Genomic DNA, 115,343 nt, shown 5'->3' on the forward strand with positions numbered 1-115,343 from the left:
GCGGGCCCGCGTGAAAGGCGTGGCCCGCGGCCCTGCCATTTGCGCGAAGGACATGATGGCGTGATCGTACTCGGCTCTGGACAGGGCCAGCACCGCTTGCCGCCATGACTGGTCGCCGGCCGGATCGTTTTCGCCAGCGCGGCGGTACAGCTGATCGGCCAGCGCCTGATCGCCGCGATAGAACGCGATATCGCCGCGCATCGCCATCACTTCGCCGCGGTCGGACCGCGATGGCGGCACCGCCTGACCCATGAACACCGCCAGTTGCCGCTCTGCTAGCGCAAGGTCGTGCGCCTTCATGGCGGAGGACGCGCGGCGCAGGCTGGGCCCCGATCCCCTGGGGGCCAGCGCCTGTGCATCGGCCAGTATCTGTTGCGCGCGTGCAAGGTCGGCATAATCGGCGGCCAGATCGAACCGCGCCAGCAAGCCGGCTGCCAGCGTCTCGGCCCACAGCCATTCTCCCTGCCCCCTGGACACGCGCTCTTCCCCCAGCGCGATGCGTCTTTCGGCATCCTTGATCATGGCCGAATAGTCCGCCGGTCCCAGCATGGGTCCTGACAGAACCGAAGGGCGGATATCGACGTTCGTCGGCGCGATTTCCCGAAACTCGGCGGTGGTGCCTTCCAGCATCACGGCTGCTCCGACGACCGCGACCGGGGCAAGAAGCAGGACGGCCGCGTGCGGGAACGCCGCGAACCGCCTGCCCCTTGCCCCCGATGCCGTCATGGCCGATGCCTGCTGATGGGTCGCAGTCAATGCATCGCCTCCGGCACCAACTCTCCGATCAGCTTGCGGACATCGCGCATGGCGTCAGACCAAGGTCGGTCAGATCGTCGGCCAGCGCGTTGGTAAGCCCGGTCAGCTGCTCGGTGAGTTCGGGAACGAATTGCCCGGCGAAATCGTCGGCGGGATTGGCATCGTTATAGGCGGTCTTCATGTCCGAACCGATCAGAGCGGTGGCGACGGCCGGCATGCCCATGCGGTCGACGCGGACATAATCGCCCGGCGCGTCGGTTCGGAAGTCAAAGCCGCTTCCTCCCGATGCCAGCGGCGGATTGCCTTGCGGCGCGGCCAGATAGGGGAACGCGGGATTATACTGGACGTCATTGCCCGGCGGATTGACCGGAACCTGCGCCAGCGTGGTCGGGCTGTGCGTCCCAAGGTCGAGGAAGATTACCGCCAGCGTGACATCGATGACCTGGTCGGGCAGCCGCCGACCGTTGGGAAAGCCCGAAGGCGCGGACAGGTCGAGCGTCAGCGTGTCCGGCACGATCAGATCGGCCACCGCCACGCCTGGCGCGACTTCCTGCGTCAAGCAGGCGGTCACGTCATAGGTCGTGGTGGGTGTCGGCGTCGGCGCCGGGCCGGGTGTGGGCGCAGGGGACGGAGCAAGGATCGGATCGTCGCCTTTGCGGTCATTGTCGCTGCATCCCGCCAGCGCCATTGCAATCGCGACAGGGGCAGCCATGGTCAGCCGGGCCATCTGGCGGGCGTTCCGGCGATGGACCGGGCGGGTAAGGGTGGTGTTCATCACAGCTGTCCTCCGAAGCGTGCGGTGGTGGCCCAGACATCGATCGGGTTCGCGCCATTGGCGATGCGATCTCGGGGGATTTCGATGACCACCGCGGTCAGGTTCTGACCGGCGAAGAAATCACGCGTGCTGTCGAACATCAAAGTCCCGGTCGCCGCCGTGTCCTTGAAGCCCTGCAAGTCGAAGAAGAACGGATCGTCGAACAGCCCCGCCTCGACGCGGACGCCGTCCTGCGACAGCACCTGTTCGACCGGTCCGCTGAGCGGGCCGGTGACGCCGGGAAGGTTTTCAACCTGCACGCCATATGTTCCGTCCGCATTGCCGGGCGCGAAACGGATGCGCAGCGGGATTTCCGCCTCGGTCCGCCCGCCCGCGTTCGATATGTTGATGGTGTACAGCACGTCGCGGTCGTAGGTCGCCGGCTCGCTGGTGGCCTGCGGCCCCGCGAAGGTCAGCGCCAGGACGACCGAGGTGTCGGTATGAAACGCATAGAGATCCGCGATGTCGGCGGCGCGGTCGGGCGTCGAATCCACGTTGGGATCGGTTCGAGCGGGCGGGTCGAGGTGGTCGGCCGCCATGCCGCCCAACCCGGGTAATACCAGCGCCGCGCCGCCGGCCATCGCCAACCCCGCGCCTGCTATCGTCAGTTTCTTCCAGTTCTGCACCGCATTGCTCCCTCTGGTCGCGTCCGCGATGCATCATGGGCTCTCCGGATGGGTGCCCTTGGACGTATCGCAGGGGAAGCTACGAGGGGACGAAGCGACTGGATGCAGAAACCCGAAAAATATTCTGCATCGGCGGAATTGCGTTTTTCTGGAATGGCTTGGTAACCTGCCCGTACCTGCCCGTACCTGCCCGTACCTGCCCGTACCTGCCCGTACCTGCCCGTACCTGCTCGACCAATGTCCTGGCTCAGGCTCGGCGAGGCTGTAGCCTATCGCAGCACTACCAAGCGCGGCCCAACGCTTTCTCATTCGGTGACCTACGTTCCCGACGGCGCTGACAATTGCTTTGGCCGCCGCGCCTGCCGCATGAACTTCGAGAAAATGCGACATTTGTAGACATTGGTTTTCAGACGCCTGGACAGGATCAGGACCGCGGTACCGAATACCACCGCTGGAGGCCGCACGCCGGTCGATGGACGAGGTGTCGGGCGCGCTGGTCGCCATCGTGCTGGTGCTGTGCGCGGTGTTCATCCCGACATTGTTCATCGACGGCATCTCGGGCCAGTTCTACAAGCAGTTCGCCGTCACCATCGCAACCGCGACCGTCATTTCGCTGATCGTGTCGCTCACCCTCTCACCCGCGCTGGCGGCGATCCTGCTGCGCGAAAAGCAGCGCGTGGCGGATGACGCCCCGCGCTGGCGGCGCGTGCTGCAGGGTGCTGGCGACCGGTTCAACCATGGGTTCGAGCGTATGAGCCAGTCCTATGCAAGGCTGACACTGAGGCTGGTGAAGCGCCCGGCACGGATGATGGCGGGCTATGCCGCGCTGATCGTCGCGACCAGCGGCCTGTTCTGGGCCACGCCCGCGGGCTTCATCCCGCAGCAGGACCAGGGCTATTTCCTGGCCGCGATCTTCCTGCCGCCGGGCTCGTCCCTGTCGCGCACCGACGAAGTGACGCGCGAGGTGGCCGAGAAGATCCTGCCCGGCAAGGGAATCCGCGGCGCGGTGATGTTCGCGGGCTTCAACGGCCCTTCGCGCACCGCCTCGCCCGATTCCGGCGCGATCTATTTCCCGTTCGAAAGCTTCGAAAAACGCGCCGAGCTTGGCGTGACCGAGGAAAGCATCATGGCCAGCGCGCAGGAAGCGCTGGCAGGCTATGACAAGGCCAGCATCATCCTGGTCCCTCCGCCGACGATCAACGGCATCGTCCCGCCCGGCGGCTATCGCATGATCGTCGAGGACCGGTCAGGCCAAGGCTATGCCGAGCTTGAGAAGGCGACTCAGGCCTTGTTGGCACAGGCCCATACGCAGCCCGAACTTCAGCAGGTCTATACCTTGTTCAACCGGGGCTCGCCGCGCGTCCATGCCGATATCGACCGGCGCAAAGCCGACATGCTGGGCGTGCCGCCGCAGAACGTGTTCTCGACCTTGCAGACCTATCTGGGTTCGACGTTCATAAACGATTTCAACCTTTTGGGGCGGACATATCGCGTAACGGCTCAAGCGGATTCCGAATTCCGCGGCTCGCCCGCCGATATCGCGAATTTGCAGACGCGCTCGTCCAACGGCGCGATGGTGCCGATCGGGTCGGTCGCCACTTTCGAGGACAGGACCGGCCCCTACCGCGTGGTGCGCTACAATCTGCAGCGCGCGATCGAGGTGGATGGCAGCGTCGCGCCGGGATACTCCACCGGACAGGCGCTCGCCACGATGGAGAAACTGGCTGCCGATACGCTGCCGGCGGGCTATGGCGCCGAATGGACCGGCATCGCCTATCAGCAGTCGATCGCGGGCAATACCGCGGGCGTGGTGTTCGGCATGGCGGTGCTGTTCGTGTTCCTCGTGCTGGCGGCCCAATATGAAAGCCTGACCCTGCCGCTGGCGATCATCCTGATCGTACCGATGTGCCTGTTCGCGGCCATGCTGGGCGTCAACCTGCGGGGGATGGACAATAACATCCTGACCCAGATCGGGCTTGTCGTGCTGATCGCGCTGGCGGCCAAGAACGCGATCCTGGTGGTCGAATTCGCAAAGCAGGCAGAAGACGAGCAAGGCCTTTCGCCGGTAGAGGCCGCAGTCCAGGCCGCGCGCACCCGCCTGCGTCCGATCCTGATGACATTGTTCGCCTTCATCCTGGGCGCGGTTCCGCTGGTCATCGCCAGCGGTGCCGGGTCGGAACTGCGGCAGGCTTTGGGTACGGCGGTTTTCTTCGGCATGGCGGGCGTCACCGTCTTCGGCCTGCTGTTCACCCCCACCTTCTATGTCGTGTGCCGCAATCTGGCAGAGGCGCTGCGGCGCGGGCGGCCGCCCCGCCAGGCGAAGCCGCGCGGTCACGATCCGCTGGCCATCCCGGCGGAGTGAAAGGATTTTTCATGTTCCAGTTCAGAAAAACCATCGCCGCGTTGATGGCGGCAAGCGCCCTTGCGGCGTGCACCGTCGGCCCCGAACATGTCGAACCCGCGATCCCGCCCGCCGCCGCCGCGCCGTTCATCGGGGTGCAGTCGGCGTCAGTAACCGCCGATGCGCCCGCCGACGACTGGTGGAAGCTCTACGACGATCCGGTGCTGGACGCATTGGTCGCCGATGCTCTGGCCGCCAATACCGATGTCCGCGTCGCGCTGGCCCGGATCGAGCGGGCGCGTGCCGGGCTACGCGGATCGCGGGGGGCCGCGCTGCCGCGGACGGCGGTTTCGGCATCGGGAACCTATGGCCGCGTTTCGGAAAGCGAAACGCTGCCTGGCATCGACCGCGAGGGGCGCCGCCTCGCGGGCGAATTCGCCGCCGCCTACGAGCTTGACCTGTTCGGCCGCGTCGCCCGCGGGATCGAGGCTTCGCGCGCCGATCTGGACGCCGCGCGGCAGGATGCCGACGCAGTGCGGGTCATCGTCGCCGCCGACACGGTGCAGGCCTATGTCGATGCCGCCGCCACAGCGCAGCAGATCGCCGTGGGGCAGGCCATGGTGGAACTGCTGGCGAAATCGGAACGCATCACCGATGCGCGCTTCCGGCGCGGGCTCAACCAGAAGCTCGACGTGCTGCGCCTGACGCAATTGAGGGAAGCGCAGGCCGCCGCCATTCCTCCCCTGCAGGCACGCCGCGATGCCGCGCTGTTCAGGCTGGCGGCGCTGACCGGCCGCACGCCGCAGGATCTGCCGGCGGCTGCGCTGGACCGGCGCACCACGCCCGACATTGCGGCGGCGATCCCGGTGGGCGACGGGCAGACCCTGTTGGCCCGGCGCCCCGACGTGAAGGCGGCAGAGCGCCGGCTCGCCGCCGATACCGCGCGCATCGGCATGGCAACGGCCGACCTCTATCCGCGCATCACGCTTGGCGCGTCGGTATCGACCACCGCGCTGGGCAATACGCCGGTCCTGGGATCGGGACCGCTTGGCTGGCTGCTCGGCCCGCTGATCCAGTGGGCGTTTCCGAACCAGGAAGCCGTGCGCGCCCGCATCGGCGCGGCGCGGGCGGATGCGGCGGCCGATCTCGCCCGGTTCGACGGCACCGTCCTGCAAGCGCTGCAGGAGACCGAGACCGCGCTCTCCGCCTATCGCAACGCCCTTGCGGCCGAGGACCGGCTTGCCGCCTCGCGCGATGCGGCGGACCGGGCGGCAAAGGTCAGCCTGGCCCGCCAGTCGCGCGGCCAGATCGATGCTCTGGACGCCCTGGATGCGCAGCGGACGCTGGCCCTGACCGAAGCCGATTACGCCGCTGCGCGCCGCAACGTCGCGCTGGCACAGGTCGATTTGTTCCGGGCGCTGGGCGGCAACTGGACCGAAGAGGAACCGGCGGGGCGCGCCATGCAATAGCCGTCGCCCCGCGCAATCTTCGGTCCGCGCCCGCGTCAGCCCTTTGCCCTGGCGATATAGGCCTCCACCTGCCGCTCCAGCGCGTCGAGCGGCAGTGCCCCCTGCCCCAGCACCGCCTCGTGGAAGGCGCGGATGTCGAAGTCCTGCCCCAGCTCGCGCTCGGCGCGGGCGCGCAGTTCGGCGATCTTGAGCTGGCCGATCATGTAGCTGGTCGCCTGGCCGGGATTGTTGATGTAGCGGTCGACTTCCTTGCGGATGTCACGTTCGGAATTGGGCGAATTGGCGCGGAAATAGTCGATGGCCCGTTCGCGCGACCAGCGCTTGGAATGGATCCCGGTGTCGAGCACGAGGCGAATGGCGCGCCACATCTGCAGCGACAGCATGCCGAAGCGCTGCTCGGGCGTGGTATAGACGCCCATCTCGTCGGCCAGCCGTTCGGAATATAGCCCCCAGCCCTCGATATAGGCGCCATAGCCGCCAAAGCGCCGGAACTTGGGCAGGCCTTCCAGTTCCTGCGCGCGGGCGATCTGGAAATGATGGCCGGGCGCGCCTTCGTGTGCCGCGATCGCGTCGGTCTGCACGCGATTGACCTGCGTCATGTCGGCAAGGTTCACATAGAAGATGCCGGGGCGCGATCCGTCCGGCGCGGGCCGGTTGTAGAAAGCGACCGAAGCGGTATCCTCGCGGAACGGCTCGACCGCCCGCACTTCCAGTGCGGCCTTGGGCAGGCGCTCGAAATATTGTGGGGCTTTTGCCATCACGTTCGCGATCAGCGTGCGCGCTTCCTCAAGGTATTGCTCGCGCCCCTCGGCCGTGTTCGGGTACTTGTAGGCAGGATCGCTGCGCAGCGCCGCGAAGAACTCCTCAAGCGTGCCGGTAAATCCGATCTCCCGCTTCACTTCCTCCATCTCCGCCCGGATCGCGGCGACCTGCTCAAGGCCGATCGCATGGATCTGGTCGGCGGTAAGGTCCGTGGTGGTCGAGATTGCAAGGCGGTTGGCGTAATAGGCATCGCCGTCGGGCAGGCTCCACGCCCCGTCGTTGCCCTTGGCCTGCGGCTCGATGGCTGCGATGCCCGCGATCAGCGTTTCGACGCCGCTGCGGAACGGCCCCACCAGCGCCGCGCGCCCCTCTGCCAGCAGCCGTGCCTTTTTCGCGTCGGCGATGGAAAGCGCGTTCACCTTCTCCTGGAAATCGGCCCACAGCGGATTGGCCTCGCCCGCACCGAACGGCGCGCCTTGAAGGATGCTGCGCGCGTCGGCCATCGCTGGTTCGAACACCATTTTCGGCGGGACGATGCCCATGGCGGCCTGCTGCCGCATGACGGCCACCGTCTCGTCCATCACGCGCTCGCTGTCGCGCAGGCGCGCGATATAGGCCTCGGCGTCGGCGACGCTTTCGACCTTGTGCTGGTTGATCAGGAAAACCGGGATGTCGCCCGCCGGCGTCCCGTTGGTCGACACCGGGAAGCCATAGGCGCGGAACCGCGCGCTCTCGCGCTCGCGCTCCACCTCCCGTTCGAACAATTCATAGCTGAGCCGCACCGAAGGCCCCAGCGCCGCGGGATCGAACCGGGCGCGCATCTCGGCCAGTTGCTGCTCCGCCAGCGCGAGCGAGCGGGCATCGGCCTCAAGCGTATAATCGTCGAGCTTGTCGTATTCCTGCCGCGAGCCGAGGCTGGTCAGCGATTCCGGGCTGAGCGCCACCTGCGCATCGAACGCCGCGTCGAGAAAGGCGAGCAGCCGCGCATCCTCCTGCGAGGCTGGTTGCCCGGCAGCGGGCGGTTGCCCGGCAGTGGGTGCCGGGGCCGGGGGAGCGGCGGGGACGGTCGCGGTCTGTGCGGCGCAGCCAGCAAGAAGCAGGGCAGGAAGCAGACGATACATGCCGGGAGATCCTTTCAAGTGTTACGATACAGCCTTAGGTTCTCCGACGCATTTTGGAAGCCCTTCAGTCGTTTGGCTGTGCAATCCATCCGCATTGCCCCGCAACGACAATGCGATAAGCCATTAGCTGATCGATACACCGGAACCTTCATCGCGCGCTCAGGTTGGATCTGAACCGGAAACCATTATTGCTTTGAGAATGCCTGATGGCGAGCGAGACGCTGACCAACGAATTGCATCGCCAACCGATCGGCTTTGCCGCAGTGCCGGGCCGCGCTTTGCGGATCGCGGTGATCGGGCATATCCGTTTCGCCGTCACCGAACCGTTCCCCGGCGGGATGGAGGCGCATTGCGCGTCGCTGTGCCGCGGATTGGCGCTGGCGGGGCACGATGCTGACCTGTATGCGGCAGGCGGAAGCCACGGCGTGGACAATGATCGGGCCATCTGCGAGCGGCCCTATGAAGATGTGCTGCCATGGGCCGAATGGCGCGGGACGGTGCAGCTGGAGGATTACCAGCGCTCTGCTTTCGAGCGGGCCTGGCAAGCGGTCCTGCAAGGCGGATACGATGTCGTTCACAACAACACCCTGTTTCCCGACCTGATCGATTGGGCCGCGCGCGACGGCGTGCCGATGCTGACCTCGCAGCACGTCCCTCCCTTCGGCAAGATGCGCGAGGCGGTGCTGCGCGCGGCGGGCGATCCGCTGCGGCCGGTCACGGTGACATCGGCCAGCCAGTTGCCGCTGTGGTCCGAACGGCCCGCCAACATGCATGTGGTGCATAACGGCATCGATACGGAATTATGGCGGCCTGCGACCGACCGGCCCGCAGCAGACCGGCCCGCAACAGACGGACAGGCGCAGGGCCCTTATTTCTGGTCGGGCCGCATCACGCCCAACAAGGGGACCGCCATGGCATTGCAGGCCGCGCATCGCGCCGGCGTGGCCATGGATCTTGCCGGCACGATCGAGGACGAGAGCTATTACGCCCGTGAGGTCGAACCTCTGCTCGACGCCCGCCGCCGCTATGTCGGGCATCTGTCGGGCGAGCGGCTGCGGCGGCAGACGGCCCATGCCCGGGCGCTGGTCGTGACGCCGGCATGGGACGAACCCTTCGGCCTTGTCGCGGCAGAGGCTTTGTCCTGTGACGTGCCGGTCATCGCGTTCGACCGCGGCGCGCTGCGCGAAGTGGTGGGACCGTGCGGCGTCATCGTCGCGGCGGGCGACGTGGACGGGCTGGCCGCGGCCCTACGTGCGCCTCCGTCCTTGGCCACGGGCATGGCGCGGGCGCGGGCGGAACGGAAATTCTCGCTCGCCGCCATGATCGGGGGATATGAAACGCTCTATCGCTCGGCGATGGCGGCGGCGCGGGGGATGAAGGCGGTCGCATGAAGGGTCACCGCTATGTCTTCGTCGCCGGGTTGCACCGGTCGGGCACCAGCCTTGTCGCGCGCCTGCTGGGCGAGCATCCGGACATTGCCGCGATCACGGACGCCCCCGTGCCCGAGAACGAAGGCTGCTATCTTCAGGGCGCCATTCCCCATACCGCCCGGCACGGCGTGCCCGGCCATTTCGCCACCGACCCGGACCAGCATCTGGTGGAGGGATGCGCATTGGACCGGCTGGAGACGCGGGTTCGGATGGAAGCGGACTGGTCGCGCTGGTTCGACTCGGCCCGGCCCTGGCGGGTCGAGAAATCGCCGGTGAACCTGACCCGTACCCGCCTATTGCAATCGCTGTTCCCGATGTCGCAATTCATCATCGTCACCCGCCACCCGGCCTTTACCGCCGAAGCGATGCGCAAATGGGTCGATGTCGAGGCCATCGGGTTCAGGGGCTATTGGCAAGGCGCCCACGATCTGGTCCTGGCCGATCTGGAATATCTGCATTGCGCGATGATCGTGCGCTATGAAGATCTGGTCGAACGGCCCCAGACGATGCGCCGCGCGATGTTCGCCTTCCTCGACCTGCCGGTTTGCGAGAGTGCACGGCAGATCGCCAACGGCAATCGCCGCTATCTCGATTCCGCGCAGCGCAGCAGCGCCGCCTATTCGCGGCTCGGCTATGCGCCGGGTGCCTCGTGCGGGCCTCTGCTGCCGCGGGTGCGCCATCCGCTGCGCGCGATCGTCGAACGGGTGGAGGAGGTTCTTGCCAATACCGATTACGCGGAAGGCTGGCGCATGAGCGACTGAAGTTCGGCCCGCGCGCGCTGGCCCCGCAAGGACCCGTCCGGCATGCGCAAGTCTACACCGCCGCGGTGTCCGCCAGGTCGGTTCTTGTCCCCACTTCGGCCTCCGCCTCCAACTGCTGCAGGACCGCGGCGCTGCTGGCATAGGGCTGGTGCTGCTGCTGACGTGTCAGCGCAAGATCGGCCTCTTGCGTAGGGCGGATGCGCTGCCAGCCCGAGGGGCCCGGTTCCGCCAGTCCCATCAGGCGAAACGCCCGCAGCCAGTGCTGCATCGTCGGCTCGCCCCATTTGCTGCGGAAATATTCGGCGTTGCGGATCACGCTGTCGAGGTGGTGGACCGGCGGCATGTGATGCGGGTGATATTGGTGATAGGCCCTGGCGCCGCGCAGCCAGAACAGGGGCACGCCCTGTTCGGCGCAGGTTCGGCCGAAATCGGTGTCTTCCCCGCCATAGCCGCGATAACCCTCGTCGAAGCCGCCGACCGCGCGAAACAAAGCCGCGCTCATCGCGAAATTGAGCGACCAGAAACAGCGATAGTCGCGGCAGGGCGCGATTGGTCCCACCGGCGGACCGGGCCGTTCCGAATGGCGCACCGCCAGCCGGTCGAGCACCGCGAAATCCAGCGTTTCCAGCGGCGCGCCCGAAGGCAGATAGCCGACTTCCCCCATCAGCAAGGCGTCGCTGTCCTGCAAGGCAGCGGCATAATCGCCCACCAGCTCCGGATGCGGAATGCAATCGACGTCGAGGAAGACCAGCCATTCGCCCGCCGCTTCGGCCGCCGCGCGGTTGCGGGCCGCCGACAGGGACAGCCCCCCATCTTGCAGCATGATCTGGCGCACCGGAAATGCAGTTTCGGGCAGGTCGTAGGGCTGGTCCTGCAACACCGCGACGACCAGCTCGCCGGGCGGCATGCGGCTTTCGTTCAGCCCCCTGACCAGATTGCGCAAATGCCCCTCGCGCCCATGGGCGAGCGTGCAGACGGAAATCATGCGGCAAAATCCTTGTCGGTTGCTTCGATGGGCGCCGCGCCTTCCCATAATTCGCGGGCGAGTGCGTCGATCCGGCGTGCGGCGAGCGGTGCGGCATCGCCGCCCACCAGCGTGCGCCCCTTGCCCGGATCGGCCTGCCGTGCCCGGTCCCACAGACGCGCCCAGCCCGCCGCATCGGAAGGCCAGGTCGGCTGCGAAGCGCACAGGCCCGCGGCGGCCAGCGCCTCGGCCTTGCGTTCCTGTTCGGCGAAATAACGCCATTCAGGAATGGCGATCCACGGCTTGCCGGTCTGCATCACCTGGTGGACGGTGGTGTTGCCGCAGCTCGACACGATGCGGTCGGCGGCGGCGATATGATCCTGCGGATTATCGACCCAACCGCGCAGTTCCAGATTGCCGGGCGGCGTTTCGTGCCATTCGCTGAAGGTGCCGCCGATCACGATCCAGTGCGTATCGGGCTCCGCCCGAGCGCCCAGCGTCAGCGGAGCGGTCGGCGTGCCCTGCCCTCCCCCGCCAGCGATCACCACCACCAGTTCGCGCCCTTCGGGAGCGCGGATCCGGCTGCGCGCGTCGGGATCGGGGTTTAGCAGGTCGATGCCGAGGCCGGGCGCATGGATCGTCTTCGCCCTCAGCGCTTCGGGCCTGCCGGGCTGTTCCAGCATTGGGTGATAGGGCGCCAGCAAGGCCGCCGCCCCGTCATAGCTGGCGCGGTGGGCCGGGTCGTCGCGGTCGCCGTGCTGCAGCACAGCGATATGCGGCACCGATGCGATGCGGCACAGCTGGCCGATTTCCGCCGAGACGTCGGTGATGAAAAGCGCTGGCCGCGCCCTTGCGAACCAGCCCGTCAGCGTCGCCACCGCGTCCGAGATCGCATGCCATCCCAGCGGCGCGCAATGCAGCGTGTCGGGCGTCGGCATGGCGGCAAGGCGCGGTGCCTCACGCTCCTGCGTTTCGAACAGCGAGGGGATCGTCACCACATCGATGCCGGATTGCAATTCGGGGAAAATATCGGCGCGCGCGTAGAATAAGGTGACCGGGCGATATTGCACCAGCGCGTTGGCCAGCGCCGCGCATCGCTCGGCATGGCCGCGCCCCTGGTGGTGCACGAAAATGCCGACGGGGCGGCTGTCATGCTGCGACATCGGCGGCCTCCCTGGGGCGGGAACGTCTCTCGTGCCATAGCAGCCCTTCCAGCACCCCTGCCGCGTGCGAGCGGCGAGAGGTGTAGACATGGGTGAGCCCGGCCACGCCGCGCAGTTCCTCATGATGGTTCGCGACAAGCACCGCGCGTTCCGATCCCGCCAGCATATCGACATCGTTGCCGCTGTCGCCCGCCGCCACGATGCTGCCCTGCGGCAGGCCAAGCGCGGCGGCGACATGCGCCAGCGCGGCATGCTTGCCGGCCCGCGCGGGCAATATGTCGAGCAGCCGGTCATGGCTGAGGATGGCCTTCGCCTCGATCCCCAGCGCGTCAAGCCGTGACCGGACCTTGGCAAGCACCCCGGGATCGTCGGCGAAGAAGCTGCATTTGAAGCGCCGCTGTTCGATCGCGGCTTGCGGGACCAGGCCGGGAATGTCCGCCAGCGCAGCCAGCACGGCCTGCGCGTTCCAGCCATCGTCCAGCGCGGCGGCATAGTCGCGGTCGAGCACGAAGCCGCGTTTCGTGCGCCAGTAAATCTCGGACCCGACCGAGGCGATCAGCACGCGCGGCACCGGCATGTCCCATTCGCGCAGCAAGCGGCGCGCTTCCACGAAGGAGCGCCCGGTCGCGACCCCGAAGCCGACTTGCGCCCGCTTGCGCGACAGGAAGGCCGACAGCCTGCGCGCGCCGGTGCGGCACCCGGTCAGCGTATTGTCGATGTCGCTGATCAGCATGCGCGCTGGCCGAGGCATGCGCTCGCTCGCCGCGCCCGCCGCGATGTCCTGCGCGATCGACAGGAAGCCATTGGCATAGTCGGTCCAGTTCATGCCGCCGATATTGGTCAACGCATTGCTGGAACAGCGCTGCCACAGCACCTCGTCGTCCAGCATGCGCAGCATCGCCTGCTGCATGTCGGCAGGGTCGAGCGGGTTCACCAGCAGCCCATGCTCAAGCTCGGCGACGATGTCGCTGGGGCCGCCGTTGCAGGTGGCGACGACCGGCAGGCCGTGCGACGCCGCCTCTATCAGCGTCAGCCCATAGGGTTCGATCAGCGCCGGGTTGAAGAACATGCCCCTGCTGCGCCGCGCCAGCGCGTACATCGCGGCGACATGGCGGTTGTCGTGCCGCGAGGGCCAGGCCGCCACGCCGTGCAGATCGTGCCGGTCGATCGCGTCGACCAGGTCGAGCAGCACGTCGCGCTGCTCCTCCTCGCCCTGTTTCATCCCTGTGCGCAGGCCGGGAAGGATCACCAGATTGGCGCGCGAAGACAATTCGGGACTGGACCCGAACGCCTCGACCAGGCGGACGAGGTTCTTCTTCCGGACCGGCCTTGCGATGGCCAGGATCATCGGGCGTCCGGGATCGCGCAGAAACGGTTCGATCAGCTTTTCGGCGCGCTGCAAATCGCCGGCAGGCACATTGCCGGCCTCGACACCCGGGCGCAGGCGGTGGATCCGGTCGAAGCGGGCGGAGGGATAGGCAGGCAGCTGCCGCTCGCACTCATCTCGCGAGGATGCGATGATGGCGTCCGCCGCCGCGATGGCGCGGTCCTCCTCCCGCAGCCTGGCGGCCAGCGCGGGGCTGCTTTCCATCATCTGCGCCTTGTCGTGCGCCAGCGAATGGGCAGTATAGATGAACGGGATGCCCAGCTCGTCCCGCACCTGCCGCGCAACATCGGCGGCATCGGCGAAATGGGCGTGGATGATGTCGGGCAGCCGGTCCGCACCGCGCAGATGTTCGATCAATGCGCGGGTGAAGGCGGCACGGTCGCGCGCCAGCCTTTCCTTGGCCAGATAGCGCCGGTCGCCGCTGTCGATGCGGATGATGTCGCTCTTGGCCGAAAGCGTCTCGCGAGGCTGTGCGTGGATGCGGCCCAGCGCAGGATCGTCGAACAGGCGGGTCGCGATATCGGCACGCTCAACCCGCGGATCGCGCGCCAGCGCCGCCATCGCGCCCAGTATATAGGCAATATGTCCGCCCGTATCCTCGGTCAGGCCATAACGAACCGGCGGAGCACGCAGGCATCCACCAAGGGCAATCGCAAGAATCTGCATAAGTCGGGCACTCTTAAGGTTAACCCGAGTTTAATGTTTGCAGAGGGCGGCAGGTTCCGGGATTTATGTTATTCGTCCGGAATCGATGATCCTGCCATTGGATTTACTGGATAAATCACCGCGCATTGCCCGAAAGGCCACGAAGCTTCCCCGGCTTCTTACCCCCACATGGCGTACACGCCGCTAGGCGTCCCGCCGGCGCAAGCCGACTGCCCCGCTGCACCACAGGGCTGCCCAGATCAGGACCGGTTGCAGCAGCATGCGGGGGCCATGATACGCCCATCCCAATCCGCGGTCGGGCTGCGCCATATCCATCAGCATGTGCTGGATATTGGCTGGCCAGACGCACAGCGCATAGGCGGCCAGCCCCCACCCCGCCGCTTGTCGCAGCCGCGCCGACCATGGCTGCGTCAACCCCGCCGCGCCTGCCAGTTCGGCAAGGCCGGTCAGCGCGATCATCAGCGGTGCATGGGGCACCCAGCCGGGCGTGATGCCAAGGAATGGCGCGGGCATGGCAAGGTGAAGCACACCCGCCGCCGCATAGAGCATGGCCAGAAGCCATCTGACGACACGCCGGGGCGTCCCGGAATCGGACCCCGGCACGGCGATCGGGAAATGGCGATTTACCGGCATGGAATCCCTTTTCCCGTGGCAATCCGGCCTTGTCGGACTGTCGCCGCCAGACTGGCAGGACCGCCGGTAGGGATCCACCTGCCGTTCCGATGCGTCAAGGGGCAGCGCGGCATGACCGGCACTTACTTGGCGACACCTGCCGAACCATACCAATTATCGGAAAAGCGCCGGTTCGGCGCGCACCGATCGCCGGGGGAACTAGCCGCTGATCAGCGCCGAAACCGACCCGATCCCGTCGAAGCGCGCCTCGACCGACTGGCGCAGCTTCACGTCATGCACGCCGGTGATCGCGCCCGACGATACCCACCCGGGCGCCTGCGCCATCAAGCCGCGTTCGGACAGATTGCCAAGCAGGAAGCGCACAGCTCCGAACGGACCGTCCAGCATCGTGGCGGTGCTTGCCTTGCCGGCGGTCTCGCCATCGATGATCGTCTCGACCGCTATGTCGTTGATCGCGTCCCATCTGTCGCGCGGAACCGGGGCGCCCAACACCAGGCCGGCATTATTGCCGTGATCGGTCACGGTGACGCAAGGCCCGTCCTCGTTGATGCCGGGATAGGGCGAGGATGCGATCTCGATCGCGATACGCACTTCCTCGACCCAGTCATAGGTCTCGGCGTCGGTCGTCGGCACGGCGGCCCCTTCGGGCACGCGGATCCGGATCGCGAACTCGGCCTCGGCCGCGGCGAAGCCATCGGCAAAGACCGGCATGGCGAGCGGGCTGCCCACCTGCTCGAAGATGGTGTCGGCGAAGATCGGGCCGATCAGGCGGTTGGCGCCCAGCGCCTCGTCGCGCGGCGGCGGGATCTTGCCCACCTTCCATCCGCCCACCGCGCGGTCCCACAGGCGCAGCGCGATATCCTGCACCTCATAGGCTTCGGCAAGCGTCCGGGGCCTTTCGCCCGGATAGTCCGGCAAGGCGCTGCCTTCGCTGCGCGCGGTCACGAATGCTTGCGCGATGCGCTGTGCGGCCTGGCTGTCCATGGTCCCCTCGTCAATGTCGTTTTACAATTAGGAAACCGGTGTCATAGTGGACCGTACCGGGAAAGCAAGTGCTTCCGGGACTGGACGGGCCGGTACGGGGCCGCTGGGGAGAGTGATGCGCCAAAGCTTACCGACCCGGCGACTTCGCGCTATGGCCGGCAGGATGACGGGGTTAGCGGAGAATGGGATGGGCACTGAGAAACGCGGCGAACGGCAGCCGACGATCAACGATGTCGCACGCGTCGCGGGGGTTTCCAAGAAGACGGTCAGCCGGGTCATCAATCGCTCGCCCCTGCTGAAGGACGATACGCGCTCGAAGGTCGAACAGGTCATCGCCGATCTGGGCTATGTGCCCAATCCGCAGGCGCGCGCGCTGGCGCTGCGCCGCAATTTCCTGCTGGGCCTGCTGCACGACAATCCCAATGCGCAGACGGTGCTGAACTTCCAGGAAGGCGTGCTCGACGCGATCCGCGACACCAATTTCGCGCTGGTCGTCCGGCCGGTGAACCGCCATTCGCCGGACATGCTCGACGACATCCGCGACTTCCTGGAAAAGCAGCGGCTCTACGGCGTGTTCATCCTGCCCCCGATTTCCGAGAACGAGGAGCTGGCCGCGCTGTGCCGCGAGCTGGACTGCGCCTATGTCCGCATGGGGTCGACCCAGCTCGACAGCCCGCAATATCTGGTCGAATCGAACGACCGCGAAATCGTGGCGAGCGCGATCGACCATCTTGTCGAGATGGGCCACCGCCGCATCGGCCTGATCGAGGGACCAGAGGGCTTCCGCTCCGCCTATGAGCGGCGCGAGGGGTTCCTCGACGGCATTCGCAGGCACGGCCTGGAATACCGGGCGCAGTGGCATGCGCCGGGGCAATATACGTTCGATTCCGGCATCGACGCCGCCGACCGCATTCTTGGCGAAGCCGACCGGCCGACCGCGATCTTCGTCTCGAACGACGAGATGGCCGCGGCGGCGATGCACGTCGCGCGCGGCAAGGGGCTGCTGGTGCCCGAGGACCTGTCCATCATCGGCTTCGACGACAGTCCCATCGCCTCGCACATATGGCCGCCGCTGACCACGGTGCGCTGGCCGATCCGCGAGATGGCAAGCGTCGCCGCGCACAAGCTGATCGATTCGGTCGATGCCGACAAGCTGCCGTCGCGCCTGCCCTCCACACTGATCCGCCGTTCCTCGGTCGCCCCGCCGCGAATGAAATGATCGTCGCAGGACGGTTGATATACCCCCCTCTTATCGTCTATCGAGGTTTTTGACACCGGTTACCTAATCCCTCGGCACTCATGCTGCGGAGCCGGTCCTGATTATTATTATTGGCTCGGGCACAGGACAATCCACTCGGGCATAGCCAGTGAGCGAGGATGTTATGAAAATTGCACTGATCACCGAAAACAGCCAGGCCGCGAAGAACTGCATCATCGAGGAAGCGCTGACGTCCACGGTCGAGCCGATGGGCCACGAGGTCGTGAACTATGGCATGTACACGCCCGAGGACAAGGCGCACCTGACCTATCCGATGGTCGGCCTGCTGACCGGCATCCTGCTCAATTCCAAGGCGGTCGATTTCGTCGTCACCGGCTGCGGCACGGGTTCGGGATCGATGCTGGCGGCCAATGCGATGCCGGGCGTGTTCTGCGGCCTGGTCATCGATCCCACCGACGCGTTCCTGTTCGCGCAGATCAACGACGGCAACGCGGTCGCCATGCCCTATGCCAAGGGGTTCGGCTGGGCGGCCGAACTCAACCTGCAGGATTGCTATCGCAAGCTGTTCGAAGGTGAGAGCGGCGTCGGCTATCCCAAGGAACGCGCCGCCGTCATGGCCGAGAATCGCGGCGTCCTTGCCGATCTCAAGGCCGCTAGCTGCAAGGACATGCTGACGGTGCTGAAGAGCGTGGACCAGGACCTGCTCAAGACCGCCATTTCGGGCGATCGTTTCGAGGAGCATTTCTATCCCGCCTCGAAGGACGAGCAGATCAGCGCCTATTTGAAGAGCCTGTAAGGGCCGACACCCCAACTGACTGAATTGCCGCCCTGCCCCGGCAGGCGCCGACCGGGCGAAGCATCGCCCGGCGGCGAGGGAACCGAGAGGACGACCCGATGAAAAGCCCCTTCGACCTTACCGGCCGCGTCGCGGTCGTCACTGGCGCCAACACCGGCATCGGCCAGGGCATCGCCGTCGCGCTGGCAGAGGCCGGCGCGGACATCGCTGCCGTGGGCCGCAGCGAAGCGAGCGAAACCGCCGAGAAGGTCCGCGCGCTGGGCCGCAAGTGCGAACTGGTCTCCGCCGATCTCTCATCGATCGCGCCGGTCAGGGACGTGGTGGACAGCGTGGTCTCCTCGCTCGGCTCGCTCGACATCCTGGTGAACAATGCCGGCATCATCCGGCGCGAGGATGCGCTGGACTTCTCGGAAGAGGACTGGGACGCGGTGATGGGCACCAATCTCAAGACCCTGTTCTTCCTGTGCCAGGCCGCGGCGCGCCACATGACCGGCTGGTCCAGCCAGTCGGGCAAGCGCGGCAAGATCATCAATATCGCATCCATGCTGACCTTTCAGGGCGGCATCCGCGTGCCAAGCTATACCGCCAGCAAGTCGGGCGTGGGCGGGCTGACCAAGCTGATGGCCAATGAATGGGCGGCCAGGGGCATCAACGTGAACGCCATCGCGCCGGGCTATATCGCCACCAACAACACCGCGGCGCTGCAGGCGGACGAGACGCGCAACCGCCAGATCATGGAACGCATCCCCGAAGGCCGCTGGGGCGATCCCAGCGACATCGGCGGCGCTGCGGTCTTCCTCGCCAGTAGCGCGGCCGATTACGTGCAGGGCCATATCCTCGCCGTCGATGGCGGCTGGCTTGCCCGCTGAGGACGCCCCGGTGAGCGAAAGCCGCACCGGCCCCGCCCCGGACCCCGTCGTCTGTTTCGGGGAGATGCTGCTGCGATTGAGCCCGCAGGGGCAGGTCCCGCTGGCACAGGCAGGCAGCGTCGCCATCGACGTCGGCGGGGCGGAGGCGAATGTCGCCGCCGCGCTCGCAAGTCTAGGCACGCCGACGCGCATGGTGTCGGTCGTTCCCGACAATCCGCTTGGCCGCAAGGCGATCGCCGCGATGGGCGCGGCGGGCAGCGACACGCGCTTCATCGTGAAAAGGCCGGGACGCATCGGGCTCTATTTCTTCGAGCCGCCCGCCGGTCCCATCGCGGGCCGCGTCACCTATGACCGCGACGGCAGCAGTTTCGCGCTCGCCGACCCCGCTGCCCTGCCCTTTGCCGAGGCGCTGGAAGGGGCCAGCCTGCTGCACATGTCGGGCATCACCCCCGCGCTCGGCCCCGACGGCGTGGCGCTGGCTCGCGCCGCCGTCGCGGCGGCCAAGGCGGCGGACGTGCCGATCTGCTTCGACGGCAATTACCGCGCAAACCTGTGGGACGCATGGGATAGCGACCCGCATGCGATCCTGACCGAGCTGATGTCCGAGGCCACGCTGATGATCGGCAACCGCCGCGACATCTCGCTGCTTTTGGGCAAGACATTCTCGGGCGACGGCCCCGACCGCCGCCGCGAGGCGAGCGAAGCCGCGTTCGAAGCCTTCCCCAGGCTGCAACTAATCGCCAGCACCGCGCGCCATGTCGAGACCGCGGGTACGCACCGCATCGCGGCGCGCATCGACCTGCGCGAAAGCCACTGGCAGACCGACGAGGTGCGGATCGAGAATATCGTCGACCGCATCGGCACCGGCGACGCCTATGCCGCGGGCATGATCCGCAGCTGGCTGGCCGGCGGTTCGGCGCAGGACATGGCCAAATCGGGCCTTGCGCTCGCAGCGCTGAAACACGGCGTTCCGGGCGACATGGTGCTGATGACGGCAGACGACCTAGAGAATTTCGATCCGGCGGGCGGCGATGTCCGGCGTTGAACCGGCAACCCGCCGCACCGTCCTCAAGGGCGGACTGATCGGCTCGGGCCTGCTGGCGACACCCGCCTTCGGCCAGTCCCCCACACCGCGCGTCGGCGGCTATGAAGGCATTCGGCAAGCGGGCGTCCATGCCTTCCTCGGCATACGCTATGCCACGGCGGAGCGCTTCGCCCGCCCCGTTCGCCTGCCCTTCGCCAGCGATCCCACGCCCGCCAGGGAATTCGGCCCGATCTGCCCCCAACGCGGCAATCTGGACGAGCCGGCGAGCGAGGACTGCCTGTTCCTCAACGTCTGGACACCCGACCTCAACCCCGCCGCGAACAAGCCCGTCATGGTCTATTTCCACGGCGGCGCGTACAACGGCGGCACGGTCACCGATCCGGTCACCCACGGCCAGCATCTGGCAGGCCAAGGCGACGTCGTCGTGGTCTCGGTCAACCAGCGCCTCAACGTGTTCGGCTATCCGTGGCTCGCGCCCTTCGATGGGCGCTACGCCGACAGCGGCAATCTGGGCCAGCTCGACCTGATCGCAGCGCTCGAATGGGTGCGCGACCATGCCGCGAAATTCGGCGGCGATCCGTCGCGCGTGATGGTGTTCGGCCAATCGGGCGGCGGCGCCAAGATCGCCACGCTGATGGCCATGCCCGCCGCGAAGGGCCTGTTCCACTCCGCCGCGACCATGAGCGGGCAGCAGGTCACCGCCAGCGGTCCGACCAACGCCTTGAAACGCATCACGGCATTCTTCGAACAGGTCGGCGTGCCCGTCGGCAATGTTGACGGATTGAAGGCGCTGTCGACCGAGCAGATGGTCGCTGGCCTCGACGCCGCCGATCCGGTGCTGGGCGGCAGCCTCTATTTCGGACCCGTGCTCGACATGGTGAACCTGCCGCGCCATCCGTTCTGGCCCGACGCTGCGCCGCAGTCGCTCAACATCCCGATGATCCTGGGCAACACGACCGACGAGACTCGCGCCTTCATCAATCCCGAAGGTCCGCTCCTGCAGGGCATCGACTGGTCCAATATCGCCGAACGCATCCGGCCCAACATCAAGATCGACCTGCGCCCCGACTACGTGGTGCAGCAATATCGCGAACATTTCCCCGACTGGTCGCCCGAGCGGGTGTTCTATGCCGCCACGACCGACGGACGCAGCTGGCCCGGCCAGTGGATCGAGGCGGACGAGCGGGCAAAGGCGGGTGCGGAGCAGACCTGGGTCTACCAGCTCGACCGCGAATCCCCGATCGACCCAAAGCGCGGCGCGGCGCATACCGACGACCTGCCCTATGTCTTCGGTACGCTGGACGCACCGGGCAGCTATTCCGGCACTGGCAGCCGCGCGCGCCAGATCAGCGCCGCGATGATGAAGGCCTTCACCGGCCTTGCCCACACTGGCACGCCGGGCCTGACCGACTGGGCGCCCTATACGCTGCCAGATCGCGCCACCTTGATGGTGGCCGAAGACCGCATCGCCATGGAGAACGACCCGCGCGGCTGGCAGCGCGAGATGTGGTCGACCGCACCCTATATCCAGCCGGGGATCTGAAGATGAACCTCGCTTTGGCCGCGGCCGCCGCACTGGCGCTGCCCGCTACAGCCCTCGCCCAGCAGGGACCATCGCGGGCCGAAATGGCGACCGAGGCCAGCATCGCGGAAGGCATGAACAAGGTCATCCTCGTCGGCGATTCCACCACGGCGGTCGGGAGCGGCTGGGGACCGATGTTCTGTGCGAACCATACCACGCAAGCCGCCGCCTGCCTCAATCTTGCCCGCGGCGGGCGAAGCAGCGGCTCCTATCGCGCCGAGGGGCTTTGGGACATCGCGCTGGGCGAGATGAGGGTGGACGGATATGGCACGATATTCGTGCTGATCGGCTTCGGGCACAATGACCAACCGGGCAAGCCGGGCCGCTCGACCGATCTGGAAACCGAATTTCCCGCGAACATGCGCCGTTATGTCCAGGAAGCAAGAGCCGCCGGCGCGGTGCCGATCCTGTTCACCCCCCCGACCCGCCGCCTGTTCAAGGATGGTAAGGTGGAGCGCGATCTGGACCCTTGGGCCGATGCGATCCGCAAGATCGCGGCAGAAACCGGCACGCCGCTGGTGGACCTGAACGCGCGCAGCACCCAGATCGTGCAAGCCATGGGCCCATCGGTCCAGAACCTGACCGCCGAGATACCGCCGCCAGCCGAAGTGGCTGCCGCCGCCGCGATCGATGGCGTGACGCTGCCCTCTGCAACCGGAAGGGCAAAGCCGGCGCCGGTCCCCGACGACCTTCGCGTCGCGAAAATGAACTGGGTCTACGACTACACCCATCTAGGCGAGTTCGGCGGCAGGCTGTTCGCCGCCGTGATGGCCGACGAACTGGCAAGCGAAGTGCCGGAGATCCGCGAATTGCTGCGCCTCTGACAAGGCGCAGCGTCTCAACCTATTTCGCCGCCACCGGATAGGCGATGATGATCGACAGCGGCGCGTCGCCGGTCTGGCGCATCCCCACCACCGCGCCTTCGTACAGATAGGCCGCCATGCCGGGCTTCAGCGCTGCCTCCACCCCGTCGGAAATCACCACGCCTTCGCCCGCGGTGACGTAATAGACCTCGTCATGGCTGATCGGGTGCTCTCCGATGGCCGCCCCGACATCCAGGACGCGGCGGCGGAATTCCATCGTGCGCGGCTGCGGCGCGGCGTCGCTGATGCGGTACGCGGTCGACATGCCGATCGCGCCATGGGGCGGCGGCTCGCGCACCATCACGTCGCTTTCGCTGACGACGACCATCGGCGGCGCGCCGTGAACAGGCACCGGCTGCCGTGCAGAAACACAGGCCGAGCACGCCAGCGCCGCAACTGCGAGGGCTGGCCGCGCGGCGATCACCGGGCCTGCTCGCGCATGGCGCGGTCGCGCGCGCTCAGGAATTCCCGCACCTTTGCGGTCTGACCGGGATAGAGCCCCGATTTCGGCGTCATCGTCGCAAGGTCCCATCGCGCCGGATCGAACGGCGCACGCGTTTCCGGGAAAACGGGATAGCCGCCCACTTCCTCCTGCGAATCGATGACTTCGCCGCGCCCCTCGGCAATGTAGAACAGCACGCGGATCTCCTCCTCCGTGCGGTCCCACGGGCGCGCGCCGGCCTGGCGCAGCAGCGTCGTCTCGACGTCCCCGGCAGGCATCACGTCGTACCCGTCAAGGCTGTGCAGCGGCGCGTCCGCCTCGATCAGCTCGGCCTCGGTCTGGCCATAGGTGCCGAACATCGGAAGCGGTTCGCCGTGGCGATCGACCGCGATATTGTCGGCCCCGTAATATTTAAGGTCGCCCACCCCGCCCAGCATCAGGAACGGCAGGTCCTCCGACGTCGAATTGCCGCCGCGCATGACGTTGCCGACAGCGGTAATCTCGCCCGCGACATGCGGCTGGCCCATCCATTCGAGGTCCATCAGATTGTAATGCACCGCGCGCAGGCCGGGGTCATAGATGAAGTTGTTGACCATCAACACCTGTGCCCCGCCCTTCACCAGCGGCGAGCGTTCGACATGATGCGCCCAGATGTTGCGGTCGAACACGATATTGGTCGCATTGTCGTGGATCAGCGACCCCTTGGAATGCTCGCCCTTGGGATGGCTTGAATCGGCCAGCCCCTCGGCCGCGAAGTTCAGGCGGAAAGTGATGTCGTGGCTGGTGCCCTCGCGCCATTCCTCGACCGTGTCGCCGGTAAAGCGCGGCCCGCTGGCGGACATGTTTTCGTCCACCGCCCACATGAGGGTGTTGTTCTCGACCACCACGTTATGCGCGGCGACGGTCGAGAACGCATCGGCTTCCCATCCGCTGCGTTTGGCCTGTCCGGCGTCGCCCAGCATCACGCGCAGATGGCTGATCTTCACGTCATGGGTCTTCACGTCGATCCCGCCGCGCAGGATGGTGATGCCCGGCGAAGGCGCGGTCTGCCCGGCTATGGTGACGAAGGGCTCCTCGATCACGATGCCCGATCGTTCAAGGTCGATCGCGCCGCCCACTTCGAACACGATGATGCGCGGCCCCTTCATCGCCAGCGCGGCGGCCAGGCTGCCCGGCCCGTCCTTCGCCAGCGTGGTCACCTTCACGATTTTTCCGCCCTTGCCGCCCTCTGTCGGGTCGCCGGGCTGTGCCATCGAAGGCACACTGGTACCGGCAAGGATCAGGACCGCAGCCGCCAAGCTGCTGAAATGTGCAGATTTCATCATCAATCATTCTCCCAGTTGGTTGTTTCTTGACAGACCCGAACGGCAGGGGCAATACATAATGACACCGGTTACCAAAAACCGGACGGGAGATTCGGATTGCCAGGGCCTTTTCTTCGGCCTTCGTTAGGTAACCGGTGTCATCCCGCACGGTGCATGATGGGGAGGATACCATGAGGAACAACCGCAAGTTTCTGAATTTCAAGAATTCGCTGCTGATCGGCAGCGCGTTGATGATGCCGCAGATGGCCCATGCGCAGGAGGCGGGCACCATGGACGCGCAAGAGGCTGCCGAAGACGCGGCCGCAGCCGTCGAGGAAGTGACCTCGCCCGGCGACAATGCGATCGTCGTCACCGGCTTCCGCGCGTCGCTGAACGCGGCCATTTCCGCCAAGCGCGAGTCGGTCGGCCAGGTCGACGTGATCGTCGCCGAGGACATCGCCAAGTTCCCCGACACGAACCTTGCCGAATCGCTGCAGCGCATCCCCGGCGTCGCGATCGAGCGTGACGCCGGCGAAGGCCGCTCCATCACCGTCCTAGGTCGACGTGATCGTCGCCGAGGACATCGCCAAGTTCCCCGACACGAACCTTGCCGAATCGCTGCAGCGCATCCCCGGCGTCGCGATCGAGCGTGACGCCGGCGAAGGCCGCTCCATCACCGTCCGCGGCCTTGGCGCGCAGTTCACCCGCGTGCGCGTCAACGGCATGGAGACCATCGCCACCTCCACCGACGGCGCGTCGTCGAACCGCGACCGTGCGTTCGACTTCAACGTGTTCGCATCCGAACTGTTCAACTCGATCGTCGTCCACAAGACCGCCTCGGCCTCGCTCGACGAAGGTTCGCTGGGCGCGGTGATCGACCTGTCGACGGGCAGCCCGCTGTCCTATGGCGCCGGCACCAAGCTCGTCGGCTCGGTGCAGGGCCGCTACAACGGTCTCAACGACGACCTTGCCCCCCGGCTTGCAGGCCTTGGCGCATGGGTGAACGATGACGAGACGCTCGGCGTCTCGGCCTCGGTCGCATGGTCGGAATACACCACGCCGGAACTGGGCAACAACTCGGTGCGCTGGACCGACGGAAGCATCGCGCAGGAACCCGACGGCAGCTATCGCTTCACCAATGTCTTCCGGTCGGTGAACGGGGTGGAATGCCGCGCGAACCCCACCGATCCGGGCTGCAACGAAGTGGCCAACGCCTTCCACCCGCGCATTCCGCGCTATGGCCTTGTCGACCACGACCGTGAACGCCTGGGCGCCACCGCTGCGCTGCAGTTCCAGCCGACCGAGCGGACGAATATCGAGATCGACGGTCTCTATTCCAACTTCAAGGAAGACCGCGACGAGTACTGGGGCGAGGTCCTGATCCGTTCGAACGAGGCGAATATCGACCTCACGAACTATGCCATCGATGGCGACAACAATGTCGTCAGTGGTGATCTTAACAACGCGTGGATCCGCAACGAGCGGTATCACCGCGAAAGCGAAACCGAGTTCTACCAGATCTCGGGCAAGCTGGAGCAATATGTCACCGATACACTGATGGCGCGCCTGTCGGGCGGCTATTCGAAGTCCGACGCGACGATCCCGGTCGAAACGACGATCATCTTCGACGACCGCGACGGCGTCTATTCCTATGACTACACCGACATGAAGACTCCGCTGCTGGTCTTCGCCACCGACGTCACCAACCCGGCCAACTTCCAGCTGGCCGAGTTCCGCGATCGTCCCAGCCAGGTCAACAACGAGTTCAAGACCGTCGCTCTCGACCTGGAATTCGAACCCACCGAAGGCCTGTCGTTCAAGACCGGCCCGTTCTGGCGCGAGTTCGACTTCTTCACCACCGGCGCGCGCCGCGACAGCCAGTACTGCTCGGCCTTCAGCTGCGCCGACGGTGCCTATGGCGCACCCGTCACCGGCGACCTTGCCGAACTGTTCGAGCTGGGCGATGCAGGCCAGCCGGCGGGCAACACCAACAGCTGGGTGGTGCCCAACCTCGACGCGGCCACCGATTTCCTCGATCTGTACAACCGCCCAGCGGTCACCCAGCAGGGCGACGAGCGCGGCGTGACCGAGGAAGTGTGGGGCGGCTATTTCGAGACCGGCTTCGAACTGGATCCGGGCGTCCGCATGACCGGCAATTTCGGCATGCGCTTCGCCCACACCAACCAGACGTCCAGCGGTTTCAACAGCGGCCAGTTCGTGACCGTCAAGCGCAGCTATGACGACCTGCTGCCCGCCATCAACCTGAACGTCTTCCCGGCGGATAATTTCATCATCCGCGGTGCCGTCGCCAAGGTTCTGACCCGTCCCAGCCTCGGTTCGCTGACGCCGGGCGGTTCGGTCGACCAGTTCAATTTCGGCATCTCGTCGGGCAATCCGTTCATCGACCCGTACCGGGCCTGGAACTACGACGTCGCGTTCGAATACTATTTCGCTCCGGGCGCGATCGCGTCGGTGGCGCTGTTCCGCAAGGATGTCGAAAGCTTCCCGATCAGCGACGTCCAGACCATCACCTATGCGCAGAGCGGCCTGCCGCTCTCGCTGCTGACGGACGGAACGCCTGCCTATGACGCAGTCGTCAACGGCACCGATCCCAATCGCGAATTCGTCGCCCGCACGACGGTCAACGGCGAAGGCGCGACGATCCAGGGTATCGAGGTCGGCTTCAACCTGCCCTTCTCGGCGTTTGCGGACGGCTTTGTCAGCGATTTCGGCGTGCTGGGCAACGTGACCTATGTCGACAGTTCGCAGGACGTGACCACCGACGACGGCGACATCCGGACGGTTACTTTCCCGGGCGTGTCGGAATATTCGGCCAACGGCACGGTCTATTATGACGACGGCACCTTCTCGGTCCGCGTGTCGGGCGCCTATCGCGACGGCTATCACACCGGGGCTAGCGGCAATGGCAATTTCCTCGAAGGGTTCAATTCCACCTTCAACCTCGACGCCGCGGTGCGCTACCAGCTCACCGACAATATCGAACTGATGCTCGACGGCACGAACCTGACCGACAACTATCGCTATCGCTGGGCCGACATCGACACCAAGCGGAACTACGAGAACAACCATTTCGGCCGCATCATCATGTTCGGTGCCCGGTTCGAATTGTGATCTCGGGAAGGGGCAGGGTTTCGGCATCATGAAGTCTGACAGAAGATCGGTTCTTGCGGGGACCCTCGCCCTTTCCACCATCCTGACCACTCGCGGTGAGGCGCAAACTGCACCGCCGAGCGCGGGAGGCCCAAGCTCTCCGGGTCTCCCGCAACCCCACGAAACGATAGACCTGTGGCCGCGCGAGCTGTGGCCAAGGGGCGCGCCCGGTGCACCCGGCTCCCTCCCCGACGAGGTGACCACGGAACGCTCCGCCGATCCGCTTGTCACCGACCGCGCCGTCCTTGGCATTTCCGTGCCCCGGCTTGCCGTATTCCGCCCCGACCATCCGAACGGGGCGGCGCTCCTCCTGACTCCCGGCGGCGGCTATCGCCATGTCGTCGTGGACAAGGAAGGGTACGAATTCGCGCGTTGGGCCACGGCGCGCGGATTCACCTGTTTCGTCCTGTTCTACCGCCTGCCCCATGACGGCTGGGCGAACCGGGCCGACGTGCCGCTGCAGGATGCGCAGCGCGCGATGCGCGTCATCCGCAGCCGCTACCGCGACTTCGGCATCGAGCCCGAACGGGTCGGCGCGATGGGCTTTTCCGCCGGCGGTCACCTGTGCGCCGATCTCGCCGCGCGCTTTGCCGCGCGCACCTACGAACCGGCGGATGAGGCCGATGCGCTGTCGGCAAAGCCCTTTTGCGCGGCGCCGATCTATCCGGTCGTCTCGATGGACCCGCAATTCGCCCATGCAGGCTCGCGCGACCTGCTGCTGGGCGCCAACCCGTCAAAGGCGCTGGAAGCCGCGCATTCGCCCGATCGCAACGTGCCCGCCGACGCGCCGCCGCACTGGATCCTCCATGCCGAGAATGACGACGTGGTGCCGGTCGAGAACGCGCTGCTGCTGCGCGCCGCTTTGAAGGCCCGGGGCATTCCGGTCGAGACGCTTCTGTTCCAGAACGGGGGCCATGGCTTCGGCCTGCGCAAGGCGATCGGCAAGCCGGTGGGCCACTGGCCCCAGCTTTGGCGCGACTGGGCACGAACGACGGGACTTGGATGATGAAATCGGATCGCAGGGACATTGTCCGCGGCGCAGCCCTGCTCTCGCTGACAGGGCTGATGGGCGGCGCGGGCGCGGGCGCGGCGCTGGCGCAATCGGCGGTTGCCCCTGCCCCGCGCGCGACCGGCTGGCGGCGCGACGGCGAGGGCAAGCGCATCGCCGATCTGGGCAATGGCCGGTTCCTCAATCCGCTGATCTCGGGCGACCGGCCCGACCCCGCCGTGCTGAAGGATGGCGAGGACTATTACGTCACCTTCTCGACCTTCGATGCCTATCCGGGCCTGCTCATCTGGCATTCGCGCGACCTGGTGAACTGGCAGCCGCTGAAACCCGCGCTGCACAGGAACATCGGTTCGGTCTGGGCCCCCAGCCTGCACAAGGACAAGGGGCGCTACCTGCTCTACATTCCGGTCAAGGCACAGCCGCAGAACGACATCTTCGTCGCCTGGGCAGACGATATAGAGGGTCCGTGGAGCGATCCGATCCCGCTCGGCCTGCACGACCATATCGATCCCTGCCACGCCGTGGCCGAGGATGGCTCGCGCTGGCTGTTCCTGTCGGGCGGGGACCGCGTGCGCCTGTCGGACGACAATCTCTCCCTCGCCGGAGAAGTCGAGCATGTCTACGATCCCTGGCGCTACCCCTCCGACTGGATCGTCGAGGGTTTTTCCCCCGAAGGGCCCAAGATCCACCAAATTGGCGACTGGTATTACATGATCACCGCCGTAGGAGGCACGGCGGGCCCGCCGACCGGTCACATGGTGATCGCTGCGCGATCGAAATCGCTGCACGGCCCGTGGGAGGACCATCCCGGCAACCCGATCGTGCGCACCACCGACAATCGCGAGGCATGGTGGTCGCGCGGCCACGCCTCGCTGGTGCAGGCACCCGACGGCGGCTGGTGGTCGCTCTACCACGGTTACGAGAACGATTTCTGGACGCTGGGCCGCCAGTGCCTGATGGACCCGGTCCGCTTTACAGGCGACGGCTGGTTCGAAATGACGGGCGGCGACCTGTCGCAGCCGATCGAGGCGCCCGGGGGCGGCGCGAAGGTGCCGCACGGCATGGCGCTGTCGGACGACTTTTCGCGGCCCCTGGCGCTCGGCACCAAATGGTCGTTCTTCAAACCCGCCGATGACGAGGCGGACAGGATCAGCGTTGCGAACGACACGCTGCACCTGAAAGGCAAGGGCGATGCGCCCTCCTCCGGCTCGCCGCTGCTGATCACCGCGGGCGATCGCAGCTATGCGTTCGAATGCGATATCGAGATCGAGCCGGGCGGCCGCGCGGGGCTGATCCTGTTCTACGACGACAAGCTCTACGCCGGTCTCGGCTTCGACGAGGATCGCTTCGTCACCCATCAATACGGGATAGAACGCGCCCGCCCCTTGAACCCCCACGGCCGAAGCATGAGGATGCGGGTCACCAACGACCGGAACATCGTGGTGTTCGACACCAGCGGCGACGGCGGCCGGACATGGCGGCGTTTCGACAGGGGAATGGAAGTGTCGGGCTATCACCACAATGTGCGCGGGGATTTCCTGATGCTTCGCCCCGGCCTGTATGCGGCGCGGCAGGGCACCGCGAAATTCCGCGATTTCACCTTTCGCGCCTTCGATCCGGACATCGCATGATCCACCGCCTTGCCATTTCCCGCCGCGGCCTGATCGCGGGCGGCACCGCTGCCGCCGGACTGGCGCTGACGGGATGCCAGCCGCGCCTGTCGGGCCTGTTCACCGGGGCCGACACGCATCCCGGCGATTATCCCACCGTCAAGGCGGTGGAATACATGGGCCAGCTTCTGTCCGAACGCACCGGCGGACGGCTGGGCATCAAGGTCTTCCCCGGCGCGCAGCTGGGTAACGAGCGCGACACGCTGGAAATCACCAGTTTCGGCGGTATCGATTTCAACCGCGTCAATCTCGCGCCGCTCAATTCGGTGGAGCCGCTGACCATCCCGCCCTCGCTGCCCTTCATCTTCCGTTCGGTCCCGCACATGCGCCGCACGCTGGACGGCGACATCGGGGACGAGATTCTCGCCAGCTTTCGCAGGCAGGGCATGATCGGCCTGTGCTTCTACGATTCCGGCGCGCGCAGCTTCTACAACACCCGCCGCCCGGTCTATACGCCCGAGGATATGCACGGGCTGAAGCTGCGCGTCCCCTCCTCCGACCTCTATCTTGCCATGGTCAACGCGCTGGGAGCCAACGCCGTCCCGATGCCCTTCGACGAGGTGTATTCCGCCCTGGCGCAGGGCGTCATCGACGGGGCGGAGAACAACTGGCCAAGCTTCGAAAGCGCGCGCCACTATGAAGTCGCCCGCTTCATGAGCCTGACCCAGCACCTCTTCACCCCCGAAGTGCTGCTGATGTCCAAGGTCAGCTGGGACAAGCTCTCGCAATCCGACCAGCAGCTGATCCGTCAGGCCGCGCGCCAGTCGGTCGACTATATGCGCAGGTTGTGGGACGCCCGGGTGAAAAGCGCCAAGGCCAATATCATCGCCGCCGGGGTCGAGGTGAACGAGGTCGACAACGCCGCCTTCGCCGCGCTGATGGAGCCGGTGTGGGACGATTTCCTCGTCACCCCGCAGCAGCGCGACATCGCCCGGCGGATCGTCGCGCTGGGCGAACAGATGGCCAGTGATGCCACCGCCCCTTCCGCGCCGCAGGAGACCGCATCGTGAAACTCGTCTCCGACTGGCTGGTCCGCCTCGGTTCGCTCGGCCTTGTCGTCATGACCGCCGTCGTGGGCTGGCAGGTGTTCGGCCGCTTCATCCTCGACAACAGCCCTTCGTGGACCGAACAGACGGCGCTGCTGCTGATGATCTGGTACGTCCTGTTCGCCGCCGCCGCCGGCGTGCGAGAAGGATTTCATATCCGCATCGCGCTGCTCGACGACCTGTTGGGAGCCAGGGGGGCGGCAGTCCTGCACCGGGTCATCAACCTGCTGGTGGCGCTCATGGGCCTCGCCATCGCGGTCTATGGCGCGCAATTGCTGTGGGCGGTGCGCGATCACGTGATCCCCTCGCTGGGGCTCAGCCGCTGGGTCGCCTATGCGCCTCTGCCGATTTCCGGCCTGCTGATGGCGGTGTTCGCGGTCGAGAACATGTTCCGCCCCGCCAGCGATGACGGGCTGGAACCCGACCCGCTCGGTTCAGGCGACATGGCGGGGAGCGCCGACTGATGGAACTGCTTGTCCTCTTCGGCGTGCTCTTCGTCTTGCTCGTCATTGGCGTGCCGGTTGGCTTCGCGCTGTTCGGCGCGGCGCTTGCCTGCTTCGCCGTGATCGACATACCGCTGGTGGTCGCGGTGCAGCGCGTGGCATCCGGCATCAGCGTGTTCACGCTGATGGCGATCCCCTTCTTCATCTTTGCCGGAGACCTGATGTACCGCGCCGGCATCGCCGACCGGCTGGTCAAGGTCGCCGATGCGGCGCTGGGCCGCGTGCGCGGCGGTCTGGGGCTGGTCGACGTGGGCGCATCGATGATGTTCGGCGCGGTGTCGGGCAGTGCCATCGCCAGCGCGTCGGCCATCGGATCCAGCCTGGTGCCGCTGATGCGCGACAAGGGCTATCCCGGCGATTACGCGGTCAACGTGACCGTGACGGCGGCCATCGTCGGCCTGCTGATCCCGCCTTCGCACAACATGATCATCTATTCCGCCGCATCGGGCATCGGCGTGTCGATCGGCGACCTGTTCGTGGCGGGCATCGTGCCCGGACTGCTGACCGGCTTCATGCTGATGCTGGTGGCATGGCTGGTCGCCCGCAGCCGCAACCTGCCGAAGGGCAGCTTCCCCGGCTGGCGGAACTTCGCGGTCGCGGCGATCTACGCCATTCCCGGACTGATGACCGCGGTCATCATCATGGGCGGCATCCTGTCGGGCTATTTCACCGCCACCGAAAGCTCGGCCGTCGCGGTGATCTATACCATCGCGATCGGCGTCTTCGTCTATCGCAGCCTGGGCTGGACCGCGTTCTGGGAAGCCGCCGGCAAGTCGGTCCGCACCGCCGCCATGGTCCTGTTCATCATCGCGGCGGCAACCGCCTTCGGCTTCGCGCTTGCCCTGCTGGAAGTGCCCGCCGCGCTGGCCGGGCTGATCGCGGTGATTACCGACGATCCGATCATGACGCTGCTGATCATCAATATCATGCTGCTGCTGCTGGGCACCTTCATGGACATGGCACCTTTGATCGTGATCACCACGCCGATCTTCCTGCCCGTCGCAATGGGCATGGGCGTCGACCCGGTGCATTTCGGCATCATCATGATGCTGAACCTGGGCATCGGGCTGGTGACCCCCCCGGTGGGGTCGGTGCTGTTCGTCGGCTCTGCCGTGGGCAAGATCCCGGTGACGACGCTGGTGCGCACGATCTGGCCGTTCTACGGCACGCTGATCCTGGCGCTGGCGCTGATCACCTATATCCCCTGGCTGTCGCTTGGGCTGCTGGAGATGTGGAACTGACACTCCGCTCCGCCTAGGCGATCGGCTGTCATTCAGGAACTTGCCCGTTCCCCCGCAGGGGCTCATCTGTATGATCGAACAATGTCGGTGCGGCAATCCCGCACCCACCCCGCGTCCTGCCGAACTCCGATGGGGCGCGTGGGCGCCCTCGACCCCTGCCCGGGAGCCGCAGCGATGACGTCACGACTGTCCCCCATGTTTCGCATGCCGATCTGTTTCGGACCCGCTCCCGGCCCGCGTAACCTTCCTCATGACCGTGAGGACCAGCGCTATCTCAAGGATACGACCACCCTCTCGCTCAGCGCCCGCAGCGATCCCTCGCTGTTGGCCGCCATGTTGCCGGCGAGCTTCACGCTGAGCGGCGAACCGCGCATCGGCGTGACCTTCATGATGTTCCGGAACATAGGCTGGCTGGCGGGACGGGGCTATAACATCGTCGTGATCGGCATCCCCGCGCGCTGGGATGGAAAGGAAACCAGGGAAGGCCATTTCGTGCCAGTCGTCTGGGAAAGCATGGCCGACCCCATAATCACCGGGCGAGAGGAACTGGGCTGGAGCAAGATCTATGCCGACGTCGCCGACCTGGAACCGGACGGCGGCGGCTGGCGCACCCACGCGGAATGGGAAGGTTTCCGCTTTCTCGAAGCAGAGGCCACAGACTTCTCGCCGGGCGAACCCGACCCGCCCAAGCCGATGATGTTCTCGAAATATATGCCCCGCACGGGAGAATGGGGAACAGCCGACGTCAGCTATACAACGATCACCGCACCGGACGGTCCGCCGCCGCGGCCGGTTTCGAGCGAGATCGGCACCGGACGGTTCGCTTTCCATCCCGCCCGGTGGGAGGACATGCCCACCCAATATCCCATCGTGAACACGCTGGCGGCGCTGCCGCTCGACGATTTCGGTCCCGCTCGGCTTGTCCGCACCAGCGGCGGCGGCGACGGCAGCGGGCAGAGGATCCTGCGATAGACGGCATCGCCCGAAGGATCATGGCCTGAAAGCGCGGAATGCTTCCTCGCCCGGCCGCAATACGGGTACGAGAACCTGCGCCCCATGTGCCTCAAACCGGTTACCGCCCTTCGGACCCTCCACCACCATCGGCGCCGCCGTGCCGGTGATGCGCAGGCCAGCGACCCGCGTGGCGGTCCCTTCGGCGACCATGCGGGACGCCCCTCGCAGGCGCTGCCCTCTGGCGCAGCGTCATGAATGCGGGTCATGCCCCGCGCAACGGCGCGTGACATCGGTGAAGGGATCCTCTAGCGCGTGGCGACGCCCCGGCGGTAAAGGGTCCGGATTGGATTTATGTGGCGGTTCGCAAGGCGGATCGCCGATTGCGGTCATCACCCGGATCCTGCCGATGCGGTCGCCGCTGGCCGGCTTTCTCCCTCTCTCTCACAGGCAAGCACTTCATGGCAGGTTACAAGGAACCCGATCTCAACGAGCGCCGCAACGCGGCCGCGGCAGCGCGGGAGAAAGCTTTGGCAAAGCTCAGGGCGAAACCCCCGGTCGATCCTGCGGTCCAGGCCGAACGGCTGGCCGCCGCCGAAGCGCGCGCGCAGGTCCAGGCGGAAAAGCGCGCGGCCCTGAAGGAGAAAAAGGCGCGGGAGCAGGCTGAAAAGGCGGCCCGGATCGAGGCGAACAAAGCGCCGGCCGGCCCCACCGAGGCCGAGCGCAAGGCGGCGCGCGACGCGAAATACGCTGCGCGAAAAGCCCGCAAGTAGCACGGGCGTTGACGATACTGGCGTCGAACAAGGCCGACTTGCCGTCGGCCATGCCGGACTGGTCGGCGCTCGATGAAGGCGAACATCTTGTCGACGTCGCGTTCGTGCCCGACGGCGGCCGCCTGCGCCTGACCCGCAGCGGCGAGGATTTCTCGATCCTGCTCGACCACCACGAACTGATGAGCACCGACCTGTCATCGTCCGAACGGGCACTTGCCGGACATGCCTGCGCGCGGCTGGCCGGGCGTGCGGGCGTACAGATGCTGATCGGCGGATACGGCATGGGCTTTACGCTCAGGGCCGCCCTTGCCGCGCTGGCAGCCGACGCGGAAGTAACCGTGGCAGAGATCGTGCCCAAGATTATCGAGTGGGCGCGGGGGCCGATGCGCGCCGTCACGGCAGGATGCCTTGACGATCCCCGCGTGCTTCTGATCGAGGACGATGTTGGGATGCTGATCGAGGCTGCGAGCGGAGGATACGACTGTATCCTGCTCGACGTCGACAACGGTCCCGAAGGGCTGACCAGGCGCTGTAACGATTGGCTTTATTCCGCCGCCGGCCTTGCCGCGGCGCGAAACGCCCTGCGGCCCGAAGGCCTCCTCGCGATCTGGTCGGCCACGCATGACGACCGCTTTGCCGGCCGTCTCGCGCGAAGCGGCTTTGCCGTCAGCGTGATCGAGGCCGACCTGGACACCCACTGGCTGCCCGAAGACGACGTACCGGCGCATGTCATCATGCTGGCTCACAAGCTCCGGTAAGCCGGGGCGGATAGCGCCGACAAGGCTGCCATTCGGCTTGCGACGACTTTGCCGGCATCTGGTGATTACGGACAGTTCGAGGCGCCGGGACCCTCCTGTCCGCACGATCCGCTCAAGAGCCTTCAGGCAGGATCGTCACCACGACGCGCCGATAACGTGTAAGGGCGGGAGTGCCCTTGTCGGTCACCTTCAGGATGAAGTGAGCCTCCGACGGTCGGTCAACGGGGGGAGCGGTAAAGCCACGCGCATAGAGGTTCTCTGCGCCCCACATTTCGATGGTCCCCGGGTAGGTTCCGGCTTCCGGATATTGGAACCAGCGATAGCTGAGGCTGTCCCCGTCCGGATCGGTCGTGCCAAGCGCGCTGAGCGGAACCGTGTCGCCGGAACGAACGGTTACGCTGTCAGGGTGGGCAAGTCGGACGATGGGTGGATGATTGGCATCGGCCGGGGCTTTGATCGTCCAGTCCATCCGGGCGGCAAAGTCGTTCTGGAATTCGTCGCGCCAACGCCAGAGTGTCTCCCTGAACCCCGTATAGGTGCGGTCCATCGCCTCTATCGCGGGGCCATGCGACCTGGCGACATAAGGGGTGACGCTGTCCACCGCATTGGTCCAGATGGGCCGTGTTTCGGCGGGGACGGGAATGCCGCCGTTGAACCCGTCCGGGTCCGTGCTGGAACGTTCGGGTATCCTTGGTTCATAGCGTCCGCCCCAGCCACCCCAGTCCGGACGTTCGGGTACGTTAAGGCCATTTGGAATGAGGCCAAGGAAGGATGGTGTATCGCCTTCGGTGCCGTAAGCGGTGTCGGGGTAGGCAGCGCCAAGCGGGCCGTGCCCCTGCTGGATGTTTTCGGCGATCCAACCGTTCGAGATTGCCGTATTGTCGATGCCTTCCACTGCAGAACTGATCGCCAGCCACGTCGCCGCACCGTAACCGCCCGGACTGACGACATAGAAAAGGTCCGGAAACGCCTTGCGCATCCATGGGCCGCTGTCGTCCTGATCCGAGATGGTATGGACCCGGAGCTTCGAGATCAGCCGCTTTGCTTCTTCGGGGTTCCGCGTTGCACGAATGTCGTGGAGTGCCTGCGCAAGCGTATTGGGGCCGCCCCAGCCCGCTACCCACAGGGGTCGGGGATCGGGTCGCTCAAGCGCTGCGATGAGCTGCCTCGAACCCTCCGTGGACTTGCCCGAGCCGACGCCCGCCATGCCATAGACAGGCTGTCCCGATCCAACGAGCCGATAGAGAGTGGCAGCCCGGGGAAAGGCGGGATCGTGAAGTGCAAGATTGGCGCGGACCTTCCCATACTCGCCGATCACCCGCTCGATGGACTCCGGGGCCACCCTGTTCTTCTGGTGAACCGACGTAGTAGCGACAAGACCCTCGAGGTCGATTTCGTTTGAATACAGCAAAAGGCGGATCAACGACTGCGTGTCATCCGGATCGGCCTCGATGTCCGACAAAACGAAGAGTCTCGGCTTCGCAACCGGTTGGACAGCGGAGGGCGCCTTGACCTGACATGCTGCTGTTACAGGAGCGCCCACCAAAAGCGCGGCCATCAAGGCTCGTCCAGGCCTGGAACCCATCGTTTACTCCCCTCCCCTGTTGCGGCTGATCCTATCGCCAATGAGAAAATCGAGGTCAATGGTCGCCGCCAGGCGGCGACTGTCCGCCTTGACCCCGTTCCCGCCATGAAGTCATCCGAACGCCATTCCGAAACCGGTCGCTGGCTGCCGCAAGACGGCATCATTGCGCTGTCCTACACGCGCTCGCCGCGATAAGCCCGATCCGCCGCCATCGCGGCGCCGCGGCTCTTTCCGATCGTCCATTTTCTCTGGCCCCCCACGGTGTCAACCGCAGGGCGGAAACGCCAGCTTTCCCGCGGCTCTGCGGCAGGCGACAGAGGTTGTAGGATGTGTCGCCTGTGTCAACCGGATCAGAGCGTGACGCCCCGCTTCCAGATCGAGATCACCCGCTGGCCGCTGCGCTCGCTGGCCGTCTTGCGGCCGCTCGCGATGGCCAGCAGCTCGTCGGCGAAATCGGCGTCCACGTCCTCGCCGGGTTCGCTCAGCATGCGGCCTGCGTCGAAATCGATCCAGCCCGCCTTGTTCGCCGCCAGCGTTGAATTCGACGCGATCTTCACCGTCGGCACGGGAAAGCCCAGCGGCGTGCCTCTTCCCGTGGTGAACAGGATCATCGTCGCCCCCGCCGCCGCCAGCGCGGTCGAAGACACGGCATCGTTGCCCGGCGCTTCCAGCAACGTCATCCCCGGCTCCTCGGCGGTGCCGCCATAGTCGATCACGTCGACCAGCGGCGCCTTGCCGCCCTTCTGCACCGCGCCCAGCGACTTTTCCTCAAGCGTGGTGATCCCGCCCTCGATGTTGCCGGGAGAGGGATTTTCCGAAACCGGCTGGCCCTGTTCCAGGAAATAGCGCTTGAAACGATTGAGCAGGCTGGCCGCCTTGTCGTGCACCTCGCCCGAAACGCTGCGCGCGAAAAGCGAGGCTTCCGCGCCGAAGATCTCGGGTATCTCGGTCAGCACCAGCCGTCCGCCGCTGGCTGCCACCCGGTCGCTGAAACGCCCCAGCAGCGGATTGGCGGTGACCCCCGAAAGCGCGTCCGACCCGCCGCATTTCAGCCCCACCGCCAGCGCCGAGGCAGGCGCTTCCTCGCGCTCCAGCCCCGACAACTCGCGGACCAGCCCGTTGATCAGATCATTGGCGCGGTCATATTCGTCGCCCGGATCCTGCGCACGCATCACCCGCAGCTTGCCCCGGCTGCGTTCGGGCACGCGCCCGACCATGGCGTCAAGCTGATTGCTTTCGCAGCCCAGCCCGATCAGCACCACCCCGCCCGCATTGGGATTGTCGCACAGCGCCGCCAGCGCATCGCGCGTGCCCGACAGATCGTCGCCCAGCTGCGAACAGCCATGCGGATGGCCAAAGCCGACGATCCCGTCGATCCGGCCCGCCGCGATGGCATCGGCGTGGCGCATCTCCGCCTCGCGCGCCAGCATCTCGCACATCGGCGCGACGCAGCCGACCGTCGGGATCAGCCAGATCTCGTTCCGCGTGGCATAGCGGCCGTCCGCGCGGCGATATCCAAGCCACGTGCCCAGCGGCTGTGCATCGCCCGCTTCCTGTGCCCCGGCGAAGTCGCCATAGGCCACCTCTCCCAAAAGCGCAGTTTTCAGATTATGGGAATGAACATGATCGCCGCGCGATATCGGCGCGCTGGCCAACCCGATCCGTTCGCCGTAACGGATCACCGGATCGCCCGGGGCATGGTCCCGTAAGGCGATCTTGTGCCCCGAACGGATCGGGCTTCGCGCCGCAATTTCGCCATCGCCAGCCTCGACCGTTTCGCCCGCCGCGATGTCGCGCAGCGCGACCAGTACCGTGTCATCGGCATGGCAGCGCATTGCGGGGGGCGTGCGTATCTGTTCGATACGGTCAGTTGTAGTCATCCGGGTCTTTCGATACCGGTCCAGATGCTTACCGGCCGGTTGATTCTGATGGAAATGCGCTGCATGAGCGTATTTGACACCGGTTACCATAAAGCAGCGGTCACAGCAATCGGCCGAGTTCCAGGAGAGTGCAATGCCCCGCCCCCTCAACCTCCATCCCGATCGCCTGCTGCCCAGCGATCCCGCCGTCCGCGCCGTGGCGCGCGATCTTTACGACAGCGTGAAGGGCCTGCCGATCGTCAGCCCCCACGGGCATACCGATCCCAGCTGGTTCGCCCGCAACGACAGCTTCGGCAATGCAACCGAACTGCTGCTGGTGCCGGACCACTATCTGTTCCGCATGCTGTATTCGCAAGGCGTCCGACTAGAGGATCTGGGCATCGCGGGACACAAGGCCGATCCGCGCGAAGCATGGCGCATCCTGGCCGGGCACTATCACCTGTTCCGCGGCACCCCCTCGCGCATGTGGCTCGACTGGGTATTTGCCGAGGCCTTTGGCATGGAAGTCCAGCTGTCTTCGGAAACGTCGGACCTGTATTACGACACCATCACCGAAAAGCTCGGCACCGACGAATTCCGCCCGCGCGCCCTTTTCGACCGCTATGGCATAGAGGTGATTGCCACCACCGAAGGTCCGCTGGATACGCTGGAACATCACGCCGCGATCAGGGAAAGCGATTGGAATGGCCGTGTCATCACCGCCTATCGCCCCGATCCGGTCGTCGATCCGGAGTTCGAAGGGTTCAGCGCCAATCTCAACCGGTTTTCCGAAATGACCGGCGAGGATTGCCGGACATGGCAAGGTTATCTTGGCGCGCACCGGCAGCGCCGCGAGTTCTTCAAGACCATGGGAGCGACTAGCAGCGACCACGGTCATCCGACCGCTGCGACCGCGAACCTCTCCCACGCCGAAGCCGCGCTGCTGTTCGACAGGGTCAAGGACGGCAAGGCCAGCAAGGAAGACGCCGAACTGTTCCGCGGGCAGATGCTGACCGAAATGGCAGCGATGAGCATCGACGACGGACTGGTGATGCAGATCCATCCAGGATCGTTCCGCAACCATAACGGCTGGCTGTTCGAGAATTTCGGCCGCGACAAGGGTGCCGACATCCCGATGCGCACCGACTACGTCCATGCGCTCAAGCCGCTGCTCGACCGGTTCGGCAACAGCCGGGACCTCTCGATCATCCTCTTCACGCTGGATGAGAGTGTCTATGCACGCGAGCTTGCACCGCTGGCCGGGCATTATCCGGTGCTGAAGCTGGGCCCTTCGTGGTGGTTTCACGACAGCCCTGAAGGCATGCGGCGTTTCCGTCACAATACCACCGAGACGGCCGGGTTCTACAACACGGTCGGCTTCAACGACGACACGCGAGCCTTCCTCTCCATCCCCGCCCGACACGATGTAGCACGCCGCGTCGATTGCGGCTTCCTGGCCCAGCTGGTCGCCGAGCATCGGATCGAGGATTGGGAAGCCGCCGAGCTTGCGCAGGAACTGTCCTACAAGCTCGTCAAGAAGGCCTATAAGCTATGAGGCTGTCGTCCGATACGCTTGCCGAACTTCCTGCCGAAGTCGCGGTTCCAGCCTATGACCGCGAAGCGCAGGCCATCGGCATCGTCCATTTCGGGATCGGCGCGTTCCACCGCGCGCATCAGGCATGGTACACCGATCTAGCCCTGAATGCGGGGGAGCATGGCTGGGCCATCTGCGGCGTCTCGCTGCGGTCGGCCAGCGTCGCGGAGCAGTTGAACCCGCAGGACGGGCTGTATTCTGTCACCGAACGCGGCGGCGGCACGTCGACCACTCGCGTCGTCGGCGCGGTGCGCGAAGTTATCGTGGCGCCGAAGGATCCCGAAGCGGTCATCGCCCGGATCGCTTTGCCCGATTGCCACATCGTCAGCTTCACCATCACTGAAAAGGGCTATGCCCGCGGCAATGACGGTTCGCTTGATATAAGCCTTGCGGAGGGCAGCTTTTACCCGTTGCTGAGCGAAGCCTTTGCGCGGCGCCAGGCACAGGGGTTGCCCGGCCTGACGCTGATGTCGTGCGACAATCTGGCGGAAAACGGCCAGCAACTGGACCGCCTGATGCGCGAATGGCTGAAGGCCAAGGATCCGCAGCTATTCGACTGGTTCGCCCTGAATTGCACCTGCCCGCAGACGATGATCGACCGCATCGTTCCCGCCACCACTGACGAGGACCGCGCCGCGCTGGAAGCGACGTTGGGACTGCGCGACGAAGGCGCCGTGCTGACAGAGGCGTTCAGCCAGTGGGTGATCGAGGATCGCTTCGCCGGTCCGCGCCCCAGATGGGAGGACCACGGGGCCCAGCTCGTGACCAATGTCGCGCCGTATGAAACCGCCAAGCTGCGGATGCTGAACGGCGCGCATTCGCTGCTGGCCTATTGCGGCCTGGAACGCGGCTTCACCTTCGTGCACGAGGCGATTGCCGATGCCGAGCTTCGCCAACTGGCGCACCGGCTGATGATGCAGGAAGCCGCGCCCACCATCGATGCCGCACCGGACCAGGATCTAGCCGCCTATGCCGACAGCCTGATCGATCGCTTTGCCGAGCCCGCGTTGCAGCACCGGCTGGCGCAGATCGCGATGGATGGATCGCAGAAGATCCCGCAGCGCTGGCTGGACACGGCGGCCTGGCACTCGCGGCGCGGCGATGATTGTCCCGCCATCCGCGCTGCGTTTCGCGCATGGCTTGCACATTTGGCCGATGGCTCGCTCGTGAACGACCCGCTTGGCGATGAACTTCGCGCACTTGTCGCAAATAAGGGACCTGAAGCGGTCGCCGATCGCATGACTGACGGACGCTTCCCTTCCGAATTCATCGTCTAAAGGTCGCCAAAGGCCGACACGAGATACTGCGCGCTGATCAGGCGCAGCCCCAAGCGGGGTGCGGCAGACCAGCCTTGGCTTCCTACCGCGAAGGGACTTAATCCTGCCCGCCCGGACGGCGAAAGCGAACGCCTCAGCCCTTCATGGTCCCGTCGGGATTGAGCAGCATCGTGCGGCCGGTTCCGGCGGACGCATAGATCGCTTCCATCAGGCGCAGGTCGCGCAGGCCCATTTCGCCGGGCGTGATGATCTCGGAACCGTCGCGGATCGCGTCGGCGAGGTGGTCGAGCTGCCGCGCGAATTGCACGGTGGAATCGCCCGGCGAGAACGCCCGGCTTTCGCCCCCGGATTCGAGCACCATGTCGAGGCCCGAATAATTGGTCGCCGGCTGCATCAGCAGCGCGCCGGATGAGCCGCGCGCGTCCACCTCGTTGATCGGTGCCGCGTCATAGGAAGTGGCAAGCTGCGCGACCGCTCCCGAAGGAAAACGCAGTTGCGACGACACATGCGCGAAGATCTCCGCAAAGCGCGGGTCGGCTGCCGGCTGGTATGTCGCTGCGGTGATGCTCTCGGGCATCTCGCCCGACAGATAGAGCGCGGCCTGCAGGCCGTAGATCCCGTAATCCTCAAGCGGGCCGCCGCCTGCCAGCGTGCGGTCGACGCGCCAGTTCTGGCTGGGGCTGGTCGGCCCCATGCGATAGGACTGCTGCGTGCGGATCAGCCGCAGCTTGCCGACCGCTTCCTCGCGGATCAGCTCCATCGCCTTGAGATTGTATGGCTCGAAATGGCAGCGATAGGCGATCATCAGCCTGCGGTCCGCCCGCTGGCTCGCGGCGATCATCCGCTCGCACTCCGCACTGGAGAGCGCCATCGGCTTTTCGCACAGCACGTGCTTGCCCGCGGCAAAGGCGCGTTCCGTCCAGTCGGCATGCAGTCCGCTGGGCAGCACGATATAGGCGGCATCGACATCCTTGTTCGACGCGATCCTGTCGAAATCGTCATAGGAATAGCGGGACTCGGGCGGCACGCCATAGGCATCGCCCACTCGCTGAAGCTTTTCCGGATTGCCCGAGACGAGGGCCGCGATATGCGCCCGCTCCGCCCGTTCGAAGCGCGGCATCATCTGGTTCAGCGCATAGCCGCCAAGGCCGACGATGGCGAAGCCGACGCTGTCCGCCCGCCGGGGCTGCGGCTGCGTTTCGGGAAGCTCGACCCCGTCCGGCATGGGCTGCCCGGTGGCCCTGGCGCCGCCCGATTGTCCGAAGACGGCCCGGCCCGAAAGCATCAGCGACGCCGCCGCCGCACCGCCGCCGACTTCGATCAGTCGGCGCCTGCTTATCCCGTGTCCCATCATCGCTTTATTCCGATCTGCCCATGATTAGCGTTCATGCTGACGTATCGGCAGCGCCGAGGCAACCCTATTGCGGAATGCCCCGATGCTGGCTGGAACGCGCGTCAGGCCGGTTCCGCCACTTGCTCGCTGGTTCTGTCTGTCCGGACCAGTGCCCATGCCAGGCCCACGGCAAGCGCATAGCAAATCCAGAAGATGCCTGCGAACGGAGCCCCATTGCCCAGCGCCAGGCGCGCCGCGAAGCTGATCGCAAGCGCGACCGGCGCGCCGATGACCACCCCGTTCCACAGCGCTCTCAGCCTGGGTTCGTAGTGGCCGCGGCGGCGGCGCTTGCCCAGCCAGATATAGGTGCCCGTGGCGCAGACCGCCGTCAGCGCTGCACCGAACAGCACATAGGCAAGCTTGACCCAGATCCCGCCGAAATTGCCAAAATGCAGGTCATAGGTCGATGCCGCGGCCTGCTGTCCCCATTCGCCGTCCGCCAGCCCGGCGGTACCCATGAACCGGCCTGCGGCGTCGAAGCCGTAATATTCGCCGAAGATCAGCCTTTGTTTGTGCAGGCCCACGATCTGCACATGCTGCCCGCGGGTCAGCGGATCGTGCAGGATCGCATAGCTGGGCACGACGTCGGGGTGCTGCGCGGACATGTAGCGCAGCGCCGCCGCCACATCGGGCGCGGGGGCCGGCGCGTCGTCGCCCGCAGGCTCCTCGCCGAAGATGGGGGCATAGACCGCTTCGACATCGCCGCCGTAATCGTTCGAAGCGATGGCGAAGGCGGTGACGGTGGCGAGGCCGATCAGCGCGCCCGTCAGCGCGATGGCGATGCCGAACGGCAGGGTCCAGACGCTCAGGCGATTGTGCCAGTCGGCAAGACCCACGCCGCCCGAACTGCGCGCGCGCAGGCGAAACGCATCGCGAAAGATGCGCGGCAGCGCGACCACGCCCGACAGCGACAGCGCCAGCATCATCACGCCCAGGATACCGACAATGGTGATCCCGACCAGCGAGGGCAGGTTCAGCGTATAATGCAGCGCGACGAGAAAGTCCGACCACGCGATCTCTTCCGGCATTACAAGATTGCCGCGCGCGTCCAGATGCATCGCCTCGGTATCGGTGGTGATGGTCGCGCGGGGTAGGTCATCCACCGGAAGATGGACATAGAGATGCGTCGTCGGGGCACTTTCCGCGCCGCGTTTCAGCATGGCCATGACACCGTTCTGCACCGCTTCGGGCGCAATCGCGGTCATTTCGGGCGCATCGGGCTGCTCGATGCGTTGCAGCTCGGCATAGAAGACGGCAATCGTGCCGGTCAGCGAGACGAGATACAGCAAGGCGCCCGCGACAAGACCGATTGCCGCATGGGCGGACAGCGCACGTTTTACCGTCGTGGGTTCGATAGGGCTGGTCATGCCATGGCTCCTGGCAACAGGGCGGGAAAGGCGGCCAGCATGGCGCCGCCTGCAATCGCGAACTGGCGCTTGCGGCTGTCGGTCATCAGCAGCGCATAGGCCAGCAGAGTCCAGGTCAGCGGCACCGCGAACAGTGCCAGCACCGTTGCATTGCCTTCTGCCGCTCCGCACAGCAGCGCAGTCCAGCGCACCCCCAAGGCAATCGCGATGGAGCTTGCCATGGCCAGCACCGCGACCAGCAGGAAGGTGAGCACTCGCCCGCCGAGCCGCAGCGGCGCGTTCGCGGGCAGCACGCCGGCCCGACGACTGGACGCCCGCGTCGGTGCGGGCTGCGACGCGAAGCCGGCCCATGCCAGCAAGGCGCAGCCCGCTGCCATCGCCCATAGCGAAACGACCGCCACGCCCCATGCGCCCGCCGCCGCCGCGCCGCACAGCACCGCCGCGGCCAGCGCGCCCCAGCCCGCGGCGTTTATCACGCCGGATCGCCCTGCCCGGCCCCACGACAACCGCAGTATTGCGACACCCGTGGCGGCCAGCAGACTTCCGGCGGCAAGCAGAGGATCGCCGCCCATCAGAACCGGTAGCTCACGGTGCCGAACACGTTGCGCTCGCTGCCGATGAAGCAGTCGCCCCGGGCGAGGCAGGCGGCGTAATAGTCCTTGCCCAGCAGGTTGGTCGCGTTGACCGCAAGGCTCCAGCTCTGCCAGCTGACTTCGGCGACGGCATCGACCAGCGTAAAGGCGGGCGTCGTGATGCCATTTGGAAAGGCCGCGCCATAGGACTTGTTCCTGCCGACGTGCCGCACGCCCGCGCCCAGCCTTGCGGTGGTTTCGGCGTTCAGGCGAAAGTCCTTCATCGTCCATAGCGAGGCGTTGAATTTCGGCACGTTGTCTAGCTGGCGGCCCGTGTCTTCGACCTCCGCCTCGTTATAGCTGGCGTTGGCGATCAGCAGCAGATCGCCCGGCAGGGTGGCATTGGCCTCGAACTCGACGCCTTTCGACGTCAGCGATCCGATCTGCAGCTGGCCGTTCAGGATCACGTCGGGGTCCTGCGGGCTGGGCGCGACGGCGGCGACGGGGCGATTGGCTTCGCGAATGTGATAGGCGGTTGCGGTCAGCAGGATGCGGTCGCTGGGATGCAGCTTTACCCCCACCTCGAACTGGCGGCCCGTCTTTGGGACGAAGGGATCGCCGTATAGATCGGTGCCGCTGATCGGCTCGAAGCTTTCGGTGAAGCTGAAGAAAGGCGAGACGCCGGTGACGATCTCGCCGATGATGCCCGCGCGGAAAGTTGTCGCGCCCTGGTCGTAGACCTCTTCGCCGAACGAAGTCGAGCGTGCTTCGTCCCGCCGTACGCCCAGCACCAGCGAGACGCGGTCCCATGCGCGGATCTGGTCCTGCAGGTAGAAGCCGATCTGGCTCTGCCGCGTGTCGTCGGCGGCAGCGAAGGCATAGCCCGGATCGCCCAGCATCGGGATCGTGCCGTTGAAGTCCGACAGCGCGCCGTAATCGATGTCGTAGAGGTCGATCGGCTCCAGCGCATAGCCGCTGTCCTTGCGGACGCGGTTCCAGCTGTAATCGACGCCCGCCAGCAGCGTGTGTTCGATCGCGCCTCCCGTCCGGAAGTCGTATTGAAGGTTATGGTCGGTCGAGAATATCTCCATGTTCGCAAGGCTGCCGAACGCGTAGTTCATGATCTGGCGCTGCTCGGTGTCCAAATACGGATTGAGCGGGTTCGAATAGCTGTTGGGATAATGGGTGAAATAGTCGAGATCGCTGTCGATATAGCGCGCCTTGGCGTTCAGCGTCAGATCGGCCGAGAACGCATGGCTGGCGATAGCCGTGCCCTGCAGCAGGCGCCCGTCATAGCGGTCCCAGCCCGGCTTGCCGACGAACAGATCACTGTCCAGCTGTCTGTTCGGATTGGGCAGGATCGTCCCCACCAGCGGCAGGAACTGCGAGGTCGAGCCGCCGTCGTCTTCCTGGTACAGGCCGATCAGCGTGACCTGCGTCGCATCGGTCGGCGCGAAGGTGACGGAGGGCGAGAACAGCACGCGGTCGTCGGGCACGTTGTCGGTCTGGGTGCCGGAATCGCGCACGCGGGCCACGACGCGGGCCGCCAGATTATCGGTCAGCGGACCGGTTATGTCGGCCAGCGCTTCCTTGCGGTCGAAGGAGCCATAGCGCAGCGAAAACTCGCCGCCGCTTTCGAACTGCGGGGTCTTGGACACCATGTTGACGATGCCGCCCAGCGACCCCTGCCCGAACAGGACCGAGGCAGGGCCGCGGATCAGCTCGATCCGGTCGAAATTATACGGGTCGGCACGGATGCTGGCATAGAAGCCGAAGATGTCGCGCATGCCGTCGCGAAACTGCAGCGCGCTGACGCCGCGAACCAGCGCGCCATCGACGCGGCTGTCCGGGCCATAGGGATTGGCGGTGACGCCCGCGACATAGTTCAGCGTATCGCTGATCGAGATCGCGCCCTGCGCCTCGAACACCTCGTCCTCGATGATGGTGACCGGCTGCGGCACTTCGATGACCGGAGTGTCGGTCTTGGTCGCCGACGTGCTTTCCAGCTGCGAGCCGGAGACGACGATGTCGCGCACCTGCTCCACCTCTGCAGTGGTGTCGCTGGCGTGTGCCGCCACCGGCACGAGCATGGTTGCCGACAAAATCGAACATTTGAGCAGTCGCATGGGGTCCCCTTCTGAATAACGGGACCGCGTCTAATGAGAGTCAGTCGCATTTGCAACACCGATTTCACGGTGGCTTGACCGGTTTGGCCGTGCGCCTTCGTCGGACCGGAATTTGAAGCCTTCTACGGGGGAGCCAGACAGGCTCGGTGGGTCGATCAGCGCTCCACCAGCAGCGTGACCGGGCCGACCAGCCCGCTGGGCCGCAGGGGGGCGTCGGCGGCATAGGTGGGCAGCACGGTAAAGCCGATCTTTTCTTCCACGCCCGGCTGGGCATCGCCGATCAGGCGGTTGATCCAGCGGTTGGCCACGCGGATCTCGATATCGTTCGCACCTGCCCTGGCCAGGTGCCCGATGTCGATCCGCCATGGCGCATGCCAGATGCCGCCCGCCTGCTGCCCGTTGACCCTGACCTCCGCAATATCGTTCACCTCGCCAAGGTCGAGCCACAGCGGCGCCCCCTCGGCCCAGCCCACGGGCGTGTCGAACCGGTTGCGATAGCTGGCCACGCCGGAGAAATAGCGGATGCTCTCGTCCGCATTCTCGTTCAGCGGCGTAAGCGTCGTCATCACCGTGCTTGCCGGAGCGCCGCGTCCTTCCTGGAAGGCAACGGACCAGGGGGTGTCGATCGTTCCGGCCTTCACGGTCTGCCGGGCCGCGATATTTGCGGAGGTCTCGCCGGTATCCTCGCGGAATACGACGAAGACCGCTTCCTCGGCATCAAGGGCCAACGGGACGACGGTCCGGTCGCCCTCCATGCGGTAGCTGACGTTCTCGATCTCGCCGGTTTCCGCATGCCACAGCGTGGGACGCTTGCCCGTCACGCGGAAGCGCGCCTCGCCCGTTTCCGCGCGGTTCCGCCGATTGACGACGAAGAACAGGTCGCCGTCGTTCAGATGGCGCTGCAGGAAATCGATCTGCGCACCATCCCCACCGGCATAGGCAAAGCGCGGTGTAACGTTCAGCTGCGCCAGCGCGTCATCGGCGTTGTCGGCGGTAATGACACGGCCGTTCCCCGCCGATGCGCCGCTCCACAGACGGGCGGCGACGGAAGCGAATTCGTGGGGATCGTCGCCCAGCGAAGGACTCGCTTCTGGCCGATTGCCTGCCACCACGGCCCCTTCGCGGACCAGAGCCTCGATCCGGCGCAGCGTCGGCAGCGTCATCATCCGCGACGAACCGCCAAGATAGAGCAACCGGTACCGCATCCCCGAAGGGGTGACGAGCATGCCGCCCTCCACCGACAGGACATCGTTCAGCGCGTCCGCGTTCACGAAGTCATAGCCGTGCCCCGTGGGCGCGTCGGCCACCGGGCTGTCCCCGTAGAGCGAGGTCAGAGGCGCTTCCTCGCCATGGAAATAGGCGACATCGGCACCGTGCCTGCCCTGCTGAAGAAGGAAGGAGCTGCGCGCGATGTAATCCATCCACGGCCGGGCCAACGGCGCCCAGCTTTCGTGACGGTTGAAGAACTGCCCGAAGATCAGCAGCGACAGCCCCGGCGCATCGTCGGTCGGCTGATGGACCGAGGTATGGATCACGGGACGGTTGACGCCCGTCACCAGCTCCAGATCCATGACCCGCTTCAGATCGCGCGGCGCATGCGCCCAATAGGCCAGCGCCGACGTCATCGATTCCGCGGCCACCGCCTCTCGCCCATAGAGGTTCGCGACCGATGCCGCACCCTTGATATCGGCGACATAGGTCGCTGCCGGGCCGGCATCGCGGGCATAGGTCCACATCGCCGCCATCGGGTAATCGGCATGCTTGCGCATCGCCATGTCGTCGCCCAGGCCGGGCCGGTGATCCTCCAGCGCCTCGCCATAGACTTTCAGACCGCTGGCGTGCGCGACATCGGCGATCGTGCCGTAATGCGCCTGGGCCAGAAGTTCAGCCAGCGTGCGGCGATAATCGTAAAGGAAACGGTCGGTCGCCTCACGGCTTTCCACGATCATCCCGGTCAGCGCGGGCATCCACGGTAGCGGATCATAGCCGCGCAGCCGCCGGAATTGCGCGGTCATTTCCGGGGTCCAGTTCGCTTCCCCCGCCTCGATCGAATCGGTCAGGATCGCGTCGATCTTGTCCTGCTGGGACAGATCTTCGCCCAGCGCATCCGCATATAGGCCAAGATAATGGTCCAGATAACGGCGCACCGCCGCCGCATCATATTTGTCGACTTCCAGCCCGGTCGCTTCGGGCGCGGCGGGGTGATTGGTCGTACCCAGCAGCGAATAGCCCATCCGCAGCACGGTCCATTCCCCCGTGGGCGGTACCCAGTCGAGCGTGCCGTCCGCTGTCAGGAAACGGGTCACATCGATGATGTTACCGAGCGCGGGGCCGCTTGCCCCGTCGGCAATATCGCCGAGTGCGTAGTAATCCGGTTCGGTGGCGAAACCGGCCTTGCTTTCGAACCGGTCCACCCGCGCCTCGCCCGAAAGCGAGAACAGCCGCAAGTCGTAGGGCTGCGCCGCGGCAGCTCCTAGTGCCGCGGCGAAGGGCGGCGGCGCTGCACCCTCTTCGGGTGCGCCCATGTTCGACATCTGCGGGACGGCCGGTGTCAGGCGAAGGCGAAAGCGCTGCGCGGTCACCGGCTGGAACGCCAGCGTCGTCGGCACCTCGGTGACGGGTATGTCGGCGACATCACGCCATGCGCCGTCTCTGTAAGCCTGCAGCGTCATCGCGACGCTCGGTCCCGAAAACGGCATCGTCGCCTTTGCGATCAGGGTCTGTGCCGAACGGATGGTGACCGCGCGCGGATAGTCATACTCGACGAATGCCTCTTCCCCCTTCGGCACCGCGACGCCGGTGTCGAGATCGCCGTCGAACAGGGCTGCGCCGTCGCTCGCCGCGCCCGCGATGCGTATCTGCGGCGTGGGCAAGGGCGCCGAAACGTTGGCCGGAACCGCCAGCACTGCGATGTCGCGGTAGAAGCGCGGCTTCGCGGCGTGATTGCCGCCTTCCTCCAGCGCGGCGAACGCATCGTGGAATCCCTGAGACTGAAACGGGCCGGTCACCGTTGGCGGAGCAGGCAGCGTGCCGACGGGCGTGCCGCCCGAGGCTCTTACCTCACTCCACACCAGCTTCTTCATCGCATCGGCGGGCGCTACCCACGGGCCGCCCGTTTCCGACCAGCCGGGAGAGCTTGCGATGGCGAATTCCAGCCCGCGCCGCTCCGCTTCCGTCGCGGCAAGGCGGAACGCGGCCTTCCATTCCGGCGTCATATAGGTGATGCGCTTGTCGACCACCTGCGGAACCTGCAGGCCGACGTCGAACATCTGCACCCCGCCGAGACCGATCTCATCCATCCAGGCAAGGTCTTTGGCGATCCCGTCCTGCGAGATATTGCCGTTCATCCAGTGCCACCAGGTGCGCGGGCGAGCGTCTTTCGGCGGGTCGCGAAAACCCTCGACCAAGGTGTCGCCTGTGGCGGGCTGAACTGCGGGCGGGGAGAGCAATTCGGGATTGCCGGTCGCCGCGCAAGCGGACAGGGCCAGCATGGATGCCGCGCCCAGCAGCGTCAGTGGTGCCTTATTCAAATGTCCTCTCCCGCAGTCCGCGCCCTGCGCGCCGATCCGGCTGCGCGGCTATTGCCTTATGGCCGACCAGAACACGCCAGCATTCCGCGCTGTCGCACGGCGCAGGATGCTGGCGCTTGGCGATCGCGGCTAGGCCGTCTTTCCGCCGAGCGTTTCGGCGAACCAGTCGGCGATGAGGTCGCGGCCATAGGCCATGTTGTCGGCGCCGACATGCTCGACCCCGCCTTCGCGCGCGGTGAAGATGACCTTCTCGCGCCTGGGCGAATTGACCAGCTGGTCGTAGAGGTCGTCGGCATAGGACGGGCTGATCTGCCGGTCGTTCGCGCCGTGGGTGACAAGGAACGGCACCTTGATCCGGTCCATATGACCGTTGAGGTTCATGTCGGCCGATTTCTCCAGAAAATCCTCCTGGTCCGTCGCGCCGAACGCCCAGTGCACATGCGCCCAGTAATGCGGGACCGGGTTCTCGCCCTCGCGCTGCATGCGCTTGTCCTGCACCTCGCGCCAGTTGTGGTTCGCGCCCCACACCGCGCCGCTGGCGAAACGCGGCTCATAGGCGACCGCGCGCGGTGCGAAATGGCCGCCCAGCGAGATGCCGGTCATGCCGATGCGCGACCCGTCGACTTCCGCCTGCTGCTCCAGCCAGTCGACCGCCTTCGACGCCCAGCTTTCGCTATGCGGATCGACCGGCAGGTTCTGCAGACGCAGCGCTTCGCCCGTGCCGGGCTGGTCGACGCACAGCGTGGAAATGCCGCGCCGCGCCAGTGCCGCGGGCATGCCCGTCCAGTAGAGCAGCTCCTTGCAGCTATCGAGGCCGTTGCAGAACACCACGCAGGGCCTGGGCTCATCGCCCGGCGCGCGCGTGAAGATCGCCGACATCGTGCCGTTTTCCAGCGGGATTTCCACCCGCTCGCGGCTCAGCTTGCCCAGCCTTGTCGAGCGATCGAAACTATCGCGGGCAAGCGCATAGGTCTCCTCGCGCCCTTGCGTGCCGTGACCCTGCATGCGCTCGGCGACCAGCAGGTAGAGCGAGGCGCGCTCGAGCTTGTCCGACGCGGAGAAGGCGCGGCCCTTCGCCTCGTCCTCTGCCGCCAGCTCCAGCAGCTTGCGGCCCATTGCGGCCCATGCCTGCATGAATTGCGGCGTTCCGGCATCGGCGCCGTTGTCGGCGGCATCGATGATCGGCTGGCACATGTCGACGATCTCGCCGATGCGCCCGCCGCTTTCCATCGCGATCGCGACCGACAGGTTCCAGATGTAGTTCTTGAAGGGAGAATACAGGGCCATCCGATCAGACCTTCGCCGGCTGGAACAGGCAGGGATCGGCCGCGGGCTTGGGCATGGTCTGCGGACCGCCGACGCCGATGCCCCACTGGTCCATGACCCGCGGGCCGGGTTCGTGCACCTTGTGTTCGTGCGTCTCGAAGTCGACCTCCTCGAGTTCGGAGGTGTATTCCACCGCGAAACCGCTGGGCGTGCAGAAATAGCTGAAAGTATTGTCCCCGGCGGTGTGGCGGCCAGGCCCCCAGCGGCAATCGATGTCCCGCTGCTTCAGCCGCGACAGCCCGCGCATCATGTCGTCCACGCCCAGCATGTCATAGGCAACATGGTTGAGGCACGGCGGCCCCGGCAGCAGCGCGATGCGGTGATGCGCGCTGTTGCAGCGCAGGAAGCACATGAAATCGCCCAGCCAGTCCGACACCTTGAAGCCCAGCACGTCGGTAAAGAACTTCACCGCCGCCTGGTGATCGGGCGAATGCAGCACGATATGGCTGATCTTGACCGGCATGCCTTCCCAGCGTTCCATCGCCCGCTTGTCGGCGCGCTTGACATCGGCGCTGATCTCGAACGGCAGGCCGTCGGGCGAGAAGAAGCGGAAGCCATAGCCGCCGCCCGGCGCGTCAAGCTCGCGCGGATCGTGGATGATCCTGCAGCCGGCGTCCTGCACCCTGGCCAGCAGCGCATCGACATCCTCGCGGCTGTCGGCGGCCAGCGCGATCACCTCGACGCAATTGGTGCCGGTGTCGTGCAGGCGCACGACATGGTGTTCATCGTGCCCATGGGTCTTGAACCAGGCCATGCCGTCCTGTGCGGCAACTTCGACAAGGCCCCAGTCTTCGGCATAAAAGGCCCGCTCGGCGGCGAAGTCCTCGACGCCATAGCCGACATAGCGGATTTCCGTAACACGGCTCATTTCACAATTCCTTCAAATCGGGGGTCAAATAGGCTGGCAGGCGATTTCGAACATCTCCGCCGTGGCCTTGTGGTTGTCGACCGCCGGGCCCTTGCCCAGCTGTCCGTGGCAGATCGCCAGCGAACTCTCGACGATATATCTGCACCGCTCGAACCTGCGGTCGCGATAGGCGGCAAAAGCCGCTTCGGGCGTGTCCGCCCGCGCAATTTCCTCCGCCAGCACGATGCTGTCCTCGATCGCCATGCCCGCGCCCTGGCCCAGGTGCGGCGTCGTCGCGTGCACGGCATCGCCCAGCAGCACGACGCGCCCCTTGCTCCACGCATCGTACAGCATGACGCTTTCGAGCGGACGATAGACCACCCCCCCGTCATCCGTGATGTCTTCCGCCATCTCGCGGATCTGCGAAGCGGTATTGGCCAGCTTGTCGCGCATCGTCTGCGCCAGCCCGTCCTTGTCGTACCAAGGCTTGCCCGGTTCGGGCGTGGTCACATACATGTACATCAGCGCATCGCTGATCGGCACGAGCCCGACACCAGTCGGCCCGTTATATACATGCAGCGCGTCGAGGTCCGATGGCCGCGGCAGGTTGTAGCGCCATACCGCCTGGCCCGTATATTCCGGACCGGGCGCTTCGGGCATGACGGCGCTGCGCGTATCGGAATAGACGCCGTCCGCACCGACGACGATGTCGTATCGACCCTCGCTTCCGTTCGAGAAGCGCACCGTCACGCCTTCGCCGTCGTCGTCGATGCTGTCGGCGGTCACGCCAAGGCGCACATCGGCACCGGCTGCGATCGTGCGATCGCCCAGCACCTTGTGCAGCGCCGGCCTGCCGATGCCGACATTCGCGGGATAGCCGTCGACCAGCCGGTGGCTGGGCACGCGCGCAACCTGCGTCCCGTCGGGCGCGTGAACGACGACGTGATCGAAGCCGACCGCCGCATCCATGTAATCGTCGATCAGGTCGAGCTGCTTCATGGCGCGCAGCACATTGGCCTGCTGGATGATCCCGACGCCATAGACGGCCCAGTCGGGATCCTTCTCGATAACGGTCACCTGATGACCGTCCCGGCGCAGCGCGATCGCCGCGGTCAACCCGCCGATCCCGCCGCCAATGACAAGAATGTTCAGTCCGTCCATGTTCTCAACCTCTCCAGATCGGCGGCGGTTGCGGCAGGCGCGGAAATCCTGCGAAAATCACGCCGAAACGCGCATCCCGTCCCGTGGGTGGGCAAGGAGGGCGCGCCGCGCCTTTTCTTCCGAAGCGCCGTCAGATCAATCTGTTGAGCGGATAATCACACCCACGACTCAATCGGTCCAATTTTTTCTTTTGCTTGCTTATCATCACCGCGATTTATGAAATGCGGCGGGGCCGCGGGCCTCCGGTCAGCCCAGCGCGGCAGGCAGCCACAGCGAAAGGCCCGGCACGCAGATCACCAGCAGCAGCGCGAACAGCAGCGCGAGATAAAACGGCCAGATCGTCTTCAGCGCCTGCCCGATGGCGATGCCCTGCGCGGCGCAACCGACGAACAGGACCGATCCCACCGGCGGCGTCAACAGGCCGATCCCCAGCGCCAGCATCAGCATGATGCCGAACTGCACCGGGTCCATGCCGACCTGCGTCGCGATCGGCAGGAAGATCGGCGTGGTGATCAGGATCAGCGGCGCCATGTCCATGAAGGTGCCCAGCACCAGCAGCATGAACGCAATCAGCAGCAGCGTCAGCAAGGGACTGGTCATCGCGGGTTCGAGCAATGCGGCCAGCTGCGTGGGCGCCTGCAGCACCGCAAGGACCCAGCCGAACAGCGAAGCAGTAGCGATGATGAACATCACCATGATCGTCGTGCGCGCGCTGTTCACGAAAGCCGCCCGCATCCGGACGAGATCGAGGTCGCGATAGACGAACGCGCCGATCAGCAGCGTATAGGTACAGGCGATGGCCGCGCTTTCGGTCGGGGCAATATTCCCGCCAATATGCCGACAAGGATGATGATCGCCGTCAATATGCCCGGAATGGATGTCGCCGCGGCGCGCATCAGCGGGCGCCAGCCGGGGAACGATCCGCGCGGATAGCCGCGCCGCGTCGCCACGATGGCCGCCACGACCATCAGCGCCAGCCCCGTCAGCACCCCGGGCACGATCCCGCCCAGGAACAGGTCGCCGATCGAGATGCCCGTGCCCGCCGCGGTCGCATAGATTATCATGTTGTGCGAGGGCGGGATCAACAGCCCCGTGATCGACGCGGTGGTGGACACGTTGACGGCGTAATCTGCATCGAACCCGCGCTTGCGCATTTCCGGACCGATCGCCGATCCCATCGCCGACGCACTGGCCAGAGCGGATCCGGACACCGCGCCGAACAGCATCGAGGACAGGATCGTGACCTGCCCAAGCCCGCCCGGAGCCGAGCCGAGCGTCGATTCCGACAGGTTGACGAGCCGCCGGGCGATGCCGGCCTGCGTCATCAGCTCTCCCGCCAGGATGAACAGCGGGATCGCCATCAGGGTGAAGATGTTGACCCCGGCCGACATGCGCTGAACCGCGACGACCAGCGGAATGTCCAGCGCCAGCAGAAGGGCGCTGGCCGACAGGAACAGCGAGATCGCGACCGGGACGCCGATATAGAGCATCGCCGCCAGCAGCAGCAGAAGGAGCAGGATAAGGGTCACGCGCTTCCCGCACTTCCGGCGATTTCCTCGCCATGGACAAGTTTTGCCAAGGCGAACGCAGCCATCAGTCCGCCGGACATCGGTATGACCAGATAGACCATGCCCCGCGTCAGCGGCAGCGTCGGCACAGCATTGCCCCATGTCGCAGCGACCAGCTGTCCGCCAAGCACGAGGATCAGCACGCCGGCGAGCACGATCAGCAGGTTCGCCCCCTGTATCGCCCGCTGCCGCCACGGCTGGGGCAGGCTGACGACGCCTTCGACGATCCGGATATGGAACCCCTCGGCAATGCCCGTGGCGGTGCCAAGAAAGGTCATCCAGATCATCAGGATCAGCGCGGTCTGCTCTGCCCAGGCGGGGCTGGTGTTCAGCAGATAGCGCGAGAAGACCTGCCAGGTCAGTATGCCCATCATCAGCGCCAGCGACAGCGCGGACGACCACAGCAACCCCCGGCTAACGCTGCGGCCCAGTTGTTCAAGCATCGGTCTGCTCCGGATTGGCCCGGTCCGGATTGGCCTGCTCCGGATTGGCCTGCATGCCGCGAATATCCTCGACCAGTCGGCGCAGGTCCGGGGTATCGGCAAAGGCGCTCCACACCGGCTGCATCAGATCGCTGAACGCCGCCCTGTCGACGTCTTCCACGATGGTCACGCCCGCCTCGGTCACGATCTTGCGCGCCTCGACCACCCGGCGATCCCAGATCTCGCGCATGAAGGGAACGGATGTCTGCGCCGCGCTTCGCACCGCTTCGCGGTCGGCCTGCGAAAGCCTGTCCCAGCTTCGCTTCGACATGGCCAGGATCTCGGGCGCCATGACGTGCCGCGTCAGGCTGAGAACCGGAGCCACCTCGAAATGGCGGGAGCTTTCATAGGAGGGAAAATTGTTTTCCGCCCCGTCGATGACGCCTTGCACCATGCCCTGATAGACTTCGCCATAGGCCATCGGCGTCGCGTTGCCGCCCATCGCCTCGACCATGGCGACGAACAGGTCCGAGGTCTGCACCCTGATCTTGAGGCCTGCCATGTCCGCCGGTTCGCGGATCGGACGATCGACGGTGTAGATCGAACGCGCCCCGCTTTCATAGAACGCCAGCCCGATCAGCCCGTGCCGTTCCAGCGCGGCCAGGATCCTGCGCCCCGGATCGCCGTCCATCGCGGCGCGCATGTGGGGGATCGAGCGGAACAGGAAGGGCAGCGATGGCACCAGCGTCTCGGGGATCAGCACGTTGAGCGGCGCCGAATTGATCCGCACGAAATCGATCCCGCCCAGCTGCGCCAGTTCCAGCGTGTCGCTCTGGCTGCCCAGCTGCTCGGATGGGTAGACATCGACATTCAGCCTGCCCCCCGTCAGCCGCGCAAGCTCGCGCGCGAAGAAGCGCAGTGCCTCGACGGTGGGATAATTCTCGGGCTGGCTGTCGGCGGCCAGCAGCGCGCGGCTCCCCGCCCCGCAGCCTGAGAGCGAGGCGAGGCCGAACGCACCGGCGGACAGCATTGCGCTGCGGCGGTTCAAGGGCGGCACCGGGCTGCCCCCTGCCCCGCCCCGAAGGCAAGGCGGCTTCGCTTCGAGCATCGCTCGACCAATGTGCCGAATTTGCAGGGTATCATCGCAGGCTCTGCAATCTGCCGTCGATGGCCGCGATGTCCGCCTGTGTCGGGGTCCAGTCGGAGGCGATCGGCCCTCCCTTGCCGAACATCGCCAGCACCACGCCGCCCGCGCCCGCCTGCCGCCATACGCCGCGCAAAGTCTCGGCCTGCGGATCCTCGACCGGGCGGACGTCGCCGCTGACATGGTGCAGCCAGTGTGCCAACCCGGTCAGTATCGCATCGCACGAATGGCCGCGCGCCTGCTGGATGGCCAGCGTATCCAGCCAGCGCTGCCCGATCTTCTGGCTACCATCCATCGCGATCTGGATCAGCCGGTGGTTGAGCGCCGGATTGTCGAACCGCCGCACCAGCTCTGCGGCATAGGCGGCAAGGTCCTGTCCTTCGCCGGCATCGATGGTCGGCGCGGCTTCGCTGGTCATCAGCTGCTGCACCAGGCTGCGCAATTCGGGATCGGCCATCGCCTGGTGGACGAAGCTGTACCCATGGTCCAGCCCCGCATAGGCCAGCAGCGAATGCGCGCCGTTCAGCATGCGCAGCTTGGCCGCTTCATAAGGCGTGACGTCGGGCACGATTTGGGCGCCGTGATCGTGCCACGCGGGGCGCGGACCGGCGAAATCGTCCTCGACCACCCACTGGCTGAAGCCTTCGGTGAACACCGCTCCCTCGTCGCGCAGGCCCAGCCGGCCCTCCAGCGCATCGAGATCCTCGTCAGAGGACGCCGGGACGATGCGGTCGACCATGCTGTCGGGCGTGCTGCAGTTCTGCATGAACCAGTCGCGCAGATCGGGCGTCCGTGCGTCGATCCATTCCAGCATCAGCCGATTCGGCTGCCTGCCATTGCCCGACAGATTGTCGCAGCTCAGCAGCGAGAGGCCCGCGACGCCCCGGTCCCGGCGGGCCGCCAGCGCCTCGCACAGGATCGGGTAGAACCCCTCTTCCGCCCGCGCCATGTCGAGTGATCCGTCCGGTGCGCGGCAATAGCCCTTCTCGGTCACGGTAAAGGTCACGATTTGGCAATCGGGCGAGGCGATGCGCGCCGCGATGTCGGCGTGGTCGCGGCCCGCGACCAGCACTTGCCCCACCGCGCCGATGACGCGCGTGTCGTCCTGCCCCGCCGCGCGAACCGTCAGCGTATAAAGCCCGTCCTGCGGATTGAGCTGGTCCGCCACCGACGCCGAACGCATCGAAACGCCCGCGATCACCCAGCCCTTCTGGCCGGCGGCAAGGCAGGCGTCGGTATAGGCGGCCTGATGAGCGCGGGTGAACGCGCCAATGCCGAAATGCACGATCCCGCAAGCCTGTCCGCGATCATATTCCGGCCGCGCCACCCCTGCGGGCAGTTGCGCCATCGTCTCTGCCGACAGCCTCACAGCCGGTATGCCGCCTTGGCGAAATTATAGGCGAGGTCCTGCGCCAGTTCGGCAGCCTCCCATTCCTCAAGCCGGTGTTCGGCGACCAGTTCGGCCAGAAAGCCGCAATCGATCCGGCGGGCCAGATCGTGCCGGGCCGGGATCGACAGGAAGGCGCGCGTGTCGTCGTTGAAGCCCACCGTGTTGTAGAAGCCCGCAGTCTCCGTCACCATCCGGCGATAGCGGCGCATCCCCTCGGGACTGTCATGGAACCACCACGCCGGACCCAGCTTCAGCGCCGGATAATGCCCCGCCAGCGGCGCCAGTTCGCGGGCATAGGTGCTTTCGTCCAGCGTGAAGACGATGACCGACAGGCGCGGGTCGTTGCCATGCCGCGCCAGCAGCGGCTGCAGCGCGCGCACATATTCGGTGCGGACCGGGATGTCGGCGCCCTTGTCGCGGCCGAAACGCTGGAACAGCGCCGTGTTGTGGTTGCGGAACGATCCGGGATGGATCTGCATCACCAGCCCGTCGTCCAGGCTCATCGTGGCCATTTCGGTCAGCATCTGGGCGCGGAACAGTTCGGCGTCGGCCGGGTCTACCGTCTCGGCCTGCACCCGCCGGAACAAAGCCTCGGCCTTGAATGGCGACAGATCGGCGGTTGCCGCCGTCGGATGGCCGTGATCGGTCGAGGTGGCCCCCATCCGGCGGAAGAAATCCCGCCGCTGGCGATGAGCGGCAAGATAGCCCTGCCACGACAGGCAATCTTCCCCGGTCAGATCGGCAAGCCGGTCCAGATTGCCGCGAAACCCCTCAAACTCGGGATCGATGACGGGATCGGGGCGATAAGCGGTGATGACCCGCCCGCTCCAGTCGCTGTCCCGAATTGCCTGGTGATGTTCCAGCGTGTCGAGCGGGTTTTCGGTGGTCGCTATGACCTCGATCCCGAAGCGGTCGAACAGCGCGCGCGGGCGAAAATCCTCGCGCTGCAGCGCGTCGGTGATTCGGTCGAAATACAGGTCCGCATTGTCGCCGGACAGCAGCACGTCAAGATCGAACACCTCGCTGAACACCCAGTCCAGCCAGATGCGCGAGGGCGTTCCGCGAAACAGATGGTAGTTATCCGCGAACAGCCGCCATGCCTCGCGCGGGTCGGCGGCGGCCGATCCGGTCGCGTCCGGCACGCCCAGCGCGGGAAGCGGGATGCCTTGCGAATAGAGCATGCGCAGCACGTAATGGTCGGGCACCAGCAGCAGTTCGGTCGCATTGCCGAAGCTTTCGTTCCGGGCGAACCACGCCGGGTCGGTGTGCCCGTGCGGGCTGATGATCGGCAGGTCCCGCACCGATTGGTAAAGGCCGCGCGCGATGGACCTGACTGCAGTGTCGGCCGGAAACAGCCGGTCGGGATGCAGGGATAGTGACGCCATGATTTCGTGAATTTCTCTGAAAGTGTTACGCGGTCAGCCGCGAATAGCGATCGCGCTTGGCCTGCATGCTGCGGCGGGCTTCGTCCACGGCACGCTGCTCGGTCGCGAACAGCAGGCTTTCCAGCACTTGCAGCAGGTGCCCGCGCATGGCGGCGCGCGCCGCCTTGGGATCGCGTGCCTGCAGCGCGCGCAGGATCGCGCTATGTTCGTCGACGACCGGCTTGATGTTGGCGTGCCGCGCCTTTTCATGCAGCAGCGCCGCCTCGCGCGAGGTGCGGCGCAGGTCCCACAGCCGCTCGACAGTCTCGATCAGTGCATTGTTCCGGGACGCGCGGGCGATCGCCGTGTGGAACGCGGCATCCGCTTCCTCGCGGCCGTCAGGCGACTTGTTCTCTTCCTCGATCTGGCGGACGAGGTCTTCCAGTTCGGCAAGCTCGTCGTCTGAAATCTGCGCGGCCGCCAGCGCCGCCACCTCGCTCTCGATCAAGAGGCGCGCCTCCGTCAGCTCGATCGCCGAGACATCGCCGGCCGGAACCTGCTTCTGCCCGGAATTCGACTGGACATAGACACCCGACCCGACGCGCACATCGACAAGGCCCTGCACCTCGAGCGAGATGATGGCCTCGCGGATGACCGGGCGGCTGACCTCGTACATCGTGGCGAGGTCGCGTTCGGCGGGAAGACGCGCGCCAACTGCATATTTGCCCGACTCGATTTCGGACATCAGCCTGCCCGCGACTTCCTTGTAGAGCCGGTGGCTCGCTCGCGCTGCGGAGTTCATGTGGGCCCCTTTGGACTTACCGGTTTATGAAACTTGACAGACCAAATTGGCGGCGTCAAGGACTGCGTATCGCCTCAATACAGAACTTCCGGGGTCTTTCATGAAAATCCAATCCGCAAGAGTCATCGTCACCTGCCCGGGACGCAATTTCGTTACGCTGAAGATCGAAACCGACCAGGGCGTGTACGGAATCGGCGACGGCACGCTGAACGGCCGCGAACTGTCGGTCGTTTCCTATCTGGAAGACCACGTCATCCCCTGCCTGATCGGCAAGGACCCGCGCCGTATCGAGGATATCTGGCAATATCTGTACCGCGGTGCGTACTGGCGGCGCGGGCCGGTCACCATGCGGGCGATTGCGGCGGTCGACATGGCTTTGTGGGACATCAAGGCCAAGATGGCGGGCATGCCGCTGTACCAGCTGCTGGGCGGGCGCAGCCGCGACGGCGTAATGGTCTATGGCCACGCCAATGGCAGCGATATCGAGGCCACGGTCGATGCAGTCGGCAAATATATCGACATGGGCTACAAGGCGATCCGCGCACAGGCGGGCGTGCCGGGCGTCAAGGACGCCTATGGCGTGGGCCGCGGCACGATGCATTACGAACCGGCCGATTCCCATCTGCCGTCGGTGACAGGCTGGGACACGCGCAAGGCGCTGAACTTCACGCCCAGGCTGTTCGAGAAATTGCGCGACACCTATGGCTTCGACCATCATCTGCTGCATGACGGGCACCATCGCTATACCCCGCAGGAAGCCGCCAGCCTGGGCAAGATGCTCGAACCCTTCCAGCTGTTCTGGCTCGAGGATTGCACCCCGGCCGAGAACCAGGAGGCGTTCCGCCTGGTACGCCAGCACACCACCACGCCGCTTGCGGTTGGCGAGATCTTCAACACGATCTGGGACTGCAAGGACCTGATCGAGAACCAGCTGATCGACTATATCCGCTGCACCGTGGTGGGCGCGGGCGGCATCACCCATTTGCGGCGCATCGCCGACCTGGCCAGCCTGTACCAGGTCCGCACCGGTTGCCACGGCGCGACCGATCTTTCGCCGGTGACGATGGGCTGCGCGCTGCATTTCGACACCTGGGTGCCCAATTTCGGCATTCAGGAATACATGCGCCATACCGACGAGACGGACGAGGTCTTCCCCCACGACTACAGCTTCGCCGACGGGCACCTGCATTGCGGCGAAACACCGGGCCACGGCGTCGACATCGACGAGGATCTGGCCGGGAAATATCCGTACAAACCCGCCTATCTGCCGGTCGCGCGGCTTGAAGACGGCAGCATGTGGAACTGGTGATCCCAGCGCCTTAGCGGAAGCGCCGGGGTTCGTCCCCGGCGCTATCCTGCCTGTCTCGCCCGCCGGATCGTCGCGGCCCCGGTGGCGGCGGCAAGCAGGCCGTCGGCGGGATCGTCGACCTCGACATAACCGATCGCATCGGTCAGCCCGTCGAGCCGGGGCATCAGCGCCGCATAATCGAGATCGCCTTCCCCCGGCGCGACAAAGCGCTGGCAGCCCGGCGGCGAACAGCTGCGGTCAAGGTCCTTCAGATGCAGCGCCAGCACTCGCGGCCCAAGCCCTTCGACCAGCGCGAGCGGATCCACGCCCGCCGCGGCGGCCCAGCCCAGGTCGATCTCGAAATCGACCTCGCCCGGCGCGAAGCGCTGAGCGATCAGTTCCAGCGGTGTCAACCCGTCCAGCGGGACGTGATCCCAGTCATGGTTGTGATAGACCAGCCGCAGCCCCTCGTCCCGCGCTGCGCTGGCCATCTGACCCAGCCGCAGCATCCAGCGTTCGAAGTCCGCGCGCGTCGTCCTGCCGGGTACGGTGCCGGTAAAGAACACATCCGCCGCCGATTGCGCGGCGATGCCGGCCCCCAGCCGTGCCGCAAGCTGCATCTGGCGCGGATAATCAGGCGTATGGGCAAGCCGCACGGTGCCGACCGTCAGCCCCGCGCGGCGGCAGGATGCTGCCACCTCGACCGGATCGCGCGGGGCCCCGTGACGCGGCGACTGCGGCCCCAGCGGGAAGCCGAAATGGGTGTAGCCCAGCGCCTTCGCCCGGCGCAGCGTCCCCTCGTAATCGTCTTTCAGCGCCTGCGCGACCGTCAGCTGCGCAAGGCCCAGCGGTCGTCCGGCGCGCGGAGGATTGGCCATCGGAGCGGCGCAGGCCCCAAGCCCCACGGCGCCGACACCGGCCAACAGCTGCCGCCGCCTCATTCGGCGGGAACGACCTCGACCGACGACACGATCGCCTCTCCGGCGACGGGGCTGAATTCCAGTTCCAGCATGTCGCCGGGCACTTCAACGTCGAAGCTTTCGCTCACGGCGCTCAGCGTCCCACCGGCGCGGGCGGCAACGTCATAGGACGACAGGACGGTGCGGCCATTGGCGGCAACGTCGAACAGCCGCGCGCCTGAAGGCTGGTCGGGCTCGACGAAGGTCAGCGTCACGCGGTAACGCCCACTGGCGGCGGGAATACGATAGCTGAAATCGCCCTGCCGGAAGCTGGCGACGACACCGCGCCGGTCGGTGTCCGCGATCTCGGCAGGTATGGGATCGCGGCCCCAGCCACCGGGCTGATCGGTGCTGCCCGCCGTCCCGCCGACGAAGAAATCGTCGGAACCGAACTGCACCGGCGCCTCTGCGGCGAGCACGGTTCCGCTATCGATGCGGAACGTGTCGGCCTGCCCCTCGTCCAGCCGCCATTCGATCGCGTCCTCGACTGTTTCCCCGGCGAAACGCCCGCGCGCCACGATCTCGTTCTTGCCCTCGGCCAGTTCGACATCGCTCCACACGCAGACGTTCAGGTCGCAATCGTCCATGGTATCCAGCGCCATTCCGTTGACGATCAGCGTGGTGGATGGCGCGTTCGAGTTCACCCTTACGTCGGTGACGGGATAGGCCCGGTCCACATAACGCCGCCCCTGGATATGCACCGTCGGGCGGTCGGACCAGTTCGCGCGATAGAAGTAAAAGGCGTCCTTGCGGATCTCGCGGTCATAGGTGACCAGGCCCTTGGTGTTGATGTCCTGCGCATCGCCCTCGGCCCGGACGGTGGTGCCGAAATCGAAGGCGTTCCACGGCCAGATGCCCCACAGATAGTCGCGGCCTGCCAGCTCGCGCCAGTTCTCCTCGTGGAACCAGGTCTGGTATTCTTCGGGCTGGGTGCGCCCCGCCTTTTCGACCGGGCCGCCTAGCGGATTGTCGGTGTGCATGTTGGCCGAACCGCCCGCCCCGAACTCGCTGACCGACAGCGGCTTGTCGGGATGCTTGGCACGCAGCGCGTCGAGATGGTCGCCAAGCTGGTCCGGCTCGCCGTAATACCAGCCGAAATAGCGGTTCACGCCGACCGCATCGACCGCGTTGGCGACGATCGGAACCTCCTCCATGCCGCGCTCCTCGCAGCAATTGGCAATGACGACCGCGCGGGTCGGGTCCAGTTCGCGCGACAGCGCGGCCAGATTGTTCAGCAGCGGCATGGGATCGGCGATTACTTCCGGCGGGCGGCCAAGGAAGTCGGGTCGACCGGGCCCGAAATCGACTTCATTGGCAATGCCCCAGACCGCAACCGAGGCGTGGTTGTAGTTCTGGTGGACAAGGTCGCGCAATTGCTGGCGCGCATTCTCGACGATGCCGGCGGGTGCGTCGACCTGGTCGCGGGCATTGGTCCAGGCGGTCACCAGCCCGATCTCGTCCCAGAGCACAATGCCATAGCGGTCGGCCAATTCGTGCACCGGCGATCCGTGCTGGTAATGCGAAAGCCGGATCGAATTGGCCCCCATGTCGAGCAGGATCCTAAGCGATTCGTCGATCTCCTCGCGCGAGACTGCCCAGTCGGAGGCTTCGGTATCCTGGTGAAAGCCCGCACCGCGCAGCTGGTAAGGCCTGCCGTTCAGCAGGAAACCGCGCTCCGGGTCGAGCTTCATCTCGCGAATGCCGAAGTCCTGGTCGATGCTGTCGATAACCGTGCCGTCGCTTCCCTGAAGTTCGAAGCGCAGCGTGTGCAGATAGGGGTCGGCAACACCGTTCCACAGATGCGGGGAAGCGACGTCGAACTCGCCTTCCAGTTCGGCCGTCTCGCCCGCCGGCACGCTGGTGTCCTGCTGCCATGAGCCCACGACCCTGCCCGCATCGTCCAGCAGGCTGGCAACCACGGTGACCGGCGCGGCGGAGTCGGTGGAATTACTGATGCGCCCGCTTACCGAGATCGTTGCGCGGTCGCCCGACAGGCTGGTCGTGGCGGCATAGACTCCGGAGCCACCGTGATCGAGCATGTCGAAATGGACCGGCTGCGTCACGACCAGGCGCGCGGGGCGATAGATCCCGCCGCGCACGAAGAAATCGCCGGTCATCGGAAGGACGTCGGCGGTGCTGTTGCCCAGCGCGGGCTGGGTATTGTCCACCTTCACATACAGGTCGTTCGCCTGTCCGCTGCGAATCTGATCAGTCACATCGATGCGAAAGCGCCCGAAGGGATTGCGGTTTTCCCCGATCCGCGTGTCGTTGAGCCACAACTCCGCCGTCCTGCTGACCGCGTCGAATTCCAGGAACAGACGCTCACCCCCTACAAGCTGCGGCGCGGCGAAACGGGCGTAGTAATAGCCGACCCCTTGCGTCTTATCGACATTATCCGGCGTATTCACATGGGTCTCGGGGTCCGAGCGGTAATAGCCGACGCGGTTCCATGTATGCGGAATGGACACCGCTTCCCAATTATCCGGCTGCAGGGCGGCCAGATTGCCTTGATCGTCATACGGACCGATCAGGTTGAACTGCCAGCCTTCCGTCAAGGCGATGGTTTGCCGCTGCGACGAGGCGTCCTGCGCCCCCGATTCGGGGCCCGCCATCGCGTTGCCGGTTTGTGCCGACGCCAGTGACGACACCGCCAGCGCGGCGGCGGAAGCCCCGGCCAGCGCGAAGCGTGCGAGTTTGCGGACCATGGTATTCTCCTGCTCGGCGTGTTTATCTGTTCTTTCCCGCTTATCGCGCGGGCCGTCCGGATGTTGCGCCCGGTCCTGCTGACTCTACGCTTGGAACCATTGGACTGACCAATCAGCCATAGCGGTACGAGCCCCGCAAGATAAATCGGTTATGGTGATGCTAATCTATCAGCAGTGTGGATAGATCAGGCTTAAGGCTTCATCATGGGACTGAAGACAGCGCCCCCCACTGCACTCGCGAAAAATAACTGCCGAACGGCAGAGTTAGGCGGCATCGTCCAGCAAACTATTGATTGCGGACATCGCCGGTGACCTTCTGATCAATCACCCCGAAAGGGGCGGTGCCGTCGGGCAGGCGTGCTTCCATCCGGATCCGATCGCCGAACTTCATGAATTCGGTGGTGAATTCGCCGTTTGCGACCTTCTCGATGGCCCTGATCTCGGAAATGCAGCTGGATCCGACCTCGGCATAGTTGGGGTTCGAGACCGTGCCCGACCCGATCACCGTTCCCGCGACCAGATCGCGGGTCAGCGCGGCATGGGCGATCAGCTCGTGGAAGCCGAACAGCATGGGGCGGCCATTGGCGTGGCCGACATGATTGCCGTTCCAGTCGATATGCAGGTCGACGCAGACCCGGCCGTCATCCCACAGCGGTCCCAACTCGTCGGGCGTGATGGCAAAAGGCGCCATCGAACAGGCAGGCTTGGCCTGGACCCAGCCGAAACCCGTCTTCATCTCGATTGGCGCGATCGCGCGCAGCGACCAGTCGTTCAGCTGCACCACCAGCCTGATGTGCTTCATCGCATCCTGCGCGCTCGTCCCCATCGGCACGAAGTCGGTGATCACCGCATATTCGCCCTCGAAATCGATGCCGTGCTCTTCGCTGGGCAGGACGATATTGTCATAGGCGCCGTGGAATACGTCGGACATGCCCTGGTACATCAGCGGCCTGTCAGTATCGATGGGGTCGAGACCGAAAGCGACCTGCATCAGCTCGGCATGGGTGGCAAAGACCGAGCCGTCCAGCCATTGCCATGCGCGCGGCAGTGGGGCCGACAGCAGGGCCGCATCAATCACCTCGGGAAAATCGGCGAGCGCAGCCACTTCCGCGGCAGTCTCGCTCCAATTCTCGATCGCGTGCTGCAAGGTGCCAGCGGACAGGGGGGCGTAGCGCTTCCGATCGGGGGATACCGCGACGAGCCTCCCGTCGCGGGTGCCGTCCTTGATCGTTGCCAGGATCATGTGTTGCCCTCGGTCACGAATGCATCCTCAGCCGCGCAGCGCATCGTCGAAGCGGCCATCGATCAGCACGAACGCGATGCGGCAATTGCGGTCGGACCGGTTGGCCCAGCCATGGTTGGTACCGCGCTGGACGATCACGTCCCCTGCCCTGACGGTCGTTTCGCCCTCGTCCATGATCAGCACCAGCTCGCCATCCAGCACGATGCCATAGTCGATGGTCTCGGTGCGGTGCATGTGGGCATGGCGCGATTCCTCGCCGCTGAAGGACGAAGCCTCGGCGGCGCCGACTTCGGCGAAATGCGCGCGCGCTTCTTCCGGCGTCATCTGGTCGAGCGCGGGATCGTCGGGCGGAATATCCAGGATACGGATGCGCGTGCCGCCTGCCGGGGGTGCCAGCCTGATGCCGTCCTCTTCCGGCTCGCCCGAATTCGCGTCGATGGGCGCGGGCGTCGCGCGCGTGTTCCAGATCTCGTGGAACAGCGGACCGGTCTCTCCCCCGATCCGCTGGACGCGCGGAACCGGTCCGTCTTCCTGGATGATCGCCTTGCCGCTGGCGTCGTGTCCCGTAACTACGCGGCGAACCGCGGGGCTATCTGTCACTCTCGTCTCCATGATTGCGGTCATAAGTGGGCGGGCGGAACACCAGCCCGCGTTCCTACAGTTCGGCCTGGGCGCGCGCCTCGTGCCGCAGCGCTGCTATGGCGCTGGGGCGTTCGCTGGCGCGGGCATGATGCGCCGCGATGGCGGGCAGGCAGGCCTGCCCGAAACCGAACCCGCCGAACCCCGCACCGCTGATGCGAAACCAGATCCATGACAGATAGGCATCGATGATCGACCAGCCTTCGTCCAGCACCCATTCGCGGCCGCGCAGCAGATCGTCGATCGGCTGCAATTGCGCCTGCAGCAACTCGGCGCCTTTGGCGCGGATCCCGTCTGCGTCGTCGGGGTTCGCCGTGGCGAACTGCGGAAGCACATAGCGCGACACCAGCGGATGCAGGTCGCTGGAACAGCGGAACAGCCAGCTCAGCACCTGCGCTTGGCGCAGCGGATCGTCCACGCGTGGCAGCAGTTTCGCTTCCGGGCGCGTCAGCGCGAGATAATGGAGGATCGCGCCATTCTGCACCAATATGCCGCCTTCGGTGACAAGGGCGGGCACCTTGCCCGACGGATTGATCGCCAGGAAATCGGGTGCGCGGTGCTCTGCGGCCAGGAACGCGATCAGCCGCGTGTCGAACGGTTTGCCGATTTCCTCAAGCGCGGTCAGCGACACCCGCGCGCAGGTCTGCGGCGCGAAGTAAAGCGTGGGGTTCATGGCCGGAACACGTCCAAGTCGTCGGCGATCATGAATACGCCGTCATAGGCTTCGCGGGCCTGCCGGTAATAGTCCAGATGCTCCGGCTCGGCGGCTTCCCTGCCGGCGAAATGGGTGACGACCACGGCCGGAACCCCCGCCCGCGCCGCCATTTCGCCCACGTCCCGCGCATCAAGGTGATGGGTGGCCAGATGCGACTGCATGGCCTTTGCCTGCGCGTCGGGCAGGCCGGGATTGGCCGCTAGCATGCGCGTGATGGTCAGCGGGATGTCCATCATCTCGGCCACCAGCAGATCGGCGCCCCTTGCCAGATCCTCGACCGCCGGGCTGGGCCCGGTGTCGCCGGTATAGACGATCGACTTGCCCGGTATGTCGAAGCGATAGGACAGCGACTGGAACCGCTTCGCAAGCTCGCTTTCCGGGGGGAAGCTGTAATGCGAATTGCCGCGCGCGGTGACGGTCATCTCGCCGATGGTCGCGCTCTCTCCGTCACGCAGTTCCACGACCTCGATCCCTGCGCGGTGGTCCGCTGGCGGCGCGCCCGCCACCCCGTAATTGGCGGTGGCACCCGGCACCATCGAGGCGAAAAGGCCATCGACCAGATCGCGCGTTCCGGGCGGGCCATAGATGGTCAGCGGGTCGCGGCCACTGGTCTGGAAACGCAGGCCCAGTATGGCGGCCAGCCCGCCGGTATGATCGAAATGCAGGTGCGAGATGAAGATCGCGTCGATCATCCGCGTCTGCACGCCGACCTTGCCGATCTGCATGGCGGTACCATCGCCGACGTCGACCAGATAATCCTGCCCGCCGAAACGCAGCAGGTTGGCCGGCTGCGAACGCGATGGATTGGTCACCGGCCCGCCCCCGGTGCCCAGCGTGATCCACTCTGCCGTGCCGTCGCCGCCAGCCTGTTGCGCCGTCGCGGGTGCGGCGGACACCAGCGCCGCGGCAAGCCCGGCGATGATCGCTGCCCGGCAGCGCGTCATCAGAACTCGTACCCCAGGCGCAGGCCATAGGTGCGCGGCGGTTCATAGACCGTCCCCGACACGTTGCCGGCCCCGACCTGGCGCAGCGTGGGCATCGCCTCGTCCGTGATGTTGCGGATGAACGCCGTGGCGCGCCACCCGCCGACCACGGGACGCAGCGTCAGCGATGCATCGAGCGTCAGGTCGTCGCCGCTATTGCTGGTCGGCAGATAGGCGAAGCCCACCACGCGGTTGCTGCGATACCGGCTGTCGAACGTGCCGGTCAGCTCAAGATCGCCCAGCGGGACGGTCTGCTCGATCCCCAGGTTCAACGTCCATTCCGGCGCGTTCAGCGCAGGCTTGCCCGAACAATCGATGTCGAACGAACGCTGCGGGCCCAGCACCTGCGTCGCGTCGCAGCCGGTGACCGGCGTCAGGAAGTTGGGCGGATCGGTCGCATCCGACAGATCGACCTGGTTGTACGAGAAGGAATCGTAGGTCGCGTCGAGATATTGCACATTGCCGCGCAGCAGCGTGTTCGGCGTGGCCAGGAACTGGAAGTCCATCTCGGCCCCGGTGATCGAGGATTCGCCGACATTGCGGGTATAGAACGAATTATTGCCCCGGCCATCGACGCCCAGCGCCGCAAGCTGCTGCCCGCGATATTCCCAATAGAACACCTCAAGGTTCATCTGCAGGCGATTGTCGAAGAAGCTGTTTTTCGATCCCAACGTCCATGCATCGATATATTCGGGCTCGTATTCCTCCTGCCCGACGGTGATGTTGAAGCCGCCTGCGCGAAAGCCGGTCTCGAAGCTGGCATAGACGAGGTTGTCGGGCGTGATGTCATATTCCGCCGCCAGCCTATAGGTCACTTCCTCGTCTCCGGAATCGCGGACGATGTCGGTCGGCGTGGCGATCAGCAGAGCCTGCGGCCCCGTCATGCCGAACGGGCCATAGGGAAAGGCCCCGGCAATCGGATCGGCATTCAGCGGCGAACCGGCGGGGAACAGGGCCGGGTCAAGCTGCTCCAGCGTGTCGCGCAAGGTCAGGCCGACCGGGAAGTTCGGCACCTGCGGGCAGCTGGGCGGACCGAAGGCCGGTTCGATCAGGCAGACGCCGGCCAGGGAATCCACCCGTGCATCGATCGACCGGGCTTCGTCGGTATAGCGCAGCCCGCCGACCAGGCGGAAATCTTCGGTGAGATTATAGGTCAGCCGTCCGAACACGGCCGTCGATTCCGTATCGGTATCGAACCGGTTGAACGACACGGTCGAGAACTGGTTGTACGAATTGAGCCCCGACACGGACTCGTCGAAATAATAGGCGCCGAGCAACCAGTCCAATTGTCCCAGGGCTCCGGATGCGCGCGCCTCGATGCTGAACTGCGTGGCCAGGTCCTGCTGGACCGCGCCGCGGAACGGCGCCCCGTTGAACTGGTTGTCGAGCCGGGATTCGCGATAGGCCGGAATGACGACGAGATCGAGGTCGCCCAGATCCAGGTTCACTTCGGCGTTCATGCCCCAGAACTCGTCATCGCGCGACGGATAGGCGTAGCCGGTCACCGGAGAATACAGCGGGGCGGCGGTGGCGGTATCGCGGATGAACTCGCCCGCCTGCGGCGTATGGATGCCCGTGAAGGGCTGCGACACATTGTCCGGCGCCGGCACGAAGTTCCAGTTCGGGATGGTGGCGCCGGGATTGAACGGCGAGAAGGCATAGACGCCGTCGACATTGACGCCGGGTCCGACGCCCTTGGTCGTGGAATAATCCGCAGACAGCCGGATATCGAGCGTGTCGCTGACCTCGAACAACAGCTGCCCGCGCAGCGCCAGATCGTCGGCATCGCCGGTTCCGTCGTCGTAAAAGCCGTCGCGCTCGCTCACCGTACCGGCAAGCCGCGCCGCGATGCGCTCTCCGATCGGAGCGTTGAGGACGGCGGTCAGCTGATAGGCGTCGTAATTGCCGTATTGTCCGCTGACCTCGCCGCCCAGCACGCCGAGTTCGGGCGTGTTGGGGATGACATTGACCGCGCCGCCGGTGGCGTTGCGGCCATAGAGCGTGCCTTGCGGCCCCTTCAGTACCTCCACCCGGTTGAGGTCGAGGAACGACGCGATGGTCGAGGACGGCCGCCCGATATAGACCCCGTCGATATTGAACGCGATCGCGGGATTGGTGTAGCCGTTATTGGTGAAATTGCCGACGCCGCGCACGAAATAGCCGGGGTTCGACCCGCCCCCGTTCACCACATAGAGCGACGGCGCGACGCGGTTCAGAGCGGTGGCATCGACGACACCGGCAAGCTCGAGCTGATCGCCGGTCGCGGCATTGATCGGAATGGCCGCGTCCTGCAGCGTTTCCTCTCGCCGCTGGGCGGTGACGGTAATGACGTTGAGGCCTGCTGGCCGCTGATCGGCGGCCCGATCACCGGCGGAATTGCCTGGCCCGGCGGCGTCCTGCGCCATGGCGGGCTGGCAAATCAGCGCCAGCGAAAGCGCAGTGCCGGCGAACAAATGCTTCTGCATCGTGAGATCCTTCCCAAAGCGGCCTTCTGTTGTGACCTTGCAGAGAGGCTGTCACGCGGACGACGATACGTCCAATTTTTTGTTTTTCTCGTTATGCATAGATGCTAGCAATCGTTGATGCGGCTCGACAATTTCGATCTCAACCTGCTGGTGGCTTTCAACGTGCTGATGGAGGAGCGCAGCGTGACGGCGGCTGCCCGGCGCATGAACATCACCCAGCCCGCGATGAGCGCGGCGCTTAAACGGCTGCGCGAATCCTTTCAGGACGAGCTGCTGGTGCAGAACGGGAAGAAGATGTTTCCCACTCCCCATGCGCTCGCGCTCGCGCCCGAGGTCGAAGCGACGCTGGTCAGGTTCCGCAGCCTGATCTCGACCGGAACCGTGTTCGATCCCGCTACCTCGAAGCGGCAGTTCAAGCTGGTCACTTCGGACTATATCACCACGGTGCTGCTGGTCCCGCTGATCCGGACATTGCACGAGGAAGCACCGGGCATCCGGCTGGACCTGTCGCTGCCCTCTCCGGAAAGCCCCGAGCTGATCGAAAGGGGCGAGGCAGACCTGGTGATTTCGCCCGAACGGTTCATGATCGGCAACCACCCGCGCGAAAAGATCTTCGAGGAGCGACTGGTGGTCGTCGGCTGCCGCTCCAACCCCGCGCTCGAAGGCAGCATGTCGGTGGAGCGCTTTCTGGGCTGCGGCCATGTCAGCACGCGCATTGCGGGCCGGGACACCTTTATTGAGGAAGCGCTGGGCAAGACCATAGGCGAACGCAGGGTGGAAGTGACCGCCCAGTCCTTCATCCAGGTGCCGTGGCTGCTTCGCAATACCAATCGCCTTGCCGTGATGCACGAACGGCTGGCCAAGGTATGCGCAGATCCGCTGTCGCTCCGCATCGCCGACCCCGACTTCGATCTGCCGGTCATGGCCGAAATGATGATGTATCACTCAACCCGGTCCAAGGACGAGGGGCTGGCCTGGCTGAGGCGCAAGCTGATCGAGGTTGCCCGTTCGTCCTCTTGATCCGCCAAGCGGAAGGCAACCCTATCGCGCGCCGCCGAAACGGTAATGCCGCGGATAAAGCGGATCGCCGCTGTCGGACGGCGTGCCGGGACGCTGCCTTTCGACCGAGGCCATCGAGGACGGCAGTTCGAAGGGCAGCCGCCCCTCCGGACCGATTTTCCCGGTCAGGACATCCAGAAACGCATCGTCATTCGCGCCGAAACCCGCGATCAGCACGTTGGCGCGCTGCCGGAACGGCGTCAGAATCGCCGGCCGGTCCAGCTGCACCTCGACCACCAGCGGCAGCCCGGCAGGCAGTCCGTCGACGAACTTCACCGGTTCGGAACCCGGCGCGAAGGCAAGGCTGCCTTCCTGCTGCATCGATCCGAACATGTAGTTGGGATGCAGGGTTTCGAACGGCGAAACCGTGCGCATTACCGCCAGCTCTGCCTCCGCGGGATCGCTCACCGGGACCAGGCCCGCAGCGCGTGCGGCATCCGCGTCCACGCCGTGCAGCAGCACCCTGGTGCCCGGCGCGGCGGGAAGGCGCCCGTCATTCTCCAGCAGCACCATCGAGCGCGCCTGCACCGAACGGCCCCACGCGATGTCGCTCTCGCTGCCCACCAGCGCCGCGACGCCGGTTTCGTCGACGAAGGGATGTTCGTATTGCCCCATCGCGAAATCCACCAGCATGACCCGCCGCACCGCGCGGTCCAGCAGTTCCTCGCCGATCAAGCCGCTGCGAACGGCCTCGACGATGGGGGCGGCATCTTCCAGCCCGCCGAACTGGTCGACGCCGGCGTTCATCGCCTTGGCCACGCGCTGCGCCTTGGTCAGATCCTCGACCCCCCACGCGGTCGATACGCCCTGAAAGCTGGGGCGGGTACCCGCGGGGAAGCCGTTCATGCAGATGTCGCCGCAATCCTCGATGATGGCCCAGTCCGACAGCACCAGCCCGTCGAACCCGAGCTGGCTGCGCAGTACCCCGCCGATGACATCGCGGTTGAAGGCCGCGCCGACCTGTTCGGTTTCGCGGCCATCGAATTCCAGCCCCTGCAGCACCGAATAGGAAGGCATCACGCCAGCCGCCCCGGCATCGATCGCGCCCTCGAACGGTCGGACGTGCTGGGCGAATTCTTGCGCGTCCACGCGTGAGAAACGCCCATAGCGATTATGCGCGTCCAGCCCGTCGACGGCGGCGCTGTACCCGGCGAAATGCTTGATGACAGCGGCCACGCCGTTCGGCTGCAGCCCGTCGCTCCCGCCCTGCAGGCCGGTCACGAATGCCGCCGCCATGCGCGCGGCCAATGCGGGATCGTCGCCATAGGTTTCGAAGAAGCGCGGCCAGCGCGGTTCGGTGGCCAGGTCGATCTGCGGCCCCAGCAGCATCGAAATGCCGACCGCGCGCAGGTCGCGCCGGACCAGATCGGCCTGACGCCTGACCAGATCATCGTCCCCCAGCGCCGCGAAGCCCGGCGAATTGGGCCACACGCTGAAGGAACCGGCCGCGAAACTGGCACCGATCAGGCCGGTGTAGCTGTGGCGCGAATTGCTGGACAGCACCAGTGGAATGCCCAGCCTGCCGGTTTCGGCCACGCCCTGCGCCTCGTTATTGGCGCGGGCCAGCGTGGCGGCATCGGCGGAAAGCCGGATGTTGAGATGGGTTGCGTGCCGGTTCGATATCGTCTGCGCCAGAGCGCCAAGGTCGTGCCCGGTCGCCTGCTGCCCGTATTCCGCATTCGGATTGAGGCCCGGCACGATCAGCTGGCCCGCCTTCTCCTCAAGCGTCATGCGCCCGATCAGATCGGCAGCGCGCCGTTCGGGCGAAAGGCGCCAGTCCTCGTAGGCGGTAAGCGAGCCGCTGCGATCGAGATCGCGGAACCGCAGCCCGTCGAACTCGATGATCGGGATCGATCCGGTGGTCAGTTCGGGCTGACCGGCACCTGCCATGGGCGCCAGCGGCGCATCCTGCATGGACGGAGCGCACGACGCCAGTGCGAGCGCCGCGACCGCTCCGTAAAGCGCATTTGTCCTGCGATTGGTCATGACTGTATTTCCGCTCCCTGCGGTGGATGCCCGCATTATCTATCCCGCGATTCGGTGCCGCTCATCGGCCGAAGAAAACCGACAGCAGATGAGCCAGGCTCCGGCATGCGCCCCCGCAAGCGGACCGAACCGCTCGCGAAGGCGCCATGCCGCGTGCCCAGCCTCAATATTCCGCGCTGAGCGAAATGCCGACCGAACGGACCGAATCCAGCCCGAAGCGCTGGTTGTAGGTCACGACGCCGTCATTGTTCTCACCGGAATCGGTGGCGATGCTGACGGGGATATGCTCGTTCGTGCAGTTCTTGCAGAACACGCTTGCCCGCACCCGGTCGTTTATATTGACGCCGCCGCTGAAGCCGAACGTGTCGACCGCGCCATAGTTCGCCAGCGGGACCTGGTTGATCTGGTACTGGACGCTGGAGCGGTGATACCAGTTACCCTCGATGAACGGGACCACGTCGCCGCTTACAGGGAACTCGTAGATCGCCTGCACCGTCGCCGTCAGATCGGGCGACAGCGGCAGGGTGTTGCCACCCGCATCGAAGGTGCCATCGACCGCGCAGGACGGATCGGGCTGGCCCAGATAGCATTGCGCGCCGGGGAAGCTGTCGAATTCCGCATCGAGGAAAGTCGCCGCGCCATTGATGCTCAGCCCGTCGAAGGGGCGGGCGCCCAGCGTCACCTCGACGCCCTGCGTCGTCACCTTGGCAGCGTTCTGCACGACATAGGTCAGCAGTTCCTGGTCGAACGCCTGCACCTGGAAATCGTCGAACTTGGTGCGGAATGCCGACACGTTGAAGGTCACCGCACCGTCCAGAAGCGTGGTCTTCACGCCGATTTCGAACGCGTCGGAGGTTTCGGGATCGATCGGCTGCACCTGCGCCACCCCGTTGGCGTCGGCGATCGCGGTGGTGTTGAACCCCGGACCCTTGTAGCCGCGGCCATAGAAGCCATAGAGCATGATGTTGCGCGTCGGCTCGTACTGGCCGCCGATCTTCCAGCTGAAGTTGGTGTTGCTGGTCTCGCCCGTATAGACGCCGGGAAGAACGCCAAGATTGATAAACGCGTCGATCTGGCCCTGGTCGACTTCCAGCTCCACCTCGTCGCGGGTGACGCGGCCGCCAGCGAACACTTCCAGCCCGTCGGCCAGTTCATAGTTCAGCTGGCCGAAACCGGCATAGCTGGTGGTATCTTGCGTCGCGAAATAGGACCGGCCCAGGAAATAGTCGTTGCTGACCGAGCAATTGGGCGGACCGCCCGGCGCAACCTCTGCGCCCACGCAGAACGGAAAGCTGGGCAGCAGGAAGCTGGGGAAGCCCGCGTTTCCGAACAGCGCGTTGCTGGTGTCGAGCTTGGAACGGAAATAATACAGGCCGACTTGCCCGCTCAGCCGCTCGCCCGAGGGGAGCGACAGGCGAAGCTCGTTCGAGAACTGGTCATAGGCAGTGTCGGAATAGTTGGTGTTCACCTCGGCCGTGGGAACCAGGTCGACGTCCAGGTTCTGCTGGGTATCGAAATAGCGCCATGCAAAGACGTTCGAAATCTCGAAGCCCGAACCGAATTCATAGCTGACCGTCGCCTGCGCGCCGCCGATGTCGGAATCGACGAAGAACCCCCCGTCGGCGGTATTCAGGAAATTGTCGGGTCCGGGCACGGCGCCGGCATCCAGCACCAGCTGCTCGCGCGCACTGCCCTCGCCGAATTGCAGATAGGTGTTGCCGAAGCGGTTGAGCCCGGTCCGCAGCTCGTTGTAATCGCCGATCACATAGATCGAGAGGCCGCCGTCGCTCTCGTAAAGATACTTCGCCTTGAGCTGGATGTTGCGGTTCGCATCGTAATTCTTGTTCGGAACATCGACGAAGGGAACCGTGCCGCCCTCAAACGGAACGAGCCGCGTGACGGGCGATTCCTGATAGGCATAGAGCGCATTGAGGCGCAGCGCCGAATTGGCCGAAACGGGGATGTTCAGGACCTGCTTGGCGATGATGCCCGGCGCGTTGCGATCCGCACCCGGCGTCGCGCGGTTCGAGATCTCGATGTCGGTGCTGCCCGACATTGCGCCGATCTCGGGCCTGGCGGTGACGATGTTCAGCAAACCGGCCGAGGCATTCTTGCCGAACAACAGGCCCTGCGGCCCGTTCAGCACCTCGACGCGGGCGACGTCGTACAGCAGCGGCGTGCCCAGATCGGGGCGGCCCAGGTTCACCTCGTCCAGCGCGAGCGCGACACTGGTGTCGATCGTGTTGGCAAAGGCCAGGGTGCCCACGCCGCGAACCGCGAAATTATTGTCCGCACCGACCTGAAGGCTGGGCGCCGCCGCGGCGATGCCGCTCAGATCGTTGATCTGCCGCGATTCAAGCGCCTCTTCGGTCACCGCGGTCAGGCTGACAGGCACGTCCTGCAGGTTCTCGGCCCGGCGCTGCGCGGTCACGATGATGGTTCCGGCGGGAGCAACCTCTTCTCCGGTCTGTCCGGTCGTATCCTGCGCGAATGCGGGGTTCGCTGCCGCGCCGGCGGCCAATGCGGCCACGAAAAGCGCCAGGCGCGAAGCGGAATGTGCGTAATGTCGTTCGGTCACAGCTCATCTCTCCCTGTGTTGCCCGTAAGCCCCAATCGATTTCTATCTGACCGGGTAGTGGAATTGGCCTTACCGCATCCGACCAATCTATCAAAAACTATTCGATTGATGGAGTTCGATCATTAAGATTGATGGTATGCGCGGTTCCCGCCCGGTATTGGCAGGGCTTCTGCACGCAACCGTCATGGAAACATCCCTGCGCTGACCGCTGCACACACAGACGGCTATCTTTATCGTCAACAATATCGCCAACAAGATTGCTTGCGACTTTTTGGTTGTGCGGCGCCAGGTTTTGGCCTTCCCTGATGATCACCGGCACAGATCGGCAGGATAGGGAGGTGAGAGCGATGACGAAGGCAAACTCGGGTCTGGCAAACTGCATCGGACGTCTGGCGGTGGGTGTATCGCTGGCGGCGCTGGCATTCCCTCACGCGGCACAGGCGCAGACCGCCGACGATCCCGCCCCCGCTTCTGACGAGCCGGTGCAAGCGCTTCCATCCAGCGAAATCGTCGTCACCGGCAGCCGGGTCAGCAATGGCGCCCCCGTCGGAGCCACCGCGATCGTGATCGGGCGCGACGACATCACCGATTCCGGCGCCGTCACCATCGACCGCGTGATCAAGGAACTGCCCCAGAACTTCGACCTTGGCGTGTCCGAGAATTCGCGCGGACAGGCAGGCGGTTCGGGCAATATCGTCTATGGCAACACGGTGAACCTGCGCGGCATCGGCCCCTATGCCACGCTGGTGCTGATCGACGGGCACCGGGTGGTCAACAACGGCCGCTCAACCGATCCGTCGGTCCTGCCGACCCTGGGTGTCGAGCGGGTCGAGGTGGTCGCCAATGGCGCATCGGCGATCTATGGCTCCGACGCGGTGGCGGGCGTCGTCAACCTGCTCCCCCGCCGCAACCTCGACGGCGTGGAGGCATTTGCCCGCTATGGCGCGTCGGAGGATGGCGCTTTCGACGAATGGTCGGCCGGCGCGGCGCTGGGCAAGGTGTTCGACCGGGGCCAGGTCATGGTCGCCTATGAACATGTCTACCGCTCCAACCTCAGCGGAGACGACCGCGACTTCTTCACATCGGACCAGCGGCCATTCGGCGGCAACGATTATCGCATCACCGGATGCGCGCCGGGCAACCTCAGCTATGGCGGCAACACCTATGCATTGCCGGATCGCTATACGCAGGGCAATGCGGGGGACATCACCGCGGGCACGGTCAATCTGTGCGACAGCAATCCGGGGCAGGACCTGTTCCCGCAGCAGCAATATAATTCCGTCAACGCGACCGGCAGCTACGAGCTGACCGACTGGCTGGAATTCTCGGTCGACGGTTTCTATTCCAAGCGCAAGTTCCGGCGGATCGGTTCGGTCATCAACACGCGGCTGACGGTGCCGTCCAGCAATGCGTTCTTCGTGACGCCGCCCGGCTTCACCGGCGACAGCTACACCATCGACTACAGCTTCATCAACGACGTGCCGCCCACGCAGACGACGGGCTTCGCCGAAAGCTGGCAGGTCGCTCCCGAACTGCGGGTGCAGCTGCCGTTCGACTGGGAACTGAACACGCTGGTCAGCTATGGCGAGACCAGCGACTTCTCGGGCGGATACGACGGGCTGAACCGCGGTGCGCTGACCGCCGCGCTGGCCAGCAGCGATCCGGAAACGGCGCTCGATCCCTATGGGTTGGGGCGCACCAGCCAGTCGGTGCTGGACGGGCTGTTCGACCAGATCTTCCTTGCCCCCACCAAGGGCCAGCTGACATTCTACGAAGCGTCGGCCAATGGCCCTCTGTTCGCCCTGCCCGCCGGCGACATCATGCTGGCGGCAGGCTACGAACGGCAGGAGTTCGACGCGCAGCTGGGCCTTGCGCGCGGCAATCCCGACACGCCGATCACTTTTCGCGAATTCGACCGCAAGGTCGACAGCTTCTATGGCGAGATGCTGATCCCGATCTTCGGCCCGGCCAATGCAATCCCCGGCTTCCAGCAGCTGAAAATCACCGCCGCGGTCCGCCACGACAGCTATAGCGATGCGGGCAAGACGACCAATCCGCAATTCGGCATCGACTGGCGGCCGGTCGACATGCTGACCCTGCGCGGCAGCTATGGCACGTCGTTCCGCGCGCCGACGATCCCCGAGATCTATGGCAACAGCTCGGCGCTGTTCGGGCAGAGCTATCAGAACCCCGATGGCGGCCCGCCGCTGCTGGGCTTCGCGCAATCTGGCGCCAATACCGACCTCGGCCCCGAAACCGCAACCACCTGGTCGGTCGGCGCGGACCTCGACCCGCTGGACAATCTGCGGCTGTCGGTCACCTATTTCGACGTCGCCTATGACAACCAGGTATCCGCCAACCTGTCCAACCTGGCCATCCTGGCGTCGGAGGATCAATATGCCGGTACCGGCGTGATCCTGCGCGGACAGGATGCACGCGACCGGGTGCAGGCACTGATCGACCAGGGCTATGCGGTGCTGAACCAGCCGATCCCCGGCGGCGACATCGAGAATGTCGAGCTGTTCATCGACGGGCGCAGCCTGAACCTGGGCAAGTCGATCACGCGCGGCATCGATTTCAACATGCGCTATCTGATGGAGCTGGGCGTGGACGACCGGCTGACGCTAAGCGCATCGGGCACCTATCTTACCGAATACAAGGTCGCGGTCGCACCCGCCGCCGATCTGCTGGACCAGCGCAACCTGATCTTCCAGCCGCTGAAGTTCAAGGCGCGGGTCGCCGCGAACTGGGACCACGGCCCGATGTCGGTACGCGTCGCCGCGACTCATGTGGGCGGCTATCAGAACATCGCGATCACCCCGTCGGAAAAGGTCGGCTCGTTCACGCCGGTCGATCTGGCGGTCACCTGGCGAGTGGGCGACAGCTTCCCCGCCGGGCCGATGGAAGGGCTGGAACTGATCGGCGAGGTTCGCAACCTGTTCGACCAGGACCCGCCCTATGTGAACATCGCGCCGGGCCCGAACGGCAGCGGCGGCTATGACGCCAGCGCGGCCAATCCGATCGGCCGGCAGTTCGCGATCGGCGCGCGGATCAGCTTCTGATGCCTGGGCGGCGGCGGGCGCGACCGCCGCCGCTTCAGGCGCTTTCGCGCGCGATGATGCGAAAGCCCACGTCGATCGAATTATGCGGTATGTCCTCGCCCGCCCCGTGGCGGCGCACGAGGGCCATCACCTCGCGCGCGATGCGCGAGCTGTCGACGTCGACGGTGGTGATGGTGGGCCGCATCTCACCCGCGATCGGGCTGTTGCCAAAGCCCATCACCGCCAGATCGTCGGGCACGTTAAGCCCGGCTGCCTCGGCCTCGACGATGATGCCCTGCGCCAGATAGTCCGATCCGCACAGTACGACATCGGGCATCGGGTCCAGCCGGCGCAGCTCGGCAAAAGCGCGGCGCGCGTGGCCAAAGCGCGATGGGATATCGACCAGCGTGCCGTGCGGCTCCTCGCCGGTGCCAATCGCCTGCCATTCCTCGATGAAGCTGTCGCGCCTCAGCCGTGCGCGCCCGCCGTCGGCAGTCACCAGGAACGGCCGCCGATACCCGCGCGAGGCGACGAAGCGCGCCAGGTCGCGGCCCGCGTCGCGGTGGGAAAAGCCGATGGCCATGCCGACCGGGTTTTCGGGCAATTCCCAGACCTGGATGAACAGCGTCCGGCTGCGCCGGATGCAATCGGTCATGTCCTCGCCGATCGGCCCGGTGGAGATGATCGCGTCGACCCTGCGCGCCAGCGCCGCGCGGATCAGGTCGTTGGTCCGCGCCGGCGAGGTTCCGGTCAGTCCCAGCATCACATTGCTGCCGCTGGCAGTCAGATCCTCGGTCATGCGTTCGATGATGTCGTTGAACAGCGAATCCGTCAGATGCGGGATCAGCACCGCGACCATGCGGCTCTTGCTCGACGCCAGGCCGCCCGCCAGCGCGTTGGGGATATAGCCGACCCGCTGGACCGCCTCGCGGATACGCTCTCCGGTCGCTTCGGCCACGATCTTGGGATTGTTGAGAAACCGACTGACCGTCGCCGAGGACACGCCCGCGCGCTGCGCCACGTCGTCCAGCGTGGGCACGCGGTCCGCCTGTGCGGTCCTGTCCAGTTCGTCTTTCATGCCCATCTATTGCCCTAGCATCCGGGCAAGGGCAATGACCACCAAGGTGAAGGCCGGCAAGGTCAAGGCCGGCTAGGTGAAAGCCAGCGGCACCGACAGGGCGCCGATTTCGGGCCAGCGCGTGGGCATGACAGGTCCCGACACCTCGAAGCCGTTGGTGGCCGCCAGCAATTCCTCAAGCGCGACGCGCAGTTCCATGCGCGCGATATGCACGCCCGGACAATTATGCGGTCCGCGTCCGAACGCCAGATGGTCCGCGATATTGGGCCGGTCCAGCACGAAGCGGTCGCCGTCGGGGAACACGGCCTCGTCCCGATTGGCCGAGGCATAGAGCATCGCCACCGCTTCGCCTTCGCAGATGGTGCGTCCGCCGATCTCGACATCGCGGGTCGGCGTGCGCGCAAAACCGCGATAGGGCGAATAGAGCCGCAGGAATTCCTCGACCGCCGCGGGGATCAGTGAAGGATCCTCGCGCAGGCGGGTCTGCAGGTCGCGGTCGCGCGACAGATGGACGCAGATCGATCCGACCATCACCATCGGCGCGACCATGCCGACCACCAGCACCTGCCGCACGGTGCCGACGATCATCTCGTCGTCCAGCGGCTCGCCGTCGACGCGCGCTGCCAGCAGCGCGCTTGTCGGGTCGATGGCCGGGTCATGCGGATCGGCCTTGCGGCGGGCGATCAGGTCGCGCGCCATGTCATACAGGGCCAGGCTGGTTTCCTTCATCGCCTCTGGCCTGGTGGAATGCACCGCCAGGATAAACGCGCGCCCGGCATCGTGCAGCGTGTCCAGCCAGTCGGCGGGAACGCGCATCCATTCGCCGAAGACGTGGACGGGCAGATAGCTGGAAAATTCGGCGCAGATGTCGCCGCCGCCATTGGCCACCATTGGCGCCAGCAATTCACGCGACAGCTCACGCGTGCGCGGCGCCAGCGCCTCGGACTTCTCAAGCGAAAGCAGCGGGTTGAGCGCGCGTCGATAGGGCGTGTGTTCGGGCGGATCGAGGTGCAGGGGCGGACGCCGCCCGGTAAAGGCCACCTTGGGGATCACGTTCTGGACGGTGGTGGTGAAGGTCCGCGGATCGGCAGCAGCCTTCGCCACATCCTCATAGCGGGTGAGCGCCCAGAAGCCGCCCAGCCGATCGGTATGCGCGACCGGACATTGCGCCCGCAACCGCGCGTAATCACGATGCGCGCTGTCGAAATCCTCCGGCAGATCGGGGTCGAAGTCTCTGTCGGGGTTACTTGCGTTCATGTTTCTTCCGCATATCGATGGGCAGCATAGCCTGGCTTGGTGCCGTGATAAGCATGCCTCTTGGGTCATGCAAGGGCTTTCATGATTATGCTTGCATCAGGGACGACCACATAGTCGGCACCGAAAGGCGGCCGTCGCCGCACTTCGACCGTTGCTGTCGCAGAACGAAGCTGAAACTACTCTCATATATTTCTATATAACAGCGCGTTATTGCGGAAAATAGGACGGCGTTCTTGACATCCAATCGTTCGTCCTGTCCTTCAGCCCTATCTCAAGGGCTGCATAAAGGACACCCGAAAACCACGCCTGAGACCAATAATGAAAGCCCTTGCAATACCGCACGGTCAACGCTTATCTCGCGTCATGACCGCCGGATATTCTCAGGCCAGCACTTCCTCGTGGATCAGCGACAGCACGCCCAGGCCCGCGCCGATATGCGATTGCATCTCCGCGCTGGCGCGGACCGGGTCATTCGCCATGATGGCATCCAGCACGCGGTGATGGTCGGCATTGGCCGCCTTCAGCCGCTCGCTGCTGTAGAAGCTTTCGAACATCAACCGGTGGATAGGCACGTGCAGCCGCTCCAGCAGGCTGGCGGCGATCTCGTTGCCTGCGCCCTCGATCAGCTTGCGGTGCCACATCATGTTAAGCCGGCCGAACTGCTCGGGCATCCGCTCCTCGACACACGCATCGAGCTGGCGCTGGATCTCGACCAGCTCGCTGCGCTGGGCCGCGCTGGCATTGGTGATGAACTGGGCGGCGCACAGCCCTTCCAGCGCGGCGCGGCATTGATAGATCTGCCGCACCTCGTCGATCCCGGCATCACGGACCGAGGCGCCGTGATATTCCTCGATCTCGACCAGCCCTTCCACTTCCAGCCGCTGGAACGCCTCGCGCACCTTGGCCCGGCTTGCCCCGGTCTGGCGGATGATCTCCACCTCGACCAGACGCTGACCGGGGACCATCCGCCCGCGCCTGATACGCTCGCGGATGAAGTCGGCAACCTGCAGCGCATTGGGCGCCTTGCCGTTCGAACCCAGCGACAATTCCATGCAATCTCTTCCATTTACCAGCGGACGGATTGTTGACGATATTATTTATGATAAAGCGGTTGCAAGCGAAATCGGCAATCGCGATGGTCGATCCAAAGGATAGACGGGAGAGCATCGATGCGTATCACAGGCGCCGCCCGCGCGGCCGTACTCGCCCTATCGGTCAGCGCCTGCGCTCCGGCATCGCTTCCCGCCGGATCGGCCGCGCCTGTCCCCGCCGCGCAGGCCGAAAGCGCCCCTTTTCCGGATGCGGTTCGCACTTCGCTCTATGTTCCGGTGCGTGACGGAACGCGGCTGGCGGTCAATATCTACCGCCCCTCGCATGGCGACACGCCCGCTGCCGAAAGACTGCCCGGCATCTTCGTCGCCACGCCCTATCGCGCCCGCTTCCGCAACGAGGATGGCGAGATCGTCGAACTGGCCGCCGACGACCGGCTGGCGCTGCAGACCTTGCTCAAGGCCGGCTATGTCGTCGCCGTCGCCGACATCCGCGGCAAGGGCGCGTCCTTCGGCACCAGGCGCGGCTTCCAGGACCGGACCGAGGCGATGGACAGCCGCGATCTGATCGAGTGGCTGGCCCGGCAGGATTACACCACCGGCAGGATCGGCATGGTCGGCTGCTCCTATCTGGGCGGCACCGCGTTCCAGGCCGCGACCGCCGCGCCGCCATCGCTCAAGGCGGTGTTCGTGGGCTCGTCCGATCTCGACAAATACAGCTTCGTCCGGCGCGGCGGCATCACCGCCCAGTTCAACACCCGCCCCGACGAACCGCTGGAGGTCGATCTTGCCAGCATCCCGGTCGATGGCGATACCGACGGATCGCAATTGAACGCGGCAGTGGCGCAGCATGCGGGCAATACGCCGATGGGCGCGCTGTGGTACGGCATGCCGTACCGCGACAGCGTGTCGGAATTCACCGGCAACCGCTTCTGGGACGAGGTCGCGGTCTACAGCAAGCTGGACGCGATCCGTAAAGCCGGGATCGCCACCTATTTCTGGGGCAACTGGCACGACGAACCCACCGCCCAGACGATCCTGAGCGCGGCCAACATGCCGGACTCGAAGCTGCTGGTCGGGCCGGGCGACCACTGCGTCCCGCCGCCGGGCTTCGCTTTTGCCGAAGAAATCCGCCGCTTCTTCGATCACCACCTGAAAGGCATCGACGACGGGATCACCCGCGACCCGCGCGCGAAATTCATGGTCGAGGGAGCGGGCTGGATGCAGTCCGACCTGCTGCCCGGCGAGTTCGCCAGCGCCGTGCCGTTCTATCTGGCAGGCGGCAAGTCGGGCACCGCCGGATCGGTCAACGACGGCACCCTGCTGGCCAGCCCCGGCGCGGCGGGCAGCGACCGCTTCACCGTCGACTACGACGTGACGGGCGGCGAATATTTTGCCTTCTGGGCCGCACCGATGGACGAACACGGGCTCAGCTATACCGCGGCGCCTTTGGATGCGCCGATGACGCTGGTGGGCTATCCGGTGGTGCATGCCACGGTTTCGTCCAGCACGCCCGACGCCAATGTATTCGTCTATCTCGACCAGGTCGATCCGTCCGGCAAGGCAGAGGTGATCTCCTTCGGCCGGCTTGCCCTGTCGCACCGCAAGACCGCCGACGCGCCGTTCGAGACGATGGGCCTGCCCTGGCATTCGGGGCTGGAGGCCGATGTCGCGCCGCTGCCCCCGGGGCAAAGGGCCGACCTTGCCATCGACCTCACCCCGGTATCGCGCGTCGTCCCTGCCGGGCACCGCCTGCGCGTCACCATCACCGGTGCCGATCCGCGCCAGCGCAACCTTTCCGACATCCGGCAGGACCCCGCCCCGGTGCTGACCGTGTGGCGCGGCGGCGATGCCGGATCCGCCCGTATCGAACTGCCCGTCGCAAAACCCGGCGCGATGGAGCCGCTGGATTGACCGCCGGACCCGCCCCCTCTTCCTTGCGCGAACCGATCCGCATCGTCGTCACCGGCGATCTGGTGCTGGACGAGCCCGATGCCGATCACTGGCTATCGGGCATTGCCCCCGCCCTGCGCGCCGCTGACCTCGCCATCGGCCACCTGGAAGTCCCGCATGCCATCGGCGGGGAGGAACTGGCAGGCGACGTCCCCGCGCCCGCAGCGCCGCCCGGGAACTTGGCCGCCCTTGCGCGCGCCGGGTTCGGCATGGTCAGCCTTGCGGGCAACCATATCGCCGATTGCGGCGCGCGCGGCATTGCCGAAACACGCGCGGGCCTTGCCGCGCAGCACATCGCCTTTACCGGCGCGGGCGCCGATCTGGCCGAAGCACGCGAGCCCGCCATCGCCGAGGTCAAGGGCTGGCGCGTCGGCCTGCTCAGCTATAATTGCGTGGGGCCGGAAGCGGCGTGGGCGACCGAGAGCCGCGCGGGCTGCAACTATCTGCGCGTCGATACCGCCGACGGATCGCCCATCGCGCCCGCCGCGCCGCTGGCGCATGTGCCCGGCGCCGCGCTCGACCGGCTGACGCGGGACATCGCCGCCCTGCGCGCGCGCGCCGACATCGTGCTGGTCGCGCTGCACAAGGGCAAGGTCCACACCCCAGCGCTGGTCGAACCCTATGAGCGGGCGCTGGCCGATGCCGCGATGGAGGCAGGCGCCGACGCAGTGCTGGGCCACCACGCCCATATCGTGCGCGGCATCGCCTTTGCGGGGCACCGCCCCGTCTTCCACGGGCTGGGCAATGGCTGCGTCGTGACCAGCGCGCTCAGCCCCGCGCAGGATCACCCCGCGCGCCGCGAATGGGCCGAGCGGCGCAAGCAGATGTTCGGCTTCGAGCCCGACCCCGCCTTCACGCTCGCGCCGTTCCACCCGCAGGCGGTCAACGCCTTCATGGGCGAGCTGGTGTTCGCGGGCGATGCGCCCGTCCGTACCTCTGTGATTGCGGTGCGGGTCGAACCGCCCGGCCGCCCCGTTCTGGCGGACGAACCCGACCGCGAACAGATCTTCCGCTATGTCGAGGCGATTACCCGGCACGCCTCGCTGCCCCCCATCGCCATCGGTGCGGACGGCAGGGTCGCCCCGGCATGAAGCGCGCCCTCATCTGGCTCGGCTGGGCGGGCGGGATCGGCCTGCTGCTGGCCACCGCCGTCGACACGGCGGGCGTCATCGGCCGCCACGTCGGCCTGCCCGTGCACGGATCGATAGAACTGATCCAGCCCGCGATCCTGCTGGCGGGCGTGGCGGGGCTGCTTGCCGCGACCTGGACACGCTCGCACGCCAAGGTCCATTTGGTGATCGACCGGCTGGGCGAGCGCGGCCGCCGCCGGGCGGGCCGTTTCGCCGACATGGCCGCTCTGCTGTTCTTCGCCGGGCTGCTGGTCGGCAGCGCCTGGCTGCAGATCGACATGTGGGACAGCCACGAACGCAGCGAACTGGTCGGCGTGCCCTGGGCCGCGATGCGGATGCTGACAAGCGCGGGGCTGTTTGCCATCACCTGCCTGCTCGCCTGGCGCATGGTCAGGAGGGAGCCATGATGTTCGCCAATGCGGCGACCGGCCTGATCGGCGTGGTCCTGCTGTTCGCGCTGCTGGTCGCGGGGCTGCCGATCGGCGCGGCGCTGGGGCTGGTGGGGCTGGGCGGGCTGATGCTGATCCTTGGCATCGAACCCGCGCTGATCAAGTCGGGCGTGATCGCCATCGACACGCTGACACGGTACGAGCTTGGCACGCTGCCCTTGTTCATCCTGATGGCGCAATTGTTCTTCGCCGCCAATGCCAGCCGCGACCTGTTCGATGCCGCCGCCAGCTTCATGGGGCACCGCCGCGGCGGGCTGGCCTATGCCGCGGTAGGGGGCTGCGCGGGTTTCGGCGCGATCAACGGGTCCAGCCTGGCCACCGCCGCCACCATCGGCATGGTCGCCCTGCCGGAAATGAGGAAGCGCGGCTATTCCGACGCGCTGGCCACCGGCACGGTCGCGGCGGGCGGCACGCTGGGGCAGATGATCCCGCCGTCGGGCGCGCTGATCGTGTTCGGGATCATCGCCGAACAATCGATCGGCGCCCTGTTCACCGCCGCCATCGTGCCGGGCATAACCCAGATGCTGTTCTATGCGCTGGTGATCTGGCTGCTGGTCCTTTTCCGCCCCTCCATCGCGCCGCGCAGCGACCGCGCCGGATGGGGTGAGCGGATGCGCGCGCTGTCGCGCATCATCGACATGCTGGCGCTGATCGCACTGGTCATCGGCGGCATCGCGCTGGGCTGGATGAGCCCGACCGAGGCCGCTTCGATCGGCGTGTCGGGCGCGCTGCTGATTTCGGCGCTGCGCCGCCGCCTGTCGCTGCCCATGCTTCAACACGCCTTTGGCGAGACGCTGCGAACCAGCGGCATGATCCTGCTGGTGGTGATCGGGGCACTGGTCTTCTCGGTCTTCGTCAGCGTCACCGGGCTGGCCGATGCGCTGGGCACGCTGGTCACCGCGTTCGACCTGGGACCCGTTGCCACCCTGCTGCTGGTCGCGCTGCTGCTGCTGCTGCTGGGCTCGGTGCTCGACGGGCTGGCGCTGATGCTGCTGACCACGCCGATCCTGCTGCCCATCGTGCAGCAGGTGGGCATGTCGCCAATCTGGTTCGGCATCTTCATCTGCCGCGCGATGGAGATCGGCTTCGTCCACCCGCCGCTGGGCATGAACCTCTATGTCATCCAGGGCGTGGCCAAGGACGTGCCGATCACCCGCATCTTCAAGGGCGTGACCCCCTTCCTGCTCAGCGATCTGCTGCATCTGCTGCTGCTGATCCTGTTCCCCGCCATGGCCTTGTGGCTGCCGACGATACTGGAATGAAGCCTATGATCGCCTCTGTCGGGCCGGTGCTGCCCCTTCCCCTGCTTCGCGCGACGGGCCGCTATCGCGGCGCGCTGGGCTGGAATGTCGAGCGGGAGATGCCCTTTGCCGACCGCTGGCTGGAATCGAAGTTCCCCCGCTGGGCCTTCTCGATCCTCGAAGATTGGGGCGCGGGACGGTTCGACGATCTGGAGACGGTCGTGTTCTCGCGCGCGGACGATGGGGCGCAGCGGCTGTATTACTATGTCTGCGAATTGCAGCGACGCGGCGTGATGGGCGGGCCGCTGCCGCTGATCTGCGACGTCACGCTGATCCCCCGTCCGCACGGCCAGGCGCACCTGGAAGCCGCGCTGGCACGGCTGGCGGACCGGCTGGACGTGGGCAGGGACGCGCTGGCGCGTGCTCTGGACGAAGCCGCCTTGGGCGCACCCATGCCCCCGGAAGGGAACGGCCCGCTGTGCCTGCTGGCCGGAACCCCGCCGCCCGACCGCCGCCTGCACGATGCGGCGGCGCAGGCGGGCTGGCGCATGCACGGACCCACGCTGACCGAAAGCTGGAACGACATGGCTGCGATCCCGCCGGAGCCGGGCGAGAGTCCCTTTGCCGCGCTGGCCCGCGCGATGCGCGCGACCACCGCCGCCAGCCGCGGCTTCCGCGACCGCAACGCCGCGCTCGCCGCCGAGGTCGGGCAGACCGGCGCCAGCGCCGCGGTGCTATGGTTCACCGAAGAGGACGAGGCCCGCATCTGGGACCTGCCCGGACAGAAGCGCGTGCTGGAGGAGCTGGGCGTGCCGGTGCTTGCGCTGACCCGCCGCGACTGGGCGGCACGCAACGGCGCGGGCCGCGAAATTACGCAGTTCCTGAAGGAGACAGCCGCATGAAACCGCTGGCCGGACACCGCCTTGCCATGCTGGGCGCGATGCGGGACCGCCCGCTCGCCCGCTATCTGCTGTCGATGGGGGCAGAGCCTTGCGAACGGGTGGAGGATGCCTCGTTCGTGATCGACGACCTGGGACTTGCCGAAACGCGCGAGCTGCCGATCCCGGCCAGCGCGGTCCATGTCTCGGTCACCCCGTTCGGATCGGGCGGCCCGCTGTCGCAGTGGAAGGGCGGAGAGCTGGTCGCATCCGCCATGGGCGGCGCGCTGCGCGTGACGGGCGAGCCGGGCCTGCCGCCGGTCAAGGAAGCGCTCGACGCGTGCACGTTCCATGCCGACATGGTGGCGGCCTGCGGCGCGATGGCGGCACATTATGCGCGTGGAAACGGCAAGTTCGGGCACGGAAGGGGCCAGCATGTCGACGTGTCGATCCAGCAGGTCGCCTTCAGCCGCAATTTCAACGGCGTGCTGGTCTGGCAGTTCGACCGGCGCAAGCTGGAACGAGTCGGCGGATCGCTCGCCTATGGCAAGGCCAAGGTGCGCGCGATCTGGACGCTGGCCGACGGCTGGTGCTTCCATTCGCTGATGACGGGCCGGCTGGGCGCACCCGCGAACCAGGCCCTCTCTGACTGGATGGACGATGCCGGCATGCCCAACCCGCTGGCGGGTACCGACTGGCTATCCTATAATCGATCGACCCTGCCCGCCGAAACGCGCGCGGTATGGGAAGCCGCCATCGCGGCGTTCTTCGCCAGCCGGACCAAGGCTGAGATTGCCGACGAGGGGCACCGGCGCGGCATCAATGCCTGCGTCGTGAACGAACCGGCGGACGTGCTGGCCGATCGGCACCTGGCCGCGCGCGGTTTCTTCGATACTCCCAGCGGTCTGCCCGAACGCTTTGCCGCTCTGCGAGAGGGCGAGGCGAAAGCGCTACCGAATCCAGCCGTTCATGCGGGCGAGCGGCCCGGCCCGCTGTCGGGCGTCAGGGTGCTGGATTTTGCCTGGGCGCTGGTCGGATCGATCACCACCAAGACGCTGGGCGACCTGGGGGCCGAGATCGTGAAGATCGAAAGCCGCACTCGCCCCGATCTCGCCCGGCTGGACGTCCAGGTGTCGGCGTCGGAACATGGCAATCTGGACGACAAGCCATGGTTCGCCCATCTCAACAGTTCCAAGCGCAGCCTGTCGCTCGACATGAAGAACCCGCGTGCGCGCGAGATCCTGGACCCGCTCATCGACTGGGCCGATGTGGTGGTGGAGAATTTCTCGCCCGGCACCATGGGCAAGCTGGGGCTGGATTACGACACGCTGGCACGGCGCAATCCCGGCATCGTGATGGTATCGGGCAGCGTGTTCGGCCAAACCGGGCCGATGGCGCAGGAATGGGGCGTCGACGGCACCGGCGGCGCGCTGTCGGGGCGGACCTTCCTGACCGGCTATCCCGGCCGCGATCCGGTGATCCCCGGCGCGGTGCCCTATGGCGATGTCATCGTGCCCTTCGTGATGGCCGCCGGTGTCGCGGCCGGGCTGCAGCACCGGCGCGACACCGGGCGCGGCTGCCACATCGATGCATCGATGTACGAGATCTGCGTCCAGCAGATGCGCCCCAGCCTGGCCGCCGCGCTGGCCGGGCAGCGTCCGCAGCGCATGGGCAATGCCGATCCGCAGGTGCATTTCCAAGACGTGTTCCCCGCCGCGGGCGAGGATCGCTGGGTCGCCATCAGCGCGTTCACTGCCGATGAATACGAAAAGCTAATCGCCATTACCGGCAGCGACATCTCCGCCTGGACCGCCGCCCGCGAGGATCGCGCCATCGCGCGGGAGCTTCAGGCCGCAGGTCTGGCCTGCGGCGTGGTGCAGGATGCCGAGGACATGATCGATCACGACCCGCAGCTTGCCGAAAGGGGCGCGCTGGTCATGCTGGACCATCCGCTGCTGGGCCCGTTCGGCCATATCGCCACGCCGATCCGCTTTTCGCACGATGGCTTCGAACCATTCCGCGCCCCGCGCATGGGCGAGCATTGCCGCGAAATCGCGCATGACATCTGCGGCCTGTCCGATGCCGCCATCGACGATCTGACCCAGGCCGGAGTCTTCCAATGACCAGAGCGCCCTCAACAACAGGCACCGGCCAGCGCATGCGCAAGACACTGGCCTGCACGGCCGAGGCCGCCGCCTATCAGAAGGCCTATGGCATGGACCTGCGCCGCCGCGTGGTGGACGAAGGCGAGCCCTTTGCCATCGTGCAGGCCGACACCCCGCACGAGATATTCCACGCAATGGACATACCGATCATCACCAACCAATGGTGGTCGGCCTATATCTCGGCCAAGCAGCTGTCGGGCCATTATTTCGAGGTTCTGGGGGACAAGGGCTATCCCGGCAACAGCTGCAAATATTGCTCGCTTGGCTTTGCCTGCACTTTGGCGAACGATCCCGAAACCGCGCCCTGGGGCGGCTTGCCGCGACCCACGGTGCTGGTCGCGCGGCTGACCTGCGACTGCATCCAGCATGTCTTCGGCCAGTGGGCCGAGGCGATGGATACCGAGTTCTTCCCGATGGAAGCCCCCGCGTGGGAGCACAAGGACCCGCGCTGGTTCGAGAATGCGCTGGACGACTGGGAGGAAGTCTATGGCCCCGCGCGCATCGACCTGATGGTCGCGGAAATGCGCGAGCTGATCGCCCTTCTGGAACAGCGCACCGGACGGCGTTTCGACGAGGAGAAGTTCCGGCACCTGATGGAACAGATCAACGTGCAGGAAGGCTATATCTGGGAAGCGAACCAGGCGCTGGCCAAGGCGCGCCCCTGCCCCGTGTCGATCGGCGAGCAGATGTCGAACACCATGATCCCCCAGTGGCACCGCGGATCCGACTGGGCGGTCGCGCATGCCAGGAAGTTCCGCGACGAGGTGATGGAGCGCATCGCGCAGGGCGAAGGCGCCGCGCAGGACGAGCGCGTCCGCCTGATGTGGATCGGCGCGGGGCTGTGGCACGATCCCGGCTTCTACCAGGCGCTGGAGGAGAAGATCGGCGCGGTCTTCGTCTGGTCGATGTACATGCCCTTTGCGGGGCCGCAATATATCCGCGCGCTGAAAGGCAGGCCGATGGAAGCGCTGGCCAGCCGGATCTGTTCGATGAACGAGGTGCTGCACCTGCCCCCCTGGATGAACGGCTGGATGGGGAACGAGGCGCAGCGCTGCGGCATCGATGCCGCGCTGGTGCTGCTGCCGCCCGACAACCGCCTGTCGCAATCGGGCACCAGGATGACCGCGCATACGCTGGAGGAAGCCGGCGTGCCGGTGCTGATGCTGGATGCCGACATGGTCGATGCCGCCAACTGGGACCATGACCGCATGGTGACGCTGGTGTGCGACTTCCTGAAGGAGAAGAGGCTGGCATGACCGCCGCGCGCGCAGTTTTCGGCAGGTGGGCCGCCATCGTGCTGCTGGCGCTGGCCGGGCTGCTGGCGGGCTGCGCACAGCCTGCCCCGCCGGGAGTGACGGTGCTGACCTATGCCAGCCCATACGGCCCCGGCCACCCGTTCAGCCGCGCCGACCAGGAGTGGATCGACTGGGTGGAGAAGGAATCGGGCGGCAGCATCCAAATTCGCCCGAACTGGTCGGGCCAGCTGCTGTCCAGCGACATGTCGCTTGAGGAATTGCGCCACGGGGTCGCCGACATTGGCCTCATCACCCCGATCTATTCGCGCGGGGGAACGCATCTGACCCGCATCCAGACGGGTTTCTATTCGGGCGCGGACACCATGCCGCAGCAGCTGGCGCTGTATCGCTGCATGCTGGAAAGCAGTCCGCAATTGAGAGCCGAGATCGCCGGGCTGAAGGTGCTGGCCGTGCAGGGCGGGCCGACCGTGGGCATCGTGACGCGCGACCGCAGGCTGTCCAGCCTGGACGATCTGCAGGGCCTGCGCCTGCGCGCCCCGACAGAACTGCTGACCGTGCTGGGCACCCTGGGCGCGGACCCCGTCAACATGCCAATGGGAGAGGTCTATTCCGCGCTGGCCAAGGGGGTGATCGACGGGGTGATCGCGCCTGCCGACACGTTCCGGTCGCTGCATTTCGCCGAGGTGACGGGCCATTTCAACACGCTGGTGATCCCGCGCGGCGCCTATCCCGCGCGCGCCATGGGGCAGGAACGCTGGGACCGGCTGACGCCCGAACACCAGGCGCTGCTGGAACGGGGCATCGCGGTCTGGGAAGCGGCGATGATGACCGAGCTCGAGACCGCCTGGCAGCAGGGATATGACGAGGCCGTGGCGCAGGGGATCGAGATCAGGGGCATGTCGCGGTCCGAACAGGCGCGCTTCGACGCGCTCTACCTTGCCGATGCGGAGCGCAATGCGCAGGCGCTGGGCCGCTTCGGCATCGATGGCGAGGCGGTGTTCCGCACCGCCCGAAGCAGCCTGCGCGAAGACGGCGCAATCTCATGCAACGAGGAGTGAGAACGATGATGGAGAGGACCCGAACTGCCCTGCGGGGAAGCGCGGCGGCGGCGGCCATGGCGGCGCTGGCGATGGCCCTGCCCGCGATGGCGGAGGACGAGCAGGCCCCCGCCCCTCCGGGCCCGATCGGCGATCCGACCGGCCATGGCGCATGGCCGGCCATTGCGGAATCGCGCGCCGATGCGCCGGGCTTCACCATCTATCGCCCCGCGCGCCTGCCCGATCGGCCGCTGCCGCTGGTGCTGTGGGGCAATGGCGGCTGCCGCGACGCGGGGCTATCGGCGGCGCATTTCCTGCGCGAGGTCGCGAGCCACGGCTATATCGTCATCGCCAATGGCGCGCCGCGCGGCGAACAGCCGGTGGATCCGGGACTGCCCGAACCCGAAGCGGCCGAAACGAGCGAACCCCAATCCCCGCCTCCCCCGCCCCCGATGGGCCCGGACGAGACAAGCACCGCGCAGATGCTGGCCGGGATCGACTGGGCCATGGCGGCCAACACGCGCGCGGGCGATAGCCTGGAAGGCCATGTCGACACCGACCGCGTCGCGGTCATGGGCCACAGCTGCGGCGGGCTGCAGGCACTGCAGGCGGGCGCCGACCCGCGCGTCGACGCGGTGGTCGCGCTGGCCAGCGGGGTCTATGTGCAGACCGGCCCCGCGCGCAGCGGCGTGAACATCGCCAAGGCGGATCTGGCGCGGCTGCATACCCCCGTCGCCTATATCCTGGGCGGGCCGAGCGACATTGCCTATCCCAACGGAATGGACGATTTTCAGCGGATCGAGCACGTGCCGGTGATGGCTGCTTCGCTCGACGTGGGGCACGGCGGGACGTTCAACCGGCCCGCGGGCGGCGAATGGGCGCTGGTCGGCACCGCCTGGCTCGACTGGCAGCTGAAGCAGGACGCCGCCGCCGCGCAATTCTTCACCGGCCCCGACTGCCGCCTTTGCGTATTGCCGGAATGGACCATCCGGCGAAAGAACTTCCCGGAGAACCCATGAACCAACCGCTTGCCGGCATCACGATTGCCGATTTCAGCCATGTCATGGCCGGTCCCTATGCCACCCATCTGCTGTGCATGCTGGGGGCCGACGTCATCAAGATCGAGGCGAAGGGCGGCGACAATTTCCGAAATTACGGTGCCGACCGGCGCTTCGACGGGATGTCGCCGGCCTTCATCGCGGCCAATGCGGGCAAGAAATCGATCGCGCTGGACCTGAAGGAAGATGGCGACGCCGCCATCGCGCAGCGCATCGTCGCGCGCTGCGACGTGGTGGTCGAGAATTTCCGCCCCGGCGTGATGGCGCGGCTGAACCTGGGCTATGACCAGGTCCGCGCCGCCAATCCGGACGTGATCTATTGCTCGATCTCGGGCTATGGGCAGGACAGTCCGCAGCGCGACTGGCCGGCGATCGACAATATCGTGCAGGCGACCAGCGGCATGATGCTGCTGAGCGGCAGCGAGACCGACGATCCCGTGCGCGTGGGTTTCCCCATCGTCGACACGCTGACCGGCCAGTCGGCGGCCATCGCGATCCTGAGCGCGGTGGTGCGCAGGCAGAACGGCGGCGGCGGCAGCCATATCGACGTCGCCATGTTCGATGCCGCGCTGGCGTTCATGACCTCGGCGCTGACACCCTTCATGGTGACGGGGCAGTCGATGCCGCGCATGGGCAATACCGGCTATTCGGGCCTGCCCACCGCGTCGCTGTTCACCGCGCGCGACGGGCGCGAGATTTCGCTGGGCGTGGTGCAGCCCAACCAGTTCGCGGCGCTGGCACGTTTCCTGGACCGGCTGGACTGGCTGGAGGATCCGCGCTTTGCCACCCCCGATGCGCGGCGCAAGAATTTCGACGCGATGACCCGCGAACTCGCCGCGGTGTTCGCAGCCCGCGATGCGGCGGACTGGGAAACCGGCCTGAATGCGGCGGGCATCCCCTGCGGCATGGTGCGCAAGGTAGAGGAAGCCGTTGCGCTGGCAGGCCCCGACGCGATGGTGACAATGGCGATCGAGGGGATTCCGGGCGGCGACACGGTCGCCATTCCGGGTGCCGGTTTCCGCATGACGCCGGACGGGCCGGGGACCGACAGGCCCCCGCCCCGGCTGGATGCCGACCGCGCGGACATACTGGAATGGCTGGACCGCGATTGATCCGGCAAGTGCAGGCGGGCCGCTTCAGCCCGCCTGCATCAGCGCATCCAGCGCGCTGCATCCTTCGCCCTCGGGCAGCACCACCACGGGGTTGAGGTCGATTTCGCGAATGCCCGGCGTCCCGCGAACCGCCGCGCCCAGCCTTTCGACCAGCGCGGCCAAGGCCGCGACGTCAAGCCGGGTCGAACCACGAAACCCGGTCAGCAGCGCCGCGCCCTTCAAAGCGAGCAGTTCCGCCTCGATCGCCTTTGCCGACAGATCGGGCACGATCACCCGCACATCCTGGTGCAGTTCCGCCTGCACCCCGCCGAAGCCGACCAGTATGACCGGGCCCCAATCGGGATCGTTCTTCGCGCCGACGATCATCTCCACGCCGCGCTTGCCCATCGCCTCGACCAGCACGCCGTCGAGCGTCAGCGAGGCGTCGTAAGCCGCGACATTGGCATGAAGCCGGTTCCATGCCTGGTCCATCGCTACATCGTCCGCGACATTCAGGATCACGCCGCCCGCATCGCTTTTATGGCTCAGCCTTGCGGACTGCGCCTTCAATGCGACCGGATAGCCGACCCGCGCGGCCACCGCCTTCGCCTCGTCCGCGCTGCGCGCAAAGCCGCCGGGCGGGAATGGTATGCCGACGGGGGCAAGCAATTGCTTGGCCCGGTATTCGGGGATCGTGCCCGCAAGCGGCAGGTCGATGGCAACCGGTTCAAGCGCAGAGCGCGCCGCCGCGCGTTCCATCGCCTCGCCATAGCGCCGGATCGCGCGAAAGGCGCGGTCGGGCGAAGGGAAATAGGACACGCCAAGCTCGCGCAGCCGCTCGATATAATGGGCGGGCACTTCGGCCCCGTCGTCCATGCCCGCGAAGATCACCGGGGTTTCGGGCGTCAGCTCCTCCATCGCGGCGATCACGGCGGGGAACTTGCGGTCGCTGGTCGGTGCGTCGGTCTGGATCACGGCAAAGACCACGCTGCCATATTGCGGATCGGCCAGCAGCGCCTGAAGCGTGCGGCGATAGAGATCGGGATCGACCAGCGCCTGCGCGGTCAGGTCCATCGGGTTCGACACCGGGATGAAATCCGGCAGCCCCTCGCGCAGCAGCGCGCTTGCCCGGTCCGATGGGTGCGGCAGGTCCAGCCCGATCTGCTCGCACAGATCCAGCGTCAGCGCCTTGAACGCGCCGCTTTCGGTCAGCACTGCCGCCGCGCCGACCGGCGGGCGCGGCGCACGCGCCGCCAGGTCGAGCACGTCGCCCAGTTCCTCAAGACTGTCGACCAGAACCACGCCCGCATCGCGCACCTTGGTCCGCATCACGCTGTAATCGCCCGCCATCGCCCCGGTATGGGTGGCGGCGGATTCGCGCGCCGCTGCGGACTTTCCGGGATGCAGCAGCACGATCGGCTTGCCCATCTCGGCCGCGCGCCGCGCCAGCGACAGGAAGCGCGCCGGATCGCGGAACTGCTCGACGATCATGCCGATGATCTGCGTATCGGCATCGTCCAGCATCTGCTCGACATAATCCTCGACGCCCGACGCCGCCTCGTTCCCGGTCGAGATGAAATAGGAGAGGCCCAGCCCCTTGGCGATCAATGTCGTGGTCTCGACGATGGCCATCGCGCCCGATTGCGACACCAGCGCGATATTGCGGCCCGCACGCCGCGGGACGGGCGGAATCTCGACAAAGGTCAGCGGAATTCTGTCGAGGAAATTGGCCATGCCAAGGCAATTGGGCCCCTCGATCACCATGCCCGACCGGCGCGCGATCTCGCCGATCTCGGCCTGTGCGGCCAGCCCTTCGTCGCCGCCCTCGGCAAAGCCGGCGGAAAAGATGATCGCCGCGCCCGCCCCTCGCCGCGCCAGCGCGCGCACGCTGTCCAGCACGGCGGGGCCGGGTATCGCCAGCACCGCCACGTCGACCCCTTCGGGCAGGTCGTCGATCGAGGCGACGCAGGGCCGCCCGTCGATCTCCGAACGCCTGGGGTTCACCAGATGCAGATCGCCCACGAAACCAAGCCGGTCGAGGTTGCGCATCACCGAATTGCCCAGCGCGCCGGGCGTGGGCGACGCGCCCACGATGGCGACGGATCGCGGCCGCAGCAGCCGCGCCACGTCGGGCGCGCCTGCCGTATTGTCGGCTCCGGCGGCGGTCAGGCTGTCGGTGGTCATGGCGATCAGCTCTTTTGCTTGTTCAGATCATAGGCGCCCAGGCCCGGCTTGTAGCTCTTCTCGTCGATGAACTGCTTGATGCCTTCCTTGCGCCCCTCGTTGTCGTAGCTGTTGGCGGCTTCCTGCGCGCGGACCAGGAAATCCTCGGCATTGTCATAGGTCATCTCGCCCACCCGGCGGATCGCGTCCTTGGTGGCCTTCAGCGCGACCGGGTTCTTCTGCAACAGCACCTGCGCGACGTCGTTAACGCGCTCCTTCAGCCGGTCGGCGGGCACCGCCTCGTTCACCAGCCCCCATTCGGCGGCGGTCTTGCCGTCGACGTTCTCGCCCATCATCGCGTGATACATGGCGTTGCGGAAATTGGTCAGCTCGCGGATGATCTTGGTCGCGCCGCCGCCGGGCAGGATGCCCCAGTTGATCTCCGACAGGCCGAACTGCGCATCTTCCGCCGCAAAAGCCAGATCGCAGGCGAACAGCGGGCCATAGGCGCCGCCAAAGCACCAGCCGTTGACCATGGCGATGGTCGGCTTCTGGTACCAGCGCAGCCGCCGCCACCAGCCATAGGACGAACGCTGCGCCGCGCGGGTCGCGCCCAGCCCCTTGGCCTCGGTCTCGCGGAAATATTCCTTCAGGTCCATGCCTGCGGAAAATGCCGTGCCCTCGCCCGTCAGCACCAGCACGCCGAAATCGTCGCGATATTCAAGCTCGTCCAGCACGGCATTCATGTCGTCGTTCAGCGTCGGGCTCATGCAGTTGCGCTTGTCGGGGCGGTTGAAATACAGCCATGCGACGCGGTCGACGATCTCGTATGCGACGGTGCCGCTTGCGGTGGTGGTCCTGGTCATGGAATGCTCCTTGAGGAAAAGATGCCGGCCTATTCGACCGAATAGAAATCGATGATCACGCGGTCCGGAAACCGCACGCCGCGCGCGACGAAGACCTGCCGCTCAAGCCAATGGTGCGGGCCGTCCGCCACGCGAAAGCGCGGCTGCGTGCGGAAATAATAGCTGTCCTGCGGCACCGGCTCGCCGATGCGCAGCTTCTCGATGGTCGCCTCGTCCGCGACGCGCACGCCGGGGTTGTGGACCTCGATCACCGTGCCGTCCTCGGCCTTCAGGAAATAGCGCGCCTCGATGTCGCTCAGCCCGCCCTTGCGGATGATTTGCCAGTCGCCGCCACCGGGCAGCACCGTGCCGGTCAGCCTTGGGCCATAGACCTCGCCCCCGGTGATCGGGATGAAGCGGCTGATGCCGCCGTCGATCTCGCCCTGCTCGATCGCGGGATCGACCTCGACCCGGACCGAAAAGGCCCATTCCAGCGCGGGCTTGGGCGCGGCGGGGCCGGACCGATCGGGGCCGGACGGGTCCTGCGCCGCCGCGCCCGATGCCAGCCCTGCTGCGGCCGCGGCGGCGATGATGGATCTACGCATCGGTTACGCCCTGCCGGTCAGATCGGGAAATGGCCGGGCTGGGTTTCCATCGTGATCCAGCGCGTCTCGGTAAAGCTGTCGATGCCCTGCCTGCCGCCGAACCGGCCATAGCCCGATGCGCCGACCCCGCCGAAAGGCATCTGCGCCTCGTCATGGACGGTTGGGCCGTTGACGTGGCAGATGCCGGACCTGACCTGCCGGGCGACGCGCAGACCGCGTGCCGTGTCGCGGGTGAAGACCGCGGCGGACAGGCCATATTGCGTGTCGTTCGCCAGCTCGATCGCATGCGCCTCGTCGCGGGCGCGGATCATGGCGACGACGGGGCCGAAGCTTTCGTCGCGGTACAGATTCATCGCATCGGTCACGCCGTCGACCACGGTGGCGGGCATCAGCACGCTGTCGGCGGTGCCGCCGGTCAGCAATTTCGCGCCCTTGCCCTTCGCATCCTCGATCAGCGCATTGACGTGATCGACCGTCTTGCGGTCCACGACCGCGCCCAGCGGAGTATTGCCCTTTCGCGGGTCGCCGGTGGCCATGCTGCCCGCCTTGGCGGCGAATTTCTCGGCAAAGGCGTCGGCGACCGAGTCGACAACGATGATCCGCTCGGTCGACATGCAGATCTGGCCCTGGTTCATGAAGGCGCCGAACGCCGCCGCCTTCACCGCCTCGTCCAGATCGGCATCGTCCAGCACGATCAGCGGCGCCTTGCCGCCCAGTTCCAGCAGGCAGGGCTTCAGATGCTCGGCCGCGCGCCTGGCGATGATCCGGCCCACCGCGGTCGATCCGGTGAAATTGATGCGCCTGACTTGCGGAGCATCGATCAGCGCGCCGACCACCTCGGCAGCATCCTCGGGCGCGTTGGTCACGACATTGACCACGCCTTCGGGGAAGCCGGCTTCCGCAAAAGCCTCGATGATCAGCGCATGGGTGCGCGGGCAGTTCTCGCTCGCCTTCAGGATCACGCTGTTTCCGCAGGCCAGCGGTACCGCGATGGCGCGCACGCCCAGGATGATCGGCGCGTTCCACGGCGCGATGCCCAGGATCACGCCCACCGGCTCCTTCAGCGCCATGGCCAGGCAGCCGGGCTTGTCCGACGGGATCACCTCGCCCGCGATCTGGGTGGTGATGGCCGCAGCCTCGCGCACCATGCCCGCGGCAAGGCCCAGGTTGAACATGGCCCAGCCCGCGGTCGATCCGGTTTCGGTCATCATCGCGGCAACAAAATCGTCCTTGCGCGATTCCAGCGCATCGGCCGCCTTGTTCAGCACTGCGCGGCGGGCGTTGGGGCCCATCTGCGACCATTCGGCGAATCCGGCCTGCGCCTTTTCGGCGATATGCGGAATGTCGTCGGCCTTCATGGCGGGCGCGGTGGAAGCGACCTCACCCGTCAGCGGGTCGAGGCGCGAAAATTCTTCGGCGGTGGACCGCCCGGGCTTGTCTGCCATGTTCCTCTCCTTGGTTGTTATAGGTCATAACAATGACCGAAGCCTCGTGCAAGCACCTGCAGCCTGAAAAAACGCATCCCGCTGCTTGGAAGTTGTGCAAGATAACAATATCGCCTTATGAAAGCATCACGCGACGAAGCGGCGGCAATATGAACCGCATGAGAGGATGATGGAAATGGACCCCCGCAAGACGATCGAATCGGGCCCGATGACCCGCTTCCAGTGGTCGGTCGTGGCGATCATGATCGGGCTGATCGCGCTGGACGGGTTCGACGTGCTGTCGATCAGCTTCGCCTCGCCCGGTATCGCGGCGGAATGGGGGATCGACCGCGCGGCGCTGGGACTGGTGCTGTCGATGGAGCTGATCGGCATGTCGGTCGGGTCCATCGTGTTCGGGCGGCTGGCCGACGGCTATGGCCGGCGCACCACCATCCTTGCGTGCCTTGGCGTGATCGCGCTGGGCATGTTCGGCGCATCGACCGCGGGCGGGGTGGTGTCGCTGTCGGCCTGGCGCGTGGGCACCGGGCTGGGGCTGGGCGGGATGCTGGCCGCCACCAATGCCGCCACGGCAGAGGTCGCCAATGGCCGCTTTCGGTCGCTGTGCGTGGTGATGATGGCCGCGGGCTATCCGCTGGGCAATGTCATCGGCGGCAGCGTGGCGGCGCAATTGCTGGCGATGTACGACTGGCGCGCGATCTTTCAGTTCGGCGCGATCGTCGCGGCGCTGTTCGTGCCGCTGGTCTGGTTCTGCGCGCCGGAATCGATCGAATTCCTGATGCACCGCCGCCCGGCGGGCGCGCTCGCCAAGGTGAACCGCACGCTGGTCCGCATGGGCAAGCCCACCATCGACGCCCTGCCCGAGGTGGAGGTCCAGCGCGAAAAGGCGGGCCTGCGCACGCTGATGAACGGCCAGCACATGGTCCCCACGCTGGCGCTGACCTTCGTCTATTTCGCGCATATCATGACGTTCTATTTCATCCTGAAATGGATCCCCAAGATCGTCGCCGACATGGGCTTCGAACCTTCCGCCGCGGCAGGGGTGCTGGTGTGGGCCAGTGTGGGCGGCCTGCTGGGCAGCGCGCTGCTGGGCCTGCTGACCATTCGCGTACGGGTGTTCTGGCTGACGGTGGTCGCGATGGCCGCATCGTCGCTGATGGTGATCTGGTTCGGCCAGTCGCAAAGCGATCTTGCATCGCTGTCGATCACCGCGGCAGCGGCTGGATTTGCGACCAATGCGGGCGTGGTGGGGCTTTACGCGGTGGTGGCGGCGGCCTTTCCCACCGCCCTGCGCGCATCGGCCACCGGGGTGGTCATCGGCATCGGTCGCGGCGGATCGGCGCTGGCGCCCGCGCTGGCCGGCTTCCTGTTCGCCGCGGGCTATGGGCTGGGCACGGTGGCGCTGCTGATGGCGCTGGGGTCGCTGGCGGCCGCACTTGTGCTGCTGCTAATCGTGCGCCATGCGATTGCGACATGACCGACCGACCCGCATCACCGGACAGACCTGCATGAACGAAGCGCGCGACAATCTGGGCCCGCTCGACCGTCTGGCCGGCTATCATTTCCGCCGCACGTCCAGCGCGATGCGCAAGGATTTCGAAAAGGCGGTGGACGGGCTTGGCATAAGCCAGGTGTCCTTTGCCGTGCTGTCGGTGATCTCGGCCAATCCGGGCATCCGGCAGGGCGAAGTCGGGCGCATGCTCGACATCCAGCGCGCGAACATGGTCACGATGATCGGCGACCTGACGAAATCGGAACTGGTCACGCGCGGCCGGGACGAAAGCGACCGCCGGGCCGTGACCCTGTCCCTGACCCCGCGCGGCCAGGATCAGCTGGCCGCCAGCCTCGCCCGCATCCAGGCGCGCGAGGCAAAGGCGCTGGAAGGGCTGGACGAAAAGCAGGTCGCGGCGCTGATCGCCACGCTGAACGCCATCCGCCGCAATTGCGAGAACGCGGACTGATCCCGCCGCCGGGAACAGGCGCATCAAGCGACCTGCCCCCGGCCAGCGGAACCCGCGCGTCAGAACTCCGCGGAAAGCTGGACGTACCAGTTCTGCGGGCGGGCATAGATCTTTTCCGCATAGCCCAGCGTGCCCAGCGATGCGTTGCCCTGGATCAGGTAATCCTTGTCGAACAGGTTGATGACGCCGGCCTGCAGCCGGTACCGGTCCATGAACTCCAGCTCGATGGAGGCATTGCCCACGAAATAGCCGTCCTGCTCGATCTCGGGCACGCTGCCGGTAATGAACACCAGGCTTGAGGTATAGCTGCCATCGAAACGCGGCGTGACGGTATAGTCGGTGCCGACGTCGAATTCGTAGCCGATCGCGAAATTGCCCTGGAACGACGGAGTCAGCGGCAGGTCGTCGCCCGGTTGCACGGTCGCGGTCGCGCCCGGCACTTCGGTGATCGACTTGATCTGGTCGTCCAGCACGCTCATCCCCGCATCCAGCCGGAGCCCGCTGCCGAACGGGTGATAGCTCGCCTCCGCCTCGAACCCGCGGATCCGCGCCTTGCCCGCGTTGAACAGCAGCGGGACCACACCCTGGCGGAACACCAGCTGGATGTCGCTGTAATCCGCCTGGAACGCCGCCAGGTTCAGCCGCAAATCGCCCAGCTGCATCTTGGCGCCGACTTCATAGCTGTCGACCGTCTCCTCGCCGAAAGGCACCGGCTCGAAACCCGGCGGCGGCGCGTTATAGCGGGTGTTGAACCCGCCCGACTTGAAGCTGCGCGCATAGGAGACATAGCCGTTCAGCCAGTCGGTGAAGCGATAGGCCGCGCTCGCCGATCCGGTCAGCGCGCTGAATGTGTCGCGGAACGGTTCGTCATAGATGAACAGCGATCCGCCTTCGGGGATCGCCTCGGTCGGAAGCGGGTCGGGATCGGGCAGGGTAGCCCGCCCGTCAGCTCGAGATCGGTGACGACTTCGACCGAAGCCTCGCCGAATACCGCGATCGACCGCGTTTCGAGGTCCGAGAACTGCAGGTCGCGCGTACCCGGCCCGCCCGCCAGAATCGATCCGATCACCGGCGGCGACGGCGGGAACGACAGCGGCACGGTGGCCCGCTCGTTGGTGTCCTCATCGAAGTAATACGCGCCCAGAATGCCGCTGAGCGGCCCCGAATCGTATTGCAGCTGAACTTCCTGGCTGAACTGGTCGGACTGCGATCCCACGTCGGTGGTGATGATCAAAAACGGCGTGTTGTCCGCATCGCGAATGCCACGCGATTCGGTCGATCGATAGGCCGTGATGCTCTTCAGCGTGATGCTGTCCGACAGGTCCAGCGTGGCGGTGCCCGACATGCCCCAAACCTCGGACATGCTCATGACATTGGCGGTGCCGCCATTGGTGTACTTGCCCAGTTCCTGGAAATCATTGGCGCAGCGCGCATCGTCGATATCGGGCACGAAGGGGGCGCCGAAATTCGGATCGCCCGGCGCCAGCGGAGCGAATGGGATCGTCGCGCCGGGACAGCCCGCGGCCACGCTGACGATGGCGGGAACGGGCGCATTCTCGTTGATGCCGGCAAAGACGAAGGGCGCGCCGTTCTCCTTGCGCTTCGTATAGTCGGCGCGCAGCGACACTTCCAGATTATAGGCCGGCTCCCAGCGCAAGGCGCCGTTCAGCGTGCGGCTGTTGTCATTGCCCAGGTCCAGCCCGTCGAACGCGCGAATGACATAGCCGTCGCGCTTGCGGAAACCGCCCGAAACGCGCGCCGCAATCGTCTCGCCAATGGGCAGGTTGAGCGCGGCGAAACCCTCGAACAGATCGTCCTCGCCCACGCGCAAGCGGCCGTCGCCGGAAAATTCGCCGAACTCGGGCTGCTTGGTACGAACCAGGATCGCGCCGCCGATGGTGTTGCGCCCGAACAAGGTGCCCTGCGGTCCGCGCAGCACCTCGACGCTGGCGATGTCGCCGAATTCGATGGTGCCGCCGACCGCGCGGCCGACATAGACCTCGTCAATATAGATGCCGACGCCCGGATCGACCGCCGCCGTGGGGTCCAGCTGACCGACACCGCGGATGAAGACCACCGACGATGCGCTATTGCCCGAAAGCTGCCCGGCGGGCTTGAACTGCAGGCTGGGGGTGATCCGTTCCAGGTCGGATGTCTGGGTGATCTGGCGTTCCTGCAGCGTCTCGGCGCTGAAGGCGGAGATCGCGATCGGCGTTTCCTGCAGGCTCTCCTCGCGCCGACGGGCGGTCACGACGATCGGCTCGGCGCCCTGCTGCTCGCGCACTTCCTGCTGCGTGTTGCCGGTGGTGCCCGCGACCTGCGCGGCGGCCGGAAGGGCGGACGTCGCCGCCAGCATCAGCAGGGCCGAACCGCCCATCAGACGGGACTTGCACACACGACGGACGCGCAGCTGCGGTGTCTTGAAAACCATCATCAATCTCCCCCAATCCGGTTCCCGGCTTTTGCGCCGAGTCACATCGTCTTGTGTCGCTATTGTTATCAAGGATAACAGATATAGCCAACAACAATATCGTTACGCCAAAACAGGTCCCGGCGCAGCTTGCATTCACGGATGGGGGTCAGGGCTTTCGGGCATCGCCGCCGGTCAGCCATGCAGGTCAGGAAATGGGTTCGAACAGGCTCCTCATATTGGTGATGGCGGATGGATCGCGGATCGCATCGGCCAGCTTGCGGACCTGGTCTTCCCCGGGCCGCACGGCCGCGCGCGAGGCGCAATCGGCGAATTTCGCGGCAAGCTCGTCCTCGCTCATCGGGCGCGAGGGCGCGCCGCGTGCCAGCGGAATCTGATCCCTGCGGTGCGTGCCATCCTTCAGCCTCACGGTCGCCGCGCCCCCCGCGCCGCGGTCCAGCGCCGGGTCGGCGGCGATCCGCGCGGAAATCCGCCGCGCCATCGCCAGTATCGCCTCATCGCGCAGCGCTGCGGCAGAGAAATCGTCAAGCCCCGCCCTGCCCCGCACGATCGCCACCGCCATGGCGAAGGGGATCGAGAACTTGGCATCGATCACCACTTCGGGCGCGCGCTTGCGCTCCGGCGGTTCGACCAGCATCTGCTGGACCGGGCTGACCTCGACCTCGATGCTCTCGATCCGGTCCGGACCGGCGGCGGCCAGTTCCAGCCCGATCTCGATAAAGGGATGCGTGCCTCGGCAGCTGGGCCATGGCTTGAAGGTCAGCTCTTCCACCAGGAAGCGTTCGCCGATCCCCGCGGTCAGCCTCTCGGGTGAGAATTCGCCGCCCGCGAACAGGGCATAGAACCCGGCGCGGCCTTCCAGCGGAGCCTCGACCCCGGCGACGCCGCCGGCGGCCAGCTGCGCGCTGGTGACGGCGGCCTGCGCGGGAAACGCCTCGCGCACGGCGCGCAGCACGGTGCGCTGCGAGTACTTGATCTCGCCCGGCATCACCGCCTGACACAGCATCATCGACAGCGCATCGCGCAGCGCCCGCGCATCCAGCGCCAGCAGATGCGCCGCGCCCAGCGCCGCGCCGAACGCGGCATTGATCGGCGGGGGATACCAGCCCCCCTCCTCCATCGGCCGGTCCAGCGCCAGCCCGATACGGCAGGACAGGTCGCATCCGACCGCGATGGCCGCGATCAGCCGCTTGCCGTCGATGCCGCCCTTTTCCTGCGCCAGCGCCAGCAGCGCCGGGACCAGCGAGGCATTGGGATGCGCGAAAGCGGCATCGAACGTATCCTCGTAATCCAGCGCATGGGCCAGCGCGCCATTGGCCAGCGCCGCCTGCGGCGCGGCGGCGGTCAGCCCGGTGCCCAGTATGGTGCACGGGCCGGGCGACCTTGCGGCCAGCTCGATGAAGGGGCGCGCCTCTGCCGCCATGCCGCTGGCGGCCAGCATCACCCCGGTCGCATCCAGCAGCACCCGGCTGCAGGCCGCGACGGTGCTTTCGGGCAGATCGTCGTATCCGATCGCCGCATAGGCCGCGCACAGCCGGTCGGTGACGCCCTCTGCCATGGCTCAGGCCGATTCCGCCCGGGCCCGCCGGGTCGCCGCATCGATGCGCGGCGCGACCGACAGCAGCACGATGGCCGCGATCAGGATCCCTGCGCCCACCAGCTCGGCATCGCGGGGGTGTTCCAGGCCCCAGAACCAGGCCAGCAGCAGCGCCGCGCCCACGCCAGCGACCAGGCTGGCCGCGCGTTCCAGCGGCAAGCAGAATGCATTCTCGCGGGGGTCGAGCAGGATGATGATCGACACCACCGAAATCGCGGTCAGGGTCAACCCGATCCAGAAGATCGGCCACATCGCGGGATCGGTCCAGACCTCGACAAAGCCCCATTCCAGCTCGCCCGGCTGGCCGCCGATGCCGGTGGCCGACAACACCGCCAGAGCGGCGACCGACAGCGGAAGGGCGATGATCTTCTCCTCGACGAAATAGCGGCGCACCGTCGCGGGATCGCCGTCCTTCGCGGTCTTGTTCATCACCACCAGGCGCAGGAAATAGCCCAGGGTATAGAACACCACCGTCGCGATCGCGATCGGCGGCAGCTTCAGCCCGCCGCGGTCGAACAGGGTCAGCGCCAGCGCCAGCAGCACCATGACCAGCGCGGTCCAGCTCCACCAGCGCACCTTGCGCCCGAACATCAGGTCGACAACCGGCGCGATGATCAATATGTCGCCGCGCATCAGCAATTGCATGAAGGGGATCGACACCCCCTCGATGGTGAAGGACATCGGCACGGTGAAAAGCACCATCGCCGTGCCCAGCCCCGACAGCGCGGTATAGCGCGTGGGCAGCGGCACCCGCGTGCCGCCAAGCTGCACGCCATGCGCGTCGCGGTGCCAGCCCGACAGCCAGATGAACAGATAGGTCAGCACCAGCGACACGGTCAGCGACGCGGGCAATGTCTCAAGCCCCGTCAGCGGCCGGCCCAGCCCCGGATGGACCTGGCTGGTCAGCAGCTTGGTGATCATCGCATTGGGCAGATAGAGGAGGAGGTAGAACACGATCCACCCCTCGATCGGCAGCACGGAGATGAGGCTCTTGCGGCCCATCACGATACCACCACCATGTCGTCGGTAACCGAGTAGCGCGCGTTCAGCCCCGCCTCGCGCGTGACGGCGGTCATGTAGTCGACGATATTGGCATGCTCCTCGCTGCCGGGCGGGGCGAAGCGCGGCACCGCGTCGCGCCCGATGGTCAGCGGCAGGAACCCCGCGCGCAGCAGCTTGCCGCCCGCGATCTCGAGCCGGGCGACGATGTTCTTGCGGCTTTCGGTCGGGAAATTGAACAGCCCCTCGAAATCGGGCTCCCATTCCTCGGCCAGGACGCGGATCTCGTTCCAGCTTTTCGACTTGGCGTGCGCCTCGTCCATGCGAAGATCGACCGCGAAATTGGACAGCGAATAGAACACGGGCTTGCCCTCGATCATCTCACAGCCTTTCAGCACATGGGCATGGGTGCCCAGGATCGCGTCGGCCCCCGCCGCGATGGTCGCGCGGGCGACGTCGCGCTGGTAGTCGGCGATGGATGCGCGCACGAAATGGATGCCCCAGTGGTGCGACACGAAGACCAGGTCGGCCTGCTTTTTCGCCTTGCGGATGTCTTCCTGCATCGCCTCCAGGTCGCCCTGGTGCGGCCAGGTATGGACACGCGCGGGGGTGCCGGGCTGGTCGTGCTCGATCTGCTCGTAATGGGTGAAGGCGCGCATCGGGGCGCAGCCGGCGCGGCGCTCCTCGGCCCAATAGGCCTGCGGCAGGATCGAGCAATAGGCCAGCATCGCCAGCCGTGTGCCGTCGCGCAGGGTGAAGAACGAAGGAGTGCGCGCCTCGGCGATATTGGCCCCGGCGCCCACCACGCGGATACCCGCCGCGCGCAGATTGTCGCGCGTCTCGACCAGAGCCTCGTTCCCCCAGTCGAGGCAATGGTTGCCCGCCATCGAGATGCAGTCGAACCCGGCCACGCCCAGTGCGGCCGCCCCCTCTGGCCGCGCCATCACCGCGTGGCGGGCCTGCGGCAGGCGCGTGCCGCCCGACGCGAAGCTGGTCTCAAGCTGTCCGAAGGTCACGTCGGCGGCGCGCAGCACATCCGCCGTGGCGACGAAGCTTTCGTCGTAATGCTCCCGGTCCAGCGCGATGTCGCCGGTGGCCAGCAGGATATGGGGAGCGCTCATGCACGAGTCTCGCGGGCGGGAAGGGCCTTGCGGGGGGAAAGGAACATCATCGGCAGATCATCTCGCATCGAGAGGGAACGGGAAGGACGGCACTGGGTCACGGCCGGTCCAGCATGGCGCGAAGGGCGGGATCGTCCTCGCAGGTAAAGGACCCGGCTTCGTCGGGCAGCTCTCCGGCGCGGTGGCGTGCGCTTTGCGGGAACGGGCACAGGCGGCGGGTCAGCCCCGGCGCGCTGGCGGGATTGCGCGCCGCCACGATGCTTTGGGGCGTGCGGTCATCCTCCACCCAGCGGATCAGTGCCCACAGCATGTCGCGCGTGGGATCGGCCCCCGCGGCCAGCGGGAATTGCCCCGATCCGCCGAAGATGTCAGCGCCCGGTCCGCCCTGGCAGTGATACATGCCCGGCACCATGAACAGGCGCACCGCATCGGACAGCGCCGCGACGCCGCCATGCTCGCGCGCCAGCGCGGCGTAATAGTCGATGGTGGGCCCGGCATTGGTCGAGGGATCCTGCCAGCCCTGATAGATGATCGCCTTGCTTCCGCCCTGGATGAAGGGCCTGATCGCGGTCCGGTCGGCGCGCAGCTCGGGCATCGCCGCATTGGCCTTGGCCAGGTCGCCGCTGCGCGAGAAACTCATGGGGTCCCAGTCGGGATCGTCATGCACCCCGTCCGCCCACATCGCGCGCAATAGGGGCGAGGGCGGCCCGGGCCGCGTGCGCACGCCGGGGAACAGCCCCCCGTCCATCGGCGCACCGTCCTCGTCGGTCATGGGCGAAATGATGGCATCCAGCATCGCAAGGCGCGGCGCGGTCAGGCAGCCTTCCGCCTGGCCCGGCCTGCACAGCAATCGCGCGGTGTCGAACCGGCATGTCGCGGGGTTCTCGACGATGCCGTCGCGCACGCCGTCGCTGGCGTCGCAGGCCTTGGTCACGCTGGCTTCGTACAGCGCCCAGTCCTGCTCGCGCAGAGCGCCCTTCGGCTTGCGCTGCTGTTCCAGCGCGAACCACAGCATGCGAACCGATTGCAGCGGCATGTAGGGGCCCGGCGCACCCGCCAATATGCCGTCGTAATCGCCGGGATAGTTCTGCATCTCCTTCAGCGCCTGCCGCCCGCCGCCGGAACAGCCGGTGAAATAGGCACGCGCGGGCGCCTCGCCGTAAAAGCGCGCGGCCAGCGTCTTGGCGGCCAGCGTCGACAAATGCACCGCGCGGTGCTCGTAATCCACGCGCGCCTTGGGATCGGCCATCCAGCGTTCCTGCGAAGCCTTGTGCCCGCCGTCGGTGGTGACGGTGGCAAAGCCCTGCGCCAGGCGCGCCGCCATGTGGGCATGGTTATAGACCCCCGCCGGACCGCCCACGCCCGCACCCAGCAGCCGCTTGTTCCACTGGCGAGGCAGCCACACCTCGAAGCCGATATTGCCCTCGATCCGCCCCTCGACGCGGCAGAACGCGTCATGCACGGGCACCGCGCGGGCGCCCGCATCGGGATCCGCCACGAACAGCGGATCGGGCGTGACTGCCGCGGCGCTGACCACCATTTCGCCATCGCGCCCGGCCAGCGCGGCGCAATCCGCCTGCCAAGTGCCCGCCGCGGGCGACGCGGCGGCGGAAGCCTGAGCAAGCATCGGGGCAACCAGCCCTGCCGCCAGTGTCAGCGTGATGCCGATCATGCCATCCTCCCGTCGCGCATCGCCATGACGGCTACAGCTTCACCCCCGCCGTGACGGCGATGGTGCGCGGCAGCGGGTTGGCCGATTGCGGATCATAGCCGCGGTCGACATCGACAAAGGGCGGTTCCTCGTCAAACAGATTGCGCACGTCGATGCCGAAGCGGAACGCGTCATTGACGTCCCAGCCCATCACAAGGTCGAACGTGCTATAGTCGGAAACCTCCTGAACCGGCGTCACCGTGTCGTTGTCGTAACCGGGCAGGTAGTTCCAGGTCAGCCGCGCGCTGAAGCTGTCCCACTTCGCCCCGATGTCTGCGCGCAGGCGATAGTCCTGCGGGTTGTTGATCGTGCCCGCGACATCGCGCAGCCCCAGTCCCGGCACGGATTCGAACGAGTACTTGGTGTACCACGTGCCCTGCACCGCGCCGTCCATCGTCACCTCGCCCAAATCCCATGCGCCCAGTATGCCGAAGTCGAAGCCGCGCACGATGGTGCGGCCCAGGTTCTGGCGGCGCCCGTCGGCGATGAAGGACACATCCGTGGTGTCGATCGGCGAATTGACCGGCAGCCCCGACGCGATCAGCGCGGCCACCTGCTCGTCGGTGGGGTTCAGGATGCGGAACGGCGCATAGGCGGGGTTGGTCAGGTAACCCGGCGTGCGGCGCAGCGCGATGATCTGGTCCTTGTAGTCGATGTCGAAATAGGTCGCGGTCAGGCGAATGTCGCTGCCCGCCTCGAACTCCGCGCCCAGCGACCAGGTGGTCGCGGTCTCGGGCTGCAGGTCGGGATTGCCGCCCGCGATGCCGATGCCGTTGATCAGCGTGCCGTCCGGCCCCGGCTGGTCGCGGTCGTAATACAGGCCCGCACCGCCCGCGATCTCCGACACCTCGGTAAAGGTCGGCGCGCGGAACGACGTGCCATAGCTGCCGCGCAGCGACAGCGCATCGAACGGGCGCCAGGTGACGCCGATCTTGGGATTGGTCGTCGATCCGAAGTCGCTGTATTCCTCGTACCGGCCTGCGACCGACAGCGACAGCTCCTCGATCCCCGGCATGGCGTTGCCGCCGCCCACGATGGGCACGTAAAGCTCGCCGAACACCGCCTTGACGTCGCGCGATCCGCCATCGGCGATCACCATCGACGCGGCGCTCGATCCGATGTCCAGGCTGGTGAAGGTATATTCGTCGCGGTACTCGCCCCCCACGGCCAGCCGGACCGCGCCGCCGGGCAGATCGAACAGCGAACCGTCGGCCTGCACATTGACCACGTCCAGCTTGGTCTTGCCATAGATCACGAACAGCCGGTCGCGGATCGCCGCGATGGTGTCGGGATTGTTGGGCCCGCCGAACAGGTTGAGCGCGGTCGCCGGATTGGTATCGGCCAGCGCGGCGTTCAGCGCCCCGTTATTCAGCCCCACCCGCCGGTCGGCGATATCCTCGCTCTCACCATGCTGGTAATAGGCGGTCACGCTCCAGTCGGAGAAGGCGCGCACCTCGACCCCGCCCGCGACGTTCCAGAACGTGCCTTCATAGGGGTTCACGTCCGGCCCGAACGCGGGGGTCAGCGAATATGCGACATTGACCGATTCCGCGCCCGCCACCGGCGACACGAAGAACGGATTGCTGCTGGGCACCACGGCGTTGATCGCGCTGGTCCCGGCGATTTCGCCCTTGCGGTGCGAATAGAAGCCGTCGGCGAACAGCCGCACGCTGGACCCCAGCTCCTGCGAGACATTGCCCACGAAGCTATAGCGGCTTTCCGACGGGATCACGGATTCGTATCCGGTCAGGTCGCAGCGATTGGCGGTGCCCGCGACCAGCGATCCCCCCTCGCCCGGAGCGACGCCGCCCTGCGGGATGGCATAGCTCTGCCCCCCGGCGGTGATGGTACCCGGATCGCAATTGGTGGAACGGAAATCGCGCCCGCCGCGATCCCTGTTGTCCAGCCGGTAGAAATCGAGATCGCGGCCGAACAGCGCGGAATTATGACTATATTCGCCCGCGACGGTCACCCAGCCGCTGCCCCAGTCCTGCCCGGCGATGCCCGACAGCTGCTGCTCGGCATAATTGCTTTCGCTGAAGCCCGAGCGGGCGCGGAACTCCGCCCCGTCCATGCCGCGGCGCAGGATGAAATTGACCACGCCCGCGATCGCATCCGATCCATAGATCGCCGACGCGCCATCGGCCACGACCTCGACCCGCTCAAGCGCGATGGTCGGAATGACCGAAGGGTCGGTATATTGCCCCTGCGTGCCCTGCGGCGGAAAACGGCGGCCATTGTACAGCAGCAGCGTCGCATTGGTCGAAATGCCGCGAAGATTGATGCCGCCCGCGCGCGTCGCATTGGCCGCGCCGTTCTGCGCGCTGCCGCCCTGCCGGTTCGCGCCCAGCGACACCACCTGCGGCACGCGGCGCAGCAGGTCGCTGGTCGAGACGACGGGTTCCTGCGCGATCTCGTCCACGCCGATGCTGATCACATTGGATCCGACAGCGTCGACGCCGCGGATCCGGCTGCCGGTGACGATGATGTCGCCCCCCAGCGGATTGGGCGCGGGGACATTGTCCTCCTGCGCCGTAGTCGCCGGTGTTGGCGAACCCTGTGCCGGCAGGTCCTGCGCCAAGGCCGGATCCGCAAGGGCGGACATCGCTATCAGCGAGGCAGCGCATGCAAGCCGCGTGGTCATCCTGACATTCATGCTTGTTCTCCCTATTTTATCGTTGGTGGCGCCAATGCGCGTCAGATCGATGAAAGCCCTTGCAGCAGTGATTGCAACACAAGAACCAGAATATTCATTCCTTAATCACTTGCGAGATACCCACACCGCCCGCCGCCACCTGTGCGATGCGCCCGGCGGAGCCAAAACTGCGCCCTTTCGCGTCCCAGGCTGGCCAAAACGCGGCGCGTAGCGGCCGAAAGACTGGCGCGCATTGTCACCGGGCGTGCTCCCCTGCCGCGCCCATGAAGCCCTGCTCGCCAAGCCATGCGAACAGACGGTCGCCCCATAGGGCCACCGTCATGTCGCGTGCCGGAACGTCATAGACGTGCAGTTCCACCGGTGCGCGGGCAGCGGCCCAGATCTGGTGCAGCGCGACGATACCGTCGGTGACGGGGCCGTGATGGGCATCCACCGCAAGGAACAGCGGCGGCGCATCGCCGCCGACCGCGACATCCTGCAAAGCCGGTCCGAAATTCGACACGATGAAGGCGGGCCGCACCGACGGATCGCCGCCCAGCAAGGCGCCAAATGCCACCCCGCCCCCCGCCGAGGTTCCGATCATGCCGATCCGCTGCGGATCCACGCCCCACTCGCCGGCATGGGCGCGCACATAGCGCATCGCCCGTTCGGCATCGTCGGTGGCAAAGGCCAGCACCTCGTCCAGCGCCGGATTGCCGCGCGCGGGGTTGGCATTGCCGTTCACGATCTGCACTTTGGGCGGATCGCCCGGCGGCGGGGCGGCCGGCGGGGCATCGGGATCGATCTGCAAAAGCCGATATTTCAGCAGGATGGCGGTAATTCCCTGCGCATTCAGCCGCTCGATCAGGGCCTGCGTGTCATCCCCCACGCTCAATATGCGAAGACCGCCGCCGGGCAGGACGATCGCCGCCGTGCCATTCGCCTTGGCCGGATCGGCGGGATAGACGCTGATTTCGGGATCGCGGACATTGTGGACGATCCGCTCTGGTCCCGACACCTCGATCCGTTCGGGAAAGGCCCAGTCCTGCGAACCGGGCGCGGGACCGTCGTGCAGCCGCATGGTCCGCTCCTGCGCGCAGGCCGGTGCGGCAAGCAGAAGGCCGCATGTCAGAAGCATTCCCGATATGGCGCGGAACATCCGAAACTCCTCTCCCGAAAGTGCGACTCTGAAGTGATCGCATCATGTCGGTGGAGGATTGTTATCAGACACAACAAAGCGTTGCAAGCGCTTGCAGCGGTCGTTTTCACAACCTGCTGATGAACCTTATGTCTGCTCAATCGCGGCAAACCGGGCTTACGCAGCATTAGAATTGCCAAATGATTACACTTGAAATCGAAACCCTTGCCAACATGGTCGCAATGGTTACTATCCTAATAATGGGACTGGATAGTGTGTCGGCGTGTTACTTTGTTGCCGAGCCGGGGTATATTCCCACCTGGCGCCAATGCTGTCCGATTTAAGGAGGCTTCATTGAAACTCAGGCATGATATTGACGAGTTGGGTCGCGTCGGTGATCTTCTATCAATCGAAAATCCACTTCAGTTCAATCTCGACAACTATGTAGGCGGTACTTTCCGCGGCAAGCCGATCTTCGATCTCGACGGTGTGGAAGACCAGATCGATTCGGGCCGATCGCAGAAGGTCACGGCCAACGGCAAGATCACCTATACCTTCCTCGACGAAGGTGACGGGCTGATCGGCATCTACAACAACAAGAACTACGGCTTCACCGCAGGCGAGGGGCTTGCCGCCTTCTCTGCCGCGCAAGAGGCCGAGGCGCGCGATTCGATCACCCTGTGGGACGATCTGGTCGCACCCGAGTTCGTCGAAACCGAAGGTCGCGGCGCGGACATCCAGTTCGCCAACTCGACCGATCCGGCGCAGGCCTATGCCTATTATCCCAGTGAAAAGGGCGGGCAAAAATACCTAGGCGACGTGTTCGTGGCCGATCCCGCGGTCAACTGGACCAACGCCTGGCTGGGCTATGGCGGCTATGGCGCGACGACGCTGGTGCACGAGCTGGGCCATGCGCTCGGCCTCAGCCATCCGGGCAACTACAACT

At 66.1% G+C, this 115,343-nt stretch carries 88 protein-coding genes and 2 pseudogenes (2 of these 90 cut by a window edge); 38 read left to right on the top strand and 52 right to left on the bottom strand.

Features of this window, described 5'->3' with window-relative positions; genetic code table 11:
- The 3 genes in view from A9D14_RS19665 to A9D14_RS15610 are tightly spaced (at most 28 nt apart) and all read right to left on the bottom strand, a layout consistent with a single transcriptional unit that may run on beyond the window.
- On the bottom strand, positions 1–756 hold the 5' portion of the coding sequence (locus A9D14_RS19665) for a tetratricopeptide repeat protein (RefSeq protein ID WP_157668276.1). 657 nt of this gene lie to the left of the window's left edge; the window shows 756 of its 1,413 coding nt (coding positions 1–756); its start codon is at positions 754–756; the stop codon falls past the left edge of the window.
- Positions 757–784: 28 nt separating this feature from the next.
- Positions 785–1,531 carry a DUF4331 family protein gene (locus A9D14_RS15605; RefSeq protein ID WP_232469106.1) on the bottom strand — a complete coding sequence of 249 codons (747 nt, stop codon included), beginning with the start codon at positions 1,529–1,531 and terminating at the stop codon, positions 785–787.
- On the bottom strand, positions 1,531–2,196 hold the full coding sequence (locus A9D14_RS15610) for a DUF4331 family protein (RefSeq protein WP_157668277.1): 666 nt from the start codon (positions 2,194–2,196) through the stop codon (positions 1,531–1,533). The genes A9D14_RS15605 and A9D14_RS15610 overlap by 1 nt, the downstream gene beginning before the upstream one ends.
- Positions 2,197–2,677: 481 nt before the next feature.
- Between A9D14_RS15610 and A9D14_RS15615 the strand changes: the two genes are divergently transcribed.
- Both A9D14_RS15615 and A9D14_RS15620 read left to right on the top strand, forming a co-directional pair.
- A complete protein-coding gene (locus A9D14_RS15615; RefSeq protein ID WP_232469128.1) occupies positions 2,678–4,558 on the top strand; it encodes an efflux RND transporter permease subunit in 1,881 nt (626 codons plus the stop codon).
- Between the two features lie 11 nt (positions 4,559–4,569).
- Complete coding sequence (locus A9D14_RS15620; RefSeq protein ID WP_066849979.1) at positions 4,570–6,006, top strand: efflux transporter outer membrane subunit; 1,437 nt, start codon at positions 4,570–4,572, stop codon at positions 6,004–6,006.
- A 35-nt stretch (positions 6,007–6,041) separates the two neighbouring features.
- Here the strand turns inward: A9D14_RS15620 and A9D14_RS15625 are convergent, their stop codons facing one another.
- Positions 6,042–7,889 carry a DUF885 domain-containing protein gene (locus A9D14_RS15625; RefSeq protein WP_066849981.1) on the bottom strand — a complete coding sequence of 616 codons (1,848 nt, stop codon included), beginning with the start codon at positions 7,887–7,889 and terminating at the stop codon, positions 6,042–6,044.
- A gap of 206 nt (positions 7,890–8,095) precedes the next feature.
- On the opposite strand from A9D14_RS15625, the gene A9D14_RS15630 reads away from it, so the two are divergent.
- Together A9D14_RS15630 and A9D14_RS15635 are read left to right on the top strand one after the other, a co-directional pair.
- Entirely contained in the window at positions 8,096–9,280 is a 1,185-nt protein-coding gene (locus tag A9D14_RS15630) for a glycosyltransferase (protein ID WP_083988116.1), read from the top strand.
- Positions 9,277–10,080, top strand: coding sequence for a sulfotransferase family protein (locus A9D14_RS15635; protein WP_066849983.1), 804 nt, complete (start codon positions 9,277–9,279; stop codon positions 10,078–10,080). The genes A9D14_RS15630 and A9D14_RS15635 overlap by 4 nt, the downstream gene beginning before the upstream one ends.
- 52 nt (positions 10,081–10,132) lie before the next feature.
- Here the strand turns inward: A9D14_RS15635 and A9D14_RS15640 are convergent, their stop codons facing one another.
- The 5 genes from A9D14_RS15640 to A9D14_RS15660 all read right to left on the bottom strand — a co-directional run bounded on the left by A9D14_RS15640 (position 10,133) and on the right by A9D14_RS15660 (position 15,877).
- Positions 10,133–11,065: a glycosyltransferase family 2 protein gene (locus tag A9D14_RS15640; protein WP_066849985.1), complete on the bottom strand. Its 933-nt coding sequence runs from the start codon at positions 11,063–11,065 to the stop codon at positions 10,133–10,135.
- Positions 11,062–12,207: a hypothetical protein gene (locus A9D14_RS15645; protein WP_066849988.1), complete on the bottom strand. Its 1,146-nt coding sequence runs from the start codon at positions 12,205–12,207 to the stop codon at positions 11,062–11,064. The genes A9D14_RS15640 and A9D14_RS15645 overlap by 4 nt, the downstream gene beginning before the upstream one ends.
- Entirely contained in the window at positions 12,194–14,260 is a 2,067-nt protein-coding gene (locus A9D14_RS15650) for an HAD-IIB family hydrolase (RefSeq protein ID WP_066849991.1), read from the bottom strand. Before A9D14_RS15650 ends, A9D14_RS15645 begins: the two co-directional genes overlap by 14 nt.
- 183 nt (positions 14,261–14,443) lie before the next feature.
- Positions 14,444–14,893 carry a DoxX family protein gene (locus A9D14_RS15655; RefSeq protein WP_157668278.1) on the bottom strand — a complete coding sequence of 150 codons (450 nt, stop codon included), beginning with the start codon at positions 14,891–14,893 and terminating at the stop codon, positions 14,444–14,446.
- Positions 14,894–15,091: 198 nt separating this feature from the next.
- Positions 15,092–15,877 (bottom strand): 2-keto-4-pentenoate hydratase, encoded by a 786-nt coding sequence (locus A9D14_RS15660; RefSeq protein ID WP_066849995.1) that lies wholly within the window; start codon positions 15,875–15,877, stop codon positions 15,092–15,094.
- Positions 15,878–16,064: 187 nt separating this feature from the next.
- On the opposite strand from A9D14_RS15660, the gene A9D14_RS15665 reads away from it, so the two are divergent.
- From A9D14_RS15665 to A9D14_RS15690, 6 genes are all read left to right on the top strand, one after another.
- Positions 16,065–17,096 (top strand): LacI family DNA-binding transcriptional regulator, encoded by a 1,032-nt coding sequence (locus A9D14_RS15665; RefSeq protein WP_066849998.1) that lies wholly within the window; start codon positions 16,065–16,067, stop codon positions 17,094–17,096.
- Positions 17,097–17,259: 163 nt separating this feature from the next.
- Entirely contained in the window at positions 17,260–17,892 is a 633-nt protein-coding gene (locus tag A9D14_RS15670) for an RpiB/LacA/LacB family sugar-phosphate isomerase (protein ID WP_066850001.1), read from the top strand.
- 98 nt (positions 17,893–17,990) lie between these two features.
- Positions 17,991–18,761 (top strand): 2-dehydro-3-deoxy-D-gluconate 5-dehydrogenase KduD, encoded by a 771-nt coding sequence (gene kduD, locus A9D14_RS15675; RefSeq protein WP_066850004.1) that lies wholly within the window; start codon positions 17,991–17,993, stop codon positions 18,759–18,761.
- 64 nt (positions 18,762–18,825) lie between these two features.
- Complete coding sequence (locus A9D14_RS15680) at positions 18,826–19,806, top strand: sugar kinase (protein ID WP_066850674.1); 981 nt, start codon at positions 18,826–18,828, stop codon at positions 19,804–19,806.
- Positions 19,793–21,349, top strand: a complete 1,557-nt coding sequence (locus tag A9D14_RS15685) for a carboxylesterase/lipase family protein (protein WP_066850007.1) — start codon at positions 19,793–19,795, stop codon at positions 21,347–21,349. Before A9D14_RS15680 ends, A9D14_RS15685 begins: the two co-directional genes overlap by 14 nt.
- A gap of 2 nt (positions 21,350–21,351) precedes the next feature.
- The gene (locus A9D14_RS15690; RefSeq protein WP_066850010.1) at positions 21,352–22,212 is read left to right on the top strand and encodes a rhamnogalacturonan acetylesterase; all 861 of its coding nucleotides are present in this window, start codon (positions 21,352–21,354) and stop codon (positions 22,210–22,212) included.
- Positions 22,213–22,231: 19 nt separating this feature from the next.
- On the opposite strand, the gene A9D14_RS20175 is transcribed toward A9D14_RS15690, so the two are convergent.
- Together A9D14_RS20175 and A9D14_RS15700 are read right to left on the bottom strand one after the other, a co-directional pair.
- Positions 22,232–22,579: a cupin domain-containing protein gene (locus A9D14_RS20175; protein ID WP_066850013.1), complete on the bottom strand. Its 348-nt coding sequence runs from the start codon at positions 22,577–22,579 to the stop codon at positions 22,232–22,234.
- A 92-nt stretch (positions 22,580–22,671) separates the two neighbouring features.
- On the bottom strand, positions 22,672–24,018 hold the full coding sequence (locus A9D14_RS15700; protein ID WP_066850016.1) for a pectate lyase family protein: 1,347 nt from the start codon (positions 24,016–24,018) through the stop codon (positions 22,672–22,674).
- A gap of 170 nt (positions 24,019–24,188) precedes the next feature.
- On the opposite strand from A9D14_RS15700, the gene A9D14_RS15705 reads away from it, so the two are divergent.
- The 8 genes from A9D14_RS15705 (at position 24,189) to A9D14_RS15740 (ending at position 33,609) form a co-directional block, all read left to right on the top strand.
- On the top strand, positions 24,189–24,650 hold the full coding sequence (locus A9D14_RS15705) for a TonB-dependent receptor plug domain-containing protein (protein ID WP_087910586.1): 462 nt from the start codon (positions 24,189–24,191) through the stop codon (positions 24,648–24,650).
- The gene (locus A9D14_RS15710) at positions 24,562–27,129 is read left to right on the top strand and encodes a TonB-dependent receptor (RefSeq protein WP_066850022.1); all 2,568 of its coding nucleotides are present in this window, start codon (positions 24,562–24,564) and stop codon (positions 27,127–27,129) included. Before A9D14_RS15705 ends, A9D14_RS15710 begins: the two co-directional genes overlap by 89 nt.
- Before the next feature lie 28 nt (positions 27,130–27,157).
- Complete coding sequence (locus tag A9D14_RS15715) at positions 27,158–28,174, top strand: alpha/beta hydrolase (RefSeq protein WP_066850676.1); 1,017 nt, start codon at positions 27,158–27,160, stop codon at positions 28,172–28,174.
- Complete coding sequence (locus A9D14_RS15720) at positions 28,174–29,808, top strand: family 43 glycosylhydrolase (RefSeq protein ID WP_083988118.1); 1,635 nt, start codon at positions 28,174–28,176, stop codon at positions 29,806–29,808. The genes A9D14_RS15715 and A9D14_RS15720 overlap by 1 nt, the downstream gene beginning before the upstream one ends.
- On the top strand, positions 29,805–30,857 hold the full coding sequence (locus tag A9D14_RS15725) for a TRAP transporter substrate-binding protein (RefSeq protein WP_083988119.1): 1,053 nt from the start codon (positions 29,805–29,807) through the stop codon (positions 30,855–30,857). The genes A9D14_RS15720 and A9D14_RS15725 overlap by 4 nt, the downstream gene beginning before the upstream one ends.
- The gene (locus tag A9D14_RS15730; RefSeq protein WP_232469108.1) at positions 30,854–31,357 is read left to right on the top strand and encodes a TRAP transporter small permease; all 504 of its coding nucleotides are present in this window, start codon (positions 30,854–30,856) and stop codon (positions 31,355–31,357) included. Before A9D14_RS15725 ends, A9D14_RS15730 begins: the two co-directional genes overlap by 4 nt.
- Entirely contained in the window at positions 31,357–32,637 is a 1,281-nt protein-coding gene (locus tag A9D14_RS15735; RefSeq protein WP_066850029.1) for a TRAP transporter large permease, read from the top strand. The genes A9D14_RS15730 and A9D14_RS15735 overlap by 1 nt, the downstream gene beginning before the upstream one ends.
- 174 nt (positions 32,638–32,811) lie before the next feature.
- Positions 32,812–33,609: an acetoacetate decarboxylase family protein gene (locus A9D14_RS15740; protein ID WP_066850678.1), complete on the top strand. Its 798-nt coding sequence runs from the start codon at positions 32,812–32,814 to the stop codon at positions 33,607–33,609.
- Positions 33,610–33,654: 45 nt separating this feature from the next.
- Here A9D14_RS15740 and A9D14_RS20510 read toward each other — a convergent pair.
- Positions 33,655–33,866 (bottom strand): annotated as a pseudogene (locus A9D14_RS20510) (IS630 family transposase); the annotation flags it as partial.
- Positions 33,867–34,049: 183 nt separating this feature from the next.
- On the opposite strand from A9D14_RS20510, the gene A9D14_RS15745 reads away from it, so the two are divergent.
- A complete protein-coding gene (locus A9D14_RS15745; protein ID WP_066850032.1) occupies positions 34,050–34,361 on the top strand; it encodes a DUF6481 family protein in 312 nt (103 codons plus the stop codon).
- A 50-nt stretch (positions 34,362–34,411) separates the two neighbouring features.
- A complete protein-coding gene (locus tag A9D14_RS15750) occupies positions 34,412–35,119 on the top strand; it encodes a spermine/spermidine synthase domain-containing protein (RefSeq protein WP_157668302.1) in 708 nt (235 codons plus the stop codon).
- 112 nt (positions 35,120–35,231) lie between these two features.
- Here the strand turns inward: A9D14_RS15750 and A9D14_RS15755 are convergent, their stop codons facing one another.
- Together A9D14_RS15755 and A9D14_RS15760 are read right to left on the bottom strand one after the other, a co-directional pair.
- Positions 35,232–36,677 (bottom strand): DUF1593 domain-containing protein, encoded by a 1,446-nt coding sequence (locus A9D14_RS15755; protein ID WP_083988121.1) that lies wholly within the window; start codon positions 36,675–36,677, stop codon positions 35,232–35,234.
- 377 nt (positions 36,678–37,054) lie between these two features.
- Positions 37,055–38,584: a UxaA family hydrolase gene (locus A9D14_RS15760; protein ID WP_066850679.1), complete on the bottom strand. Its 1,530-nt coding sequence runs from the start codon at positions 38,582–38,584 to the stop codon at positions 37,055–37,057.
- 133 nt (positions 38,585–38,717) lie between these two features.
- Between A9D14_RS15760 and uxaC (A9D14_RS15765) the strand changes: the two genes are divergently transcribed.
- Positions 38,718–40,118 (top strand): glucuronate isomerase, encoded by a 1,401-nt coding sequence (uxaC, locus tag A9D14_RS15765; protein ID WP_066850036.1) that lies wholly within the window; start codon positions 38,718–38,720, stop codon positions 40,116–40,118.
- Positions 40,115–41,434, top strand: a complete 1,320-nt coding sequence (locus A9D14_RS15770) for a mannitol dehydrogenase family protein (protein WP_066850038.1) — start codon at positions 40,115–40,117, stop codon at positions 41,432–41,434. Before uxaC (A9D14_RS15765) ends, A9D14_RS15770 begins: the two co-directional genes overlap by 4 nt.
- A gap of 133 nt (positions 41,435–41,567) precedes the next feature.
- Here A9D14_RS15770 and A9D14_RS15775 read toward each other — a convergent pair whose 3' ends face one another.
- The 14 genes and pseudogenes from A9D14_RS15775 to A9D14_RS15840 all read right to left on the bottom strand — a co-directional run bounded on the left by A9D14_RS15775 (position 41,568) and on the right by A9D14_RS15840 (position 60,446).
- Positions 41,568–42,788: a Gfo/Idh/MocA family protein gene (locus tag A9D14_RS15775; RefSeq protein WP_066850041.1), complete on the bottom strand. Its 1,221-nt coding sequence runs from the start codon at positions 42,786–42,788 to the stop codon at positions 41,568–41,570.
- Between the two features lie 101 nt (positions 42,789–42,889).
- Positions 42,890–44,194, bottom strand: a complete 1,305-nt coding sequence (locus A9D14_RS15780) for a PepSY-associated TM helix domain-containing protein (protein WP_066850044.1) — start codon at positions 44,192–44,194, stop codon at positions 42,890–42,892.
- Positions 44,191–44,670 carry a hypothetical protein gene (locus A9D14_RS15785; RefSeq protein ID WP_157668281.1) on the bottom strand — a complete coding sequence of 160 codons (480 nt, stop codon included), beginning with the start codon at positions 44,668–44,670 and terminating at the stop codon, positions 44,191–44,193. Before A9D14_RS15785 ends, A9D14_RS15780 begins: the two co-directional genes overlap by 4 nt.
- Positions 44,671–44,765: 95 nt before the next feature.
- Complete coding sequence (locus A9D14_RS15790; RefSeq protein ID WP_066850050.1) at positions 44,766–46,892, bottom strand: TonB-dependent siderophore receptor; 2,127 nt, start codon at positions 46,890–46,892, stop codon at positions 44,766–44,768.
- Between the two features lie 155 nt (positions 46,893–47,047).
- Positions 47,048–50,422: a glycosyl hydrolase gene (locus A9D14_RS15795; protein ID WP_232469110.1), complete on the bottom strand. Its 3,375-nt coding sequence runs from the start codon at positions 50,420–50,422 to the stop codon at positions 47,048–47,050.
- A gap of 129 nt (positions 50,423–50,551) precedes the next feature.
- A complete protein-coding gene (locus A9D14_RS15800) occupies positions 50,552–51,709 on the bottom strand; it encodes an alpha/beta hydrolase family protein (protein WP_066850053.1) in 1,158 nt (385 codons plus the stop codon).
- 4 nt (positions 51,710–51,713) lie between these two features.
- The gene (locus A9D14_RS15805) at positions 51,714–52,616 is read right to left on the bottom strand and encodes a VOC family protein (protein ID WP_066850057.1); all 903 of its coding nucleotides are present in this window, start codon (positions 52,614–52,616) and stop codon (positions 51,714–51,716) included.
- A gap of 24 nt (positions 52,617–52,640) precedes the next feature.
- Entirely contained in the window at positions 52,641–53,756 is a 1,116-nt protein-coding gene (locus tag A9D14_RS15810) for an FAD-dependent oxidoreductase (protein ID WP_066850060.1), read from the bottom strand.
- A gap of 246 nt (positions 53,757–54,002) precedes the next feature.
- A pseudogene (locus tag A9D14_RS20515) lies at positions 54,003–55,246 on the bottom strand (TRAP transporter large permease).
- A 35-nt stretch (positions 55,247–55,281) separates the two neighbouring features.
- Positions 55,282–55,767: a TRAP transporter small permease gene (locus A9D14_RS15820; RefSeq protein WP_066850063.1), complete on the bottom strand. Its 486-nt coding sequence runs from the start codon at positions 55,765–55,767 to the stop codon at positions 55,282–55,284.
- Positions 55,760–56,803 carry a TRAP transporter substrate-binding protein gene (locus A9D14_RS15825; RefSeq protein ID WP_066850070.1) on the bottom strand — a complete coding sequence of 348 codons (1,044 nt, stop codon included), beginning with the start codon at positions 56,801–56,803 and terminating at the stop codon, positions 55,760–55,762. Before A9D14_RS15825 ends, A9D14_RS15820 begins: the two co-directional genes overlap by 8 nt.
- Before the next feature lie 82 nt (positions 56,804–56,885).
- A complete protein-coding gene (locus A9D14_RS15830; RefSeq protein ID WP_232469112.1) occupies positions 56,886–58,259 on the bottom strand; it encodes a mannitol dehydrogenase family protein in 1,374 nt (457 codons plus the stop codon).
- Complete coding sequence (uxaC, locus tag A9D14_RS15835) at positions 58,256–59,665, bottom strand: glucuronate isomerase (protein ID WP_066850073.1); 1,410 nt, start codon at positions 59,663–59,665, stop codon at positions 58,256–58,258. Before uxaC (A9D14_RS15835) ends, A9D14_RS15830 begins: the two co-directional genes overlap by 4 nt.
- 25 nt (positions 59,666–59,690) lie before the next feature.
- Complete coding sequence (locus A9D14_RS15840) at positions 59,691–60,446, bottom strand: FadR/GntR family transcriptional regulator (protein WP_066850076.1); 756 nt, start codon at positions 60,444–60,446, stop codon at positions 59,691–59,693.
- Between the two features lie 100 nt (positions 60,447–60,546).
- On the opposite strand from A9D14_RS15840, the gene manD reads away from it, so the two are divergent.
- Positions 60,547–61,755 (top strand): D-mannonate dehydratase ManD, encoded by a 1,209-nt coding sequence (gene manD, locus A9D14_RS15845; RefSeq protein WP_066850079.1) that lies wholly within the window; start codon positions 60,547–60,549, stop codon positions 61,753–61,755.
- Between the two features lie 41 nt (positions 61,756–61,796).
- Here manD and A9D14_RS15850 read toward each other — a convergent pair whose 3' ends face one another.
- The 7 genes from A9D14_RS15850 to A9D14_RS15880 all read right to left on the bottom strand — a co-directional run bounded on the left by A9D14_RS15850 (position 61,797) and on the right by A9D14_RS15880 (position 71,443).
- Positions 61,797–62,657 (bottom strand): sugar phosphate isomerase/epimerase family protein, encoded by an 861-nt coding sequence (locus tag A9D14_RS15850; RefSeq protein WP_157668282.1) that lies wholly within the window; start codon positions 62,655–62,657, stop codon positions 61,797–61,799.
- 14 nt (positions 62,658–62,671) lie between these two features.
- Entirely contained in the window at positions 62,672–65,398 is a 2,727-nt protein-coding gene (locus tag A9D14_RS15855; RefSeq protein WP_232469114.1) for a glycoside hydrolase family 2 TIM barrel-domain containing protein, read from the bottom strand.
- 286 nt (positions 65,399–65,684) lie between these two features.
- Positions 65,685–66,641, bottom strand: a complete 957-nt coding sequence (locus A9D14_RS15860) for a fumarylacetoacetate hydrolase family protein (protein WP_066850085.1) — start codon at positions 66,639–66,641, stop codon at positions 65,685–65,687.
- A 27-nt stretch (positions 66,642–66,668) separates the two neighbouring features.
- Positions 66,669–67,241: a cupin domain-containing protein gene (locus A9D14_RS15865; protein ID WP_232469116.1), complete on the bottom strand. Its 573-nt coding sequence runs from the start codon at positions 67,239–67,241 to the stop codon at positions 66,669–66,671.
- 55 nt (positions 67,242–67,296) lie between these two features.
- Positions 67,297–67,953 (bottom strand): glutathione S-transferase family protein, encoded by a 657-nt coding sequence (locus A9D14_RS15870; protein WP_066850088.1) that lies wholly within the window; start codon positions 67,951–67,953, stop codon positions 67,297–67,299.
- Complete coding sequence (locus A9D14_RS15875; protein ID WP_066850093.1) at positions 67,950–68,939, bottom strand: MBL fold metallo-hydrolase; 990 nt, start codon at positions 68,937–68,939, stop codon at positions 67,950–67,952. The genes A9D14_RS15870 and A9D14_RS15875 overlap by 4 nt, the downstream gene beginning before the upstream one ends.
- Positions 68,939–71,443 carry a TonB-dependent receptor gene (locus tag A9D14_RS15880; RefSeq protein WP_066850094.1) on the bottom strand — a complete coding sequence of 835 codons (2,505 nt, stop codon included), beginning with the start codon at positions 71,441–71,443 and terminating at the stop codon, positions 68,939–68,941. Before A9D14_RS15880 ends, A9D14_RS15875 begins: the two co-directional genes overlap by 1 nt.
- Positions 71,444–71,560: 117 nt before the next feature.
- On the opposite strand from A9D14_RS15880, the gene A9D14_RS15885 reads away from it, so the two are divergent.
- The gene (locus tag A9D14_RS15885) at positions 71,561–72,463 is read left to right on the top strand and encodes a LysR family transcriptional regulator (RefSeq protein ID WP_066850103.1); all 903 of its coding nucleotides are present in this window, start codon (positions 71,561–71,563) and stop codon (positions 72,461–72,463) included.
- A 21-nt stretch (positions 72,464–72,484) separates the two neighbouring features.
- On the opposite strand, the gene A9D14_RS15890 is transcribed toward A9D14_RS15885, so the two are convergent.
- The gene (locus A9D14_RS15890) at positions 72,485–74,488 is read right to left on the bottom strand and encodes a glycoside hydrolase family 3 protein (RefSeq protein ID WP_087910589.1); all 2,004 of its coding nucleotides are present in this window, start codon (positions 74,486–74,488) and stop codon (positions 72,485–72,487) included.
- 163 nt (positions 74,489–74,651) lie between these two features.
- Positions 74,652–77,066 (bottom strand): TonB-dependent receptor, encoded by a 2,415-nt coding sequence (locus A9D14_RS15895; protein WP_232469118.1) that lies wholly within the window; start codon positions 77,064–77,066, stop codon positions 74,652–74,654.
- A 347-nt stretch (positions 77,067–77,413) separates the two neighbouring features.
- On the opposite strand from A9D14_RS15895, the gene A9D14_RS15900 reads away from it, so the two are divergent.
- The gene (locus A9D14_RS15900; protein ID WP_066850109.1) at positions 77,414–80,128 is read left to right on the top strand and encodes a TonB-dependent receptor plug domain-containing protein; all 2,715 of its coding nucleotides are present in this window, start codon (positions 77,414–77,416) and stop codon (positions 80,126–80,128) included.
- 34 nt (positions 80,129–80,162) lie between these two features.
- On the opposite strand, the gene A9D14_RS15905 is transcribed toward A9D14_RS15900, so the two are convergent.
- From A9D14_RS15905 to A9D14_RS15915, 3 genes are all read right to left on the bottom strand, one after another.
- Positions 80,163–81,185: a LacI family DNA-binding transcriptional regulator gene (locus A9D14_RS15905; RefSeq protein WP_066850685.1), complete on the bottom strand. Its 1,023-nt coding sequence runs from the start codon at positions 81,183–81,185 to the stop codon at positions 80,163–80,165.
- 72 nt (positions 81,186–81,257) lie between these two features.
- A complete protein-coding gene (locus A9D14_RS15910) occupies positions 81,258–82,442 on the bottom strand; it encodes a cytochrome P450 (protein ID WP_066850112.1) in 1,185 nt (394 codons plus the stop codon).
- 380 nt (positions 82,443–82,822) lie between these two features.
- Positions 82,823–83,494: a GntR family transcriptional regulator gene (locus tag A9D14_RS15915; RefSeq protein ID WP_066850114.1), complete on the bottom strand. Its 672-nt coding sequence runs from the start codon at positions 83,492–83,494 to the stop codon at positions 82,823–82,825.
- A 117-nt stretch (positions 83,495–83,611) separates the two neighbouring features.
- Here A9D14_RS15915 and A9D14_RS15920 point away from each other — a divergent pair, with 117 nt between their 5' ends.
- Genes A9D14_RS15920 through A9D14_RS15965 form a run of 10 tightly spaced genes read left to right on the top strand, consistent with a single transcriptional unit; the run spans position 83,612 to position 95,770 of the window.
- Entirely contained in the window at positions 83,612–85,405 is a 1,794-nt protein-coding gene (locus A9D14_RS15920; protein WP_083988124.1) for a CocE/NonD family hydrolase, read from the top strand.
- On the top strand, positions 85,402–86,535 hold the full coding sequence (locus A9D14_RS15925; RefSeq protein ID WP_232469120.1) for a CapA family protein: 1,134 nt from the start codon (positions 85,402–85,404) through the stop codon (positions 86,533–86,535). Before A9D14_RS15920 ends, A9D14_RS15925 begins: the two co-directional genes overlap by 4 nt.
- Complete coding sequence (locus A9D14_RS15930; RefSeq protein WP_066850120.1) at positions 86,532–86,981, top strand: TRAP transporter small permease subunit; 450 nt, start codon at positions 86,532–86,534, stop codon at positions 86,979–86,981. Before A9D14_RS15925 ends, A9D14_RS15930 begins: the two co-directional genes overlap by 4 nt.
- Positions 86,978–88,285, top strand: coding sequence for a TRAP transporter large permease (locus A9D14_RS15935; protein ID WP_232469122.1), 1,308 nt, complete (start codon positions 86,978–86,980; stop codon positions 88,283–88,285). Before A9D14_RS15930 ends, A9D14_RS15935 begins: the two co-directional genes overlap by 4 nt.
- Entirely contained in the window at positions 88,282–89,166 is an 885-nt protein-coding gene (locus tag A9D14_RS15940; protein WP_232469124.1) for a hypothetical protein, read from the top strand. The genes A9D14_RS15935 and A9D14_RS15940 overlap by 4 nt, the downstream gene beginning before the upstream one ends.
- Complete coding sequence (locus tag A9D14_RS15945; protein ID WP_066850126.1) at positions 89,163–91,265, top strand: CaiB/BaiF CoA-transferase family protein; 2,103 nt, start codon at positions 89,163–89,165, stop codon at positions 91,263–91,265. Before A9D14_RS15940 ends, A9D14_RS15945 begins: the two co-directional genes overlap by 4 nt.
- Entirely contained in the window at positions 91,262–92,563 is a 1,302-nt protein-coding gene (locus A9D14_RS15950; RefSeq protein WP_066850129.1) for a 2-hydroxyacyl-CoA dehydratase subunit D, read from the top strand. The genes A9D14_RS15945 and A9D14_RS15950 overlap by 4 nt, the downstream gene beginning before the upstream one ends.
- On the top strand, positions 92,560–93,621 hold the full coding sequence (locus A9D14_RS15955; protein WP_066850131.1) for a TRAP transporter substrate-binding protein: 1,062 nt from the start codon (positions 92,560–92,562) through the stop codon (positions 93,619–93,621). Before A9D14_RS15950 ends, A9D14_RS15955 begins: the two co-directional genes overlap by 4 nt.
- A gap of 5 nt (positions 93,622–93,626) precedes the next feature.
- A complete protein-coding gene (locus tag A9D14_RS15960; protein WP_157668284.1) occupies positions 93,627–94,619 on the top strand; it encodes an alpha/beta hydrolase in 993 nt (330 codons plus the stop codon).
- A complete protein-coding gene (locus A9D14_RS15965) occupies positions 94,616–95,770 on the top strand; it encodes a CaiB/BaiF CoA transferase family protein (RefSeq protein WP_066850688.1) in 1,155 nt (384 codons plus the stop codon). Before A9D14_RS15960 ends, A9D14_RS15965 begins: the two co-directional genes overlap by 4 nt.
- A gap of 24 nt (positions 95,771–95,794) precedes the next feature.
- Here the strand turns inward: A9D14_RS15965 and A9D14_RS15970 are convergent, their stop codons facing one another.
- The 4 genes from A9D14_RS15970 to A9D14_RS15985 are packed head-to-tail and all read right to left on the bottom strand — an operon-like array spanning position 95,795 to position 100,807.
- A complete protein-coding gene (locus A9D14_RS15970; RefSeq protein WP_066850133.1) occupies positions 95,795–97,933 on the bottom strand; it encodes an acetate--CoA ligase family protein in 2,139 nt (712 codons plus the stop codon).
- Positions 97,934–97,938: 5 nt separating this feature from the next.
- Positions 97,939–98,778 carry a p-hydroxycinnamoyl CoA hydratase/lyase gene (locus tag A9D14_RS15975; RefSeq protein ID WP_066850136.1) on the bottom strand — a complete coding sequence of 280 codons (840 nt, stop codon included), beginning with the start codon at positions 98,776–98,778 and terminating at the stop codon, positions 97,939–97,941.
- Positions 98,779–98,807: 29 nt separating this feature from the next.
- Positions 98,808–99,362 carry a DUF3237 domain-containing protein gene (locus tag A9D14_RS15980; RefSeq protein ID WP_066850139.1) on the bottom strand — a complete coding sequence of 185 codons (555 nt, stop codon included), beginning with the start codon at positions 99,360–99,362 and terminating at the stop codon, positions 98,808–98,810.
- Between the two features lie 17 nt (positions 99,363–99,379).
- Positions 99,380–100,807 (bottom strand): aldehyde dehydrogenase, encoded by a 1,428-nt coding sequence (locus A9D14_RS15985; protein ID WP_066850142.1) that lies wholly within the window; start codon positions 100,805–100,807, stop codon positions 99,380–99,382.
- 169 nt (positions 100,808–100,976) lie between these two features.
- Here A9D14_RS15985 and A9D14_RS15990 point away from each other — a divergent pair, with 169 nt between their 5' ends.
- Entirely contained in the window at positions 100,977–102,281 is a 1,305-nt protein-coding gene (locus A9D14_RS15990; RefSeq protein WP_332459787.1) for an MFS transporter, read from the top strand.
- A gap of 31 nt (positions 102,282–102,312) precedes the next feature.
- Positions 102,313–102,765: a MarR family winged helix-turn-helix transcriptional regulator gene (locus A9D14_RS15995; RefSeq protein WP_066850148.1), complete on the top strand. Its 453-nt coding sequence runs from the start codon at positions 102,313–102,315 to the stop codon at positions 102,763–102,765.
- Between the two features lie 59 nt (positions 102,766–102,824).
- Here the strand turns inward: A9D14_RS15995 and A9D14_RS20180 are convergent, their stop codons facing one another.
- The 8 genes from A9D14_RS20180 to A9D14_RS16030 form a co-directional block, all read right to left on the bottom strand.
- Positions 102,825–103,697 (bottom strand): TonB-dependent receptor, encoded by an 873-nt coding sequence (locus A9D14_RS20180; protein ID WP_332459792.1) that lies wholly within the window; start codon positions 103,695–103,697, stop codon positions 102,825–102,827.
- Complete coding sequence (locus tag A9D14_RS20185) at positions 103,601–105,199, bottom strand: TonB-dependent receptor (protein ID WP_232468981.1); 1,599 nt, start codon at positions 105,197–105,199, stop codon at positions 103,601–103,603. The genes A9D14_RS20180 and A9D14_RS20185 overlap by 97 nt, the downstream gene beginning before the upstream one ends.
- A gap of 184 nt (positions 105,200–105,383) precedes the next feature.
- Complete coding sequence (locus A9D14_RS16005) at positions 105,384–106,754, bottom strand: MmgE/PrpD family protein (RefSeq protein ID WP_066850150.1); 1,371 nt, start codon at positions 106,752–106,754, stop codon at positions 105,384–105,386.
- Positions 106,755–106,757: 3 nt separating this feature from the next.
- Entirely contained in the window at positions 106,758–107,795 is a 1,038-nt protein-coding gene (locus A9D14_RS16010; RefSeq protein WP_066850151.1) for a hypothetical protein, read from the bottom strand.
- A complete protein-coding gene (locus A9D14_RS16015) occupies positions 107,795–108,913 on the bottom strand; it encodes a CapA family protein (RefSeq protein WP_066850153.1) in 1,119 nt (372 codons plus the stop codon). Before A9D14_RS16015 ends, A9D14_RS16010 begins: the two co-directional genes overlap by 1 nt.
- A 97-nt stretch (positions 108,914–109,010) precedes the next feature.
- Positions 109,011–110,585, bottom strand: coding sequence for a tannase/feruloyl esterase family alpha/beta hydrolase (locus A9D14_RS16020; RefSeq protein ID WP_066850155.1), 1,575 nt, complete (start codon positions 110,583–110,585; stop codon positions 109,011–109,013).
- A gap of 31 nt (positions 110,586–110,616) precedes the next feature.
- Positions 110,617–113,280, bottom strand: coding sequence for a TonB-dependent receptor plug domain-containing protein (locus A9D14_RS16025; RefSeq protein ID WP_066850158.1), 2,664 nt, complete (start codon positions 113,278–113,280; stop codon positions 110,617–110,619).
- Positions 113,281–113,515: 235 nt separating this feature from the next.
- Entirely contained in the window at positions 113,516–114,418 is a 903-nt protein-coding gene (locus A9D14_RS16030; RefSeq protein ID WP_066850161.1) for an alpha/beta hydrolase, read from the bottom strand.
- 333 nt (positions 114,419–114,751) lie between these two features.
- Here A9D14_RS16030 and A9D14_RS16035 point away from each other — a divergent pair, with 333 nt between their 5' ends.
- A protein-coding gene (locus tag A9D14_RS16035) for a M10 family metallopeptidase (protein ID WP_157668285.1) crosses the window boundary here: on the top strand, positions 114,752–115,343 show its 5' end (the start). Its footprint extends 911 nt past the window's final position; only the first 592 of its 1,503 coding nucleotides appear in the window; it begins with the start codon at positions 114,752–114,754; its stop codon lies beyond the right edge, outside the window.

The sequence above is a fragment of the Croceicoccus marinus genome (assembly GCF_001661675.2).
GTDB lineage: Bacteria > Pseudomonadota > Alphaproteobacteria > Sphingomonadales > Sphingomonadaceae > Croceicoccus > Croceicoccus marinus.

Bases quoted from the DNA above. Each gene is read 5' to 3' on its own strand.
- A9D14_RS15605 (WP_232469106.1), bottom strand. From the start codon at position 1,531: ATGAACACCACCCTTACCCGCCCGGTCCATCGCCGGAACGCCCGCCAG.
- A9D14_RS15620 (WP_066849979.1), top strand. From the start codon at position 4,570: ATGTTCCAGTTCAGAAAAACCATCGCCGCGTTGATGGCGGCAAGCGCC.
- A9D14_RS15625 (WP_066849981.1), bottom strand. From the start codon at position 7,889: ATGTATCGTCTGCTTCCTGCCCTGCTTCTTGCTGGCTGCGCCGCACAG.
- A9D14_RS15630 (WP_083988116.1), top strand. From the start codon at position 8,096: ATGGCGAGCGAGACGCTGACCAACGAATTGCATCGCCAACCGATCGGC.
- A9D14_RS15635 (WP_066849983.1), top strand. From the start codon at position 9,277: ATGAAGGGTCACCGCTATGTCTTCGTCGCCGGGTTGCACCGGTCGGGC.
- A9D14_RS15640 (WP_066849985.1), bottom strand. From the start codon at position 11,065: ATGATTTCCGTCTGCACGCTCGCCCATGGGCGCGAGGGGCATTTGCGC.
- A9D14_RS15645 (WP_066849988.1), bottom strand. From the start codon at position 12,207: ATGTCGCAGCATGACAGCCGCCCCGTCGGCATTTTCGTGCACCACCAG.
- A9D14_RS15650 (WP_066849991.1), bottom strand. From the start codon at position 14,260: ATGCAGATTCTTGCGATTGCCCTTGGTGGATGCCTGCGTGCTCCGCCG.
- A9D14_RS15655 (WP_157668278.1), bottom strand. From the start codon at position 14,893: ATGCCGGTAAATCGCCATTTCCCGATCGCCGTGCCGGGGTCCGATTCC.
- A9D14_RS15660 (WP_066849995.1), bottom strand. From the start codon at position 15,877: ATGGACAGCCAGGCCGCACAGCGCATCGCGCAAGCATTCGTGACCGCG.
- A9D14_RS15665 (WP_066849998.1), top strand. From the start codon at position 16,065: ATGGGCACTGAGAAACGCGGCGAACGGCAGCCGACGATCAACGATGTC.
- A9D14_RS15670 (WP_066850001.1), top strand. From the start codon at position 17,260: ATGAAAATTGCACTGATCACCGAAAACAGCCAGGCCGCGAAGAACTGC.
- kduD (WP_066850004.1), top strand. From the start codon at position 17,991: ATGAAAAGCCCCTTCGACCTTACCGGCCGCGTCGCGGTCGTCACTGGC.
- A9D14_RS15680 (WP_066850674.1), top strand. From the start codon at position 18,826: ATGCTGCTGCGATTGAGCCCGCAGGGGCAGGTCCCGCTGGCACAGGCA.
- A9D14_RS15685 (WP_066850007.1), top strand. From the start codon at position 19,793: ATGTCCGGCGTTGAACCGGCAACCCGCCGCACCGTCCTCAAGGGCGGA.
- A9D14_RS15690 (WP_066850010.1), top strand. From the start codon at position 21,352: ATGAACCTCGCTTTGGCCGCGGCCGCCGCACTGGCGCTGCCCGCTACA.
- A9D14_RS20175 (WP_066850013.1), bottom strand. From the start codon at position 22,579: ATGGTCGTCGTCAGCGAAAGCGACGTGATGGTGCGCGAGCCGCCGCCC.
- A9D14_RS15700 (WP_066850016.1), bottom strand. From the start codon at position 24,018: ATGATGAAATCTGCACATTTCAGCAGCTTGGCGGCTGCGGTCCTGATC.
- A9D14_RS15705 (WP_087910586.1), top strand. From the start codon at position 24,189: ATGAGGAACAACCGCAAGTTTCTGAATTTCAAGAATTCGCTGCTGATC.
- A9D14_RS15715 (WP_066850676.1), top strand. From the start codon at position 27,158: ATGAAGTCTGACAGAAGATCGGTTCTTGCGGGGACCCTCGCCCTTTCC.
- A9D14_RS15720 (WP_083988118.1), top strand. From the start codon at position 28,174: ATGAAATCGGATCGCAGGGACATTGTCCGCGGCGCAGCCCTGCTCTCG.
- A9D14_RS15725 (WP_083988119.1), top strand. From the start codon at position 29,805: ATGATCCACCGCCTTGCCATTTCCCGCCGCGGCCTGATCGCGGGCGGC.
- A9D14_RS15735 (WP_066850029.1), top strand. From the start codon at position 31,357: ATGGAACTGCTTGTCCTCTTCGGCGTGCTCTTCGTCTTGCTCGTCATT.
- A9D14_RS15740 (WP_066850678.1), top strand. From the start codon at position 32,812: ATGACGTCACGACTGTCCCCCATGTTTCGCATGCCGATCTGTTTCGGA.
- A9D14_RS15745 (WP_066850032.1), top strand. From the start codon at position 34,050: ATGGCAGGTTACAAGGAACCCGATCTCAACGAGCGCCGCAACGCGGCC.
- A9D14_RS15750 (WP_157668302.1), top strand. From the start codon at position 34,412: ATGCCGGACTGGTCGGCGCTCGATGAAGGCGAACATCTTGTCGACGTC.
- A9D14_RS15755 (WP_083988121.1), bottom strand. From the start codon at position 36,677: ATGGCCGCGCTTTTGGTGGGCGCTCCTGTAACAGCAGCATGTCAGGTC.
- A9D14_RS15760 (WP_066850679.1), bottom strand. From the start codon at position 38,584: ATGACTACAACTGACCGTATCGAACAGATACGCACGCCCCCCGCAATG.
- uxaC (WP_066850036.1), top strand. From the start codon at position 38,718: ATGCCCCGCCCCCTCAACCTCCATCCCGATCGCCTGCTGCCCAGCGAT.
- A9D14_RS15770 (WP_066850038.1), top strand. From the start codon at position 40,115: ATGAGGCTGTCGTCCGATACGCTTGCCGAACTTCCTGCCGAAGTCGCG.
- A9D14_RS15775 (WP_066850041.1), bottom strand. From the start codon at position 42,788: ATGATGGGACACGGGATAAGCAGGCGCCGACTGATCGAAGTCGGCGGC.
- A9D14_RS15780 (WP_066850044.1), bottom strand. From the start codon at position 44,194: ATGACCAGCCCTATCGAACCCACGACGGTAAAACGTGCGCTGTCCGCC.
- A9D14_RS15790 (WP_066850050.1), bottom strand. From the start codon at position 46,892: ATGCGACTGCTCAAATGTTCGATTTTGTCGGCAACCATGCTCGTGCCG.
- A9D14_RS15800 (WP_066850053.1), bottom strand. From the start codon at position 51,709: ATGGCCCTGTATTCTCCCTTCAAGAACTACATCTGGAACCTGTCGGTC.
- A9D14_RS15805 (WP_066850057.1), bottom strand. From the start codon at position 52,616: ATGAGCCGTGTTACGGAAATCCGCTATGTCGGCTATGGCGTCGAGGAC.
- A9D14_RS15810 (WP_066850060.1), bottom strand. From the start codon at position 53,756: ATGGACGGACTGAACATTCTTGTCATTGGCGGCGGGATCGGCGGGTTG.
- A9D14_RS15820 (WP_066850063.1), bottom strand. From the start codon at position 55,767: ATGCTTGAACAACTGGGCCGCAGCGTTAGCCGGGGGTTGCTGTGGTCG.
- uxaC (WP_066850073.1), bottom strand. From the start codon at position 59,665: ATGGCGTCACTATCCCTGCATCCCGACCGGCTGTTTCCGGCCGACACT.
- A9D14_RS15840 (WP_066850076.1), bottom strand. From the start codon at position 60,446: ATGAACTCCGCAGCGCGAGCGAGCCACCGGCTCTACAAGGAAGTCGCG.
- manD (WP_066850079.1), top strand. From the start codon at position 60,547: ATGAAAATCCAATCCGCAAGAGTCATCGTCACCTGCCCGGGACGCAAT.
- A9D14_RS15855 (WP_232469114.1), bottom strand. From the start codon at position 65,398: ATGGTCCGCAAACTCGCACGCTTCGCGCTGGCCGGGGCTTCCGCCGCC.
- A9D14_RS15860 (WP_066850085.1), bottom strand. From the start codon at position 66,641: ATGATCCTGGCAACGATCAAGGACGGCACCCGCGACGGGAGGCTCGTC.
- A9D14_RS15870 (WP_066850088.1), bottom strand. From the start codon at position 67,953: ATGAACCCCACGCTTTACTTCGCGCCGCAGACCTGCGCGCGGGTGTCG.
- A9D14_RS15875 (WP_066850093.1), bottom strand. From the start codon at position 68,939: ATGACGCGCTGCCGGGCAGCGATCATCGCCGGGCTTGCCGCGGCGCTG.
- A9D14_RS15880 (WP_066850094.1), bottom strand. From the start codon at position 71,443: ATGCAGAAGCATTTGTTCGCCGGCACTGCGCTTTCGCTGGCGCTGATT.
- A9D14_RS15885 (WP_066850103.1), top strand. From the start codon at position 71,561: ATGCGGCTCGACAATTTCGATCTCAACCTGCTGGTGGCTTTCAACGTG.
- A9D14_RS15890 (WP_087910589.1), bottom strand. From the start codon at position 74,488: ATGACCAATCGCAGGACAAATGCGCTTTACGGAGCGGTCGCGGCGCTC.
- A9D14_RS15900 (WP_066850109.1), top strand. From the start codon at position 77,414: ATGACGAAGGCAAACTCGGGTCTGGCAAACTGCATCGGACGTCTGGCG.
- A9D14_RS15905 (WP_066850685.1), bottom strand. From the start codon at position 81,185: ATGAAAGACGAACTGGACAGGACCGCACAGGCGGACCGCGTGCCCACG.
- A9D14_RS15910 (WP_066850112.1), bottom strand. From the start codon at position 82,442: ATGAACGCAAGTAACCCCGACAGAGACTTCGACCCCGATCTGCCGGAG.
- A9D14_RS15915 (WP_066850114.1), bottom strand. From the start codon at position 83,494: ATGGAATTGTCGCTGGGTTCGAACGGCAAGGCGCCCAATGCGCTGCAG.
- A9D14_RS15920 (WP_083988124.1), top strand. From the start codon at position 83,612: ATGCGTATCACAGGCGCCGCCCGCGCGGCCGTACTCGCCCTATCGGTC.
- A9D14_RS15930 (WP_066850120.1), top strand. From the start codon at position 86,532: ATGAAGCGCGCCCTCATCTGGCTCGGCTGGGCGGGCGGGATCGGCCTG.
- A9D14_RS15935 (WP_232469122.1), top strand. From the start codon at position 86,978: ATGATGTTCGCCAATGCGGCGACCGGCCTGATCGGCGTGGTCCTGCTG.
- A9D14_RS15940 (WP_232469124.1), top strand. From the start codon at position 88,282: ATGAAGCCTATGATCGCCTCTGTCGGGCCGGTGCTGCCCCTTCCCCTG.
- A9D14_RS15945 (WP_066850126.1), top strand. From the start codon at position 89,163: ATGAAACCGCTGGCCGGACACCGCCTTGCCATGCTGGGCGCGATGCGG.
- A9D14_RS15950 (WP_066850129.1), top strand. From the start codon at position 91,262: ATGACCAGAGCGCCCTCAACAACAGGCACCGGCCAGCGCATGCGCAAG.
- A9D14_RS15955 (WP_066850131.1), top strand. From the start codon at position 92,560: ATGACCGCCGCGCGCGCAGTTTTCGGCAGGTGGGCCGCCATCGTGCTG.
- A9D14_RS15960 (WP_157668284.1), top strand. From the start codon at position 93,627: ATGATGGAGAGGACCCGAACTGCCCTGCGGGGAAGCGCGGCGGCGGCG.
- A9D14_RS15965 (WP_066850688.1), top strand. From the start codon at position 94,616: ATGAACCAACCGCTTGCCGGCATCACGATTGCCGATTTCAGCCATGTC.
- A9D14_RS15970 (WP_066850133.1), bottom strand. From the start codon at position 97,933: ATGACCACCGACAGCCTGACCGCCGCCGGAGCCGACAATACGGCAGGC.
- A9D14_RS15975 (WP_066850136.1), bottom strand. From the start codon at position 98,778: ATGACCAGGACCACCACCGCAAGCGGCACCGTCGCATACGAGATCGTC.
- A9D14_RS15980 (WP_066850139.1), bottom strand. From the start codon at position 99,362: ATGCGTAGATCCATCATCGCCGCCGCGGCCGCAGCAGGGCTGGCATCG.
- A9D14_RS15985 (WP_066850142.1), bottom strand. From the start codon at position 100,807: ATGGCAGACAAGCCCGGGCGGTCCACCGCCGAAGAATTTTCGCGCCTC.
- A9D14_RS15990 (WP_332459787.1), top strand. From the start codon at position 100,977: ATGGAAATGGACCCCCGCAAGACGATCGAATCGGGCCCGATGACCCGC.
- A9D14_RS15995 (WP_066850148.1), top strand. From the start codon at position 102,313: ATGAACGAAGCGCGCGACAATCTGGGCCCGCTCGACCGTCTGGCCGGC.
- A9D14_RS20185 (WP_232468981.1), bottom strand. From the start codon at position 105,199: ATGATGGTTTTCAAGACACCGCAGCTGCGCGTCCGTCGTGTGTGCAAG.
- A9D14_RS16005 (WP_066850150.1), bottom strand. From the start codon at position 106,754: ATGGCAGAGGGCGTCACCGACCGGCTGTGCGCGGCCTATGCGGCGATC.
- A9D14_RS16010 (WP_066850151.1), bottom strand. From the start codon at position 107,795: ATGGGCCGCAAGAGCCTCATCTCCGTGCTGCCGATCGAGGGGTGGATC.
- A9D14_RS16015 (WP_066850153.1), bottom strand. From the start codon at position 108,913: ATGAGCGCTCCCCATATCCTGCTGGCCACCGGCGACATCGCGCTGGAC.
- A9D14_RS16020 (WP_066850155.1), bottom strand. From the start codon at position 110,585: ATGATCGGCATCACGCTGACACTGGCGGCAGGGCTGGTTGCCCCGATG.
- A9D14_RS16025 (WP_066850158.1), bottom strand. From the start codon at position 113,280: ATGAATGTCAGGATGACCACGCGGCTTGCATGCGCTGCCTCGCTGATA.
- A9D14_RS16030 (WP_066850161.1), bottom strand. From the start codon at position 114,418: ATGTTCCGCGCCATATCGGGAATGCTTCTGACATGCGGCCTTCTGCTT.